The organism is Paenibacillus cucumis (ex Kampfer et al. 2016) (genome assembly GCF_019748695.1).
Taxonomy (GTDB): Bacteria; Bacillota; Bacilli; order Paenibacillales; family Paenibacillaceae; genus Paenibacillus; species Paenibacillus polysaccharolyticus.
This window is the reverse complement of the sequence record NZ_JACLIC010000045.1, coordinates 1-115,343: the sequence shown is the minus strand read 5'-3', so window position 1 is coordinate 115,343 and position 115,343 is coordinate 1. Positions and strand designations below refer to the sequence as shown.

The following is a 115,343-nucleotide window of genomic DNA, read 5'->3' as shown; positions in this document are numbered from 1 at the left end:
TCTTTTCCACGTACCACTTCTGTGCATTCGTTACGATCTGAATGGATGGGTCATCCTGCACCAGAGCGAAGAAGCTGTTGATCGGTGCTGTCGTTTCGCCAACCGGACCACGTACATATTCCAGTGTGCCTTCGTGCTCGTCATGGACAGCATCAACGATTGCCTGATCCGCATCTACCAGCGGTTTTTTGTTCGCGGTATCGTAGATTGGACGTGCTTCTGTTTTGGAATCAACCACTTTCCATTTGCCGTCCACTTGCTCCAGGTCCAGATCAATGATTCCGAGGTGATCACCCCAGAAACCAGGCTCTACAGCAGGAACACCATTGATTGTACCCTTTTCCAGATCGACTCCTTTTTTACCTTTAAAGTCTGCACTAGGGAATACTTTGTGGGCATGTCCAAACAGAATGGCATTAATGCCTTCCACCTGGCTCAGGTACAGCACGGAGTTCTCCATCAGGTCGGTTTGCGGAATATCCTCGAATCCCGAGTGAGGGATCGCTACGATAATGTCCGCACCTTCGGCTTTCATCTTTGGAACAAACTTTTTCGCAGTAGCGATGATATCCTTGGCAATCACCTTACCTTCAAGGTTAGCACTGTCCCATTGCATGATTTGCGGCGGCACAAATCCGATCACGCCCACTTTAATGGTATGCTCCTTGCCGTTCTCATCCGTTACTTTTTTGTCCAAAATTTTATAAGGAGTGAAGTAGTTTTTGTCATTTGTTTCATCTTTGTCACCATCGTCTACATAAACATTGGCATTGATGTAAGGGAAGTTTGCTCCCTCCAGCGTCATGTCAAGGAAATCGAGACCATAGTTGAATTCATGGTTACCGATGTTACCTGCATCATAATCGAGCAGATTCATCGCTTTATATACAGGGTGAGTTTCACCCTTTTTCAGAGGATCAATCTTCGCAACATAGTCTCCCATCGGGTTACCCTGGATCAAGTCACCGTTGTCGAACAACAAGCTGTTCTTCGCTTCCTCACGGGCTTTCTTGATCAGCGTAGCCGTTTTGGCCAGTCCATATTGATCCGTCGCTTTGTCTGAATAATAGTCATAGTTGATCAGGTTGTCATGAATGTCCGTTGTTTCCATGATCCGCAATTTGACTTTGGCCGCATCGGCAGCCGATACAGGTACTGGAAATACCGCAAGCACGTTAAATGCAACGAAAGCGGCAGTCAGGCTTGATAACAACTTCTTACTTTTCTTCAAAAATAACCCCTCCCGGTTTATGTACATTAAATCATGCAATACCGCAAATACAGGCACAGAAAATAATAGATTTCATGGGTTGTGCGTACTGATGATCCAATGAGCACTCATCGGCGTCTTCAGGTAAGTTTATCTCACATGAACATCTATTCATATCTGTGCGTGTATTTACATATCAAATCATAACGTAATGTTAAAACAATGAAAAGCATTAATTTTTACGTTATCCGCACATAACTAGTCCATTTTACGTTTTCATGCGTGATTTCGACATATTTTGCAGTGAATAAGGAAAGGGTTAGGGTATAATTACTCAAAATCACGTATGTTACATCAATGTTACATAAAGTGCATATCTTGCTGTTTTGGGATAAAATTAAAAACCGCGAAGCCTTAGAAAAGGCATTCACGGTTGAACATTCTCTATATTTTCGTCGTCTGACAACGAGTATTCGCCAAGATAATTTGGTAATTGGCTTTACCTTGAAGCTACGCCTGAATTTATTGCTCCCACACATGATGCTCATGGTCTTTGCCTGTATATTCTATGCGAGCTGGGGTAATATCCAAGATTACATAGTTGGGATCATTAGGTCCATCGAACCATGCCTTCAACTCATCATTCCACACTTGCTCACGCAAGGATTCATTTTTAGTGACCTCACAAGTACCCTCGATCTCCACCACTTCCTTGGTGCCTCCGGCTTCGTAACCAAGCAGAAGACTAACATTCGGATTGTTCTCCAGTTCCTCTACTTTGTGCGTCTGACGGTTGGTTGCCAGATGAATATTCAGCCCATCATTGAAAATAGCCATATAACGGGATTTCGGCTTGCCATTCTCTACGGTGGAGAAACTGCAATACGGGTTATTTTCCAAAGCCTTCACAATGTTTTGTTCCAATTCGTTCTGGTTCATGGGAGTTGCTCCTTTCGGGATGGGGGAGTGTTTGAAAGCTTGGCTTTGATGCTAGCTACCAACATAGTTATGCAGTGTGACCGTTACAGTGACGAATCGTTCTTTCGATCGCTGTTATCCCCGGATTTATTATTGAATATGGTTTAATGGTAAATAATCCGGTGATAAAGGCGAGCGCTTCGCTTCTTCAGAATCGACTTCGTCCCTTTCACTACTTCTGCAGTTCTTTCATTGGTAGAAGCAGTTTCAAAGCCCAAAAGCTTTGAACTATTCTTTTAAGATTAATTGTATACAATCTATGTCTCTAACAGTCGACACAGATTCCTAATGACACAATGTACAGATGTATATTTAAGCACGATTCCTTTAACATACGCCTGTACTTATAGTGTACCCGCCTCACCTATGATGAATCCCTGAACCAGAACATATGCATGACAATTTTGAGAATGTTAACTTAATTAAGGTCTCCAAGGTAAATGCGTTGCTCTCCCTTTTTCAACAGCAATTCACCGATGGTTTTGGGATACAGGCGGATGTTGGACAGCTCCTCGAGCGCAATCCATTCTACAGCAACCTGATGATCATCCGGGTTAGAGCCTTCAAAGACTGAAGCTTTTGGATCAACCAGACTGCACTCGAAATAAAACTCCACCTGATGGATATCTGCATCCCACTCAGCAAACTCATGATTGGCACCGATGTATTCCCGGATATGTAATAGCTCACCTACCTGCACCGCCTGTCCAATCTCCTCCAGACATTCCCGAGCTACCGCATCTTTCAGTTCTTCACCCTTCTCCTGCCCACCGCCTGGAAAAACATAAGCATCACCATACTGATCTTGTAGACGAATCAGTAACAAACTTCCGTCCTGAACAATGACCGCCTTGGCCGAATTCCGTATCGGTTTCATGGTGTACAACTCCTCCATTCTCCATCTTTATCTCGCTTCATATGCGGTCAGTGCAACACCCTCCGCTTCCAGCATGCGACGAATCTCTTGAGCAAACGTAAGGGCATGTGTGCCGTCACCATGGATGCAAACTGTATCTGCTGTAATGGGAACTAAGGTTCCATCCGTAGATACGACCACTCCGTCTTTAACCATGCGAATCACCTGAGCCAGTGCTTCTTCAGATCGTTCTATGAGAGCACCTTCGTGACTGCGAGGCGTTAATCTGCCATCAGAGGTATACGTCCGATCTGCAAATACTTCATTCACGCCGCGAACACCGATTCGCTGAGCTGCCCTGATCAGCTCACTGCCTGCCAAACCATATAAATAAAGCTCAGGTTGCACCCTATAAACCGCTTCGGCAATAGCCTCAGCGAGCTTCGAATTGGTTGCCGCCATATTATAAAGTGCTCCATGTGGTTTTACATGATGCAGACGCCCTCCGCTGGCACGGACAAAAGCATCGAGTGCCCCAATCTGATACACCACCATGTCGTAGGCTTCCCGTGGTGTAATCTCCATATTTCGTCTTCCGAATCCTTGCAAATCAGGCAACCCGGGATGTGCGCCAATGGCTACCTGATGCACGATTGCCCGTTCTACCGTCAGCCGCATGACGGAGGGATCACCCGCATGGAATCCACAGGCAATATTAGCCGATGTGATCAATGGCATCATGGCTTCATCGGAATTCATCATCGTCTGATAAAAACCATAACTCTCACCAAGATCACAATTGATATCCAGTGTATATGAAACGCTCATGATATCACCTCCATTTCGGCCATTTTCCTGCGAATCAACTGATTCAGCAATCTTAAGTTCCGCTCACGTTCTATATAGAGATCACGTGCTTCTTCATGCGTAATCTCTGCAAAAGAAACGCGACTTCCGGGCCTGGCCTGAGCCAGAATGGGCAAATCAACCGCAGCTACCTGTGCAATCACAGGATATCCTCCAATGGTCTGGTGATCCGCCATCAATACGATAGGCTGCCCATCCGCAGGTACCTGCACCGTGCCAAAGGTGACCGCCTCGGATAAACGATGCAATGGCCGATCCAGCTCCAGCCGTAACCCCTGCATCCGGTATCCCATACGATCAGATTGGGGAGAGATGAGGTAATCTTCGGTATAAAATCGATCCAGGCTCTCTGCGCTGAATTCCGCACAGTCTTGACCTTGCATCACTCGAACGACAGCTTTACCGTAATAGTTCGGTCTCTCCCGCTCTGATAATAGCCATGCCGGAGCGACCATGGATTTGTTATCGCCTAATTGTTCTTCCATAAAACGCATCCATTGTCGAACCTGTTCTTGGATGCTCCCCGTATCCAGTACATCTGCCGCACCCAGAGCCCTTCCATGAAAACCACCAAACCCGGTCTTAACATCCGTACTACGGCTGCCCATTACTTCTGGTACATCGATCCCGCCAGCAAACGCCAAATATGCACGCAGGCCATGCCGGCATGCGCCAAATTTCAATACACTGCCAGCCCGTAACAGCACGGGTCGCCACAAAGGTACAGGCTGCCTATCTACCGTGGCACTGAGATCTGCACCACATAGCGAAATCAGCTGATTGGTTTGCACTTGCAGTTCCGGCCCGGACATCGTGATCTCAAGTACTGCATCGTGCCGAGAGTTACCGACAAGTATATTGGCAGCTCGGGCCGCAAACATGTCCATGGAACCGCCCACCGGCACACCGTAACGGCGATACCCTATTCTACCTTCATCCTGAACGGTTGTTAACAAGCCAGGACGAATGATCTGCATACTCATTCCTTCCCCTCCCTCCGCTCCAGTTCCACGTATTCTGGCATCGTAATGGGCTTAAAACGAACAAAGTCCCCTGCTTCAAGCAGACTTGGAGGATTCGTTTCCGGACGAAAAAGACAGATAGGTGTCCGTCCAATACACTGCCACCCGCCTGGTGTCGTTATCGGATAGATCCCCGTCTGAGAACCACCTATGCCCACCGTTCCTGCCTCTACATGAAGCCTCGGCGTAGCCCTCCTTGGTGTGGCTATTTGTTCAGGCAGTCCTCCTAAATATGGGAAGCCGGGGGCAAATCCAATCATATGTACCAGGTAATCAACCGATGAATGGATCGCTATGACTTCCTCTATTGTCAGCCCATGTTCGTTAGCCACATGTTCCAGATCCGGCCCGAACTTTCCGCCGTAACATACCGGAATAGTCACGATCCTAGGAGGATTCCCCGTCCCAATCGACTTCAAATCTTTAGATTCGTCATTGAGTTGACGCAAATGTTGTAGCAGAAGCCTACATGTGTCCTCATAAGACGATATCCAAGGATCGTAAAACAATGTGACAGACAAGTAAGAAGGCACCCACTCCACCGCAGCTGTCACAGATCCCTTTTCCAAAAGAGCACATGCTGACATCACTCTCTGATGTACCACCTCAGACAACGACTCGCCGCAGCGAATTACAATTCCACGCTCTCCGAGTGGAGATAACCTGTCCTCTGTCCAGTTATAGGAGATTGTGTCCATGGCTTTACCTCACTCCAGATGCGCACTGCAATTGTACAATTCACACTGCCATGCCTGATCCTGATGCACCATTCGTGTAATCGATGTGTTCCCCAGCTTTACGCTGATATCCAGTTCCGGTACCAGTGCCCGCAATGTATTACGAAGCACAGCCCCGTGACTCACCACGATGACTCGTCCATTCGGATGCTGCCGAAGGATATCTTCTAACGCCGCTTTCCCTCGGGAAGCACCTGTGTCCGGGTGCTCTTTTCCTAGATCGAGCAAACTCCAATCTGCTCCCCATTTCGCGACACGTTCCTCTTCTGTTGTGCCCTCCACCTGACCTCCGCCCATTTCACGTAATCTCGGGTCGAGATGAATCTCCTGAATACCAAGCCGATCTGCGATAACACGAGCCGTTTCACTTGCCCGCTCCAAGTCACTGGCGTAGATGGCATCCCAGGATTCCTCCGCCAGCCTCGCCGCTAACAAAGCCGCCTGTTCTCTGCCCTCCTGATCAAGCGGATTGTCTGTCTGTCCCTGCGAACGTTTTTCTTTATTCCATGCCGTACTGCCGTGACGTATCAACGCAATTTGTGTCATCGTTTGTAATCCCTCTTTTCTCTAAAACTCATTCAAGCTCGTCCTCTGTAAAATGTTTTCTGGTCTTTGGTTTCAAAAACTTGCCTTCGTTATAAGTATTTGACCCGTTTCTGGGGATAGAAAGACTATCCCACGACGTTTCTTTTAACATTTTGGCCGTGTGCACAATCTGCCCCACATGGTACGGATAATGCGCCAACTGCCGCATAATCGCCTCCATAATGGTATGGCCCTCATTCCGAATATATATGATCTGAGACATGTGATCCGGAGTAAACGAACGCAGCGCTCCCAGCAGACAGTCCCAGCCCTCTTCCCACTTGGCAAGCAACTCTTCCCTCGTATGAAAATCACCCACGAATTCGGCATCACGCTCACGCCATGGTTTCTCACCATCCGTTGTTAGCACATCCGTCCAGCGGGATCGCATATTGCCCCACAAATGCTTTACGATGACCGTAATACTGTTGGTGTCCTCGTTCCACGTTTGAAACAACTGCTCCGTCTCCAATTGCTCCATTGCGCGTTCACCAAGCTGCTTGTAGTAAAGGAACTGTTTCTCCGCTGTTTCCAAAAAAGCCTGATTCATGTCCATCCGTCTTACCCCCATTTCAGAAAGTTATGCCGGGAAAGAAAACGTGCCGTCTGCATTCGGTTCAAATTTCAATACCTTACTTACTGCATCCAGATTCAACTCTCCATAGATGTGTGGAAACAGCTCATTTAATTCATACAAATCTTCATAGACCAGCTCTGCCTTCAACGTTCTCTCTTCAATCCCGAGCAGCAACAGGTCGGTACGTCCCGCATAATACTGTTCAGCTACCCATGGAATCTGCTCTGCGGTGGAACAATGAATAAAGCCGTCCGTTTCTAAACTCTCTGGTGCATATGTGTCTCCTTTGGACACTTCCTCCCATACGGAACGGGAAATAATGCTATAGATCATAAGGTTTCCTCCTTGGTCGCTGTAAGACAGCTCATGTTAATCTAATATTATAGATCATCCCGGATGCGGGCGTACATTTTCTGGTCGGTAAACACACCTTTAATTTTCAACTGCTTGCGTAACACCCCTTCTTGCACCATGCCCAGCTTTTCCATCACACGCGCAGAGCCGATGTTGCCCGCATTGCATTTACCCTCCAGCCGGTTACACCCCAGTTGCTCGAAGCAGTAATCAACGATAGGTTGCATGGCTTCCGCGGCAAGCCCCTTGCCCCAATAGGCGCTACCAATGGCGTACCCCAGTTCCCCGCTCTGCATGAATTCATCCAGATGGAAAATGCCACCTCTTCCAATCAGCGTTCCCGTTTCTTTCAGCACAAAAGCCCAGAGATATACCGTTTTTTGCTCATAGTTTCGCAGCACTCGCTCCAGATAACCGATGGAATCATCCTTGCTTTGATGGCACTGCCACAAGCTTTGCTCACTAACTTTCGGGTCAGATGCAAATGCATAATATTCATCGAGGTCATCCATCGTAAGACGTCTGAGGTACAACCGTTCGGTTTCAAACTCAGGGGATGCTGCAAAAAGTTTATCGATATTCATTCAGCGTACCTCCTATTTATGAATTGACTCTATAAACGTATAAATCTAGTCAAGATAAAACGGTCTATAAAATAAACACATAATATGCCGATTAGGTATCGGATTAAATCATTAACTAGAAATCCACGACCCAATATCAGAGCTCCCAACAACGTCGAACGCAGATCGTTCAGCCAAGGTACCTGAATCATTTGAGAGAATTCAACGACCCAACTGAATATAACACTGATCCAGACTGCTCTCGCACGGCTCAAGTGAATGAATACCATACGTACGCCAAAATAGATCATGCCTGCCCATAGCGCATCTCCAAAATGCTCATACATCCATTTCGGCAAAACCGCTCCATATGTTCTGGAAGCTAGTCCCGCTGCCATCGTGATGATCACGGCGATGAAGTAGACCCATCTATTTTTAATGGACAGCCCGTTCTGATGCTTCACAGCCGTCCATCCAGAACCTTTAAGATGAATTCGGTTTTGGCAGTGGTATACGATTCTCTGTCGTCTTTATTCTCATCTGCAAGCTTGATTTTCAGTTCGGCGTAGGCCTTCACCAAATCCGGCCGAGATCTCAGTGCATCCCGAAACCGGATCTGTCGCTCCCAGCGTTCCTCATCTGGACGCATGAGATGCAGATGCACAGCTCGTTTCCCATCTTTAACTTTGACCCAGAATCGTCTGTATTCCCGGCCATCCAGTTCAGGCGGAACGTAGTTCCAGCCTACAGGGTTCAACTTCTCGGCAATGCGCTCCATGTCATCCCAGGACTGCACCTTCCCCATCAGATCAATAATTGGCTTGGCAGACAAACCAGGTATGGATGTGCTCCCTATATGTTCGAATGTATGTATTTCCAGGTGTTTCAAAAGCTCTCTTAACTGCGCAATTTCTTCCTCAGCCTGCGCACTCCAAGCGGGGTTAGCTCCTACAACTTCTACAGGTTCCGTGGCCCATGCAGGCCAATTCTCCGGGTTCATCTGATCGGTCATTTCCATAATCACTCCTCGAAGCTCGATTCTATGTTCAAAAAAGGAGACGCATAAGTACGCCTCCCTCATAGTATACATGGATTCAATTCGATCTGATCAACACTTATATGGAAAAAGGGAACATTATTTTACCGTCACAGGTATCGTCACTTTTTTATTGCCCCACTTCGCGGTAATGCTTGTTTTACCTTTGGCTACAGCAACGATTCTGCCATTTGTTACGGTGGCGATATTCGGCTTAGAACTGCTCCACACCGCACTTCCTGTCACCATCAACGTTTTCCCTGTATCATACTGAGCCATTACCCCTAGAGCCGAGCTGGACTGCGGAGACAAAACCAAACTCTTCTGACCTATAATCAGCTTCTGGAGGGTAGGTACTACGTTGACTTGTACAGTAACGGTCTGACCCTGATACGTACCAGTCAAGGTGGCTTGTCCTTCGTTCATCCCTCTGACCGTACCATTTTTCACTGCTGCCACGCCAGGATTGGATGACGTCCATATCACAGATCTGGATAGATTGACTGTTTTGCCACTGGAGTACGTCCCCATCACTTTAAGCGGGGTAGATTTTTTGATCGTTAACTGGATTGTTGCAGGCTTAACCTCTATCTTGCTAATGGTGTCTGTCACCGTTATCGGTACTTTAACGAGAGTCGACCCGTACTTCCCTTGCAGCATCACTTTACCAGGAGTGACGCCTTTGATCTTTCCGTTCTCAATCACAGCCAGGTTACTGGACACCGTCCATACAATATCAGATGTGACTTCCTCTTCCTTGCCATTAGCACGCGTAATGCTGACTTTCGGAAGCGTGCCTTCGTTTCCTTTTACAAACGTATACGCATTAGGTGAAGCCTTGATGCTTTTGATTTTATCCTGCACCTGAACAACCACCTGTGCTTTAACCCCGCTCACTTGAGCAACAATCGTAGCTTCGCCTGCAGCGATCGCTTTGACTTTACCTTTTGTGATTGTCACCACAGCAGTATTGCTAGTGGACCAGTTTACTCCCCCGGTAACATCCTGTTTATGGTCCGCGCCTTCCACCGTCGCCAGCACCTGATAGGATGTAGTCTCCCCCACATTCATCTTCTGCGGACTGCTACCTGAAATCTCAATTGAAATGACATCACCTGACGCTGCCCAAACTGACGTAGGCAATACAACCGTAAGTGCGATAATTAGAGCAAGCATACCTCGTAACGACCATTTGATTCGACTCTTGTCCATGTCCAGTCTCATTCTCCCATCATCCAACCGTTTAATTTATTTTTCGCCTAATATTTTACTATCTACTATACTTTATATCGGACATTGGATGGTTAAAGTTAAATGACAAAGTGCAATGAGAGCCATTTCCACTTCAACATCTACGAAGGTACGCTCAGAAGATGAGATGGTCTTACTGATGAGAACGGCCTGCAATCGTTTTGAAAAAGGCATTGCAATCCGGAAAAATCGAAATTATTAACGAGTTTGAATGGAAGCTGCGTTAAAAATACAGGTGAACTATGGAGCGTATACAAACACCAGAAATACAGAAAAAAAATTCAATGGGCTATTGATCATATGTTTGAATAAAGAGGAACCCGATAAGGGCTCCTCTTTATTTGCTTCTTTCATTTCATTAAGTTGAAACCACTGTATTTCTTCTATTCACCCTGCTCATGCTCTGGCAAAATCAGGCGTTCGGCCCCGCCCATATATGGACGCAAAGCTTCCGGAATATAAATGCTGCCATCTGCCTGCTGATGGTTTTCCAGCAGTGGGATCAAAATGCGCGGTGAAGCTACGGCAGTATTGTTGAGCGTATGGCAGTAGACCAACTTGCCCTCCTCATCACGGCAGCGAATGTTCGAACGCCGAGCCTGAAAATCATGCAAATTCGACGACGAATGAGTTTCCCCATATGCTTCGCGGCTTGGCATCCATGTTTCGATGTCATACTGTTTGTACGTTTTCTGAGACATATCTCCCGTACATACCGCCACTACACGATAGGGCAATTCAAGCCGTTGCAGCAATTCCTCTGCATGTCCCGTAATCTCCTGTAACATCCGTTCCGATTCCGCCGCATCCGGCGCACACAGGATGACCTGTTCTACTTTGGCAAATTGGTGTACACGGTACAAGCCCCGTACATCCCGTCCTCCCGAGCCTACTTCACTACGGAAACATGTCGATATTGCGGCCAGCTTTACGGGCTCTTTCACATCAATCACTTCATCCGCATAATAAGAAACCAGCGGTACTTCCGATGTGCCGACCAGCCATTTGTTCTCTCCTTGCAATTCATATACCTGATCCCTACCTGTCGGGAAAAATCCGGTGTTTACCAGTGTATCCTCCCTGACCATGAGTGGAACCTCCAGCGGGGTGAATCCCTGCTTCAGCAACAGGTCCAGTGCAAGTTGCTGTACCGCCCGGTGTAACAACAGACCTGCCCCCTTCAATACATAGCTTCGCGTTCCACCGATCTTCACGCCGCGCGGAATGTCGATCAGTTCGTGCATCTCTCCCAGCTCGACATGATCTCTGGCCTCGTAGTCAAACACAGGTAGCTCTCCCACTCGCCGTAGCTCTACATTATCTTCATCCGACAAGCCCACAGGCGTATCTGGCGACACGATATTAGGCAACAGCCATTGCAGTCTGGTCACTTCCTCCTGGATTACCGCCAGCTTGGCTTCCTCTTGCTCCAGCTGTTCATTCAATTGTTTAACCTGTGCCCGCATCTTCTCCGCTTGCTCACGCTCACCCGACTGCATGAGCTTCCCGATCTCAGCCGATAGTGTATTACGCTGACGACGCGATTCTTCTGTTTGCTGCAAAAGTACCTTGCGCTCGTCATCCCGCTGTAGTAACACAGCAATATCCACCTTGATCTTTTTCCCGTCTGCCGCCGCCTGAACCTCTTCTGCATGTGCACGAACCCACTTCATGTCTAACATGATCACCGTCTCCTTTGGCTAAAAAAATACAAAGAGCGCCCTCATCCCTTGGGACGAGGAGCGCTCTGCTCGCGGTGCCACCCAACTTGCCAAATCAGTTCAAATCTCCTGATCAGCCTCTTGGTCCGCGATAACGGGCGGTTCCGGTTAACTTGGGATAATTTCAATTCGCTCCCTGGCGAAAACGCCTCTGAGTTGGATTCTCTTCAACGGCATGATCCGATCTGTAATTGTGTTTCTCAGTATATACGAAGACAGAACAACATTGCAACTCATATATGCCCGTTTACGTATCTTTCCAAAGCTGGATCAAGTACAATTGAAATAACTTCTAAAACAACAAGGGGTGAATTTATGTTTTTCTTCATCATCTTTCTGTTGATTAGTTTATTCGGACTCGTCTTTGGAATCAGAGCCCTGCTCATACCGAATTCCTGGCCTTTCAACCGGAATAAAGACGAGTTAATACTTTCCGACATCATACGTATTAAATTCAGAGGTATTTTCCTTCTTGCAATTAGTATCGTCATGGCTTTAGCTTCCATTAAACAATTAGTCGAGTAACCGTTTTTCAAATATATATGAGTTGTCCTATATAACAGTTCAGACTATGGTAAATTAAGCTGTCGAGGGGAGAAGATATTGCATGAATATGGACCCAAACCATCTGAATTCATCCGAGGGCGAAGCCGCCAAACAAAGAGCAGATGAACTTGCCCGCCAAGCCCAGCGAGGTTCATGGTTGAGCGGAGTTTTCACTACCATCATTATTGCCGCTGTGGTTATTGGTATTTTGTTTTGGATCGCTTACGCTAGAACTTCTTAAACCACAGGATTGCCCAGGAAATACTTTTGTTATGATGGATAACGATACGATGATTTAAACCGACGCAACGGCTGCTGGTTCCTTGAACAACTTGCCAAATACATAACGCACTAGCGGCCCGAGTACAATCAACTGATAAGGCAATGCCAGACCGAAGTTACGTACAATCGTATGAAGATACGCATTGATTACGGAATCTCCTTCTAGCTGACCTGCAGTATAGGCTGTAATGATGCCATATAAAGACATGAGCAAAACCATGCCGATTACCATGAAAAAGGACATCGTAACTAAACCTTTAATTTTACTCGACCTCGCAAATGAGAAGGAAAATGTGATTTTTCTCGCTATCGGTCCCACGATGAACGACTCCACCAAAAAGGCGATGGCAAAACAGATTACAAATTGGAGCAATAGCTGCGGCACGGACATCTGACTTAACATCCCCGTATGCCATAGATTGAAGGTCATCATCACTACGACCATTCCTGTACACATCATAAGTCCAAAAATCACTTGTTGTTTCTTGCTTACTGGCAATACACTCATCCTTTCTGTAACTTGGATCATTATAGACAATCGGGCTACACTCACATAAGTGAACATTCTGTGAACGATTTACCGACTAGACACACTCCCGTCACTGGCCTATAATTACACCTAGTAATGCCCGTAACTTCATAGTTTCCCAGGGGAGTCGGAATTGGCCGGCTGAGAGTGTATCCCATCAAGATACTAACCCTTAGACCTGATCTGGATCATGCCAGCGTAGGAATCGGAGTATATTGCAACGGCACAGCTATAAGCTGAACGCCACTCTCTCACGCCTGCACGCGTCCCAGATTACGGGGCGCTTTTTTTGTTTTCTTTTGACAAGCAGAAACAGAAAAATGACGTTATTCGGATAACCCGCACGTATAAATCCGTCGATTTATGCAAAGGGATTGGATATGAAGCCAAGGAGTACCCCCGTGCCATCCGGCCGGACATACCGAAGGAGAGAAACACGATGAAATGGCGTAAAACGATGGGAATGTTACTCATGTGTGTGCTACTCGTTACCGTAGCTGCATGTGGTGGCAAAGAAGCCGCTCCAACAGAGCAGCAAGGTGCGACAGGTTCGGACCAAACCAACCAGGGGAGCGGTACTGCACGGAAAGATGTAAAGGTCGTGCTCGACTGGACTCCAAATACGAATCATACCGGTCTGTATGCAGCGGTGGACCAAGGTTTTTATAAAGCAGCAGGTTTAAATGTGGAGATTGTACAGCCAGGAGCCGGCGGTGCGGATACGATGGTTGCCTCGGGTGAGGTACCGTTTGGCGTCAGTTATCAGGAAAGTGTAACTCAGGCGCGTACGCAGGACGTTCCCCTTGTGTCGATTGCCGCAGTTATTCAGCATAATACATCCGGTTTTGCCGCTCCAGTGGATCGTAAGATCAAATCACCCAAAGACTTTGAAGGTAAAACTTACGGCGGCTGGGGTTCCCCGGTGGAAGAAGCGGTGATGCAATCCATTATGGAGGGCGAAGGTGCTGACGTATCCAAAGTCAAAAAGATTAACATGGGCGATGCCGACTTCTTCACAGCTGTGAAACGGGACATCGACTTTGCGTGGATTTTCTATGCCTGGACAGGAATTGAGGCTGAATTACGCGGGGAACCGATTGACATGTTATATGTGAAGGATTATGCCAAAGCGCTGGACTATTACACCCCTGTACTCGTGACCAATGAACAGACGATTCAGAAAGACCCTGAACTGGTGAGAGCTTTCCTGAAGGCCACTTCTGAAGGATATCAATATGCGATTGATCACCCTGAAGAAGCAGCGAACATTTTGATCAAAGCTGTTCCCGACCTGGACAAAGAATTAGTACTCGCAAGTCAAAAGTGGCTCAGCCCGAAATACAAAGATGATGCCCCTCGCTGGGGTGAACAAAAGGAAGAGGTGTGGAAGAACTACACCGACTGGATGTTCAGCAAGAAACTGCTGGATAAAGAGATTGATGTAACGAAAGCATACACCAACGAATTTTTACCACAGTAATATTAAATCTAAATGTAACCATGAACTTTGATATTTACACGTTTTGAACGAAGAGGACAGGAAAAACTTGAAGAAGCGAAGCGATCACTTATAGGGCTTTCTATGGAAAGCTACCTCAGAAGTACGCTTTCTCTTGAATTTTTTCCACAGCTTAATGGATAAGTTGAATTTTTTGTACACAAGAAACGGAGAGGACAGAACCCTTCTAAAGAAGCGAAGCAGTCACCCGCATCCCCGAATTTACTCGTCTTGATAATTTAAACTATTTATTTACACCATAACGGAAAGGACAGAAAAAACCTGAAAAAGCGGAGCGGTCGCCTTTATCACCGGATTTTCCCCTTTGGAAAAGGGAATCAAAAAAATCTGGGGATAACAGGGATTGGAAGGTTATTCTGTCATTGAAGTGTCCGTGTAGACATTGAAATATTTTTATAAGATGAATTTAAAAATTCGGGGATAACAGCGATCTAGGGAGGGAACTGCAATCGGAGTGGTATAGAGTACAACGACCATATCTACTTATCCACCCACACCCGAAAGGAGCATTAATCTCTCATGGCAAGTACATTACTCAGTATTCAGGTTATTCCCAAAACACCGAACGGCGAGAACTCCTATCCATACGTAGACCGTGCCATCGAAGTGATTCAGCAATCCGGCCTGAAATATCAGGTCAATGCGCTAGATACCACCATGGAAGGCGAACTGGATGAACTGCTGGAGGTTGTTCGCAAAATGCACGAGGTGCTTGTGGAAGCCGGTAGTCCAAGTATCATCTCCCAGATCAAAATCGCACATAGCCCGGACGGATTCAGCATGGATACACTGACGGAGAAATATCGCTAATGTTTACCTATTTCAGAAGTGTATGGCCGCCCCTTGTGGCGGTTATTCTCTTTATTGCGATATGGCAAGGGGCCGTCTCCCTATTCCACATTGAGAAATGGATGTTGCCCGCCCCGTCCGATATCGCTCGCGAAGCAGCGTCTCAGGCTGACCGATTGGGTATGCACGCCTCTGCAACGATTCAGCTAACCCTTATCGGATTTGTCGCCGGGACAGCGGTCGGTCTGTTCATTGCGATGGTGCTGCATCTGATCCCTTTTCTGAAGTCAGCTTTGTATCCACTACTTATTCTTAGTCAAAATATCCCGACCATCGCACTCGCACCGCTCCTGCTGATCTGGTTCGGCTTTGGCCTGCTACCCAAATTGATTACTATCATTCTGGTCTGCTTCTTCCCGGTAGCAGTCGCTGCCATGGACGGTCTAACACGCACGGATGCGGCGATGATGAACTATATGCGCATGGCAGGTGCGAATCGCCGTCATATTTTTTGGAAACTGGAGCTTCCGCATGCCCTTCCATCGATATTTTCCGGTGTCAAAATCGCCGCCACATACAGTGTCATGGGTGCCATCATCGCGGAATGGATTGGTGCCGACAAAGGCATCGGTTATTATATGATGTTGCAGAAATCGGCTTACCGCACGGATCGCCTTTTTGTTGCCATCATGATTATCGTGGCACTCAGCCTGCTTCTTTTCCTGCTCATTGCGCTGTTAGAGAAGCTGCTCGTTCGCTGGCGCCCACAGAAGCGCTAGTTTTGCATAGCAGAGGTTAACGTATTATGTACTTAGGAAGTGATTCCCTATGAAAAGATACCCGAAGGATAAAACGAATGGTCCGGGTTCCATTTCGGTTCCTCCCGCGCTAGACATTGTTAACTTGCATGTGTCCTTCAAGGAACGGCGGCGGAAACTGTCTGTGTTGAATGGCTTGTCCCTTACGGTACAAAAAGGGGAGTTTGTCGCCATCGTTGGCCCTTCCGGATGCGGGAAAAGTACCCTGTTCCACATCATCGGCGGCCTGCTCAAGCCACAGGACGGCGAAGTGCTCATGAATGGCAAGCAGGTTACGGGACAACGCGGACATATCAGCTATATGCCGCAGCAACCTGCCCTTTTCCCATGGCGAACCATTGAAGACAATGTGTTGCTGGCAGGTGAGATCGCTTCTGCTACAACGTTCACTGCTCCCGTTGCTCCGCGTGCCGAAGCGCTCGCAGAGGCAAGACAGTGGCTGGGCAGCGTTGGCCTTGCAGGCTTCGAGCGGGCATATCCTCATCAACTGTCAGGCGGAATGCAACAGCGTGTTGCTTTCCTTCGTGCACTGCTCAGCCCGCAGGAACTGATGCTGCTTGATGAGCCATTTAGCGCGCTCGATGCTCTGACGCGGAGCGACATGCAACGCTGGTTGCTAGATATCTGGGAACAGAATCGTCGCTCGGTGCTATTCATCACCCATAATATCGAGGAAGCACTACTACTGGCGGATCGGGTCTATGTATTATCCAATCGACCGGCGGCTGTGCTACACGAGGTACATGTTCCTTTTGACCGTCCAAGACGAGATGAAATAACAGAAGAGCCTGCCTTTCTCGAACGCAAACGGCAGATTGCCCAGTGGATGAAAGAAGAACAGCAGAAAGCCCGCCTATCTTGATAGCGCGGGTTTTTAGTTATATTTTTCCTAATATGGGTGATCCGACACCATGAAATCGGCGTTATATATATATATACCTACGATATAAGGAGGCACTCCCCCATGCATTCTCCAACGTTTGCACCATTAATCGATGCCCACATTCATTTTGATAAATACACTCCCGAGGAACAGGAGAAGATGTTGCTAAGCTTACCATCGCATCAGGTCGAAGCCGTCATTGCGGTTTCCATGAATCTGGCTTCTGCTCAGGCCAATCTGGAACTTGCTAAACAGCATCCGCGTTACATCTACCCGGCGTTTGGCTATCATCCCGAACAGCAACTTCCCTCCCTCAACGAGCAAGAAAAGTTCTTTCTTTGGATTGAAGAAAACATTGGACATGCTATTGCCATCGGTGAGGTAGGCTTGCCCTATTACAACCGTGAAGAAGCACAGCGAGCAGGCCTTAGCTTTGACCAAAACGGATATATTGATCTGCTGGAGCAGTTCATCATACTCGCCAAAAAACACCATAAACCCATCATCCTGCATGCCGTGTATGAGGATGCCGATATAGCCTGCGAACTGCTGGAGAAACATCAATTTACACGCGCCCACTTTCACTGGTTCAAAGGATCAAAACAGACCATTCGGCGTATGGCAAACAACGGGTATTATATCTCCTTTACACCCGATATTCTATACGACACGGAGATCCGCGAACTCGCAAGGCAATATCCAGCAGAGCAAGTGATGGCCGAGACCGATGGGCCTTGGCCTTTTGAAGGGCCGTTTCAAGACAAGATGACACACCCGGCTATGACACGTCAGGTGATTCAGGCCTGGAGTGAGGTTACAGGTATGGGAATCGAGCGAGCCACACGTCTTTTTTACCGGAACACCAAGCGTTTTTATCGCCTGCCAGAATAAGAGAACGCAGCAATAAAGCAACACTGAACGAGGGCATAAGCACGAAAAAGCCAGTCGGATTCTTGTTGAGCGGCTCTCCACTAAGCATACGTTGGCATATCCAACTAACCTTGGAGTAGCTGTTCAATTCTGTCCTACTGGCTTTTGAAACTAATTTTGAATTTACTATTAATCTATCTATTTCATTACCGCTTCAAGAACCCTCTGCGTTCAAGGAATGCTCTCACCTGCATACGAGCAGGCTCGGTAAGACGCTTCGCCATGAGTTCAGACCACGGGGTTGCGCGTTCACCGTGGGTACGTTCTTTCAAGTATTCCGTCGTGGTCACATCATACTCCTGAACACCTTCCAGGGTCTGAGCAGGCTGGTAGTGATTATGATGTAATACCGCCTTCACTGGAAGACGTGGCCGGATACCGGTTTCCTGATCCGCAACCCCGATACACATCCCGTATACTGGATAAACGCCATCCGGTAATTGGAGCAATGTAGCTACTTCTTCAATACGAGTGCGGATTCCGCCGATATATACAATGCCGAAACCGAGCGATTCGGCTGCAAGAGCAGCATTCTGAGAAGCAAGGGCAGCATCAATCGTAGCTACCATAAAGTTTTCGGTGGAGTCCGCATAAGACTCCTTCTCCGGAAGATGACGCGCCGCTGCATCCTTCAATCGATATAGGTCAGCACACCATACGAGAAAGACCGGACATTCATTGACATAAGCCTGGCCCCCGGCAAGCTCAGCCAGTTTGGCTTTCTGCTCTTGATCTGTCACAGCGATCACCGAGTAAGCCTGTACATTGCTTGAAGAGGATGCCATCTGTCCCGCCGCAACAATAGCTGCGAGTTGCTCCTCACTGACCGGGTCTGGTTTGAATTTACGTACAGAGCGATGTCTCATCATCAGTTCAATCGTTTCATTCATGGCTGTTCACTCCTAATCCTCGAAGTACGAACTCTACCGTCTCTTCGGCAAGTTCCTCTGTATTCATATCCTGATAATCAAAACCAAAACGCGAGTGCTTGGCCCGCTTATGCGCAAGTGCTACGCCCATAACCTGAAGCATGGCATAGGATGAAGATTCAATCTTGAACAGTCCCTCATCTTTACCTTGCTGTAGATACTCTCTTACTTTATTCCAGACCGGATCCAGATATTGAAACACCGTTGCAGTCCGATGAGTACGCAGGGTAATCTCCAACTGTACAATGTCACTCATCTCGCGATCCGTCATCGTAAACCTCACGACTTCACCAACAATTCGGCGGATACCTTCTACAGGGGACATCGATTCTGCAGCTAACTTACTCAGAATATGTTCGGGGAAAAAATGCTCAAATAGTGCATCGAACACTTTCTCTTTACCGCCAAAATGATAAGACACCAGCGACACATTCGCCCCCGCCTCATCACAGATTTGACGAACACTCGTCCCGTCATACCCTTGTAATGCAAAAAGTTTTTTAGCTGCAAGCAATATCCTCGTTTTGATATCCAATTCCGGTTCCGTCATTTATTTCTCTCCTCTTATCCGTTCATGTCAGTCGCTACAGTATTTTACGCAGACTGTAGCCCTCACTTCATCTCATCTATTATATTACACCAAGCACCCCGATGAAAATCACCGGGGTGCTTGGTAGAAATGAGGCAGCTTCATAATGCCTGCGTATATTAGCTGTTTGCTGGAGCCGGGCTTGGTACGCCAGCTGGTCTGCGTCCTTTTTTGAGTAGCGTCACAACAAGCGACAGCGCAACAGCAATCAGCAGTACAACAACGATGGAACCTGCGGCAGACTGCACGCCCGGGCCACCCAGTTGCACGCTTAGAATACCCTGAACCGCATAGGTTGCAGGCAAGTAGTGACCGATGCCGCTATAGAAGCTGTTCAACAATTCACGCGGCACCATCGCACCGGATGACACCAGTTGCAGGGATAGCGAGATAATGTTAAACACACTTCCTGCCGGTCCAAAGCAAATCAGGAAGAACTGGGAGAAAAACATGAACGTACACAGGAACAGTGCTTGGAACAACCAGAAGGCTACAAACCCTTGTGCAATCTGTCCTCCCAATGCCACGATCAGAGAAGAACCAAGCAAAGAAACGACCAATGCAGAACCTACATTAATGACGACTCGGGCACCGAACAATGTCATGCGAGAATACATTGAAGACAACATGCCCATAGCCACTTGAAGATTCATGCCCATAATCATGGCGCCTACATAAGAGGCAAGCACCATCATCATCGGTACCATCTGATTGTTCATGCCGTTCACCGGATTAATCGATGTCGTCTTGCCTTCCACCCGGTTGGTCAGGTTCGTAGCGGCCTGAGCAGCTTGATCGGCAGAAGCCCCCGAAGCGGTAAGTACAGTTTGCACACCTTGCGCGGAAGCTTGTTTGTTAATGGTGTTGGTCACGCTCTGTGACACACCTTGCATCATACTTTTAATCGTTACCGGATTGGCTTCATTGATCGTATATTTGATCTCGGCTGTAGCGCCAGCCGTTTGAAGGGATTGATTAAATCCTGCCGGAATGTCCAGCACCATGTGCACTTGATGATGGTTCAATTGATCCAGTGCTTCAGAGGCACTCAGGTTAGCCACGGTATGGAAAGGCAATGTTTCTGCCAATCGATCCGCAATCCCTTTGGAGAGTTCACCATCCTCATTCACAATAGCTACAGTTAATTCTTTCGTCCGATCGTTCACACCGGAATATGCGGTCATCCAGATCACACTAAAGATAACCTGAAACATCAGTGCAGTAACAATGCCTATGATCACTGGTGGTTTTTTAAACAATGCACGTAGAGCTTGCAGCATATAATTTAGTTCCTCCATTTTTAAAAAAATAATTTAAATTTGATTTAAACATCCGTTTGAATTAAACGATCGTTTAAATTTTAAAGGTATATGTCTATATTGTCAATATACTTTCGTAATATTCAGAAAATTCGGCCCGCATTTTCATGAATGAAGCTGGGTTTATTTTCATGAATGTCAATCTTGGTTGGCTTATGACCGCTTTTGCGTAAAAAAATACGCAGTTCGCCGTGAAGCGAGCCGCGTATTTTAAAGAATCATTCGTTGATCTGTTACATAGCTCTTCTTACCCATGTGTTAATCTCTTATCTTATGACTTCGTTCGAGCAAGCTTCATCCGCTGCAACCGCAGGGCGTTCAGCACAACCGACACCGAGCTGAATGCCATTGCAGCCCCTGCCAGCCACGGAGCCAGAAATCCCGCGGCCGCGATCGGTATGCCAATCACATTGTAGCCAAGTGCCCAAAATAGATTCTGCTTGATATTGCCCATCGTGCGGCGGCTCATCTCGATGGCATCTGCAATGCTGTTTAAGTCACCACGCATCAACGTAATATCTGCGGCTTCCATCGCTACGTCGGTTCCGGTTCCAATCGCCATTCCGATATCGGCTGTAGCCAGTGCGGGGGCATCGTTGATGCCATCTCCAACCATGGCAACCTTTCGGCCACTCTCTTGCAATTTTTTCACTTCCGCCGCCTTGCCTTCCGGGAGAACTTCTGCCAAAACGTTCTGGATGCCCGCTTGCTCTGCTACCGCACGAGCTGTTCGTTCATTGTCTCCCGTAATCATAATGACATCGATTCCCATAGATTGAAGCCGTCCAATGGCCTCCCGAGAAGTATCCTTGATCGTATCCGCCACCGCAATGATGCCCGCCCACTGGCCTTGAGAAGCAACCAGCATAGCCGTACGGCCCTGTTCCTCCAAAGCGCTCATCTGCTGTATGCCTTCCTCCGGTACCTCTACGTTCGCATCTGCCAGCAAGCGGCGTGTTCCCACGAGAATCTCTTCAGCAGATACCTTTGCACGGACACCATAACCAGGGATGTTCTCAAACGATGCGGCCGATTCCAAAAGCAGACCTTTCTCCCGAATACCGTTCACAATCGCCTCGGCTAACGGGTGCTCCGAGCTTTGCTCTGCCGCTCCAACACGTTTAAGCAACTCTGATTCCGTCCAGCCGGGTGCAGCAATAACATCAGTTAATATAGGCTTGCCTTGGGTAACGGTCCCTGTTTTGTCGAGCACAACCGTCTGAATCTGCTGGGCTGACTCCAGATGTTCACCGCCTTTAAACAGAATGCCATATTCCGCCGCACGACCTGAACCAGCCATGACAGAGGTCGGTGTCGCCAGCCCGAGCGCACATGGACAGGCGATAACGAGCACAGCTATCGCTTTTTCCAACGATCCGGCGAAGTCCCCCGGACTTGCAAACAGATACCAGATCAAAAAGGTCAGTACGGCAATCCCCACCACAATAGGCACAAATATTCCTGAGATCACATCGGCAATCCGCTGAATAGGTGCTTTTGATCCCTGTGCCTGTTCGACCACTTTAATAATTTGCGATAGAGCCGTATCTGAGCCAACTCGGGTCGCCTGAATACGAAGAACACCGTTTTTGTTCAGCGTTGCACCCGTGACGGGATCGCCAGGCTTTTTATCGACAGGTAGACTCTCTCCACTCAGCATGGATTCATCGACAGAGGATTGACCCTCTTCTACGATACCGTCCACCGGAATGCTGTCTCCAGGTTTTACCAGAACCAGATCACCAACGGCTACATAGGAAGCCGGAATCAAAACTTCCTGTCCGTCACGGATAACACGTGCTTCACGAGGAGCGAGTTCGATCAAGCTTTTAATCGCCTGTGAAGAGCGCCCTTTCGCCACAGCCTCGAACCATTTTCCAAGTAAAATCAACGTAATCAAAATCGCACTTGTCTCATAATACAACTCCACCATCGGCATAGCGGTAGATCCTGCAGCAGTTCCTATACCCGTTCCCATTGCACCATGATCCATACTCTGACCCATACTGGCATCAGGTAAGTACCCGCTCGTGAGCGTCAGATACAGGCTATAAAAAAAGGCGGCGCTTGTTCCGAGTGCCACAAGCACGTCCATGTTAGCACTACCATTGCGAAGCGCTTTATATGCACCTACATAGAACTGCCATCCAATCACAAATTGCACGGGTGTCGCCAGTAACAGCTGGAACCATGGGTTCAAAAACAGCTCAGGTACATAAATGCCCGATGTAAAGGAGAAATGGGCAACCATTGCCCACAATAACGGAATGGACAAGAGTGCGGAGATCATCCATTTCCATTTCTTACGCTGTAGCTCCCGTTCCCGAACAGAGGTCGATTCCTCCTGTGTTAATTGCAATGCAGCGCCATAGCCTAGCTGTTTGATTTTGGCTGTAATATCGGACGGTTTGAGGGTACCCGCTGCATATTCAATATGCCCTGTCTCCAGCGCCAGATTAACGTTAGCTTGGGTGACACCCGGCAACCGCGACAGCCCTTTCTCAATACGTGCAGAACAGGCTGCGCAGGTCATTCCCGTAATATCCAGATCGACGGATTCTGTCACCGTACCGTAGCCAAGTGCCGCGACTTTGTCCCGTAATGCGTTCACACTGGTCGTTTTGGGATCATACGAGATGGTTGCCTGTTCAATGGCAAGGTTCACATTAGCTTCATGTACGCCTTCCATGCGGGACAACCCCTTCTCCACACGTGTAGAACATGCTGCACAGGTCATTCCCGTAATGTGTAGGGTTGTCTTGAGACCTGAATTCTCCACAGGTACAGGAGTTGGTACAGGTTCTATATTTTCAGATGCGCCCGTTGTCATCATGTCAGCTCCTTTCGAACGATTTGTATACCCCATAGGGGTATATTCAGGACGGAAAATCAGGCTTAAACCCTCCCTTGTATAATCAAGTTCAACTGAGAATCAAGAAGTCTAAGCCTGTACTGCCATCTTTCGTTAATGAACTTCTCTCGAATCAATTAAACGACGTCGTATCCTTGATCTTCAATTGCGGCTTTGATCTGATCTACGGTAACCGCCTGCTCATTATATTCTACAGCTACTGTTCCGGCTGCCAGATCCACCTGACCATTTGCACCCGCATTTTTCACCGCTTCTTCAACGGACTTTACACAGTGATTACAAGACATCCCTTTGACATTCAACGTAACATTAGACATGTTCCATTCCTCCTCGATTGAGTATGTTCGTATCTACTATATAAATTGAACTAAAGAATATTTACATGGGCACTCCGTTTCTGTGTAAATGATTAGTTCAAAATATATAGTTTAGCATCTGCACATTACTTCATCAGTTTTCTAACGGTAACCAGTAATTCATCCACGACTTCGTGTTCGCCGGCCTGAATACGTTCCACAATACAGCTCTTCATATGCCCTTCCAGCAAAAGCTTGCCTACCGAATTGAGCGCAGACTGTGCTGCAGCGATCTGGGTTAACACATCATCACAGTATGTGTCCTTATCAATCAGCCCTTTGATGCCGCGAATCTGACCCTCGACCCGGTTCAAACGAGAGATCAGGTTGCCCTTCATCTCCTGCGAATGATGGCTTTTACGAATGGGCTTGCCGTCTTTATCGAGGTTCACGGCGTGGCATGAATCCGCTTGTTGCTCGGACTGATGTTCCGCAGTGTATACCGGCTCTTCGGGATGGCTTTGATGTTCCATCATAACACCCCTTTTCTTTCGTTCTTCATTCAGATTAACATACCCCCACGGGGTATTCAAGGACTTATTTTATTTTATTATCGAACATTTTGTGTATGTAGTCTTCATGCTCATACTTATTCCACTACTCGAATTACACTTAAAATGGAAACTCCATTCTGCTGCTACGCACCCTTAGCCCCATCTGTTCATAAAAAGCCTGTGCATGCGAGTTGAATGTAGAAACCGTTAATTCTAAGTGGTCTGCCTGAAGCTCTCTTCCCAGATCCAACATGGTCTGCATTAATCGTTTGCCTGTTCCATGTCCTTGGTGACTTGAATCCACCACGAGTTCGTGGAGGTATAACATCCTGCGATCCGCAAAAAGCGAATGGTCCTGAATGATGCTCAGCTGTGCGCTACTGAAGCCGACAATTTTACCAGCCTCTACTTGTTCCGCTACATAGAGGTAACGATCATCCTTCGCAAGCCAATCGGTATACTCCTTTTCTCCAAGCCTGGGGTGCAAAGGTTTGTAAATGTCCGGTCTTGCCTGTACATGTAACTCGTGTAATTGATCCAACAACGTAGATACACCAGGATAGTCAGCAAGCTGTGCATTTCGGATCTGTATGGTATTCTTCATATTTGTTCCCTCCACCTTTCCTTATTATGTATTTATAATATTATACTAGGACGAAAAAGCAGATACCCTAAGGTACCTGCTCTGTCGATTAATACTATTTTTTGGAGGTTGTATTGATTTCTTCGTTATAAGCAACCGGTGATGGTTTAGCTGCCCAATCATCCGCCTGTGGCTCAATGTCCACGCCATTCAAGATCTTCTTTTTCTCCATCAAGGAGTCGCCATCTTCATCCAGTTTATTGCGAAGTTTTGCTTCATCCTGAGGTTGATTGTTCTGTGTCATCGTGTAAATCCTCCTTTTGCAATCTCATGTTGGATTCTGTTCCTGTATATAATTACCCAATGATTTCAAAATCATTCTGAGCTACATCAGCTGAACAAAAGTTCTTACACACTACACTCCGATGATAGGATAACTTTTCTCGATGTAAAAAAGACGCCCTCCGGCCATATTCATGACCGTAGAAGGACGTCTGACAAAATGTCCACTCTCAGTGGACGTTCACATTATGTTTAAGCTATCTTGTCGCCTGATCTTGGCGAGCAAGTGTAGCAAGTGCGCGTAGCGCTGCATTGATCTCGTGCTCCACAGCCTTAGCGACCGCATCGGTATGCGGATCATACTCGGCAGCAAGATCACTGTCTGCGAAGCCGTCAATCGCTACAATGGCTCCAGCCCGTGCACCACGCAAGGTGCTTACGATATAGAGTGCAGCGATCTCCATCTCGGCGGCAAGTGCTCCAGCCTGCTTGTATTTACGGTGTGAAATCTCCTCTACCCCTGTAAAGAATGCATCCAGTGTTACTGTGATTCCCACGCCAACTTTGGTAGCCCCCACACCTGTGAATGATGCTGCTCCAGCTTCTGTTCCTGCCTTACCACTCACAGCCTCACCTTTACCACTGCCTGTCTCACGTGCAGCAGCAACCAATGCGCTGGTCACATCAATATCCGCCACCGCCGGGAAGCCATCTGGTACTAGCTGACGTGTCAGCCCATCGGAGCGTACAGCCGCAGTGCTGACAATAACGCTACCTGCTGGATAATCGGCTGTATATGAGCCTGCTGTGCCTACACGAATCAGGGTTTTCACTCCTGCGCGAATCAATTCCTCGAAGCACACAGCTGCACCCGGTGAACCTACCCCATGACTAACCACGGCCATCTGAATGCCTTCATACTCACCTACAAATGTGCGATATTCGCGGCTGAACGCGAGCTCTCTGGCATTCTCCAACTTTCGGGAAATTTTCTCCGCACGAGCCGGATCACCGCACACGACAGCATACGCTGGCATATCTTCCGAATGAATCTGCAAAATCGGCATCAACATCTTAATCAAACTCCTTCTTCGTCCACTCATCCTCAGGAATCGGCAGATCCTCACCCGAGAAACGCTGTTCCTTGAACGGATCGGCAAAATGGTGGAAACCATTGCTTTCCCAGAAGCCGTTGCGATCCTCTGTCATAAACTCCAGCCCACGCACCCACTTTGCACTCTTCCAGAAATACAGCTGTGGCACAACCAGTCGCAGTGGGAATCCATGCTTCGGTGTGAGTGGCTCGCCGTTATATTTGAACGCAAGCAATACATCATCATGCATCAGTTCTTCGAGTGGCACATTGGTCTCATAATCATGGTCCGCATGAATCATGACGTACTTCGCTTCTGGTTTAACCCCCAGCAGCTTCATGAATTCCGAGAAGCGGATACCCTCCCACGGTGTATCAAATTTTGACCAGCGGGTAACGCAGTGAATATCACTTACCATGTTCACCTGCGGCATCGCTTGAAGCTCAGCCAGAGAGAACACCTTCTCTTCTTCGACTTCACCAAAAACCTTCAAATCCCAAGTGGAAAGGTCATACTCCGGCACTTCCCCTTCATGCAAAATCGGGAATTTCTCCGTCAGCACCTGACCTGGCGGCAACCGATCTCCGTAATCGGCGCCAGCTTTCGGTGACGGTGTTTTGGTTTTTTTCAAACGCTCAGCTTTGTTATGCACGTCCCTGATTCCTCCTTTGCTACAATTAACGTGAGCTTCCGCCTGCTTTCAATGCATCCTGCGCATACGTCCGGTCTTTGAAAAAGAACATCGCCACCAGTGTTACAATATACGGCAACATCATGGTGAAATGGGTTGGCAGAGAGAAGCCTTGCAGACGAATACTGAGTGCTTCCATGAATCCAAAGAGTATACTAGACCCCATCACCCCAAGCGGGTTGGCTTGTCCCAGCATCGTAGCAACCAAAGCGATGAAGCCGCGACCTGCGGTCATGCCTTCGGTGAACATCGTCACCTGACCAAGGGACAGCTGCGCTCCAGCCAGTGCACACAATACACCACACATCAGTACAGCACCATACTGAATGCCGCGTACCTTGATGCCAATGCTCTGTGCTGCAATCGGATTCTCGCCCACGGAACGCAGACGGAAGCCGGATACACTTTTAAATAGATAGAACTGTAAAGCAATAACAATAATAATGCCTAGATATACGAGTGGGCTATGACCAGATAACACCGTGCCCACCCAAGGAATATCCTTAATCAGCGGAATGTCCAATTTCGGGAGGCCCACCATATTTTTATCATAGTATGCACCTTTTACGTCGAAGATCGCCCGCAGGGCAAAGGTCGTGAGTCCCGCCGCCAGAAAGTTCAACGATATACCGACGACGATGGCGTTAGCCTTGAGATTAATACTTATAAATGCAAAAAGCGCCGAGAACAGCATCACGATAATAATCGAAAACAGTACTGCCAAGAGTACATTGCCGAACAAGTAATTGCCCACAATCGCGGAGAATGCCCCGATCAGCACCAGTCCTTCCAAACCCACGTTAAACAGACCGACGCGCGAACATAAAGCCCCGCCAAGTGCTGCGAGCAGAATCGGCGTCATAATCCGCAAGGTTGAGCCAAACATGGCTGCATCAAACAGTTGTTGCATTGGACTTTTTCTCCTTTCTCCGCTTCAGGAAGGAATAACCGATCTGTGCCGAGACAAACAGTGTCAAGACAGCCTGAATTACGCTACCAACTTCCAGAGGGACATCCGTATTCCGCTCCATGCCCATCGCCCCTGTCTGTAATGCCGCGAGCAGAATAGCCGCTACAGCTGTACCCAGTGGGTGCGAGCGCGCCAGCAATGTAGCCATGATGCCGCTCCACGCATAACTTGCCGAGGATAACGAGCCATCCAGGAAACGATACTGCGTACCTAGCACTTCGCCAGCACCCGCAAGACCTGCAAGTCCACCACTAATGACCATGGACAGCATCATCATACGAATCCGGCGAACACCGCCATAAGCCGCAAAAGACGGATTGCTACCCAGCATACGAATTTCATAACCCGTCACCGTTTTATGCGTAAACCAGTAGATCACCATCGCCGCTATAATCGCTATAATGAAACCCGCGTGCAGTCCCATACCCTGAAATAGCTTCGGCAGCCAGACACTCTGATCAATCATTGGTGTCTGCGCCATCGCTGCTGATCCTGTCTTATCTTTGAATGGATACGAAACCATATATCCACCAAAATACGTCGCAATATAGTTAAGCAGTAGTGTGGTAATCAAAAGGTTCATGCCAAAGCGTGCATCCAGCCACCCTGCAAAAAGGGACCACACACCGCCGGCGATAATTCCCGCCAAGATGGCAGCAATACATACGAACCAGCCCGGCCCTGGCAGATAAAGCGCCGTGAGCGCCGCACTGAGTCCGCCCAGAATCATCTGGCCTTCCGCACCCATATTGAAAAATCCGGCGCGGAATGCCAGTGCAACACCCAGACCCGCCAAAATAATCGGCGTGGCACGTGCCAATGTATTGGTGAAGAAGTAGAAGTTACCGAAGGCACCCTTCCACATCTCGGCATACGTATCTATGACATTGCCGCCAACGACCAGAATGGCGATCGCACCGGCGAGCAAGCCAATCAATACGGCAAGTAGCGGCTGCACAAGTCCGCGAAGTGTTTCTTTTACCCGATTCATACCCGCTCTTTCCCTCCTGCCATCAGCAAGCTGATCTGTTCTTCTGTCGCTTCCGCTGCCGGAAGTTCTCCGGCAATCTCGCCTTCATACATCACGATAATGCGATCCGATAATTGCAAAATCTCTGACAACTCGGATGAGATCAACAGGATACCTGCTCCCTCATTCCGCTTGCGCAACAATTCCGCGTGAATAGTCTCCATTGCACCGATATCTACCCCACGTGTAGGCTCTGCTGCAATCAGAAACGGTGTATCCTGCGCAAATTCACGTGCAGCAATCAGCTTCTGCAAGTTACCGCCCGATAGAAATTGGGCTTTTGTTTCCGCCGAGCCTGTCTTGATGCTAAACTGTTTGATCCAGCTTTCCACCATTGCTTTGGCTGCTCTGGCCTTGATCATGCCCCGCTTTTGCAGACGATGATGGTGCCCCATCAGTCCGTTCTCCTTCACGCTGGCGTCCTTCGCTGCCCCCCACATATAGCGGTCTTCCGGAATATGGGCGAGACCATGCTCACGAATCCGGCGTACCGGCCAATTGGTCGTGTCCTGTCCGGATAGAAGCACTCGGCCTCCATCGGGCTTCCGCAACCCGGCAATCACCTGAATCAATTCGGATTGACCGTTACCGGAGATGCCCGCTATCCCGACCACTTCACCTTTGCGAACCTTCATATGAATATTATTAAGTGCAGAGCGGTCTTTGGCTCCCGAGAGTTGGACGGCTTCGACCTGAAGCACAGCTTCACCCGGAACAGATGCGGGTTTGTCCATTCGCACCAGTTCACGCCCGACCATCAGACGTGACAACTCCTCTACATCGGTATCCTTCGCTTCTAATGTACCTGTGACTTGTCCATCTCGAAGTACGGTGATTCGATCCGCAACATCCATAACCTCTTGCAGCTTGTGTGTGATGATGACAAAGGTTTTGCCCAGCTTCGCGAGCGATTTCATATTCGCCAGCAGTTCTTTCACTTCAAGCGGAGTAAGCACCGCCGAAGGTTCATCCAATATAATGATGTCTGCTCCCTGATGCAGCACTTTAAGAATTTCTACACGTTGTTGCATACCCAGGGGACATTCGCCAACTCTTTTCCACGGGTCGACCGGCATGCCGTATTGTCTACCCAATTCATCCACCTGAGCTGCCGCTTTTTTTCGATCAAATACCCCTGCCGCCGCAGGTTCACGTCCAATGACAATATTCTCCGCTACCGTAAAGGATGGAAACAGCATGAAATGCTGGTGCACCATGCCAATCCCGCTCGCCATAGCCTGAGATGGTGTTGCAAAGCTTACCTCGCGCCCACGGACTTTAATCGTGCCTGTTGTCGGTTGCTCCATCCCGTACAGCATACGCATTAGCGTCGTTTTCCCTGCTCCATTCTCCCCGACGAGAGCATGAATCTCCCCCTCGCGCAGATCAAAATGGATATCCTTGTTCGCCGTGAAGCTACCGTATTTCTTCGTAATTTGCTCCATCTCCAACAGCATATCTTGCGTTCGCTCCTCTCGGTTAATATAAGTTCAACGTGAAATGGTTACACTGGGCACTCCGATGACAGAACAACCTTTCGATCGCTGTTATCCCCGGATTTTTTTGAACTCCCTTTTATAAAGGAGAAAATCCGGGGATAAAGGCGAAGCCTATGCTTCCGATGCAGCTTTCTTGCAGAAAGCTTTTAGCTCCGCTTCTCCAGGTTTCTTCTGTCCTCTCCGTTATTGTGTAAACGTTAAGTTCAACATATATGGTCACTGTAACAGTAGCAAAACCGGCTGCCTGGTTGGGCAGCCGGCTAACTAGATGGATTACACATCCGTCAATTCATTGCTCATTCTTCATATGAAATATTTCAGATCATATATAAGAAGTGATTTATATCTTTACTATTGTTGCAATGGATCTTTAACTACAATTTTACCGGATACGATGTCATCCTTGATCGCTTTTACTTTGTCGATAACCTCTTGACCAACAAATGCATTCAATGGAGACTCACTGTCACGCGTAACGTATGTCAGGCCTACACCATCTTCTTTCAAGCCGTAGTTCACTGCGCCTGCTTTGAATGTACCTTCTGCAAAATCTTTCACGGTCTCATAAGCCACAGTATCCGTAGATTTCAACTGGGACAGTACGATATGCTCCGGATCTTCTACTGTACGGTCTGTATCTTGTCCAGAAGTGTAGAAGCCTTTTTCTTTTGCCGCTTCGAACACCCCAAGATCACCTACAGCAGATGCACCTGCGATGAAGTCAGCACCTTTGCCGAATTGCACCAGTGCCAATTCTTTCGCTTTAGCCGGGTCATTGAAACCACCAACATAGTTCACCAGGAATTCTGCTTTTGGATTAACCGACTCCAGACCTGCTTTGAAACCTTCTGTATATTTCTTAATCAAAGGAATGTCCATTGCAGCGACCATACCCACTTTATCCGTTTTCGTGGAAAGTCCGGCAGCAGCACCCAGCAGGTACGCTCCTTCATATTCACGGAAACCAACGCTACGAACGTTAGGCAGATCAATCGCTGTGTCTACAATCGCAAACGACTTGTTTGGATTCTCGGCAGCAACCTTTTTGAGTGCATCTTCTGCCTGGAACGTTGCTGTAATAATCAGATCATAATTCTCAGCAACAGCTGCACGCAGGTTTTGCTCGAATGCTGCAGGGTCTGTTGATTCAATCGTTTTGGTATCCACCTTGAACTCTTTACCTGCTTTTTTGAAGCCTTCATCCATTTGTACAAAGAAAGGGTTGACCCCTATTTTTTCAGGAAGTACCAGTGCCATTCGCAGGGATTTTTCAGAATCGCCGCCTTGAGCGGATTGTTCGTCTTTAGTAGCTGATTTCCCACAAGCGGCCAGCAAAATAGACAACATAACAATTGATAAGACGAACGATAAACCTCTTTTCATTTTGAAAATTCCCCTTTTCAATAATCTTTTTTATTATCCTAGCGGATAATGTCGATCCTTGTCAATAAAACTTTCAGCGTATACACTCATATGGAAGATCATCGTAACAACACTGGTTTCCATACTCTGGAAACCGCATTACAACTGGCTTTTTTTCGTTGACATTTGGCGCGACTCCGTGCTAAAGTCAATCCAATTATTATATTCTGATAGGATTTGTCAGGATTATATTTCATTCACCTATCATTTCCAACTAAGGAGGCTTTTCATTTGAAAAAGATCACCCAGATTACGCTGGCAGCCCTGCTCGCCGCTCCGGTAACCCTCGGCAGTCTCAGTCTGCCCGCTTCTGCTTCTGCAGCATCCGCAACGCCAGTTGCACCTAAAACGCTACAAGTGAACACCCCTGCAGCAAAAGCACCAGCTGGCTACACAGAGAGTGCAGCAGATTTCGCTCAATTCCTGCAAGCCAAGTACGGTGTCCAATTGCCACAGCAATCATCCAAGGGTGATTTTATCAAAGCCATAGCAGCCATTACGCAAGCAAGTTCCGCCTCCACTACAAGTACGGATGCCACAAAGGCACCTGCCTTCAGCGATCTGAAATCGGGTGACGACGCCTACGAGGCAGCTGTTGCGCTGTTCAACAACGGTGTGTTATCAACAACGGAGGTACGTGCGAAAGATCAACTGAGCATTTACACAGCGGTATTCCTCGCCGTCAAGGCAGCTGGTTTCAAAGAACTCGCTTACACCTATCCTGCGGACAAAACAGCGAAGGCCCTTACCAAAGCAGGCATCAAGCCGAATCGTTTGCAAGGACAAGCTGGACAAGAACTGGCCGCGGCCATTGATACAGGACTTGTTCCGGAGAGTCTGTATCCCGCTCTGGTTAAGGGCGGCGCAGCAAGCAAGGATGCAGCGAACATTTTGCTTGGACGTGTGTTGATCAGCCAAGGTAAATATAAAAATGAAATCGGACGCTCCAATGATGCAGATATCTACTCCAAGCTCTATGCTGCATATCGCACGGCAGATCTGATTGAAGCTCCGGAACTGAGAAAGATTGTAGATCAGGCGCTACGTGAGGATCTCGTTACAGGTTACAACCTGAAGGATAGCCGTTTCGACTCCAACTTTATCGATGAACTGACGTTAACTTATGGTCATGACAGCATCAATCATGCAGTACAGCTGATTGGCCTGCTTCGTAGCGAAGGCATCGATGCCGATGTACAATTCCAGCCGAAGACATCTGCTTTTATCTATTTGAAAGAGTGGGGCGAGCCGAAAGAAACACCAGATTACAAAGTTACGCAGATTGAGAATGGCAATTACATCGCTTATGCGAAGGAATATGACATTCAGTTTGAATTTAACAACACGGCGGACAAAGCCCGTTTCAACGATATCGTTCTGAAATTTGCTAAAAAGAACAGCAACAGCCAATCTCCACTGATCATCAACTCCTGGTGGCAGCCGCTGTATTACTCACCAACCGCACTGGCTAATTTCCCAGTGATTACAAACAACAAAATTACGCTTGGTCATTATTATGCCCAATCTTTCTCACTTAAAGAAAATGCCAAGGCTATTCAGGAAGGATTCCGCAAGCTGGCTCCTGAAGCAGACATCACCTCATACAACTTCTGGGTGGATCAGCCTTTCTTTAATTACTTGAATGGTGGTTCCGAGTAAATATCGCCCTAGATAAACACTTGACTGAAATGATCATTTTTTAGCAAAATATAAAGCCGTCTTCACCGATTCGGATTCAGGTTTCGACCTCTATTTTTCGGGAAGACGGCTTTTATATATGCATTTACAAAATTCTTCTTAAAAATCATTTTGACCATGCAGGAATTGCCAATATCAGGTCGAATTTCTTATGTACACAAACACGCAAGTATCGTTGCGCACGTCCGCAAGAACAGGGGTTAATCATGGTATACGACGGTATTCTGATCGGCTTGATTGTTGGTCTATTCAGGGGTGGGGTCCGCTATGGGCTCAACCAGTTTGCAACACTCCAGCTACGCGGCGGCTGGATCTTCCCTCTACTGTTACTCTTCCAGTTTGGCATTTTCTATATGCAGGAGCGGTTGAGCTGGGTAGCATCCATTAATGGTTATCTGTTTGTCGCTGTTTATATCACCGGCCTCATCTTTTTATGGCTCAACAGACATCATCGGGGGTTCACGCTGATCTGGATCGGGGTGTTTCTCAACTTCATCGTGATGGCTTTTAATGGTGGTCGCATGCCCGTCTCCGTTGAAGCTTCTGCTGTGCTCGGGCCTTATTATGTCGATCTGCTTCAGGAAGGCACCGCCGTATCCAAGCATTATATGATGGACGCATCAACCCATCTTGCCTTTCTCGGCGACATCATCCCGCTATCGAGTCCATACCCACGAACACAGGTCATCAGCATTGGTGATGTCGTGATGAATGTTGGCATATTCCTGTTTATCCAGTACATGATGGTGAATCGGGGCAAAGAAGATATATCGTCCGCAGAAACATATCAAGCCCAGTGAGAATTGGGTGAGCATCGGACCAGACTCCAAGGAAGGGAGGTCTTTTCCATGAAGAAATTCGAGGGTATTAAATATTCCCGCATTGTTATCAACGCCATCATCGTAGCGTCTGTCGTTGTAGCACTTACTTCGGGATACAAGCTTGGCGGTTAGGTTCTGCTGCCACACCAGACAAACAGGCTGCGAGCGGCCTGTTTTTTCTTGCTGGATTTTTGGAAGCGAACTTGTTATGTTAAAAAATATATAGTATATACCTATACAACAATAACCAATATAAATGCATCGAGCAGGAGTCTGTTATCTTTATAAGATGTCGTGATACTGCACCTTTCGTTTATACCTAACATCACGAGTTGACTAAATCCAAGCAGGAGATTTTCTATGAACTTTATTCGTAACCTTTTCCGCAAAGCAGATCGAAGCATGATGTATGTTGTTTTGCTTAGCTGCACCGGGGTTGGCGTTTTTATCTATATGAACCAGTGGTCTTATGTACATCTGACTACAACCGATTGGGTCATGGTTTATACCATGCTGGGAGCAGCGCTCATCCTCGACTATTTTACGTTCCAGATTCCCCCGAAGGGTAACCAGCAATCGATGGATTCCTCTGTGTATCTGGCCTGCATATTTATGTTTGGCGGGGCATTCAGCCTCTCGGTGTTGTTGCCGATTTCTATCATTTTATTAATTAAAGACCGCAAGCTTGCCTGGTGGAAACATGTTGTCAATTTCAGTATCTATAGTCTCATGATCACCGGAGCCGCCACTGTGTTCGAATGGACAGGTGGTCAGGTCGGAGCGATTGATAGTTACAACCTGATTCCATATGTTGCAGCGCTGGCTGCCTATTTTATTATTAATACCATTACGCTAGGATTGTTCTTTCATTTTTCAACCAAAGATGCATTACAGCAGATGAAACGGGCATTCGTAACCGAATCCCTCCTGGTCTACCTCTGTACACTTATTTTGGCGCTTGTGCTCACCATTCTGGTTGTACATAACGGTGTGCTTGGTCTATTTTTATATCTCAGCCTCAGCATCTTGTTATCTCATGCGTTCAAGCAACTGTTCATCATGTACCAGTCCATTGAAGAAAAGGCAAACTCGGATCAGCGTACAGGATTGTTCAACCATAGCTATTTCGAGAGCATGCTGGAAACGGAGCTAAACAAAGCTCGTACGCAAGGAACGCCCCTCTGTCTGGGATTGCTTGATATTGATGATTTCAAAAAATATAATGATCAGTTTGGTCACCTTCAAGGTGATAGTCTGCTGGCGTTGCTTGGGGATTTTCTCATTCGCAAAACCGAAGGCACATCCGTTACCGCTTTTCGATATGGTGGAGAAGAATTCACGTTGCTCATGCCAGGCATGGAACTCGATGAGTCTTACAGATTTATGAATAAGTTACGCAAACAGCTGAATGATACCCCCTTTGAAGGAGTAGAGGTATTACCGCATGGCTGTCTCTCTTTCTCTGCCGGAATTGCTGCATACCAAGTGGATATGTATAACAAGTCTCAACTGGTGGATCAGGCGGACAAAGCGCTTTACTACGCCAAAAAGCAAGGCAAAAACAACGTACATCGCTATGGTAGCAATGACGGTATGGAGCACGAGATTGATCTGGTTCAAGACGTCCGCGACATCGAGCAACAGCTGAACCTGTTTCAATACAAGGATATGGATACGTTCAAACATTCCAAACGGGTCTATAAATACGCGCTCGATATTAGCGAAGTGCTCAAACTAGACAATGCAGAAAAGCGGCGTTTCGTGCTTGGGGCGCTGATTCACGATATTGGCAAGCTGGAGATCCCCTGGTCTATATTGAACAAAAGAGAAAAGCTGACATGCGAGGAATGGGATACCATCAAGGGTCATGTGACTTGGGGCAAAAAAATGGTGATGACAAATGATCGCTTCGCCGATCTGATTCCGTATATTGAATTGCATCATGAGCGCTATGACGGCCATGGCTATCCTTACGGCCTGAAGGGTCATGAAATTCCTAAGCTGTGCCGGATGCTGACCGTGATCGATTCCTTTGATGCCATGACCACCGAGCGACCTTATCAGAAAACCAAAAATGTGGATGAGGCCATAGAGGAGTTGCGGGCATGTTCAGGTACGCAATTTGACCCGGAACTCGCGGAGTTGTTCATTCGGTATATCGAGAAACGAGCGGCTCATCAACTATTGCAGTAGTCTGATATATGCATAAACGCCAAAGCGCTATCCCATGAGGGATAGCGCCATTTTCATTTTTCATCGTGATGTGAAGTGTAATTTGATTCATCGAATGCATCAGGGGCCTGTTCAGTCTTGTGAAGACTCTTCGTTACTCATCGTATTCAGTTCATGCGAGGTCTGATGCAACTCTTTGATCATCTGTTGCAAAAACATGTTGTCTTGGCGACTGATCCCGTGCTGATTGTCTTGAACAAGCATCTGGTGAATGTTCTTCTTGAGCAATTCACTGCGACGTTCCAATACTTCTTGACTCATGTTGCTGCGTCACTCCTTAACATGTTTTGTAATGATTTTGCGTTCTATATAAGTATAGAGGACCTTCCCTCATAGCGAAAACGGGCAGAGCCCTCCTGAGCAGAGCACATCAACCCTCACCTAGCGTGACAGTATTTCACCCCTCTGTGTTCTTAGATATCCTTCTAAATACTCCATGATGCTCCCCCATTTCCTGTAAACAGCCCGGACTAGGGTCTTGGACAAGGTTGCGTTATAATGATCCCATTCCCCTCATTGTGGAAAAGGTACAACCTGCTACAGTATGATGTATCCAGCCCTTAAAAGGAGTTATGTATATATGTCCTATAAACAGATCAAATGGATGATCCTGCTAATTCCCACCATCACCGTGGGACTGTGGGAATATATTCGCCATCAGTTTCTGATGCCGTATCTATCGATGGATGCCGGAAACTGGTTGACACCTGTAATTGTATATCTTGTCAGCGTGACACTGCTAAGCCGTTTGTTCCTGATGTTAGAAGGGGCCCGAGCTGCCCTCGAACAAGAGCGAGCATCCAAAACGGCGCTTGAGGCGCGTGACCAGCTTGCCCGGGAACTGCATGACGGCATTTCACAATCGCTATTCCTGCTCTCGGTAAAGACCGACAAAGCAGGACGCAGTCTTGCAGGCACCAGCCATGAGCAGGATCTGCGCGAGATTCAAAAAACCGTGCACGAAGTCAATACATATGTAAGGCAAGCTATTGCTCAGTTGCGTTATGTACCTTCACCTGTTGCTGATCCTGAAGCCGTTGCTTTGCAAGCTCAGGTCGAATCCATCGTGAGTGATACCGTTCCAGAAGCAGATATAGAATGGAATCTGACCGAAGTTTCCTTCTCGGCCAAAGAGCAGGTAGAACTGCTTGCTTGTATTCGGGAAGCACTGCTTAACGTACGCAAACATGCCCATGCCACCAAAGTGGAAGTTTACACTAAAGGCAATGCCTCTAACTGGTCTGTTCATATCCGTGACAACGGTACTGGAATTCAAGGCGATCCGATGCTGTTTAAGGACCGGTACGGTTTACGAATCACAAAAGAACGAGCCGAGCAGATGGGGTGGACATTCCAGCTTGATTCGACACCAGGTAATACACAAATGATCATTGGAAAGGGGCAGACTTGATGGAACTGGTACGTGTACTGGTTGTTGACGATCACGCACATGCGCGTGAGGCGATATGCACCATTTTATCCGAAGATAGCCTGTTTGAAGTCATTGGCACAGCCAAAAATGGGCAGGAAGCGATTGAGCTAACCGAACATTGGATGCCTGACCTGATTTTGATGGATGTGCAGATGCCCGATATGGATGGACTCGAAGCAACAAGGCAGATTAAACTGCGTTTCCCATACGTCATGATCGTAATGGTCACCGTATCGGATGATGTCACTTACCTCTTTGAAGCATTGAAACAAGGAGCCCAAGGTTATCTACGCAAAAATTTATCTCCTTCCACTTGGCTGGAATACCTTCGCGCCATTGTTAGTGACGATGCACCGCTGAGCAAGGAGCTAGCATACCGAATATTGCAGGAGTTTCCCGCTCCTCGCAGCGAGGATGTGCAAGAGAATCCGTTAACCGCTCGCGAATTGGAGATACTGCAATGGGTATCTGCCGGGTACACCAATCGTGAAATAGCCGAACAGCTCGGCATCTCGGATCAGACCGTCAAGAATCATCTGAAGAACATTCTGCAGAAGCTACAGCTGGAGAACCGGGTGCAGCTCACTCGCTACGCATTAGAGAGCGGGCTTGCCGGGCGCAAGCCTCGTAAATAGAACATGTTTCAGAGCGAATAGAATAGGGAAGTCTACCACAAAACGATTTACTTCTGATATGCGTTATGTAATAGCACCACTTATAAATGTGCATCATTTCAAGCATTTGTCACAAATATGCAGTAATCCATGATTTTTTATAGCCCTATGTAGTCATACGCCTTCATTTTGGACAAAGTTATAATGGTATAGATTATGTGTGAACGACGAATTATGGATAATTGTAAATCTATAACCCAAGGGTGATGATTTTTTGAGAGTAAGAAGCTTAACCCTGCATTGGAGCAAACGTCACTGGGCGCTGCTCACCAGTCTGTTACTGGTGTTCTGTCTGGTGATGCCGCAATGGGCATCTGCTCATGCTTATATCGTGAAGGCGTCTCCTGAAGAAAATGAACTGCTCGTTACTGCACCGCAGCGGCTGACGTTGGAGTTTAATGAATCATTGCAGACGGCCTTTTATGATATTAAAATTACCGGACCTGACGGAAATCAAGCGGACAATGGTGACGTACAGATTGACTCAGAACGCCCGCACATTCTGGAAACGGGTCTGAAGCCTGGCCTTGCTGACGGGACATATCTCGTCAATTGGAAGGCCGTATCCGCCGATGGTCATCCAATCTCTGGAGCGTATGTGTTCCATATCGGTGAGCCTACCGGAGCACCTGCCGGATTGAAGGATCTGGCATCCGGTTCGGGTGCCACCGGTGGCCCATTAAAATGGATCGTGTCATTCACGGACTGGATTCAATATCTCGGTCTGTCCGTCATTCTGGGTACGCTCGCCTTCCTGCTACTCCGAATTGCCCCAGCTTCCCTGCTACGGGAACCGATGGAGGCACCGGGTAGCTACAAATTGCTCTGGATCAGCTATGCTGCTGCTTCCTTTGCCGCACTAATAAGCCTTCCGCTGAACACACTCTATGAGTCAGGTGTCAATCTCGGCGAATTCAGTTGGGCCTTATTAGGCAGTGCGCTCAAACTGACCTCCTTCGGTCAGATCTGGATGTTACAGATGCTGATTGCCATGTTGCTTGCAGTCACACTACTGTCCGGTTATGATCTGGATCGATCCCTGCGCGTGCGAATCTGGTCCTCATACGGATCATTGGTGCTGGTTCTAGGCTGGCTGCTTACCCATGCTATGACGGGGCATCCTGCTGCCGCAGAGCAACGTGTGCTTGCTGTAGCCATGGACTTTGTACATCTTGCCGCTGCTGCATTCTGGATCGGGGCTCTCACCGCTATGGCAGTGTGTCTGCCTGCACTCACCAATCGATTGCCTGCAAAATTGCGAGGCGAAGTCTACTGGGCAGCGATAAGGAGATTTACCGTTTGGGGTATCGGTGCTGTAGCCGTTTTGATCGCTACGGGTATCTATGGCAGTCTGGTCATCCTGCCCGCACCGCTACTGAACTCTTTATTCACAACAGCATATGGCCTGGTTCTGATCGGTAAAATTCTGCTACTTATCGTGATGATCGGTTTCGCGCTGATACATGCCAATCGAGCAAGAGCCGCTACAGGTAAGCAGTTGTCTGGCAGTCTAAAGGCTGAACTGGTTACAGGTGCCATCATTCTTGCGCTCGCGGCTGTACTGACACATCTGTCTCCAGGTCAGCCAGCACCCGTCGGTCCTTATAAGGGCACACAAACGACAGATGATGGCTCCGTGATAACACTCCAGGTAAGCCCAAACGTAGTGGGAGAAAATCAGTTCGAAGTCAGCATAAAGCGAGCGGATGGCAGTATCGTCAAAGATCTCGAACAGGTGACGTTGTCTCTGATCCATCTGGATATGGATATGGGTATCTATGAGATCACCATTCCGAAGAACGATACGGGCGTATACAAGGCGGAGGACTACATCTCTATGCCGGGCAAGTGGAGTATCCAAGTCCACGCGTTAACTCGGTCACTTGATGCCCTCGATGCCGAGTTCAAGATTGAGGCAGCAAAGTAGTAAACAACGAAACCATTTTTAAAAGAGTGAAGTGTATTTAACAACGATTGCATAAGAAAGAATGAGAGGGGTTATCATTTTGAAAAAGACATCATGGGTATCCAAATTAACATCTGCTATGGCAACAGGTGCAGCAGCATTCCTGCTGTTCTCCGGTTTGGCCAGCGCTCACGTCACGGTAAATCCGTCCGTCGCACAAACGAGTGCATGGCAGACATATACGATTAAAATACCGTCTGAGAAAGAGTTGCCAACAACTAAAATCACACTCAAAATTCCAGAGGGTGTTGCATTTAAGCAATATCAGCCACTGTCTGGATGGAAGATCACAACTGAGAAAAATGATTCTAAAGAAGTAACCTCGATCACTTGGGAGATTGATGGAGATAACCAAGGGATTCTGGCTGGACAGTTCCAACAGTTTAACTTTGTTGCACAGAACCCAAAGACAGAAACAGAAGTGGCATGGGATGCCTTCCAATATTACAGTGATGGCAGCATTGTAGAGTGGACAGGCCAGCCGGGGGCAAACTCTCCTCACAGCATCACAACCATCAGCGAAGATCCGGCAGCTGCCGGTAATGCCGCAACAGGCGGCGACCACCATAGTGCAGGTGGAGCAAGTAATGGGCATGACAGTGCAGGTACTGCTGGCACCGCGACAGGTGACAAAGCTTCTGACACTGCGACTGATGGCAAAAAAGGAAATGATGACACCACTCTCGGCGATGCTCTCTCCGATACGGTAACAGGTCAACCGAACAACACAGATTCCGATGCAGGTACGTTGAAGCTACAACAAGCAACGTTAATCGTATCGATTCTGGCTCTGATCATGTCCTTCCTGGGCATCGCACTGGCTACTCGCCGCAAAAAACGTTAATCTGCAGTTCTCTTACCCGGGGTCACCCGAGGAGATCATTGTAAAAAGATGCAAAAAGGAGTTTGCAGCATATACGGGGTTATCCCGTTTGCTACAAACTCCTTTTTTGGTTAACTCATATCTAGAATCCTGATGACTTGCCGTGCACGCTACATGCGCCATCCGCAATATGGCACACCGTTGCATATTAACGTTGCTGATCCGTTTGAATCATAAATTCAATATACTGGATCAGACTTTTCTTCTGCATCTCGATGGATTGGATACGCTTGGCGAGACCTGCGAAAAATTCTTCAATCTGTTGCCTCGTATGATCCGCAGATTGTCCTTTCCAATCGTTCAGACGGCTGTACAGCGCCCTTGCCTCCTGCTCATCCGCTTGCATGCGAACCAGTAGCTGTGACAGCTCTTTTTCCGCAATCCGCAGGTCATTCAATTCCACCAGCAATTGTCCGCTCATCCTTGGTTCCCTCCCCCTCAGTGCACGTTCTCACCTTGAATACTCAATGCTATCTCTCCAGCCTGTCATTTATAACTAGTTAAAATGTACCGGACTCTCATCCGCTTGCCGGAAAGCCTCCGCCTTTTCCTCAATAAAGTTCAGGAACTGGCTCGTATGCTTCATATGCCATGTGCTCAGCTCCTGGATAGACGCATCCAAGTGAGTCACAATGGGCTCCAGTCTGCGGCTACGGCTTGTATGTAAATACTGAGCCATACGTGTCCGCACCTGATTCAACTCGGCATTGCACTGCTGGGCATTTTGTTTCCAGCGGGAAGCCACACTTTTCAGTTCCTCCGGGGTAACCTGGATTAGACCAGATCCCAGCGCCGCAGCCGCTCCTCTGCCGGCACCGCCTCTCAGCCCCATCGGACCTACCGCTTTGCTCAGCGGTCCCAGATTCTCCATAAGTCGTGGCGAATAACGAACCCGCTCACCCGTGATCGGATCATACAACTCGTTGGAAATGTAACCATTTTTGAAGTTATACTGATCCAGGCTGTGGTAGTTTTCTCCGCCAAATGTATTCTTGATTTTATCAATCAGACTTACACCATTATTGGCATCTGCGTAATTCGAATCAATATAATACGTAGAACCTACATGACGATCATATCCGCCTAACGTTCCGCTAGCGACCAGATCGCCCGGACTCGCATAGTTCGTTACTTGCCCATCCAACTCGCCGGCCTCAACCCGCCGACGCATCTCAGGAGTCAGGTTGCCCATTACTGAAGGTGCACTGAATGTAACCGCAGGAAGACCTGTATAAGCGGAAGCATACTGCGCATCCCCACCTCCGAGAGAATGTCCTGTCAGAGAGAAATTCAGATCGCCATACTTTTCTTTCATATGGTTCGCATAATCTTCCGACTGATACATCTGGTTAGCCCAGCCCGTAGGCGAATAGGTCTTTTCGATATCCTTTACGCGATCGCCCGTCCAGTTTTGTACATCTCTTACCCTGTCGCCAGCCCAGTTCTCCACTTTGGAAATACCTGTGGAATCTTTGATATTCTGAACGCCTCTATCGAGCCAATCCGGTGTCAGGTTGTCTACAAATTGTGCCGTGTCTTGTTGCCCTTTGCGGATCAACTCTCCGCCCCCGATGCGTGCATCCATCACGAAATCAGGCACCGAGCGGTCCAGAGAGGCACTCCCCTCGGTTCCCCGATAGGCAATGACTGCCTCCTTGGTCTCCGGATTATAAAACGTTACGGCATCGAAGCCGGAAAATTTATTGCTCTCTGTGCCCTCCAGTACTTGCCAGCCGGGAAGCTCCGTCAGACGGTCACCTGCCTTTTGATCCTGATAGGCTAACTCCGATAAGGTTTTGTACGTTTCATCATCAATGTTCCTGCCGTTACTCAATCACTGCACCTCCCCTTTTATTTGGCGTATGGATCATGTCCTTTAGCTTTAATGACTTCCTCGAGCTCGGGACTAATCACGAGATTTTTGGTGATTTTTTTCTTGTAATCGTACGATATGCCAAAGGTCTGATCGTCATGATCCTTCACATGCCCCTTCAGTCCGATCTGCGACATCGCCATCTCTGGCAGCAGTTCCTTGCTCGTAACGACCACATCCAGTTCAAACTTTTCTTTGAAGTGCTGCACCACAACCTTCTCAGCTTCCTGGTACAACGCCTGTTTTTCACTCTCTGTCATCTTCTGACACCCTCCCAGCAATATAGTGAACACCATCATCAGTGCGAATGAACTTCTCATCCATTTTGTGCGCGGAATAGCAATTCCCCCTTTTGGCTCAAACCTGTGTAAGTAAAGAGCGCCCCCTTCACCTGTTACATGCATCATAGTACAAAATCAACATAAGACACATCCGCTCACAGGAGCGTTTTCCTGAAACTTTTCTCCTAGTTGATTCATGCCTATATTTGGGTGTATATTACCCGCTTCTAAGACTGCTGTACCATTTAGGCCCTAACTTTTTCCATATAAAAATAAAAAAAACTTTCTTCCGGACACCGGCTGGTGTCAAAAAGAAAGCTTGATTATAAATGACACACCTCTTATCCAGGCCCAGCGAAGCAGAGACACCCTCATAAATAACATGCTCTATCCATATTGTCTGAGCTGGGCCTCGTTCAGCTGCTCTCCTACGAGTCTCTGATACGCGTTACACCTTGTAACCAGCTCTTCATGTGTTCCCGCATCGACAAGTTCTCCCTGATCCAGCACATAGATCGTGTCGGCATTTCGAATTGTGCTCAGCCTGTGAGCAATAATAATTTGCGTACATTTCAACATGCTTAAGTTCCCGGCAATCGTAGATTCCGTTAACGTATCCAGTGCACTGGTTGCTTCATCCAAAAGCAGAATTTTGGGCCTGCTCACAAGCGCCCGCGCAAGAGCTACCCGTTGTTTCTGTCCCCCGGACAGATTAGAGCCTGCCTCCGAAATTAACGTGTTATATTTCATCGGCATGCGTTCGATATCTGCATGAATATCGGCAAGTTTTGCAGCAAACATCACCTCTTCTGCAGTTGCTTCTTCCGCATGCAGCTTGATGTTATCGTAAACGGTATTGTTAAACACGAAGTTATCCTGAAGAACGATGCTGACTTGATCACGAATATGTTGAGGATCTAATTCCTCCGCATGAATGCCATCGAAATAAATATTTCCTTGTGTAGGGGTGTACAACCCCACTAGCAATTTAGCGAGAGTACTTTTACCAGAGCCTGATCTGCCAACGAGAGCCACCTTCTGTCCTGCTTTAATGGTCATACTAATGTCATTAAGCACAGGACTACTGTACTCCGTATATTTGAAGCTCACATGGTCAATCGTAATATCACCCTGAAGCTCGGCAACATGCACCATCTCCGTTGGTTTCTTCTGAAAAGACCGACCCTTTTCTGCCAAAATCACATCATAAATCCGATCCAGCAACGCATCCGCCATTACGAACTCATTCAGCATCAAGGCAAGTGAATTAAGCGGCCCCAAAAAAAGTGCAGCCAGAGACTGGAATGAAACAAGCATACCTAACGTCATGTTGCCCTGCATAATCTGGTACAAACCCACGAGCAAAATGAGCATCGGTGTCATAAAATTCAAAGTATTGGTTATCGTGTTAACTCGAGTTTGAAAAATAGCCTTTTCCTTCACCGTGGCAAGCTGGCGTTTGAATAACTCCCGCCATTTTTCTTCCGTGCGCTGCTCGATACCTAGAGATTTAATTGTTGAAATCCCTTCTAACACTTCGGTCATAAAAGATCCTGCCAAGCTCTGAGCTACAATCTGAGTTTGCGTCAGTTTTTTGAACCTGCTGCGCGTGTATACAAAAATAAGAACCTGTGTTATTCCTATACCTAGCAACGTGAACGCAATGATGCGTGATTGAATGACAATGTAGGTAAACGTCACCACAATTAAAAATAAATTGATGAACGTGGAAATCATTTTTTGCGACAAAATTTCCCGGATGGTAACATTGCTGTTGACTCGCATCATCAGATCTCCGCGAGAGCGAATCTCAAAATATTGATACGGGAGCTTCAACATGTGGGACACAAAACTGGTGGTTAACTGCGAATCCAGCACTTCCTGAAGGCGCACGATACACATATCCTTCACATATCCAAAACCGATCTGAAACAAGGTTAACAAGGCCACACTGGTGATCAACACGGGAAAAATGGAGTATCCCTCATTGCCCGTTACCGCATCAATCGAAACCTGCATCAGGAACGGAAAAAGCACCGATACAAGCTGTAATCCCAGGGCAAGCAATACGGCCCATACAAAATACTTTTTGTTGCTGCGAATCAAATCTTTGAAATACGCTACTTTACTCATCTTTTTTTCTGAAAAAGGGACAAACCCCTCATCCGGGTATACCAGCAGAAAAATACCTGAATATTTCTCTTCGAACTCCTGTTTAGTGATCGTCATTCTCCCCATGGCAGGATCAACAATGGTATATAACTTACCAGCCTTAATCTCCTCAAGCACAATAAAATGTCGTTGCTCCCAGAAACAGATGACCGGCAAGAAATCATTACTGAGTGAAGGCACAGGTGCCTTTTTGGCTACACCTTTCAGATGGTAGGTTTCGGCTACCTCCTTCATTTTCAACATGGAACTTCCGTCACGACCGCTCCCCAGCATGGCAAATCGTTCCTTCAGATCGGTAAAATCGGCTTCATAGCCGTAGTACGCAAGCAACATATGCAAACAACTGGGCCCGCAGTCGTATTGATTCATTTGCAATTTAACAGGAATTTTTCGCTGTGCCTTGCCACGCAGACGGCTAAATACTGAACGTTTAGGCATAATGCTGTCCCGGTTCAGATGACGGCTCTGCCGTATACTCCTGCTGTCTGGTAAAAGCCATCTCCACTCTATCCTGCTGCGTGACCTGCTCTACATCCTTCAGTTCATGACTTACCGGCCCTTCCATCATAAGTACCGAAGGCAGTGTCCGATTATACAACCGCAGTAACTGGTATCCGATTCCGGCCAGCCCCAGCATAAGTCCTGGTATTTGTTGACGACTCGGAATGCCGCATCTCCAGTGACCGTTATCCTCTCTAACCTTGGTCATGATATAATCAGCCATTTGATAAGCGTATGCTTCTAACGTTTCATCCTGCCAATAGTCGGCTGCGAGCAAGATCAGCTCCAAATTCCCCATATCTCCGTGACATAGTGAATAACTGACTTCTGTGAAACCATCTTCCATGGTCTTGGTCACCGCTCGGCGAATGTCTTTTTCCAGCACATCTATAGGCCCGCGGAAGCTTAATTCCTGTGCTGTTCCTACCCGGGCAATACCCAAACCGGGTGCACCATTACACCAATACATGACATAATGTTCTTCCGACATATTGCCATCCGTGAACCGGAGATCCTTCCAGTTATTCACCTCGGAACTGTAGATCGATTCCTCATATTTAATTCCTTCCAAACAAGCTTCAAAATAAGGTTCGTGACCTGTAACACGGTACAGATGGGCAAGACTCAGACATATGCCTGCGTTTCCATGTGCAATGCCGCTAAGGGGCACTTTATTGATCGCCGATGTCACCCATGCCAAGCCTTGTTCCATCGGCCCAGCCAGCTTAAGCAGACGATCTGCGCATCTTGTAGCTATGTCCAGTGCCTTAGGCAGGTGGAACATCGTATACAAATCCACGCATGCCATTAATGTGCCTGCACAACCTGAGATGACATCCAGCCGCTCATCTTCCTCGATCATCTCATCCAGTATATCCAGCAGTTCGAGCAGTTCCGGGTGAACATCCTGCTGGGAGTATACCTTCGCTTTATGCACTAACAAATAGAGAAGTGATCCGTAACCTGTAAACAAAGAGATATTTCTGTCCATGTTTTTGCGAATCATCTCCCAGGCCGTCTGGATACAAAAATCGACCATCTCTGTATACTTCCCGTCACCTGTCTCTTGACCTAGATAAAGATAGAAATAAGCGATGCCCGTGACCCCATTGTATAGACCCAGTTCCGAGGATTTATAGATTAGTTTCTCGTCCGCGTCCATGCCCATGCTGATCCAGGATACGGTGCTACCCTCATCTCCCGTAATAGCGATATCCTTAATATAATCACCAATTCTTACGGCTTCACGTAAATAATCGGCTCGGGTCGTGGAGATTGGATGCCCATTCAACGCCTCTGGCCTTACACGCTCTGTACTCTTCTCCATAGCGAATGAGCGCTCCAGTACATACTTCGTTTGCAGTGTGCGTTCCGTAAATTCCCACTGCATATCCATATCATCTTCATTCATGGCCCGAACCTTCGTCTCCGTCTGGGTCAAGATATCCGAGTCATATACACCTTCAATGGCTTCATTATCCGAATGATGAAACAGCACCTTCTCACCAATCAACGTTTTGAACATAGGTACATCTCCGTGCAACAGATCATGGCATTCATAGCTGACCAGTTTCTCACGGTTACGATCCTGCCGGACGATGGCCCACATCATGTCAAACAGCAGGCTTTTGTCCAGCCCATTGCGTAAATATTTAGGATGGGAGCTGGCTTCGATTAATGTAAAATAGGTCACCGTCGGCCGAACGATCGTCCGCACAGCACATCCATGAAAATGGTGGCGTACCGCCATGATGAAACGGTCTTTTTGCTCCATGATGGAACGATAAGTGCGATAAAACCCTTCTTTCAAACGATGAATATGGCGTTCGGGTTGTATCGGCGATTGATTGTAAGAAGGCAGGTGACTGAACCGACTTACAGCAATCTTGCTTCGTTTGATCCTCATCATATCTGTGTTTTTATCGTGAACCTCGTAGGTATTGAGAATCTGTTCCACATCTCCGGCAAGCCCGCTCAGATCGCTATGATACAAGGCGTTGGAGTCCAGCGTAGGGAGCATGCTTGTTTTTAATACGGAATCATTCAATATCGAAAGGGTCTTCTCCAGTGCCGTATATTGCTCCTTCTCATCCATATACTTGAAGGGTTGATTGTGCAGCAAAGACTCCAGATCAACGAAGAACGGATGCTCTCCTTGGGCAACGATATTTTCCATGTGCATATCCGTTGCGTTTAATGCATATAGAATCGCTAAATATTGTCCCTGTCTCTCAAAAAAGCGTTCTGCCTCTTCGTGAAGGGTTACTTCCTCGTAAGAAATATATTGCTGCCAGCCATACTCGGAACGGTCCAGCGTTTTGGTAATCCGGAAAGGCAATCCAATCTCCTGTTCATTAAACCACTGTAGTATACCAGCAAATGCAGTATCAATTGCCATGTCTCTCGGCTTGTACATGACATTAACGTCCCCGGTAAATTTCAACCGCAGCACGCTGGCTCCGCCATTATGGGAATCTCCCAGAAATACGATATCCTCCAGCCTGTCCAGTGTAAAATCAAACAAAGATTCCAGTTCATGACGGTCGGCCGTCAATCGCTCCAGAACCCGAATCATATTCTGATTGATCCGCAACGTGTGCTCGGCAATGCCTCGGGCAAGAACCGGATATTCCAGTAACAGGTTGAGAATTTGTTCTCTGGACTGAATTTTCTCGCTTACAAAATGCAAATACCTCTGCCGGGAATCTTCACCTATCAACTCCTCCTGGAGCCGAGCTTTATTTAGTTCATAGATGAGTGTCTTCGCAGACAAGTGAAACACTTTATCCGAGACAGTCTTCAGTACAAGCCCGATGACACGGCGCCGATCCAGCCACTCATATCCTTCTGACAGACCTTCTGTCATGATCTGAATAGATCGTTGCAGAAAAGGTTGTGAAAATTCAAAAAAAGGGATTTCCTCTGTATTGCCCTCGATGAAATATGTAATATCCTCATGCTCATTCTCAAGAAACGTTTTCCGAAGCTCCTGATGCCAGCCCATATCTGTAAACGCGTACTGGAAACCTGGAGTTTGAAATAGACTATTCACCTTATTCATTTCCATAGATTCAGCCTGGAATCGATCCGCTAATTGCTCTTGATCCTGAAAGAACTGATCCAGCCACAACTTCATTCTTACATCGTTTGAGGATAGTGCGGCTCCATGAGCGGAAGGCTCGGCAGCAACTCCAGGTTCAAACTGCTTGTATTTCTCTGTCAAATATAAAGCATCACCCCAGCGGGAGTTATTCAACTGCTCCTGTATGCTCATCGTTTTCTCTCCCTTTCTAATCAATGGTTGTAAACAGGAAAACGCCATATAAATACTTCAAGCACATAACTGAGATCAGCTATGTGCTTGAAGAAAATCGAAGCAGAATTAACAACAAGTCAACCAGGAAGAAGGTGAAACAGAATTATAATGGCACTCATGGCTCACTGTGCAAAATACACCGCCGCTTTTCTTATCCTCAATTGCGGCTAACGCCCCTGTAACCACCATCAGTTCATCATCACTGATGTCCTCGATTGCTGCTAATGCTTCGAGATTGAATTGTTTCATTGAAAAAACCTCCATTCAATTTTTTGTATATGTATAGCTTAAATAAGCTAAACACCGGAGTTCATTCAAACAAAACATATATTTACATTAAATATAAAATATGTAATCTATTTCTAGCTTCACTCTATCACACTTTGCTAGATTTTGTAAATCCTCATTTTCCCTCATCTGGATTATCTAAAAAAATAAAATAATTCATATTTTAAAATTTTAATATCTATATTACGTTGTTATGCGCACACATTTGTAAAAAACCTGTCCTTAGACAGGTGAATTCTATACCACTACAGGTAGTTCCAATACCGCACGAAGCCCTCCTTGGCTGTTACACTGGAGCAGAAGCTTACCCCGATGGGCATGAGCAATCCGCGATACCATTGGAAGTCCTAGACCATGTCCATGACGTGGAGGTCTTATGCGACCTGCCGTATAAGGAAGAACCAGCACATCATGCAGATCTTCCTCGGGAATTCCCTTCCCATCATCGGAGACTATGAACTGTGCGTAACCACTTCGCACATCACGCTTGATCATCAATTCGATTGCACACCCCTCTGGATTATGTCTAATGCTGTTCTGCACCAGATTGGTTACCGCTCGGTATAACAATCGTTCATCCCCTTGCACATACAGACTTTCGTCTTGAACATTCAACGCTATCGGATAACGCTCGTCCAGCCCATTATTTAAAAAATCAGATGCAACTTGCCTTGCCAGAACAGACAACCGAATGGATCTCATCTGTAGGGGCTGCATTTCATACTCCAGCATGGATACCAGATTCAAATCACTGACGAGCGATCGCAGACGCTCCCCCTGACGCCGAATAATGGATGCCTGTTGCTTTTGCTCGGTTGTTAGATCCACTTGCTCCTCCAGTTCACTGGCATATCCCAAAATCATGGATAATGGCGTCCGTATATCATGCGATATCCCTGATATCCAGTTGGATCGTGCCTCATCCCTTGCCTTTAGCGCATCATTTTTCTCCTGTAACATATGGGAGGTCGAGTTGATGCTTTCAGACAAATCATTGAATATGCCCTTGGTTTCAACCTGCACCGACTCTCCTTTAGCAAGTGCATGAATGCCATCGATCAACGGGCGAATGCTTCGTATGACACGGGTTCCGATTAGCAATGAGATAAGTAGTGCAAGTGCCACATTACATATCAATAACAGTACAATCCTGACCGGTAGGGACTTGAGCCAATCCGCCAAAAAATCGAACTGGTATTTTCCATACGTATTTTTGGGATACCCCAACACCAAAAGTCCATCTTCCCGTTCCCACACATATACCGGGTACTCTTTAAGATAGTATCGGGAAAATTTAGCAACATCGGTCACACTGTAAGTAAGGGGGATTTCTGCTGGAAGACGCTCACTCCACTGCACCCTGCCCTCCTGATTCAAAAGCATCGCCCAGGCTTGATGTTCAGCGAGAATCTCCATCCCTTTACTTTGTAATGTGTACTCCCCCTGCTCGCTCTTGCTCAAACTGCCTGCGACCTGTTTGACAACCGCACTGGGGGAAGGTCCTTCGTGAATTTCCTTGAAGATCAATGAACCCAGCAATACGAGATTAAATAAAAGCAGTACAACAGATACAAGAATCGTAGAGCCGACAAATCTTCTTAGAATACGAACCAAACCATCCATTATCGAGTCTCCTGAGTCATCAGTTTATAACCGAGCCCACGGACGGTTATCAGAAACAATGGTTTAGACGGGTCCTCTTCGATTTTCTCCCGAATCCGCCGAACATGAACCATTAGGGTATTCTCATAGCCGTAACTCTCATCTCCCCAAACGGCCTGACATAGTGCATCACTGGTTACAATCCGGTTCTGATTCTCATAAAGTTTGACCAGTATAGCGTGCTCCTTGGCTGTCAGTGGAAGTTCTGTTCCCTCTCCATAAACGACAGCGCTTTCCAAATCAATGGTTAATCCACCTAGACGAAATACAGGCAATCTCTCTATCGTATTGGAAGCGTATACCCTTTTCAAAATGCCCATGAGCCGAAGAATCAGCTCTCTTGGAAGAAAAGGTTTGACCATATAATCATCTGCTCCCAAACCTAAACCGAGTAAACGATCCTCATCCTCCCCTCGCGCTGACAAAAATAGCACAGGCATGTCCGAGAAGGAACGAATAGAAGACAACAAGGAGAATCCGTCTCCATCTGGCAACATGATATCCAGGATAGCTGCATCCGGCTTCTCTATTCTGCACATCGCCAGAGCATGGGCCACATTACCTGCGGTATAGACTCTGAAAAAGCCCTCCTTACGCAAAAAGCGTTCGATCATCTCACGGATTTCCGGTTCATCATCTACAATCAGTATTTTCTTGTTTTTCATTATGTCCATTCGTATCACCCTTTTCATTATACATCAGGACATGAATATAAGCCTATATTTTCCAATTCTATTTAAGGTAAATGTAAGGTTATCTTCAGCCAAGAGCAAGACGTCTGATCTATATTGAACTTAACAGAGATCACCGTGAAATGGAGATGAAATCAATGATAAATACTTCCCCCATTGTCGAAACGCATAATCTGTCCAAATCATACGGCGGTATGAATCGTGTGCATCAAGTGAATTTGTCGGTTGAGAAGGGGCAGATTTTTGGATTTCTAGGCCCGAACGGAGCAGGAAAAACGACCACGTTAAAAATGTTGCTGGGGTTGATCAAACCTAGTGAAGGTACGGTCAAGGTCTTTGGGAAAGATTTGACCACACATCGACCCGCCATTCTGAGCCAAACCGGTTCATTGATTGAATCCCCTTCGTATTATGGTCACTTGACCGGTCTTGAAAATATGAAGGTGATGCAACGGCTACGAAATGTACCAAGCAAAAATATCGATGAAGCCTTAAAAATTGTAAGACTGGAAAATCAGAAACATAAACAGGCCGATCAGTATTCACTCGGTATGAAACAACGGCTGGGCATTGCCATGGCTTTACTTGCTTTTCCCAACTTGCTTGTTCTGGATGAACCTACGAATGGGCTTGACCCTGCCGGTATCGGTGAAATCAGAGAATTGATCAAGTCCCTGCCTGGTCAATACGGCATCACCGTGCTGCTCTCCAGCCATTTGTTATCCGAGATCGAACAGATCGCAACCTCCGTGGGCATTATCAGTGATGGCAAATTGTTGTTTCAAGGTACCATGCAAAGTCTTCAGGCTAATAATCAGGCCACGATCCGTTTCCAGACCTCCGAGCCGGCAAAAGCAGAAAAGCTTCTACTAACTCATGGCTACATGCCACAAGTTCACGGAAATCAGCTCATATTGAAGTATCTTCGCGACGAAGAAGTATCGAAGCTGAATAAAGCGCTTGTGGAACAGAGTATTCCGGTCACTCGCATTGAGGAGCACAAAAAGAGTCTGGAAGACATTTTCCTTGATCTGACTGGAAAGGAGAGAAGCCTGTAATGAAAGCTCTATCTCTGGAGTATTACAAAATCCGGCGCAAAAAGATTTGGATCATGATTACCCTGTTCCTTGCTGCAGAGATGATCTGGGCCGCCATGTCCATGAGCATATCGATCTCTCGAAGCGCGAGTAATGCCAGCTGGGAAGCACTCATTTTCAGCATCGCTTCGATGAATGGTCTGTTTCTGCCGATTATATCGGCGATCGTGGTGTCCCGCATCTGCGATATGGAGCATAAGGGGAACACTTGGAAGATGTTAATGACAACCAATACGGGACGGAATCATGTGTACACCGCCAAATATATCTGTGCAAATAGTCTGATCCTGTATGGCATCATAGCGCAGGCCATTTTTATCGTGGCCTTTGGTCTATCCAAAAATATTTCCGGTTCCATTCCACTCTCCCTGCTTGTGCAATTTGTTGTTGGGACGTTATTAACTACACTTGCCATTACAGCACTACAGCAATGGTTGTCGCTGACCGTCCGCAATCAGGCGTTTGCTTTGTGTCTGGGCATGCTGGGAGGATTCATTGGAACCACATCCGGTTTGTTCCCAGCCGCCATTCGTCACTTGTTTATCTGGTCTTATTATCTGGATTTGAATCCGGTCACTTACATTTACAGCGCCTCTTCAGGAACCTATGTATCTGGAATGTTGCCTGTCGGCCTATTGTTAGCGGCCCTGTGCATGACGATCATCTTCTATCTTGCTGGCAATTTTCATGCCTCGAGACAAGAAATCTAAGGAGGGAACTATATGCTGAGGAGTATCTCTGCCGAATGGCTTAAACTTCGGCGTTCCCGGATCGGTCTGGTACTGGCAATCCTGCCTATTATCAGCCTGCTTATCGGATGTTTTAACTTTTATTTTAACCAGGCCGCTTTACAAAATGGGTGGTTCAGCTTGTGGACACAGGTCAGTTTATTTTACGGGGAATTCTTCCTGCCTATTCTAATCGCCATCTGTTGTGCCTTTGTATGCCGTCTGGAGCATAGCAACCGCAACTGGAACATGGTTCTGGCTTCGCCGTTAAGTGTCACCAGTCTGTTTGTTGCCAAATTGGTCATTGTTGGCCTGTTGATCTTTTTCGCCCAAGCCTTTTTCATGCTGATGTATTGGGCTGCGGGCAAGATGTTCAACATTCCGGGCGAGTTTCCAGCGGAAATTCTGGTCTGGAGCCTACGAGGGTGGTTTGCTTCTCTTTCCATCGCTTCACTTCAACTTGGGTTATCCATTCGGATACGCAGCTTTGCTACACCTATTGGTATCAGCCTTTGCGCAGTTTTTTTTGGATTAGGCATGTATGTATTGAAGATTGGCATGTTATTCCCGTTTTCCCTGCTCACGATCGGTATGGGTGTGCTTAGTCAGAAGGGACTGACTACCTCAGAGAATATGGTATTTCTATTTATGAACAGCTTGTTCATTCTTCTATTTGCCATCTGGTCGATTCGCCGCTTGAAATACAAAGATATTGCAGCATCCTGAATTCCAATCTGTAAAGGAGTGCACTATGATGAAAAAATCACTCGGTATTCTCGCATTAGTACTTGTGATTCTGACCTGCCTGTGGCTTATATTCATGGACCCGGCTAAACTGACACCTGATAATCCGGCAGGCAAAACAACCTATTATACGGTCGTGAATCAGACTGAAGTAAACAAGGACGAAAATGGACGATACAGCTACAAACTAGTCGGTTATACGGATGAGGGAAAATCCAAAACATTAAACTTTTCTACAGGAAAATTACTTAAAAGTGGTGCATATTTGAAGCTCTATGTAGCCGCAATACGTGGTGTAACGCACTGGGAAGAAGTGACGGCAGATGAACTGCCCGCACAAGCAAAGCAGCTAACTTCCAAATAATCCACCTCTCATCCCAAGCTAGCAACAAGATAACAAACCACATCATTACGATAACACTAAAAAAGAGCCTGCTCTACACACGAGCGGCTCTTCTTGCTGGCCAGCCAGATCGGCCCGGCCTTCTCTTTTATTCAAGTACCATCCGTAGCGCGGTCAGTAAGACCCCGATAATAAATCCGGTCACCGCACCGTTGATCCGAATCCATTGCAGATCCTGACCTACTTTATCTTCAATCAGCGAGATGAGTGAAGCATTATCCATTTTATCTACATTTTCGCGCACGAGATTCCCGATTTTGGAGTGATTTTTCTCCAGCAGTGTGGTGACACCTTCTACAATCTTGCCATTCATGTTTGTCATTAACGTATCATCTGCACGCAGATCAGCCAAAACCTTCTCTATTGCAGGCAGTGCATACGTATCCACATAACGACCATCCTCCATCGCCACTAGTGCTTTATCCCGCATCTCGATGAGCTTGTTCAGCACGGTTTCCTCAGCATTCCAGCCATCCAGCAGATTATTCTTCCACCCGTTAAGGCCATCCTGCACAGCTTCACTCACCGCAATACGCATGGCCTGTGTACGAAGCATATCCAGCACTTTGTAACGCAGCGCACTGCCTTCCCGTTTCATATCCTCTACCCGGTCAAAGAGATATCCTTGAATAATGCCGCCCAGACGGTCTTCATTCAAATAACCCATGAACGCATTCATCGCAAACTGCATGAGTCCATTCATCTGGATACCACTAATAGCTTTCATGCCACTTTCACCCAGGAACAGAATCGTTTCCGGTTTGACCAGCCACTCCTCTGCCTGTTTCAACGCATAATCTAGAGCCTGAGCATCATACCCTCGCTCTGTTACCTGTACAGCGGCCCGTTCGAGAATCGGCCCCAAGTCAAACGCTCCGGCCTGTGACTTGATCTCTTTGGCTACAATCGGAGCGATCTGCTCTAGCGGAAGCCCGGCCAAAATACGTTTGCACAACGTATCAATCATGGTTTTGATCCCGTCACTATGCAGCTCCCGGCCCAATGTATCCAGCACAATCTCAGCTGCTTTGAAGCCAGCAATTTTCTCCGTAATGCTGTCCTTGTTGAGCAGATTATTCTCGACAGCGGAGACCAAACCTTCCGTCATCTTATCCCGGTTCTTCGGCAGTAACGCCGTATGGGGAATCGGAATACCTAGCGGATGACGGAATAACGCAGTTACTGCGAACCAGTCCGCAAGTCCACCCACGAGTCCTGCTTCAAACGAACCAACCAGCAGTTTACCTACCGGCACCCCCTGGAATGGCAATGATGCTGCGAAACCTGCTCCCATAATGACGAGAGACCAGGCTGCTGCCGTTTTGGTTTTTTTAGGTTTAGCCATGATTAATTTGCTCCTTTATTGTTAATCGCGCGAGCTCGACTTGTCATACAAGATCACTACGCTTGATTGACTTTGATTATGTAAAAGCATACGGACTCTACGTTTGAATCCATTTCTCTAAACGCTATCCTCTCAGGATTATAATGAAGGATCTATAAAATACAATTCGTTCTTTTTTCGTATACTTCATCTTATCACCCACAAGCGTCAAAACCAAACCTCTGCCTAGCGAAAAAGGATAAAACAGGGGCTTTTCGCGCGAAGCTTGCCCACCCATATTTAAAGAGAGGAAAACTTTAGTATAATAAGGAGTGACAGCCTGTCAGCAATCGAAAAGAATCAGAGGAGGAATGACAGATCATGAAACACGTTCAGGACACAACCACACTCAACAATGGAGTTAAGATGCCATGGCTTGGCTTTGGCGTATTCAAAGTGAAAGACGGAGATGAGGTTGTAAGTGCCGTCAAAACAGCGATTGAAGCTGGGTACCGCAGCATCGATACCGCCAAAGTATATAATAACGAATCCGGTGTCGCTCAAGGCATTCGTGAATCTGGCATTGCTCGTGAAGATTTGTTTATCACAACCAAAGTATGGAACAGTGACCAAGGCTACGAGAGCACGCTTGCCGCTTTCGAAGAAAGCATGCAACGTCTGGAGCTTGAATATCTCGATCTCTACTTGATCCACTGGCCTGTCAAAGGCAAGTACAAAGATACATGGAGAGCACTGGAGAAACTCTATAAAGAAGGACGTGTTCGCGCCATCGGCGTGAGTAACTTTCAGACTCACCACTTGGAAGATCTCTTGATGGATGCCACCATCAAACCTGCGGTCAATCAGGTCGAGCTTCATCCGCTCCTGACTCAGAAGGAACTACGCGACTACTGCAGTACACATGAGATTCAGATTGAAGCCTGGTCTCCACTTGGACAAGGTAATCTGATGGAGCATCCTTTGCTCCAGGATATCGCTGCCAAATACGGCAAGTCTCCGGCACAAGTCATATTGCGCTGGGATCTGCAAAACGGAATCGTGACCATCCCGAAATCGGTAACACCTGAGCGCATTCACGCCAATACCGAGCTATATGATTTCGAGTTAACAGCTGAAGAGATTGAACAGATTAACGGTCTGAATGAGCATAAGCGTTTCGGTTCCGATCCGGACAATTTTAATTTCTGACATATTGAATTGAACTACACCCGCCTTCGTTTCTGGAAGAGCGGGTGTTTTGATATGGTTCTGTGTAGGTTATAGTCACAGACTTCGTTGTGAAAAATGAAGGTATGGCCCCTTTGTAATAGAGATTACATATTTTTTTTGCAAGCCTTAAAACTATTTTGCCTCCTTATCAGTCTAACGGGTATCAAACAACTCAAGCACTCTACACCAATCCGGGCCTGGAATACACGAGGACTTGAATATTATTTAGGTTTATCAGGGGGGAACAAGATTGATTAGACTGAACAGCAGAAAAACAAAGGAAGAACAGTTCAGCGAAAAAATAACAACGATCCAAAACAAATTATACAGACTGGCATACTGCTATGTGAAAAATGAACAAGAAGCATTGGACATCGTATCCGAAGCCACATACAAAGGTTATATTGCTTATGGCAAAATGGATTCCATGACCTATTTTGATTCCTGGATGTCACGGATTGTAATCAATACATCGATCGACCATATTCGTCGCAGCCAGCGCGTAACTTATATGGAGGATCATGTGCAAGAGTTCGCAGCTCCAGAGCGAGGAGCCTCCATAGAAGAAAAGATGGATCTGTACGATGCGCTCGATCGCCTCGTGCCTGAAGATAGAGCCTATATCATATTGAAGTTTTTCGATAATATGCGTTTTCGAGAAATCGCTGAAGTGCTCTCCCTCTCTGAGAATACCGTCAAGTCAAAATTTTATCGGATCATCAATAAATTAAAATTGGATTTAGTTGAAGGAGAGGTTGGAGATCTATGACAAGTAAAGAACGTTATGAAAACATTGAAATCCCGGCTCAACTTACAGAGGTTATTCGTCAAGCCCAGCGAAAAGCGGCTGCTCGCAAAAAATCATCTCGTATCATCCGCTATGCTTCTGCTCTGGCAGCATGTGCAGCTTTTCTGTTCATCGTCAACATTCCTACAGTTGCAAATGCTATGGTCAAAATACCTGTGGTCGGAACGATTGTTCAAGTATTACAATTCGGCGATGGCGGTAAGATTACCGATGGAGTAACCGTGGGTTCGGACGCAACGCAAAATACGCTTAAAATTCATTTTAGTACCGATGACCAGGATCAGACGAATGACGCACCTTATTATAATGTAGTACACAAGTCAGCACCCAATCGTATCCTCTTTACATTCAGCGGTGCACGTTACATGGATATGGAGAAAGTAAAAAACGACTTCATGACTCAACCTTTAGTAAAAGATGTCTATGGTTCCATGATTCTAGACGACTCCTCCGTCGGATTCGTTGTTGTTTTAAAAGAAGGCGTACAGTATTCCGTCACGGAATTCAAGAACCCTGGATATTTGGAAGTGAAGCTGACTTCTGACGGCAAACCAGTCACACCTCGAAAGGTGTTCTCACTCCGTACAGAATCAATGCCTTTTGGAGAGTCCATGGGTATATTAAAAGAATCTTATCCGGATGAGGATATCTCCTTCCTTAAAACGTCTACGGATGAGTTCACGGCTGTTATCGGTGAGTATTCTACCGCGGAAGAAGCTGAACTCAAGCTTAAGGAACTCGCTAAGCTACCGGAGTATAATGGAGAGTTTTATGTAGACAGCTGGATGAGTAATGAAAATCCGAAGTGAGCAGTATTCGCCATCGGACATGCAAAGCATTCACAATGAACATCAAGGGTGATATGAGAAATGTAAGAGCAAGAAAGAAGAGCACTCAAAAAAAACCGATTCAGATGCTGAAGCATGTCTGAATCGGTTTTTTAAATTTAAAGTTTTAAATATAAGCTTATCCTTTGGATACCAGCTTGAAGTCATCAAAGTGAAAACCTGGCGCTACGACGCAAGTGACCAGAACCGGCTCATCGCCCAATGGTCGTGCCGTCTGCCATACACCTGCAGGCACAAGTACCTGCGGAGATTGTCCTGCCTCGATATCCATGCCGAGAATCAGCACTTCCTCATTCTCCGGGTTTTCGCCGTTGCCACCCAATTTCAATTCAATTGGACTGCCGCTGTGCCATAACCACAGCTCATCCGAAAGCACCGTGTGCCACTCGGAGATTTCATGAGCATGAAGCAAGAAATACGTTGAACTTGCCGAGAAGCGCGGACCAGAGTAAGCGTCCGGTAATACGGATTGCGGGATTTGATAAGATGCTTTCCAAACTTCCTTATACCAACCACCTTCAACGTGAGGCTGCATATCCAGCGCAGCTACGAGCGGTGATAATTCATGTGCTGTCATAACTTGTTTCCTTCCTTCCAATTCATTTTCGGGGATACTCCCAAACTGGAGCATGACCTCGCTCTCCTTACTCTAAAACAACATGTCCGTTTTGTCACCTTTATAACGGGCATTCTTCCATTCGTCCACCTTCTCCACAATATCCCTCCCGTCCCTGATGAATGATATCTATCTTCACAAAAAGCAATCTCACTCTATATGATAGCGTTTACAAAATTATCTACTTTCCGTTATGATATGAGTATCAACGCCAAGCTGAAGTGGAGAGGAGTTGCCTAATGAGTCTCATTGAGGATCGAATCGGACCCAAGTATCGGATTGGTGATTATGCCTTTACCATAGAATATATGCGAAGACATGACGGGAGTGCGATGCCGCAACCTCATGCTCATCCCTTTTACGAATTATATTACCTGCTCGAAGGTGAACGGGTATACTCCATGAATGGACAGATTTTGCCTGCGCGAAAAGGTGACTTGGTTCTCATCAACCCGCATGATGTACACACCACCTCCAAAGGCAACAAACCTGGCTTCGAACGGATTCTCATTGGTTTTTCGCCTGCTTTTGCCACGGGCATGGAGCTAGGCATATGTGGCCTGCTGCCATTCAAATGCTCCAGCCTCCTCCGTCTTCCCGAGTCAGATCAACCAGAGATCGAGCGCATCCTGTGGCAGATGCTTCAGGAATGCAAAGAACGACGCCCTCATTATGAGATCGCCGTACGTAGTCTGCTGGCTCAACTTCTGATTCTTGTCCATCGGGCACAGGAGGTTATCCGTGAATCCAATCCAGGCTCGCTACATCCGATGCAGGACAAGATTAGCGAGATTGTAACCTATGTCAATAAACACTACACCGAACCGCTCACTTTGGAAGATGCTGCAGCCCGTTTTTATATCAGCCCTTCTTATCTCAGCCGAATGTTCAGCAGGCTTACCGGATTTCGCTTCAGCGAATATTTGCGTATCGTTCGAGTTCGAGAGGCACAGCGAAGATTACTTTCAACACAAGAGCGGGTTCAATTTATCGCAGAGAAGGTCGGATTTGAGCATACTGCTCATTTTAACAAAACCTTTAAACAGATCACAGGCACAACGCCGCTGCGTTATCGCAAAGAGCATCGATGAATGTGACATGTTGTCCTGACCTATTCTTCCTATACAAAATCAATTGGGCAGCCGTGTTCCAGCTCCAGCATGTGCTCTTCTCCATCTCAGGAGAAGTTCAGGCGATGACTGGACTGCATACATGGCTGCCCTATTACACTTCTAATAGGCACGAAAAAATCACACCGTTTATCTACGAATGATAACTCCATTTCGGACTTCCGGACTTACCGATATCTGTCGTCCTTCCGTATCTGCATCCGTTTCCCGACATACGATCCCCGCAGATTCAAGTCCAGTGACTTTCAATAGCTTCCCATCCGCACCCACACCTTTAATGTCCTCCAGTGTAGCGCCTTTGCAGTTATGAAGATGAATCAGCGGACCTTCGGTGATCTGTGCCTGAAGCCCTGTAATCTGTAAATGTTTTGCCTGAGCACACTGAATGCCAGTACGAGCTTCCACGCTGTAACGTTCGATACTTACGCTGTCCAGAGGCATCTCCGGTAGACCGCTAACAAATAATGCCGTATCGGCTCCCGCGCAGACCACATCCGAGATGCGAATATCGCGGAACACCGGCGTTTCTTCGCTGACCTCTTTTGCAAGGTCCCCACCGCGGGCAGACCCCTCCATATTGGCATAGAAAAAGGAAAACGAAATAGCTTCCATAATGATATCCTTCATATAAATGCGCTCAATCTGAATATCCTCAACGATCCCCCCGCGTCCGCGTGCGCTCTTGAAACGCAGACCAATATCCGTGCCGATAAACGTACAATCCGTTACCCGGACATGCCTTACACCGCCGGACATTTCACTGCCGATCACAAAGCCGCCATGACCATGATACACCGTGCAATCCCGAATCGTAACGTACTCCGATGGTAGCCCGAGTTCACGCCCCTCGGCATCTTTTCCTGATTTCATACAGATTGCATCGTCACCAACATCAAATATACTCTGCTCTACCAGAACATGACGACATGATTCAATATCCAGCCCGTCTCCATTCTGGGAGAACCACGGGTTTCGCACATTCACTTTACGAATCGTCACATGCTCACATGCCCAGGGATGCAGGTTCCAGGCCGGTGAGTTCTGGAAAGTAGGCCCTTCCAGCAGAACCCGTTTGCATTGGCGCAAGCTAACCATGTTCGGCCGCAAGAAATCCCGGATTTCTTGATGCGCGGCAAGATCACGTACTTTTTCCAGGTAGAGCTTCTCGGCAATGGCACCGCCATCCATCGCAGATTGGGAAGGCCACCAGATCTGTTCATCCGTCGTTTCTGACGTTTCCACAACACCACCAGAGGCAAGCAGTCGCTTCCACTGGCCAGCCGTCATTTTGGAACGTTTCACCGGACGCCAGGCTTCACCGCCGCCATCCCAGATGCCTTCACCCGTAATCGCAATATCTTCGAGCCCGTCTGCATCAATTGGAGATTGACAACGTACAACCTGCCAACCCTCGAAGCTTGATGCAATAAGAGGATACTTATTGAAATCCTGACTGAAGGTTACCAGTGCACCGGCTTGCACATGCAGTTCGATTCGGCTACGTAGCACGATCGGTCCAGTGAGCCACACGCCGGCAGGAATGATAATCCTGCCTCCACCTGTGTCTGCACATGCCGCAATAACTAACCGAAAGGCCTCTGTATTATCTGTGATACCGTCTCCAACGGCACCATACTCGGTAATATGAAAATCATTTTTAGGAATCTCGGGCAGATCCACTTCGTATGCTTGAAGTTCAGTTGCACTGCCTGACCCTGCAGATAATGGGGAGCGATATATATTCATGGTATGAAATCATCCTCTCTACTCGATTCTCTCGTTTCATCATATCAACGGCACAGTAGTGACGGGTTAAGCTTTTTTGCCATGTACAGAGTGAACTTGATGTTATTTGTTATTTATATTTGTTAGCCCGTCTATAAAAACAAGACACTATTTTTAGTTTACAGCATACATCAATTCCAGTCATTGTAAATAAACTAGGAGTATTGATTCATTTTTCTGTCAGCATTCGTCACAAGAAAACCAACTATATAACATATATATAACGTAAATTTGGGCTATAGCCCTATAAAACCCATTACTTATGTCACGTTTTATTACAGACCAATTGCTATCAGCAGGATGTCTATGTATGATTAAATAACCACTTTGCAATAATTACTTTTTATCCCATTTTCACTCTCCATTGCAGAAAGGGTGTGTGTTCTTGATTGAATTTAAACGTGTGCAAAAGCATTTCGGTCATTTCCATGTCCTCAAGGATATTCATCTTCGTATTGAAGAAGGAGAAGTCGTCGTTATCGTTGGGCCTTCAGGCTCTGGCAAAAGTACGTTGCTCCGTTGTATTAACCGTCTGGAGACCATCAGTGAAGGTGAGCTCGTTGTCAGCGGCATTCCTCTGCATCAGAAAAAGGTGGACATCAACCTCTTCCGCCGCGACATCGGCATGGTTTTTCAACATTTCAATCTGTATCCCCACAAAAAAGTCATCGACAACATCACTCTTGCACCCGTCAAGGTACGTAAGCAACCCAAAGCCCAAGCCGTAGCAACCGCTATGAAATACCTGGAGCGGGTCGGCATTGCCGATAAAGCAGACAGTTACCCATCCCAATTGTCCGGTGGACAACAACAGCGTGTAGCCATTGCGAGAGGACTCGCCATGGAACCGAAGATTATGCTTTTTGACGAACCCACGTCCGCCCTTGATCCTGAGATGATCGGGGAGGTTCTGGATGTGATGCGCTCCCTTGCCCACAACGGCATGACCATGGTCGTCGTTACCCACGAGATGGGATTTGCCCGTGAGGTGGCAGACCGGGTCATTTTCATGGACGAGGGCCGGATCGTCGAAGAGGCACCCGCAGTAGATTTTTTTGACAATCCCCGAGAAGAAAGAGCACAACAGTTCCTTAGCCGCCTGATCCATCATTAACCTCTTCGTACTTTCACCCAGACGTTAATCCAATCCTTTATGCTCACTCCACATTTTGAAAGGGGTCTTAAATTGATGAACAATAATATGAAGTTCCCGTCTTTAACGTTAATGTTGGTGCTTATGTTATCACTCGTATTATCTGGCTGTAACTCCACTGGTACAAACACACCTTCCACAAGCGGTGGGGGCGATGCGGAGGCGCAAGGTACGATTGAACGGATTAAGGAACGCGGCAAGCTGATTGCTGGCGTGAAATATGACACGAAGTTATTTGGACTCAAAGACCCGGCAAGCGGAGATGTGGAAGGCTTTGATATCGATATTGCCAAGGCACTCGCCAAGCAGATTCTGGGAGATGAAACGAAGGTCGAACTGAAAGAAGTAACGTCCAAAACACGGATACCGATGCTGCAAAACGGAGATATCGACATCATCATTGCGACGATGACCATCACGGATGAGCGGAAAGAGCAAGTGGATTTCAGTGATGTGTACTTCGAGGCAGGCCAATCCCTTCTGGTGAAAAACGACAGTGCCATCGCTGGTCTGGAGAGCCTGGATGGTGTGAAGGTGCTTGCCGTGAAAGGCTCTACGTCTGCACAGAATATCCGCGAGAAGGCACCGAAAGCCGACGTGCTGGAGTTTGATAATTATCAGGATGCGTTTACAGCGCTGAAAGCAGGCAAAGGCGAGGCGTTGACAACCGATAATATCATCCTCATCGGCATGCAGCAGACGGACAACAACTACAAGCTGGTTGGCGGCAACTTCACTAGTGAGCCATACGGCATGGCGATTCGCAAGGGCGATACGGCTTTTGTAGAAGAAGTGAACAAGATGCTGAAAGCCCTGAAGGACAGCGGGGAGTATGACACGTTGCATGAAAAGTGGCTAGGTAGCAAGCCTGAATAGTCCAAGTACCTGATGATGAGCAAATCTACCATCAGCTAAACATTCAATATACACTGCAAGCATCTGCCGTATACGAGAAATACGTATGCAGCAGATGCGCTGTTGTTTTATTTTCACACCTGGAGAACGGGGGCTCTTGTTATGGGCACATTGGATTTCAGCGTACTGTTCAGACACTCCGACCGCTTTATGGAAGGATTTCTGAATACAATTCAAGTGAGCGTGATGGCTCTGATTGGCAGCTTTGTACTCGGGGCCATTCTGGCGATCTTTCGAATCTCACCGGTCAAACCGTTGAACTGGTTTGGTACGGCCTTTGTTGAATTTATCCGCAACATTCCGTTGTTGCTGGTTGTGTTTTTTTTCTATCTCGGACTGCCTTCCCTGGGTATTTCTCTGGATGGATTTGTCGCGGGCACACTGGGACTAACCATATACACAGCCGTTTTCATCGCAGAAGCGATTCGGGCAGGCATCCAAACTGTACCTCGAGGTCAACTGGAGGCCGCACGTTCATCGGGACTGTCTTATGTACAGGCCATGAATCTGGTCATCCTGCCGCAGGCCATCAAAATTGTACTGCCTTCCATTGGCAATCAATTTATTAATCTGGTCAAAAACTCATCCATCCTGGCGGTTGTGGCTGGCATGGACTTGATGTATTTTGCCGACATTGTGAACTCCGATACGTTCCAGCCACTAAGCGTCTACACCATCGTTGCTCTGTTCTATCTGATACTGACCTTACCGCTCAGCTTTCTGGTGCATTATATGGAACGCAGATTTGGACAGAGTGATGCAGAAGCGCGCAAACCTAAAGGTAAACCGAAGAAAAACAAACCTGCCGGGCAGGTTACGATGTAGGGCATTTCTAATCCAGTCACATGTGGTGAATCATTGAACATATATCGCTCACCGAAGGAGGCTTCGAACGTATGGACTTTAGCGGGGCCTATGAATGGCCTAACCTTCGTTTCCTGTTGCAAGGATTTTGGGTGACCCTTCAAGTTGCAGGCTTATCCATTGTGTTCAGCTTTGTGCTGGGCACACTGCTCGGTACGATACGATTTACACGAATCCCCGTCCTATCCCAGATTGTGGCGGTTATCGTAGATACCATTCGTAACCTGCCGCTGCTGCTTATCATCTTTTTTATCCATATCGTGCTACCACAGCTTGGTATTAAAATGCCACCCTTCTGGTCCACGGTTGTAGGACTGAGTCTGTTCGAAGGCGCCATGATCGCAGAAATCGTGCGAAGCGGCCTTAAATCTGTAGAACGTGGTCAGGTGGAAGCTGCCCGCTCCTCTGGCCTAAGTTACATGCAGACGCTCAGCGGTATCATTATGCCACAAGCACTGCGCCGCATGTCTCCGCCCATGGTCAGCCAATTTATTTCTCTATTGAAGGATACGTCACTGGCCATCATCATCTCCCTGCCGGAGCTGATGCGCAATGTGCAGATCCTTGGAGGTCAAAGCTTCGATTACATCATCCCGGCGTTGTTGCTCGCTGCTGTACTCTATTTCATCATCAACTACTCCCTCTCGATCGTTGCCAGAAGACTTGAGGCACGAATGAACTAGGGAGGTAAAGCGTTGTTTTGTTTCAGTTGTTTTGTTTCAGTTGTTTTGTTTCCATTGCTTGTGGCAACGGTTCGGAGCCATGCTGCTCTAGTGCTCCATGTTGAACGGTTTGAGGCAACCGCTACGATTGCTCGCGATTCAACTGTCCAGCTTCAATACTCGAAGTGGAACTGCCAAAATACGAGCTAAACAAAGTAACGGTTCAACGTTCAAAAGCTCCCGTTCCACATTTTTCGTGGAATTGGAGCTTTTGAATTCTAACGATCTCAGATGAGCTTATTTAGCCATTTTTGAGGCATTTTCAATTCTAACGATCCGTAGGAAGCTTATTTTGCTGATTCTGGCCATTTTCCACCCCATTCCGAGCAATCTTGGCAAAATAGCGTCACTTCGGATCGTTAGAATTTTTTTGTCTACTTTTTTTGCCCAAATAAGTCTTCTGGTGATCGTTAGAATTTCACCACTGTGCGGTTACCCTAACTTCGTTCCCTTTACCGAGTTATTTCGCCTTCACTAATGTTCTGGGAGAATAGATTAGCTTCAAAGGTTCGCAGTCCCACACATTCTAAGCCGTGTTACTTACCAATCCGCCTTCCCTTCCAACGAACTTAAGACGTTCTCGCAACTTCTCCACCCCGTCCCATTCTTATCCCAACCTTTCCCCTCAAATTGCCGCACCATTTTGGCGCAACTCTGCTTGCAACAGTGATACAGGAAGATTCGCAAGCGCAAGTTTCAGTTTCACCGCCATAGCCGCAGCTGTTCCCGCAGCTTCTCCCGTTGCCATACAGCTTGGGGTCAGTCTGGTTGTGGCGTGAGCCTCATGTGTCGTGGAGATACAGCGTCCGGCAGCCAGCAAGTTGCTGATATTTTGCGAGAGCAGCGAACCATAGGGAATATCATACGCACCATCTCCTTCAATAAAGGCTGCAGTCACGCCCTGCCCGGAGGGATCATGAATATCGATAGGATAGCCACTTCTAGCGACTACATCTTCGAACTTCCGCCCTACAACTACATCTTCCTGAGTCAGTGCATAGCGCCCAACAATACGTCTGGATTCACGAATGCCAATCTGTGGGGCTACAGCCGAGATTGAAGCCCGTTCGAAACCAGGCACATCATTCCTCAGAAATTCGGCAATCATAAGCACCTGCTTCCGTCCTTCCTGTTCAGCTTCGGTTAAATCCATAGCATTGGTGGCATCAAGCCCCTGCACCCGAGTACAGTTAATCAACACTTCATCAGCCGCCGGTCCGGTGAAAAATAATACCTGATCGCGTTGAATCGGTACCGCCGCTTTCTTCCAATGTGAATAGAAGCCGCTCACGCCCGTTAACGGAATCGTGTCCAGTTCGGCAAAAGGTGTTTTCTCATAAAAATCCTCTGGATGCTCTTGCATATACTGCTTCACACGCCCGAGATCCACGCCGCGCATACGGAATTTCATCGTCATGGGCTGAGATCGGCTGTCTCCCTCCCGTCCCTTCGCTATAGCGGCTCCAGTCAGATAAGCCACATCCGCATCACCGCTCGCATCGACAAATACGTTCGCCTGAATCTCCAACTGACCGGATTTGTTCGTCACTCGCACCGCCTCTACTCGGTCATCCAACGCAGTAACACCATCTACGAAGCTGTGCAGCAACAGCCGAACACCCGCTTCTTTCAACATTTCTGCCGCAACTACCTGATACACAGCCGGATCGTACGGTGTCACGCTATGCACAAAACCAACCGTATCACGCAGATGCCCGGGGGAACCGCCTCTTGCCTGCAAGCGATCCACAATCTCCTGCGCAATCCCCCGAATGACCTGCTCACCCTGCTCGGTATGAAACGTCATCCACGGGTAGACCATAGCAGCCGTTGACATCCCGCCAACAAATCCGTAGCGTTCCACTAGCACCACGCGAACACCCTGCCTCCCTGCTGCAATCGCCGCCGCTATTCCCGCGGGGCCGCCTCCGACAACGACAACATCCGCCGTTTCCCTTTTGACATTCGCCACTTCATTCAAATGTGCCATCTCCCTTCCAGACGATATGCTGCCCTTCCAATCGCCTGATGCCTGATGCATCGTGCCTCTGTCTGTCTGCTTTCGCCTATCCTCTCGCGCTTCTCCCCGTTCTCACTGTTTTCGCTGTTCTCACCATCCCTTCTCTATTAACTTTCAGTTCTTCTACACTTTCCCTTTCCCTCCCAGCAGCTCCACGGTCTCCTCACTCCACCACGACACTTTTCCCAAACCGTTACAAATGTTCTCGCCCCTCATATTCATTGCATCCCCCGCTTCTCCATCCCGACTACTCCTTCAATCCCGTCATCGCCACTCCCTCAATGAAACGCCGCTGCGCCAGGAAAAAGACGATCAATAGCGGCACCGTCGCCATCACGGTTGCACTCATCAAATACTGCCAGGCTGTGCCCACCTCATCCGTGAACAGGGACAACCCCAGCGGCAGCGTCATTAGCTCTCTCGAATTGATAAAAATCAACGGATCGAAGAACTCATTCCAGCTCGTCACAAATGTAAAAATCGTCAGCGTCGCCATACCCGGCTTGGCAAGGGGAAGCATAATCTGCCAATAAATCCGAAATCGGCTACAGCCATCAATCATGGCCGCTTCCTCCAGCTCGGTGGGCACCGTAATGAAGAACTGCCGCATCACAAAGATGCCAAACACGCCGCCCGCGCCAAAGATCGGCAGTAAAATCAGCGGAAGATGCGTATCAATCCACCCCAGCTGCCGCATAAACAGAAACATCGGAATCGCTGTGACTTCATGCGGAATCATCATCGCGCTCAGCAAAATGAGAAAGACCACATTCCGTCCCTTAAACGGAATCTTGGCAAAGGCATACCCCGCAAGCGAAGCGAAAAACACCGTGCCAAGCACCACCAACGCAGAGATATACACACTATTCCCGTAAAAACGGTGAAACGGAATCAATCGAAACACATCGATATAATTCTGAAATTGCAAGCTGTCCGGTATCCACTGCGGTGGATAGGTAAATATGCTCTGCGGTTCCTTGAGGGATGTCGAGACCATCCAGATCAACGGAACAATCATGATCAGCGAAACTGCCGTCAGTATCAAATAGGTGCCAACCGCAGCCCCGAACCTTCGGCCTGACAAACTAGGCATCGCCTTCACCAAACACCCACCTCTTTCGAAGCTGCCATTGCAGCAGCGTCAGAATCAGCACAATCAGGAACAGCACATACGCAAGGGACGAAGCATAGCCGAACTGAAACAGCTTGAACGCTTTTTCCCAGATGTAATAGACCAGAACTTTCGTGCTGTTGCTCGGCCCGCCTTGGGTCATGACATAGATCTGTCCAAATACTTTGAGCGACCCAATGACGGTCATCACGACGGTCAGAAATACGGTTGGCGTGATCATAGGCAGGGTGACATTGAAAAAAGAAGCCCTTCTACCCGCGCCATCCAGTGTCGCCGCTTCATACAAGGAACGCGGGACCTGCTGAAGTGCTGCAATGAACAGCACCATGTTCAGACCGACATTTTTCAGCACACTCGTCACAATGACGGCAGGCATGGCCAGGTTCGGATCATATAGCCAAGCAGGGCCCTTAATCCCCATCATCAGCAATAGCTGATTGATCAGCCCCGACTCTGTTGCATACATCAGCTTCCACACGATGGCCCAGACAATTAATGACGTCATCACCGGGACGAAAATGGCCGTTCTGAACAGGCCGATCCCTCGAATGCTTTTGGATAGGAGCAGGGCGAGCAGCAAAGCGAGTACGATATTCAGCGGCACCAGACCTGCCGTGAAGTAAACCGTATTGCCAAGCACTTCCCAGAACATGGCGTCCGTCATAATATCCCGGTAATTGTCCAGTCCGATAAAATGGTGATCCCCGAGCAGCGGCCAATCCGTCAGGCTCATATAAAATGCAAGACCCATCGGGAACAAAAGCAACAAAGTAAAGCCCAGCACCATCGGTGAAATAAACAACCAGCCAGCAATCTGCGCTTCCCTGGCAAGCGGCCCTCCGCGTCTCCGCTTGTTGGATCGGCTCACGAGCCATCCCTCCCTGAATCCGAACCATCCGAAAGTTTCGTGAGAACGGAAGGAGTGGCAGGATTGGCAGGGTCAGAATGTCCATCAACACACGATTCTGGTGCAGATTGTTCCGAGCCCGAAGGCTCCTTTTGTCCCAGACGATCTATTGCATTGCGGAAGCTACTCACCGCTCTACGTAGCTCATCCTCCGTTTTGCCTGTAACGATGGCCCCCAGCATAATGGCCTTGATGCCGCTATGGTGAAGCACGGGAACATCCTCCGGTACCAATTTACGCTGGGAAGGAACCATTACCGGTACTCCGGCCTGCAAGACCAGCTGCCGATAACGAAGCACGTCCGCAAAGCTGAGCGGGGTGCCGTATTCTTTGCCGGGTACAATCGAAGCCTCCAATGCAGTAAAACCGAAATGTGTAGCAGATGCCACTAGAGACGCATCATACTCGTTGTTAATCGCAAACGTAGATTCCAGCCCATGGTCTTGCAACATAAAAGAAGGCAGATGATGCGCATAGATCGAGTAGAAATCAAAGCCTAGATCCGCCAGGCGCTCTACATCTTCTCTCCGTGTCCCTTCGATACTCCCGGATGGCACAACGCCGAACGGACCAGCGAACTCCGAGCGGATCGCCCGAAATGCCTCGGTGTATTCATCCAGCGGACCAAAATGGTTGCCGCTTGCGCGATGGCCCACATTAAAGTGCACCTTCAGAGCATCCGCCCCTTCTTCCCATGCCGCCCGAGCCAGTGCGAGATCATTCCCGGGCAGACTGACGATGAGCGACAGCGGTTTTTGCTCCAGCATGGCTTGCAGTTGACCTGTCTTTTGCACATGCTGCTTAGCCCGAAGTTGACCGACTTGATGTGAATGTTGCGGGTTCTGGGAGTGCTGCGGGTTCTGCCAACTCTGAGAAAGCTGCATCTGTTGTGACCCCTTGGTCTGTTCCGTCCTCTGCGACCGCTGCTGCATCTGCTCCGTCTGCTGACCCTTCCTCATGTCTTCCACCTGGTTCATCCCCTCACTTCTCTCACTTCTCTCACGCTTCATACGCCCCATTCACTTTTTTCCGTCATCTTTCTTTCCGTCATTTTCCTGCCCTCCCTACGCTCTATTCTCATTTACGCTTCATCTCCCGCTCTCCTTCACTCTCCGCCTTTCTTAGGGCTGCAATATGCGCTGCACTTCCGTCTGCATTTGTTTCAAATTATCCTCTGGCGAGGCTGTACGGGCGAATAATCGGTCAAAACCTTGCAGTACCGCGTTATCAATATCCTGCCAGCGGATATGTCCCGGAATCAGACGGGCTTTCGGCATTTCATCAATGACCGCCTGCACGATATGCTCTTTGCTCGGGTTGTTCGGCTGCTGGATGAAAGCGTCGGAGTTCAGCACCGAAGTACGCGCAGGCACAAAGTACGTCGCGGTTGCCTGAGTTCCCTGTTCACTGGCAAAATACTTCAGCAATTTCTTCGTCTCCTCCGGGTGCTTGCTATCCTTGAACATGGCATAGCCCGCTTGCCCCAGCATCGGTACGCTACCCTGTGAGCCGGACGGCATAGGTGCAATACTCCACTCAAAATCCTTGATCTCCCTTGCTTTGGACACATAGCTGTAGTTATCGAAGAACATGCCCACATTACCTGCATCAAAGCTCACCTGCTCGCCCGCTTTCGGGTGGGATTCGTCGGTAAACATCATGCGCTCCAGCATGGCAAAGGTCTGTACACCGTACTCATCATTCCAGGTAAACGCTGTCATATTTTCGTTGAACGGCCCGCTTCCGTTAGACCAGGAGTATGAAGAAAGCACGGCCCAGGTCTTCCAGTCCCGAAAAAAGTTAGCCCCATAGATGCGATTCGCCGCATCCTTGCTGGTTATCGCTTTGGCAGAAGCCTCGAACTGCTCCCACGTCCACTCGCCTTTGGCAGCCAGCGTATTCGGATCGGTCAGCCCGGCCTTGTCAAACAGCGTCTGATTATAAAACATCACCACAGGCGGTGTGGAAAACGGCAAGCCTAACAGTTGATCTCCCTCACGGAAGAGATCCAGCGTGCTGGGAATGTAATCGTCCAGCTTGAATTGTGCATCATCCTTGAACGCCGACACGTCGGCCAGGATGTGATTGGACTTGAACTGCGGTATCATGCGTTCCGATACCCAGGCCAGATCCGGGAGCGAACCACCAGCGGCAAGCACCGATATTTTCTGCTGATAATCGGCAAACGGGACCGATTCCATCGTTACCTTGATGCCCGGGTTTTCTTTTGTAAAGCCATCGATCAGCTTGTTGTACACATCAATGTGTGCCTGGTTGCCCCACATCATGAATTTCAGTTCTACCTTGTCTTTCTCTCCGCCAGAGGCGTTCGAACCCCCGCCCGTATTGGTGCTTGTGCATCCAATTAAAGCTGTGATCATAAGCGCGAGAATCAGCATCAGTCCTGCCTTTTTCATCGAAATCCCCCTTATGGACGTTATGGTATTCCTGTGCCACCTCAGTATATCGAAAGCGCTGCTTGCTCCTAAATCACGTCAGTTGCAGAAATGGTACGGAATTTTAAGAGATTTTCTCCTGACACCTAGCTCTGCCCTCATACAGCACTCGCCTAAATGCTCTCTATGCTTTCCTCTTCAAACTCTCTAACCCAAGAGGCATTGTGCTAGTGCTAATCTCTTACCTTTACTCTCTGTTCCTCACTACTCCCCACGCTGTACACCATAACCATCACGGTACTCCCCTGCGGTACATCCCATCTGCTGTTTAAAAACCAACATAAAATGTTTCGGACTCTGATACCCGGATAACCGGGCAACGTCATAGATTTTGAGTCCCGTGTTGACTAGCAGCCATTTGGCCCGCTCCATTCGTGCCTCCGCGATATATTCGGAATAGTTGATGCCCGTCTCGGTTTTGAATAATTGGCTCAGATACGTCGGGTTCAGATTGACCAGCGAAGCCACCGTCTGGAGCCGTAGATCACCGTCGGGATGCTGGTGGATATGCTCTTTCACGCTGCGAATAATTCTCCGTGGTTCCCCGTGTTCCGGGTTGGCTGCGCCAGAGGTTTCGGGGATGGGAAGTGTGGAGAGACCATACCTACGGTCCAGCAGCGATTGTATTTTTTGCAGACATTTCACCAGTTCATGACGTTCGATTGGCTTCAAAAGATAACTTAATACCCCGTGTTCCATCGCCCTGCGTGCATATTCGAACTCCCCGTACCCGCTGATGACAAGCATCAGCAGATCAGGGTACATCTCTCTCGCTAATGAAACCAGCGTCAATCCATCCATCTCGCGCATACGGATATCCGTGATTAATACATCCGGCACTTCACAGCGCAGTACCTCCAGTGCCTCGGCTCCGCTTGCCGCTTCCCCCACCACCTGAAAATGAGGGGATGCCTGTACAATCAACTCTCGTAACCCCTGACGAATCACCGTTTCATCCTCCACAAGCAGTACTTTATACATGCGTATCAATCCCCTTTCCGTTGAAGGTGAATGGATAAAGTCACAACCAGCCCTTGTCCGGGGCTGCCATCAACACTTAGTCCGCTGTCTTTTCCATACACCAGATGCAGCCTTTGAGCGATATTGTGCAACCCCAGACTCTCCCCGGCATGACGATGTAGAATGGGATTAGCGGGTGAGTACACGTTTTGTCCAGAAACGGTCTGCCCAGAGACAGAAGCATTTAACCGATCCAGCTCCTCCTGTTCCATCCCTTTGCCGTTGTCCCGAACACTGATGAGCAGTTCCTGATCGAATAAAACGGCAGATACCCAGATCATGCCGCCATTATTACCACCCGTGCTGCCGCCTGCTAGCCGTCCTTCGATCCCATGGCAGATTGCATTTTCCACCAGCGGTTGCAGGATCAGCTTGGGAACAAGACAGTCGTTAACCTCTTCCTCCATGTCATAGATGATCTCCAGTTCACCGTTGTAACGAACTTGCTGAATTCGTACATAAGAATCGACAAACGCCAGCTCTTCCCGCAGCGTCACCATGCGATCTGCCTTATCAATGGTGTATCGCAGCAGCCTGCCCAGCGCTGTCACCATGGCAGATACTTCAGCATGCCTCTGGCGGACAGCCATCATGTTGATCGACTCCAGTGTGTTGTATATAAAATGAGGGTTCATCTGGCTCTGCAGCGCCGACAATTCTGCTTCCCGTTCCTGAATTTCGAGCATATACACCTCATGGAACAGACGATGGATCTCCTCCATCATGCGGTTAAATCCTCTGCTGATCTGCCCCAGCTCATCACTACTGTATTGGGTAACCCGCTGGCTGAAATCCCCCTGCTCTACCCGAATCATATGATGTTTCAGACGAATAAGCGGACGTGTGACCCTATACGATACGAGTACGGCTAGGATCGCTACAGCCGCCATACAGAGAAGAGCAAGTCCCATCGTAAAGGTCAGCATCTCCCCCGACTCCTTTTGAATGACCGTAATCGGCGTCAGGCTGATCACGGACAACCCCGAATATCCTGAATGATGCTTTACATGGAGATAAGATCTTCCCTCCAGCTCTATCTTCTGATTGTCTGCATAATCCTGAAGCTTTCCATGAGATAACAAAGGAGCATAAGCAGATAACCCATCTGTTGACGTTTTTTCATAAATAAGACGTTGCTGGCTGTCCACGATCATCAAGCTTGCCTTTTGCTCAAAATTCAGGTTGGATAACAGCTGTCCAAAGGCCTCCAGCCGGATATCGATCAAAATGTACCCCAGCCTCTGGAGCGTTCCCGGATCACGAAGCTCTCTGCCCACGCTGATGTATTCCGCTTCCTGACCTCTTACGTAGTAGCCGGGAATATGCGGAGGAAGCAAGTGCCATACGCCTTCGGTGCCTCTCAATTCGGCAAACCATTTCTCTTGGCTGCCGTCCCAGACGGGTTTGACCGCAAGGGAGTCCAGATTGGAGAACAGGATGCCGCTATTGCTGATCAGATGAATGCCTCGAATCTCTGGCCGATCATAGGCTTGAGCTGACGTATACAGCTTCATTTTCTGATAATCATCCGACTTGGCCCACGTCCCTGAACCCATCGAACCATCGTATTTCCGCAGGATGCCAAGAACGGTCTGGTCATAGAGCGGCAAGAGCGACAACCGCTCAAAATCCTTGAGCATCCGGTTCAGATTCGTGTTGATCTGCCGCACCATATCAATGGTGAACTGCTCCGTCTTGCGATCCAGTGTCTGCGAAAAATGGGCGTAGCTCATCATCCCCTGCAAGCTAAGCGGCAAGAGCGTCAATGTCAGAAAAAGCACGAGCAGCTTGGAGCGCAGGTTTATGCTTTTTCGAATCGAGCTGAAACCTATGAAATCTCGAATAGAACGAAAACCTTTCATTGTCCTTTCTGCCATTCACTTGTCCCCCTCCTTCGTTTCATTGTATGAACCCTCGCTGTTGTTCGATGAAATGGTTCAATCCGTTGGAACCAACAGATGCATCCATTCCGGGTGAATTGAGGTCATCATATCCAGTTTAGAGATGTCGCGACGATCCTGTAAGCTATGGATTTAGTACGGAATTTCAAGAGGAAATGGATGGGATGGAGGGATGTTCTGGGAGTACGTTAGGGGAGGGTGAGTTATCTTTCGGAAAACATTAAAAAGCCGAATGCAATTTAGCAGTCGGCTTCTTTTGGGTCACATTAAAAAACCGACTGCATTAAGCAATCGGTTGTCTCTTCATCATATGTTTATATTGGAATCGATAATATTCATTGATTAGCTCATCCAAAACCATGGACTGTTCGAGGACTTTGTTATCCTGCATGCCATGATTCTCCGCCAACCGACGTAACTTTTGCCTATCCCGTTCAATTCGATCTTTAATCTGCATCGGTTCACCCATAGCATGCACCCCCTCGTTTTACATCATTTTAGGATACATTGCCAAAAAATTCATATTTTTTTCCTTTGCAAAATCAAATGATTGTTTACAAAGGTTTAGTTTCATAAGTTTAGTATTTTTTAAATGCACATTAATCAAAAACACATACAACATATGGATACGCAATCTTATGTTTTGTCCACATATCGTGATCCATCCACATTTCACAGAAACGCCAAGTCAGGATTCACCCCATCACCCATTTTAATAAATGTCTCATATGATCCCTTGATGAATAAAACCCATTGATGTCGAATGCAATTCCTGTCATATCAATCAGATATTTTCTAATTGCCGCAAAGGTGATGCCTGTGGTGATTCGGTGTTAATTGCCTTAAATAATCAAAACAAAAAGAAATAGACCGCCCCAGCTAAGGTATGGTCTATCTCAGCTACCTATGCACAGCCACCACCCTTAGAAGCGGCTGTTGTAAAGAGTAGGGATGTTAGCGCATCCTTGCTCTTTTTTATTATCTTCAATTTAGCACAGTTTGTTGCACAATTTAACTCTTTACTGGTAATTATTGTTGTACAATTTTGAGTAAAAGGCAAGTGGCAAAGCTGGTAGATGATCTCCTTCTCATCAGGAATACCTTGTATTTCTGACGGACGTTTAACCACATTTGCGATCAGATCAAATAATGTCGTTTTGCCAGAACCATTTTTGCCAATGATCATATTCACGGTCTGTTCGGGAAACTCAGCATGTAAATGATCCAGGTTTTTGCGAGAGGCTTTGGGATAAGAAAAGCTCAAATCTTCAATTTTAATCATAGATCCTCCTGCTATGTCCGATGTGTTCTGGATATAACTTTCACAAACTTGAGTGCGATAAGTCCGTAGGTAACATAACAAAGTGTAATGAAGCTTATGTTGATCAGACTCAAATGTGGGAAGGGGCTATCCATAACCAAATATGTTAATTCAGCTACATAGAAATACATAGTAGGTGGCGTTAGGGATGCATACGGTTATGAGATATCACAATATATAATCAAGTAACCAACGGGGCTTTTTTACTCAAGAAAGGCACACTTTATCCTGTTTTAAAACGCTGTAAGCTAACACTTACATTGAAAGGTACTGGAGTGAACGAGAAGGTGGGCCTAGACGAAAATATTAGAGGATAGCAGATGATGGCCAACTTCGACTTAAGCGGTCAAAACCTCATGGGAACAAAATACACATATCATTAATATTTTCTCAGGAGGAACGGAGAATGTACATTCAATCCTATTTAGACCAAGCTTTTAAGAAATCATTTTATTAAGACGCGAGCGTAGCGATTTAGCCAAATTGATTCCTTCAATTTAATACTTAATGTAGAAATAATTACATGTTATAAATTCCATATAAATATATAAAAAGTAAAATAATGTTGAATATTCATATATATTTGTATATATTTGTTTTAGATATCAAAAAAAGGAGGGTAGATTGCTTTAATTTTTTTCACACACTTCATATCAGAAAAGGAGAAATCTTTAATATGTTACTTAAACGAAACTTCTTAAGGTTCATTGCGACATTTCTTGTATTTGTTCTGGTTAGTGTAAGTTTAATCAGCCCATCCTATGCTAAATCTGAGAAAGAATTTGAAATAACCGCGGTAAATGGTGTCGAAGTTTTGGCAAATAACGATCAAGAGATAAGGCTAAAAACTGAAATTGAAGGTTTAGTCGGGATATTGGTTCAAGATAAAGAGACCTTAAAAACTACCTTCTCTACATACGAAAAAGCAGAGACCGCCCCCGTCTCACTGATGTCTATTGAATCAACGGATAGTAAACAAGTAGAGCACTATGAAGTAACAATTGATGACTATTCAACAGAAAATGGCGTAACTGTAACATATGAAGATCAAAAAACAGGACAGACAGCGACTATTAGTAAAGATGATACCATTATCCGACCAATGGTGGTAATATTAGCGCCACTAGTTCAGATCGTGGGTGCTAAACTGATAGAAGCACTCCTTCTTATTGCAGCTGTAGTTATGATCAACAATATTGAATTTGCAAAAACAGATGAAATTGCAATGAATTTGAGAAATAAACGAGAGTACGACCACTACTATGCTAAAATAATGCAAGGCGATGTATGGATTGGGCCTGCAATATCCCTTAGCACAGCGGTTAATAGATTGAAGTCTTTCAATGGTGATAGTGACGTTACTGGAAGAGATGTATGGTCTACGACCTTATCTGGAGCAGCTAAAGTTGCTCAGCGAGCAGGCGGTGGAAAAGAGCCAGTAGGACCTGAAATTAGTAAACCTGGTCTCGGTTTCGGTTACTATTATCATTACCATATTTGGGATAGATCTGGTGGCCATTCTTTCTTTTAATAGTTATGTAAACGTAGAAGCAGTCTTAAGACTGCTTCTACGTTTACATTCACGAATCTTATTTCATGAGGTGATCTTTAATGAAAAATGCAAAAGAGCTATATTTCATTCTAACTAGTTATCTTGACGATTTCGCTCTATCATGCAGTGAGAAAGAACTAACTCATTTAAAGACTGATCTTAGTAAATGTAGAGAAAAAGAAGACCAAATCACCTGTAACAGCATCCAAGGTAGGGTAGACAAAATACGTAAATCATATAAAAACATTGCTACTTTTTTTACTTCCTCCAACAATCAGTACATGGACAACTTGATGCCTGAGCTACTAGATGTTGGTGATATTAGATATTGTATTTCCATTGAAAAAAAGTATATTAACACTCTAGATAAACTCTATCAAACCGTAATGAGCTTTTTTTCAAACGGTTCCACATCAGAAATAAATAAAGCCGAAAAAATGTCACTGGTTGTTTTCAAACAAATTTTGAACTCCGTTTTAATTATTATAGACAATATTATAAGTAGTTCAGGATCAACTCCAACAAAAGGCGAAGTAGAAAGATTTATTAATAGTATCTTGGATGCAGAAAAGGAATATCCATCATATCATTTAGAAGACTATAAAAAGGAAGTTCTATTAGATAAGTATCTTAATCTGCTGAATGAATTGGATAATCAAACAACTTGAGTCAACCGATAGTTGTATATGATGTAAAATTCGAGATTTACTTTTATCTCATGCATTAAATGTCAAGTGAAGCCCGCAGGAAGGCGCCAACCTAATAAAGGGGGAAGTTGTAATCATTAAAACGATATAATTTCAATGCATTTTCTGCATAATTACACATGAGGTTGAATAAAAAATAAGCCACTTGTAATTATAAGAGCTGGCTTTTTTTCCATTCATATATCTATTTTCACTTTTTTTTGGAATTATTATATCTATCCACAATGTAAGCTTAATTTGAGATTTCACTCTCAGATGTACCTCAATATGTACTATTACTGTACAAACCCTTTCCACTGTCTTATGTCCACTAATCGAATAACTTATGATTTAATCAAATATACAATAAATATATTTATTTTTAGTTTTACATCGGTCACTCATTATAACAATCCAAATAGGCGCGCTATACCCTATTAAATATAGTACGCCCAATAGTTATAATAAATTATCTACCATTTTCTAATATCCGCCTGCACCATGATTGAGAAGCAAGTTGATAATTTGGTCTATACTATCTGTAATACTCGATAACATAATGAACGAACTAAACAGCGTCAATGCCAACGTTACTTTTCTTCTCATATCGACTATAAACCTCCTTAATAATACTTTTATATTGTGACTTAATTGATTTAGGGGCCTGGATTCTGTGTTCTTCGAACAAACTTACACAATAAATTATAGTAGAGTCATCATTAATTTTGAGAGCATAGCTTAGGCAGGTTAGTAAATCTCTGAATCCTTCATGATATCTTTCTTTGGACAACTGATAAAATGCTAATTCAGCCCAAAATTTAGTATATCTATCATCTTTTATCTGAATAGTGTAGCTACTCTGGTAATCATGATCATTAGCTAACATATGAATGAATAATTCAAACCTTTTTAGAACCTTGTCTACATTTAGCTGATATATATTAGCCGCTTCCATAACTTTGACAAGTCCAAGAAGGGTCTCATTTTCGTTTTCTTCTATAAAATCAATATAAGAGTAAAGTGAATCGTAATCGCCCGTCATTAATTTATATAAATAGGTATTCACTTCTGCCCATTCATTAAATCGTTTAATAAAAAGCTGATCTTCTGAAGTAGAATTTTCGATAACTATGTTAGCATAGAGGGAAGTATACTCTAGTGCCTTTTTGTACTCTTTACGTTCGCCCCATACTGTTGCAATTAATAAGTAAGCATAAAATTTATAAGTAAACAATGGGTGCTTAGAGATTCGATTAATCTCTGCTTCTCTTTTTTTACTTTTGAATTGTTCTAGACATTTGACCCGTTCCAACAGCTCATCAGCTAACTGGTATACTTTGTCCCAGTGACATAACCCATTGTAAGTATTAGCTAGCTCCCTTATCGCATCCAGTTGCCTCTCCTCATCTAGCCGATTAATATAAGGCTCAAAGTGCACGGCGGCACGGAGGTTATCGTGTTGATTCTGGCCTAGCGAGAGGGTGAAGATACGATACTGGCAGAGGGCCAAGCGCTCGGAATGCTGGTATTTCTCGCACTCGGCTACACATTCATATAACATACGGGCAGCTTGTTGCTGACCGCGCTCCAGCATACCTTCGGCCATCTCGAACAGTTCCGAGATATAGGAACGATCATCCGTTACTTGTTGAATCACCCGCTGGATGCAGTCCAGCTTGTCCAATTCCGCACAGCGTTGCAGGAAGGGCTCAAGCCTTCGCCAGTGTGGAGCCGACTCTACGAAGCACTCCCCACCATACGTCTCGTAGAAATAGCCTTCCTCCAGATTCATGCCCTGGGTAATCAGATCAAGCTGCGCCATGGCGATGGGGCGTGTTCCCTTAATAATGGCGCTAAGCGTTCCAGCGTTCACTCCCGATATATCTGCAAAATATTGAAGGGTATATCCCTGTTTCCTGATGTAATCCTCAATCGTTGAGCGTATCGTAGTTGCAGGTTCCATGTATCCCACCTCCACAATTAAAATCCAGAAATTTGAATTTATATGATTAGACCAATTTTAATCCTAAATTTTACAGTGGTCAATAACAATCGTGGCAATAAATTTACATTTTTATGCAAGCACAAGAACTTCTACATCTCCAGCTTGCCTTCGCCTCGAATTGCTTATAGAAAAAATCCATTAGAAGAATGGACAGGAACATGATACAGTTATTCCAACTTCAATATCCTACTATTTCCATAGGATTATACAACACGGACAGACACGAACTGCCAAGTTCAGTGTGGAATGATCCCCCAATATTAAACAAGCACGAAACTCCCTTCGTCCCCAAACCAACGGACACATGGCCCTCTGCCATCTCCCCGATCTTCCAGGTATAGACTTCGTTTGGCTACGCAGTAACCGTATCCCCGGGTAATTCGGTCTTTCTCCGAATTGCCCTTTCCCTTTTCCTTTTCTTCTCTTCTTCTCTTCCTTCACTATCACATGCTGCTATCACTTATTGCTATGCCTCAGACCCGATGCCTTTGAATACCGTGCCTAGCAGCAACTCCACAAACGTATCATCCATCGGCTCGCCCGTGACCAGCATCCGGTAAAATACAGGCCCGTAGATCATGTCGATATACAGCCCAATGTCCAGTCCCTGCTTCAATTCGCCACGTTCCACGCCTTTCTCCAGAATGCCCCATGCTTCACGGCGGCGCGGCTGAATATATCTGCTACGGTATTCTTCCGCAAGGGCGGGATCAGACTGCCCTTCTCCGATGATCTGTGTAATGACTTTCCCTTCGGCACTTGTCAAAAATTGAACCAGGTTCCCTGCATGAGCACGCACATCCTCATATACAGACCCCGTATCCGGCACAGGCAACCTGGCCGTTAACGCCGACATGTACCCGTCCAGCATAACAGCACCTTTACTTGGCCACCATTTGTAGATGGTGGCTTTGCTGACCTGTGCACGTTCGGCAATCTTTTCAATCGTCACCGCTGCAAACCCATCCTCCAGTAGCAGTTCATACGCCGCGGCAAGAATGGCATTCTGGGTCTCCATGTTGCGGGGACGTCCTCTTTTTGCAGTCATTGCTGACCCCTCCATTGCAATCATCTATATAAGCTCAACCAAAGTATTTACACAACCAATTCAATAACAGAATAACCGTTGAATCGCTGTTATCCTCAATAAAAAATACGATACGTTCATTATACTAAAATACAGCGTCGATATACATTTTTAAGCTCCCAGCAATGTTATTGTGTTTCCGTCATCTTTATGTAAAATCACTTTGTTCTGTAACTGCCTATTTACAATACTAAACGTATCGTATATTATTTAGATGTAATTAGTAAACGAAACGTTCATTAATTAAAATCACACATCGTTTTAAGTGAAAATGGCAATTGAATGACCATCATACACTTTTATTGGAGGTTGATCTTATGGATACCAAATATCCTCATTCCAAACAGAAACAAAGTACCAACCAGAATCAGACTACCGTGCCTGCCTGGATTATTTTCCTGCTCGCTGCTTCCTGCGGTCTGATCGTAGCTAACCTGTATTATGCTCAGACCGTTCTTGGGCCAATCAGCAGCACTACAGGTCTCTCGTCTGCCGCAGCCGGATTAATCGTAACACTGACACAAATTGGTTATGTCATTGGACTGCTGTTCATCGTGCCGCTCAGCGACATTATCGAGAATCGCCGTTTAATGGTTCTGTTTCTTATTGTACTTGTACTAGCGCTGATTACAGCCACCTTCTCCACCAGTGCTTTCCTCTTCCTGACGGCTTCACTGCTCATTGGCATCGGTTCTGTCGTTGCACAAATTCTGGTGCCGTATGCGACTTATCTGACTTCGGAAGAGCAGCGCGGGCAGGTGGTCGGCAATGTGATGAGCGGTCTGCTACTCGGCATAATGCTCGCACGCCCTGTCGCCAGCTTTATCACCAGCGTGTTCGGCTGGCAGGCGGTCTTTGCATTCTCGGCCGTGGTGATCGCGTTGCTCATGCTGTTACTGTCACGGGCACTTCCGGCCCGTCGGCCTGATCCAAACCTGACTTATGGACAATTGATTCTCTCCCTCGGCACATTGCTTCGCACCCTGCCGATGTTGCGGCGGCGCGCGTTCTATCAGGCCAGCTTGTTCGGCGCATTCAGCCTATTCTGGACGACGGTGCCTCTTCGACTGGCAACCGATTTTGGCTTGTCGCAGCAAGGCATCGCCTGGTTTGCTCTCGCCGGGGTAGGCGGCGCCATTGCCGCTCCGATCGCCGGAAGATGGGCAGACCGCGGTTTTACAAGGGTGCTCACCGGAGCCGCTATGGTTATTGCCGCAGCCTCCTTTGGTCTGGCCTATCTGTTCCAGAGTCATTCTACACCAGCCTTGATCCTGCTGGTCGTGGTTGCCATTACGCTGGATATGGCTGTTTCCGGTAACCTGGTGCTGGGTCAACGCATCATCTACTCCCTTGGCAACGAGGCAAGAGGACGTGTGAACGGCCTGTTTATGTCGATCTTTTTCATCGGTGGTGCCATCGGTTCTTCACTTGGAAGTTGGTCATATGCCCATGGCGGCTGGAGCCTCACGACACTCATTGGTCTGATCATGCCCCTGCTCGCGCTGCTATACTATTTAACAGAGAAAAAGGTTACAGCCGTGAGCGGCACATAACCTGTATCTTATCTGTACTTGCACCTGCATCTTCATCACCATATACAGAGCATTCATCTAAAAATTTCTCTTGTACAAAATAAGGGCAGAGGCCATCCATAGGATCGCTTCTGCCCTTATTTTTATGTTCGTAGCCCTTATGTTTCATACCCCGCATCGACAAGCTTTTCTGTCGTCCGCTAGTCTCCGGTACTCTGCTCCGTTCTGTTCCGTTCCAGCTAGGCGCGACAGCCTGCTTGTTGCAACTGCACCCCAGTTGTACTCCATTTAAAGCGTATCCCCAAACCCGCCTTATTCATTACACTATTTCATCACACTGAACTTCTTGGTCGCCGTCCGAACGGACTCGTCTTCTCCCCATACAATGACACCTACGACTTTGGTCGCCTCCAATGTCATCGATGCAATTTCACTTGCATATTGTTCAAAAGCGTTATTCAAGGACTGTCCTGTCTGTGTAAAAACAAGATGCTTCAATCCGTCCTGATTCTTGGCACAGGTCTTAGCCAGATTGATCAGTTGATTCTCCCCCGCCTTCAGAATAACGGTGCTATAGCGGATTCCTGCATGCTGAATGCCGCTCTGATCCCGTACAGGCTGATCGGCATATAACTCCGGTTCGTTCAGGGCAGCTTGTCCCATAAGCAGCGCTGCCACATTGGCTGCGGCTCCTTGCTCCAGATTTTTATCCAGTATAATTGCGATTCTCTTCATACGAGTGCATTCACCCTCTGTGGTTTTTTCGTAAAACATACCCATGGCATTTGAATGCCTTCACGCAGCACTTTATACGTTACCAGTCCGTAATGATCCGCACAGAGCTGGTTCGTGAGCGCAATGGAGGTCTCTGTATTTAGCATAACCTGCCTGCAGGCCTCCGGGTTGGAAGATACTGTGCTGTTCTCTCTATAGGCAATATTCAGTTCAGATAACAAGTATGTAGTTGCCGGATGATGAAAAATCGTATCAATCTGCTCCGGGCAAGCGGCGTGGAAGCCGGACAGCACCAGTGCAGGGATCTTCTCTACAAAACTTTCGGACACGACCAGATCTGAATCCATAATGAAACTGTTCAGCTTGGGATACGCTCCAGGCACCAGCAAGCAGGAAATCGCGCCGGATTTCAGATCTTCTGCAGCCGCTTCGAATTCGGGGTATGGCTTAATCATATCAGAATTATCCATTTTTTTCGCAATATGCATGCTGCAAGTCAAGAATCCTTCATCGTCACCCAATGTGCCCAGTATGGCATATTTCTCTTTATTTATATCCATTTATCTCCATTACCTCCCATTTATTTTCCAATTCGGTACGATACTATACCAAAAAATTCCTGCTGTCAATTAACACTTCAACGCAACAAAAATATGTACAATCGTGCATAAAATTTTACAAAAAATGTATTGAAAACTGAAAATAATGAGCTATAATGTTGTGAAAACCATTCATTATTTCAAATTTTATCCAGGAGGACATATGAAAACGATCGTATACATATCTGATTTCAGGCTTCCCTTTGGTTTAAACTTCGTGAAACCCTTGACCAAATATACAGACTGCCGAAAAATTCTGATTATTGAACGCCATCAATTACATCACCCTGAACGGCTTGAAGCTTATTTTGATGAAATTAGATACGTTGATCATCTCGAATCTGTGGACGCCATCCGGGCACATATGCAACAAATCCTGCAATCTCACTCCATCGGTGCTCTGTTAACTCCGGGTGAGAATGCCATCGAGATCGGCGGACAACTCCGTTCCGAGTTCGGCATTCCAGGCATGCAGCGCAATCAGGCCGAAGCGGTTCGGAACAAATGGATTATGAAACAAATGTTGCATCAGCGCGGAATCCGCACGTCCAGAACGGCCATTGCGCTCCAGCAACAGGACTATCTTCATTTCTCTGCTACGTATGGTTTCCCCATCATTGTGAAGCCGCTCAGCGGTTACGGCAGTATCAACACGTTCAAATTGTCCAGTATGGAAGAACTGTTGCATTACCTTCAATACACAAGACAAGAACAGCAACGGGATTTGCTGGAAGAATTCATTCATGGCACAGAGTTCCACTGTGACTCCATTGTGTGCAAGGGAGAAGTGGTGTTTGCTTCCGTTTCCCAATATCTCTACAACTGTCTGGATATCGCAACGCAGCAGAAACCCCCGGCTAGCATTACTTTCTCCAAAGGCACAGAAGCAGATTTTATACAGCGAATCGAAGACATCAACAGACAAGTTATTGCCGCGCTTGGCATCAATCAATCGGTGACCCATGCCGAACTGTTCCTCACGCCGGAAGGCGAAGTGGTTTTCGGAGAGATTGGAGCCAGAATCGGGGGTTCACATGTGATGCCGCCTTGCATCAAGAACACGCATGGTGTGGACTTTTTCGAAGCAGTGGCGGATCTGGAACTCGGTACATATACCTTTACGCAGCAGGAGACCAGCAACAAATTCACGGGTATGATCTGCTTCCCCTCCCGCGCAGGAGTGATCCAGCACATCTCCGGCAGAGACGATTATGCGGACGTTCCAGGCATCATTGAATTTAACGTCTCCTATGAAGTGGGGCAACACGCCGGGGCTGTAAACGACACGATGACCCGCTCAGGGTTCGCTATTGTGGAAGGTGATTCGTTCGAGGAATTACGTCAGACGTTACTGGAGATGTACGATCGATTCGTCATTGAGGTGGCGGTTCCCGAAAACGTATAAGATCGTGAATACGCAGTAGAGAACGACCTTAACGTAGTAGTTTTTTTACTGGGATTGTGTTTTTTTGGGGGAGGTTTGAAACGATTGTCTTTATTCAAAACATACGCGGGACTCAGCCGCGACATCTATTATCTCTGCTTGGCGAGAACCATTAACAGCACGGGGGATTTTATTTTCTCCCTGATCACCTTGGTGCTTACGCTGCAGATGGGCATGAGTGTGGTCAGCGCGGGTATTTTTGTATCCATGGCGGCTCTGATTAGCGGCCCCGGTGTACTGCTTGGCGGTTATTTAAGTGATCTGATTGGCAAAAAAACGATCATTATCTCCGGGCAGATTTTGTCTGCCCTTATGATCATGAGCTGCTCCTTCTGGTCAGGCACGATGACCATCGGTTATCTTCTGATTGCGGTCATGTTCTTCATCAGTATTACACGCCCGGCGTATAACGCCTTAATTATTCAGCTGTGTCCAGAGGAAAAGGAGCGGAAATCGGCCTTTTCCCTGATGTATCTCGGAGCCAATCTCGGTATCGCGCTTGGGCCATTGATTGCCGGCTTTTTTATTAAAGATTACGTGCATATCGTCTTTCTGAGTATCGGCACCGTATTTTTGATCTCTACCTTCATCATTTGGAAAAAGGTTTTTGTTGGTACAAGCGGCCAAGCAAAGCAAACCATTGCTGGGGAATCTGCACAGCATACAGAGCAATCACAGGGGGAACAACGGCCACATGGGAAGCAACAACACCAAGAAGAACACCCTCAGCCGGGACAACAACAACAACAACAACAACAACAACATAAACAAGGTCGCTCTCCATCCAGGCAGCAACAAGGATCAGATTCTTTGCCTTCGCCATTGTTCCCTATGCTGCTGAAGAATCCACTCGTTGTTTTTTTCATCGTGGTATCTTTTCTTAACTATTTTATTTACATGCAATACTCGTTCAGCCTGCCCTTGCAGATGAATCAGACGTTCGGTGAACATGGAGCAGCTTACTACGGCTCTGTCATGACCATTAATGCGATCAGTGTCATTCTTCTGACCACGCTGGTGCTATCGGCGACCCGTAAATTCACGGCTCTAAACTCCATCGCGGCAGGCGCTCTCTTTTATGGCATCGGATTTGGTGCGCTATATCTGCTCGGGGATTGGCCTCAATTTGCTATCGTTGTGGTATCCACGGTGCTCTGGACGATTGGAGAGATTCTGGTGCAGACCAATATCAATCTATATATAGCATCCCGCGTGCCTGACAGCCATCAGGGGAGATTTAACGGCTTGCTGTTGTTCGTCGGTTGTCTGGGGTATACCCTTAGCCCTTATCTGACGGGTCTGTTCATTCGAAGTGTGGATATGAAGAGTGTATGGATCATTATTCTGGGGATCAGTCTGTTCTATGCGATTTGTATGGTTCTTCTCTGGTATATTGAAAAAAACGCCACAAATAACCGTGGAATCGAATCACCCGATTACTCGAAAAGTGTCTAAATCCAAGCCTCGGTTTATAAGAGCTGCCGCTTAAACTTATGCTAAAACGAAAACAAGCAATCACACCAAAAAGGGACAACACTGAATGGGGTCTGCACGAAAAACCTCCGAAAATGCGTTTTTTTTCGGAGGTTACTACGTTCGTTTGACCAAACCTTCAGGATTGTCCCTTAGCTCTTCTGCTCGTCTTACCTATCGTCTTACACGTTGTCTTACATGAATTCAGCTTTCAGATGCGCGGCTGGTAGCGTTTATTTCCGCAGTCTGCGTGCACTTAATGCGTGATGACCATTTTGTAAAAAGGTGCTACGCGTATTTTTCATCATCTCGATCCGTTGCTCGGCAAGACGGTCTGCCGCGACATAAGAAGCGATGCCTTCGGTGCGGGAGCTTTCGAATATTTTCTCCAGCGTGGTGTAAATCTCTCCGATCTTCGCCCATGCTCGATCTTCATGATATCCGTTCAGCTCATCCGCAATGTTGATCACACCGCCTGCATTAATGACATAATCCGGTGCGTACACGATGCCACGCTGATACAGTTCATCCCCATGGCGTGGCTCCAGCAGCTGATTGTTCGCACAACCCGCAATCACTTTGGCTTTCAGTGTCTTAAGTGTATCGTCATTAATCGTGCCGCCGAGCGCACATGGCGCATAAATATCACATTCGACGCTTGTTATATCTGCCGGATCAACCGCCTTGGCGCCAAAACGTTCCACCGCCAGCTTCACGGAATCCTTATGGATATCGGTTACGATTAGATGCGCACCTTCCTCGTACAGATACTTGCACAGATGCATCGCTACGTTGCCCACGCCTTGAACGGCAATTGTTTTACCTTCTAGCAGATCGGTTCCGAATGCTTCCTTCGCAGCAGCCTTGATGCCGCGGTATACCCCCCAAGCGGTTGCAGGGGAAGGGTTGCCGGATGAGCCATAGCTAGCTGAGATCCCCGTGACATAATCGGTCTCCTGATAGATCAGGTTCATGTCTTCTTCCGTCGTGCCCACATCCTCGGCAGTGATGTAACGGCCATTCAAACCCTGAATGTAGCGGCCGAAGGCGCGGAACATCGCTTCATTTTTGTCACGACGCGGATCTCCGATAATTACCGTTTTGCCTCCGCCCAGATTAAGACCGGATACTGCATTTTTATATGTCATGCCCCGAGCGAGACGCAGTGCATCTTCAATGGCAGCTTCCTCTGAAGCGTATGTCCACATCCGTGTACCGCCTAGCGCAGGCCCAAGTGTTGTATCGTGTATGGCAATAATGGCCTTCAAACCTGAATTTCGATCCTGGCACAGGACCAGTTCCTCGTAATCATGTTGCTCCATTGCTTCAAACCAACTCATGTGCTAACGTCTCCTCTAACCATTTTTGCGATAAATCGCAGTGTTGAATTCTGGCGCTCCTATTCAAGCTCCACCCTCTATTGTACCCATATTCACCCAGTTTGTGCAAAAGGATCACCACTATGCTCGCTTTGAGGCAGCACCGTTCGTATCTAAGCCATAGTTAAGCCTGATGAGATATCTTTGAATGTGAAACTCACCATAGCAAAAAGAGGCCTCGCCTGTCATCCTGTGACTGGTGGGTTAGCCTCTTCAATAACTCGTATCTCAAATGGAAGCATGGGCAGGTCAATATGCTCATGTGCTCTCGATTATGTACCTATGTACCTGTACTCACCTCGCACAAATCTTACTCTCTACGCTCTACGCTCTAGGTCAGCGTTTCAACCACATTAATCGGATGCAGCGCCCCGTCCACCGCAAAAGAAGCCTGTCCCGTCTCTTCCGAGACTACCAGCACCACCGCATCGGTCAGCTCGCTTAATCCAAGTGCCGCCCGGTGGCGTGTGCCCAACTTACGTTCGTGGGCTTCGGCTTGGGATAACGGCAACACATTGCCAGCAGATACAATCTGGTTGCCACGAATCAGCACAGCTCCATCATGCAATGGCGCACCAGGGATGAAGAGCGATTCAAGCAACGCGTGAGTTACTTTGGCATCCACCGCTACACCGGAATGAATCATCGTCTCCAGCGGAACCTCCCGTTCAATCACAATCAGCGCTCCGTACCTGCGGTCGGATAGATGCTGCACACTGGACGTCAGTTCTGCAAACTTCTCCGTAAACGGGGACAAATAACAGTCGAGATAAAAAGAAGAAGCAAGCACCTCAATGTGTTTGATTTCGGCACGAATCTCCGCAAACTGCCCCAGCAAACAGACACTGTCATGGTCAAAACGTGATAATGTCAGATTCATTCGTTCTGCTACGCGGTGCAGGTCCGCCTTTAACTTCTGCCGCATCAGGGAACTGTCACAGTCTGCTTGTCCGATGTGCTGATTCATCTTGTGCCGCCTCCCTCTTTGGATTACTAGCCCGAGTACCCATACCTTACCCGGAGAAAAGAAGCTTTATGCATTACCAATTGGATAAATGTTACAATGAGTGTATGACGACAAAATTAAGGAGATTTATGATGCAGAAACGTAATTCCTACATCCTGGCATGTATGATCATCCTTTTAGCAATCGCACTATGGTTCTTTACAATGAATTCAACAAAGTCCCTAAAGGAAGTGGCATGGAACGAGGTTGACTTCAACACGATAACCTCAATAGAAATCGAAAAGGGGCATGACCAAAAAGTCACGCTTACAAACAAAGATGATATTCATAAAATAATGAGTAGTCTGTCAGAGCTGGAAGTGAACAAAGATTCTAGTATTTCTAAAGATTTCAATGAGGTTTATAGGCTGTTGGTTGATGTAAATGGAGGCGCAAGACTTGGAATGTTTTTATATGACGACAAGTATATCGATGTCTATGATTACGAGGCCTCTCCTAAAAAGAACACATCCATGAAGTATAAAATCTCAAATAGCTTTGATGAGAAGATCATTCATGACTATTTAAAATGAAGAAACGCAAAGAAGAAGCCGAGTGGCGTCACCAGCTCCTTCTTTGCGTTTCTTTAACGTTGCTTCGTATTTTGAATGATTGTCATTCTACATCCTTACTTAATTCTAATTCGGCCCTAATCTATCTATCATTGAGCCTTGCCATACGAACCTGCTTTAAATGTCGTTGGATCATACCATTTGTACCCTGCAGCTGGCGCAGCCCACGGCTCAAGCTGTGGCTCAGTGGAGCTTGCTGGTGTCTCCATTGGCAACAAGCTTGTTGCTGTATCAAGGGTCAGACCTGGCACTTGGGACAGGCTGGTGTAACTTTCTTTGACTGCCAGCCATTTCACTGTATTCACGAGGAACGTAGCATCATCCACCTCTTTGAAACCATCGTAGGTTTTCTTGGTGGCCCCGTTTTCTTCACGCAAATACTTTGGCGACGCATCTTCAACGGGAGAGGAATCACCGATGAACGCCGCTTTTCCTGCGCCTACTTTGGCAACCGCAGCATACGCCCCTTCTGCTCTTCCGCCACCGTTATATACGCCCTGATCTACAGCGTTATTCCATTTGGACACGCCGGCCGGAACATACACCAAACCTTTGGCTTTGTTCGGGTCCATAATGGCAATCGTTGATCCGGCGTGCATCGCTACAGCTTGTACTCCAGTCGTGATGCCAAAAGCTTGTGATGGTGCAACGATATCTGTGGCGTTCACATCACCCAGCGCGTTATAACGGAAACGCACGCCGAAGTTCGTTCCAAGCCAGTCGGAACTGGTCACGCCTTGCATCGCCGGGGATTCCGCTTCGGCAGAGGACATGCCCTTGGCTGGATTCAGGAAAGCACCGCGGCGGTAGCCGTTGAACACTTCGGAAGAATCCCAGCGGTTTTTGTTACGGTCTGCATTATAGTGATCGGAGATGAAGAAGACACTTCCGCCATTCTGTACATATTGCAGGAGCGCAGCCTGCTCTGTGGCCTTGAATGGCACGTTGGCTTCGCCGATGACAAACACGTCGTAGTCTTTCAATTTGTTATAGGTGTACGCTTGCTCACCGAATGTATACGGGATGCTGCGTTCCAGCTGATCCACGGTAAAGCCTGCGTTTCGCAAACCATTCGCAAAGTCTGAAAAAGCTCCATCGATAATCCAGTCAGCCGCACCTGCGGTCTGAGCATGCGTGTTATCAAACAGCACTTTTTTGCCGTTTCCGCCAGGAAGAGGTGTGCCCGGATTCGGATTTGGCTCGGGGTCAGGGTTCGTGGTACCTGAAGAAAGGGTAATCGACGTAGGATTTTTGACACCAGCATAGCTGTTATATGCGCCAAGTGTTCCCGTCACGATAATCTTTTTGCCTACCAGACTTGGGTTTGAAGCCAGTCCATATTGAGCACGGAAAGAAGACGAAACTTGCACATCCAACAGTTTGGCGTTCGAGCGCTCGGATGCAGAATCTGCAATCAGCACATTGAAATCATTGGCATACGGTGAGGTAAACTTGGCCGTCAGTGACCCGGTCGCATGTCCCACAACATAACCTTCGACGGTTGCCGTGCCTCCGCTGCTCTGGGCAGCAATCGCTTGTGATACGGTAAGTGGTGCTGCGGCTTGAACCGGAGCCTGAACCCCCGGAGCGAATAACGTTGTTGCCATCATAACAAAGACCAGGAATGCCCCGATCCAGTACTGTCTTAACGCCTTTTTCATATACCCTTTCTCCTCCTCCATAACGTATGATGCTTGTCCCTATCTAATTTAAAGCTTCATATGATGAATTCCTCTCGATTTATGTAAAATTTTTGAAAAATTTTATAGTCCACAACGGTCATCATGAGCCTATTTCCTGAAAAAAGTTGAGTTATCGCGTCGTTAGGCATTGCAATTTACCTACGTTCGATGCATAATGACATTATATATGTGATAATGATTATCATTATTGAGCTTGTTTATTTTCAATTCCGATGATGATGCCAACCATGCTTACGACTTTATAGATAAAGGGGAACGAACATCGAATGAACACAACTCTGCAAAAGGCTGTTCTGCAGCTTGACGATTATTTGGATCTTCTGAACCTGGCGATTAACCTGGGTGACACAAGATGGCAAAAGGAGATCATCCGCAAGCTGGCCTACACATATCCTGCAACGACTTGCAACCAACCATAAAAACATACCGTCACATAAACGATTTTGGTAATCTTCTAATAGCCTGCGAGGAATTCAGTTGTATGAATTCGGTCGTGGGCTTTTTTGCGTGCATATGGTGCGTTACAATAGGATGCAATACGATGCGGAATCCATTCAGCAGTGGGATATGACCCACTCCAAGTAGAAAGAAGAAACCTGAGTTGGAGCAAAGGAGTGTACATTATGAAGCTTGAAACAGAAAGATTAATTCTTCGTGAGATTGTAGAACATGACTGGCCTCACATCCATACGTACACCTCGATGCCCGAAGTCACGGAACACACCGCATGGGGCCCGAACACGGAGGAGGATACCCGGGCTTATGTACAGGATGTCATTCGTATGCAGCTGGCCGAGCCGAGAGAAGGATATGAACTTGCCATTGTTTTGAAAAAGGAAGAGCTTCTTATCGGCGGCGCAGGGCTCCACCTTGTCGATCAGACCAATGCTGAGATCGGCTATGTGCTTCACCCTGCCTATCAGGGGAATGGATATGTGACCGAAGCCTGCCGCGCATTACTTCATTTTGGCTTCAAGGAACTTGGCGTTCACCGGATTTATGCCAAATGCCGTCCAGAAAACCCGGCGTCTGAGCGCGTCATGCAGCGGATCGGTATGCAACGTGAGGGCCTTCTCCGGGAGCATTGGTTCTATAAAGGGGCATATCATGACTCGTCACTCTACTCTATGCTGGATCGGGAGTTAGAATAAATATCAGATGTGCTTACCTGCGGGTGAAGCGAGGTACACAGTGGCAGCCAAAATCCTAACGATCACCACGAAGCTTATTTGGATGTTTTGTAGCTTTTTGGGATTCTAACGATCTCCAGTGACGCTATTTCACTAAAAAACCGCAAAAAAGCTACATTTTCGTGTGAATTTTGAGAAATAACGTCTCTCCTGATCGTTAGATTTCCAAATGGGCTAAAACACATAAAATAGGCTCATCTGAGATCGTTAGCCGCGGGAGAGCGAGACCCGATAGTTTGGAAAAGCTACATAACAAAAAGTAGGAAAAAGGATGAAACAGCCCGCGCCGCTTCATCCTTTTTCCTTTCTATTCATTCGTTCCATTTCGCTACTTTAGTTCCCGTTTTACTCTATTTGGTACCGCTAGTTCTGTTTTGTAAATTTCGTTCAGTTCCGTATCCGTTCCGTTTTTGTTTTGTTCTATCCGTTCCGATCTCGTGTCTCCCCACCCGTGTGTTCTCTCTAACTAACTGATTTGTTACCTGAATCTACTGAATATGGCCTACAGACGACACAGTTCTTTCGGACAGCTTGGGAACGAAGGGCATCCACACATGCAACGTAAAGCAGCCATGTCCCGAATCATTAATTTGCCGTCCAGCATATCGAGGGTACCCTGCTCCTTCCATGCTCCGAGCATACGAGTAACACTTTCCCGAGTTGCCCCGATCATCTCAGCGAGTTCAGTGTGGTTCAGCTTCATCTCCAGCACGATGCCATCTGGAACAATCTTGCCATACGTATTGCTGGCACGGATCAGTGTCGAAGCAAGTGCACCTGCTTTGCCGTAGAGCAACAGGTCACGGAATCTCGACTGTGTAATCCGCTGTGCAAGTGCCATCCATTGCAGGAATTTCAGCGCAAGATCCCCATTTTTGCTAAGCACACTTTCGAGATCCGTCAGCGAGATGATGGCCAGTTCCCCTTTTTCAGCCATCTCTGCACTGTAACTGTGGTTCAATCCGCCAATACCGCCGAATTCACCGATCAGATCGCCTCTTTGCTGGATCGACAGAATAATCTCTTTGCCATCCTCCGTCGATTTGGTCAACTTCACTCGTCCCGAACGAATGTAGTACAGATATCCAGCTTCATCACCTTCCAAAAAGAGACTGTATCCCGACTTTACTTTTTTAGGCTGCATTTTCTCTTCGATCAGACTCCATTGTTCCGGTGTAACAAAAGACAGAATCCCGCCTGTTCGCTGTGTCATTTTGCCCGCCTCCGTCTGTGTCTGCGTCTGCTCTACTTTTCGGGTGATTCTTTCCACGAATACTGTACCCATAACTTTCGTCCCCCTCGGTGATTCCTTATGTGTACATCATATCGTGAATCAGTTCGAAAGGTTATCGGGGGATTACCTGATCTTTGGCGGGAAACTCCCCCAATTCGCTGTGAGAAAAGTCACATATCCCCAATAATGCCCCATTTGCGAGTGATCTTATCTTGCATTGTCAAACTTTTACGATAGTGCTAGCATACAGTTAAATGCTTGTGAGTGTTCAATCTTGCGAATTTACAATCTTATGCATCTCCAGAACAGGAGGAATACATATGTTATCGTTAGATCGTGATCTTTGGGCAAAACTGTCTGGCCCCTATGGGTCAGCAGAAGATGCACCCCGCCTATTGCAACAATTGCAGCAGCAATTCAGCCAAGAGGTTTTTGACGATTTGTTTCAGGAATATCTGTTTCATCAAAATACAATCTATACGGCTACCTACGCCGCCATGCCATTCCTAGCTCGTCTGGCATGTTCGACTTCCGATACAGCAGTGCGCAAGGAACTGTATATCAACTGCGGTATTATTGAAGCAAGCCGTGATGAGCAACACCAAATGCCATATCCGCCATCCTGGACTGAGCTGGCTGATGTGGTGGGAAGTACGGTCTGCACGCAGATGTACACTGATTATGTAGAAGCTATCGACCAGCTCAGATCACTGACAGAACAAGTGCTGACCGATGTTGCTGAGCTATCCACAGATGACACGGAGAAACGTTACGTCCTCATTGCCGATGCCGCATTCCGCAAATCCTATATCGTTGCGAATATGCTGATGACATTTTCGGAAGGGGATGAGTATGTGGCTGAGTGCCCAGCTTGCGCAAATGAAGTGTACATATGGCCTGATGAACATCATGCTGTGCCTCTGAAAGCTTATGCAGAAGATCCTGTTTTTCAACCTGATCAGGAAGCTCAAGCCATCATTCCGGCTTCTTCATGGGCAGATGAGGAGACACAAGTTTTAGCAGAACGGACCGCTCAGATCGGAGAACAGACACTGTCCGCGCATTTGCCCTATCTGGCAGGCAAAACAACCTGTCCCTCTTGCCGTGAGAAGATCGCAGTATGGCCGGCATTACTGAGCACATTTACAATGTAGAAGAAAGATACGTGTACATTTCTAATCTACAGGAGAGTCTTCCTAGATATAACTCATTCCAAAATACACATTCAAACGAGACAGTTGGCTAATCGGCCAGCTGTTTTTTTCATTCTTATGCTTCTCGGAGTGATCCACTGCCCACGTTCAGCAGTTTCCAGAAGTGAAATAGGGGTATTCCCTGAATTACAAGGCTGACAAAACAGTCTACAATAGAACTAACATCGGAATATCCCGATTGTAGACTGATTCTCCCATCCAACGAGCCTTGAGTTCAAGGTTACCCATATGTTGTGACAACGATGAACGACCACAATAATGAAAGAAACGTAACGAGTGAAGAACAGATCATCATATGATTCGAAAAAAGGAAGTGTCCCTCATGCATGATGAAGTCTCATCTGCCGTTCAGGAGATGATGAGCGGCCTGTGTCAGAACACCACCGGCGATTTTTGCGGAATGGCTTGTGTGTCTGGATCAATGTTGCGCTGGAAGTATACCTTCGGGGCAACCAATGAACGTGTCAAACGCATGGCTATGCGCCCTGGACAAGATCTGGTAGGCACGGCGCTACGAACCGGACGCACGGTTATGCTGGATGAGCAGTTCCGTGGAGAATATATCCCGGACCGTTGCCCGCTTATGCTTGCTGAACGACTCGTTTGTGCGATAGCCGTGCCCATGTTCAGAGAAGGGAATCTGCCCAACGGTGTATTGCTGGTGGGAAGCAGAACCCCTTGCACGTTTTCCCCCGAGATAATTGTACAAACCGAGCAAGCTGCCAGAGAATTGGAACAATATGCATGAGCAGAATATGGAAGCAGAACACACTGAATAAGAGACTTTTCGGAGATTCCCCTCTGAAAAGCCTCTTTTTTTGGTATGATGGATATAGATGATGGAATCGGACAGGGGGAAATGAATGTGATTCGACTGTTAGTTGTGGACGACCATGTGGTTGTACGCTCGGGGCTAATCGCCCTGCTGGAAGGAAAGAACGATATACATATTGTTGGCGATGCAGCCGATGGCGACGAGGCCATTGCCAAAGCACAGGAGCTGAAACCCGATGTAGTTCTGATGGATTTCAGCATGCCTCCGGGCAAGGATGGATTGACCGCTACGGCGGAGTTAAAAAAGCTAATGCCGGATGTATCGATTTTAATTCTTACGATGCATGACGACGAGGAATACCTGTTCCGCGCAATCCACGCGGGAGCTTCCGGGTATATCCTCAAAAGCGCGCCCCACGAGGAATTGCTGGCTGCCATTCGTTCTGTAGCCGATGGAAGCGCCTACCTCTATCCAAGTGCAACCAAACGGTTAATGAGCGAGTATCTGGACAAAGCCAAACAGGAAAATGCCGGGCCATACGATACACTCTCGGATCGGGAAAAAGAGATCTTGTCCTGGATTGCCAAAGGATACGCGAATAAGGAAATTGCCGAGCATCTGGTCATCAGTGTCAAAACGGTGGAATCCCATAAAAGCAATCTGATGGAAAAGCTTGGCCTGCGCACCAGACCGGAACTGGTGAAGTTTGCGATGAAAAAGGGGTTGTTGAACTTTGAGTAAGCCACGCAAAAACAGACTCAGCGGATTAGCCGACCAACCTGTTCGGCACCTACTCAGCGAAATTGACAATCACATTTCGGACAATGAATTCCGAAGCAAACTGAAAGGTTCGCTGCATCAACTTGGTGATTTGAAGTTTGCACTCGACGAATCCTCGATCGTAGCGCTGACGAATCGTTTAGGTAAAATCCAATACGTGAACGATAAATTTTGCGAAATTTCACAATATAGCCGCGAAGAGCTCATTGGTCAGGATCACCGGATTATTAACTCGGGGTACCACGGTAAAACCTTTATGAAGACGTTATGGGATACCATCTCTGCTGGCAAGGTGTGGAATGGCGAGATTCGGAATCGTGCAAAAGACGGTAGTTATTACTGGGTAAATACCACGATTGTGCCATTCCTCGATAACGATGGTGAGCCATATCAGTATTTAGCTGTGCGCAGTGAGGTAACCAAGCTGAAACAAGTCGAGGCTGAGCTGCAACAGATGATGTCGCAAGTCATGAACATTCAGGAAGAAGAACGACGGCGCATCTCTCGTGACCTTCATGACGGGATTGGACAAAGCCTGTTCTCTCTCGTAATTCAGATGGACCGTCTGCTGGCCGATCAAGCTAACCCGGGCGTTGAAGCGCTACGAAAACAGGTTACGGGTATTATGGAAGATGTTCGCGGTATGGCTTGGGAACTTCGGCCGTCTGTGCTGGATGATCTGGGTGTCGTTCCTGCCATTCGAACCTATATTGAGAACTATAACCGCCATTACGGCATCGAGGTTACTCTCGAATGTAATTTGCGCAAGCGGCTCCCGATGAACCGAGAGATCGCCATCTATCGCATCATCCAGGAAGCCTTAACCAATGTAGCCAAATACGCTGACGTTGCCGAGGCACAAGTCACCGTAGAAGATACGGAAGAGCTCACGCTTGTCGTTATTGAAGACCAAGGTACCGGATTTAACGACGCTACTGCGGGGAATGGTGTTGGGTTATTCAGCATGGAGGAACGTGCACGGGGAGCAGGCGGTACGTTACGCGTATCATCAGAACCCGGCGAAGGAACTACGGTTACGCTACTACTGCCTAAGACAGTGAACTCATAATGGGTGATTCATCACCATCCATTTAAACATCTTAAAACTAGCAACAACTCTTAATCTCCTGAGAGAAGCATCCTTGCTGATACAAACTCATGAAGTAACTTGTCCTAACAAGGATGTGCTGACTGCCCGCATAAAGCGAGCAGTCTTTTTTCTTTCATAGATACGACAAAATGAAGGTGCTTCCTTAAATATTTTTAACAATCCCCCTAAAATCAGTTGACGTTAGTTACGTTTCGTCATTAAACTATGAATGCTGCATGTATTAAGCGTACATTCAATTACTCTTTAAATTCGGATACACATCATGCAATATATGAAAACGAAAAGGGTGATTCAAACATGTCTCACAAACGTTCCTCCAAAGGTGGAGAAATTCCGCAAATGTACAATCTGGACGAGATGGATCGCAAAATCATCGCCGCGCTCCATGAGAACAGCCGGATTTCCTATACAGACCTGGGTACACAGATTGGATTATCCCGCGTAGCCGTTCAAGCTCGCATCAATGCATTATCGGAAAAAGGAATCATTGAACGTTTCACCGTTGTCATTAACCCAGGCAAGGTGGGGCTACAGGTCTCTGCCTTTTTTAATGTCGATGTGGAACCGCGCTTCCTGGATGAAGTTGCAGAGATGCTGGATGATGAGCCAGCAGTGACCAGTCTCTATCATATGACAGGCCCAAGTACCCTGCATATGCACGGTATTTTTGCAGATATGGAAGAGATGGAGCAGTTCATACTGGAGAAACTCTACAAGATGCCTGGCATCGTCAAAGTGGAATCACAACTGCTCTTAAAACGATATAAAAGCCGCATGGGCATGAGACTCTAGGAGGATATCAGCATGAGTTGGAAAGATTACAACGGTCTCGTGGTCGGCATGGTACGAACCGGAATTTTGGGATATGGCGGTGGCCCCTCGGTTATCCCGCTAATCCGTTATGAAGCCGTCACCCGGTACAAGTGGGTCAGCGACGATGAATTCGGCGAGATTCTGGCGATTGCCAACGCCTTGCCGGGACCTATCGCAACCAAAATGGCTGCTTATCTAGGCTATAAAACAAAGGGTGTTCTAGGCGCTATTGTGTCCGTACTCGCTCATATTTTGCCGACAAGTATCGCGATTATTGCTCTACTCGGTTCGATGTACGCACTGCGTGAATCCAAGATTGTAGCGGGTATGGTAGCAGCCGTGCGCCCTGTCATTTTTGTGATGCTTGGTATGATGGCCTATGAATTTGCGATGAAAGCCTGGAAAGGCTTGGGTAAGTGGTTTGCTATTTTATTCGGTGTGATTGCCTTTGCAGCATTACAGTTACTCAATATTCATCCGGGACTGGTGATTACGGTGTTCCTGGTCTATGGTTTCTTCCATTTCGGGCTGGTACAGCGTATAAAATCCAAAGGTAACTCCGACAAGGAGGTATCGTAGGATGCTTCAGACATGGTGGGAATTATTTTGGGGATTTTTTGTAGCGAACATCCTCGGATATGGAGGCGGCCCCGCTTCCATTCCATTGATGCAGGAAGAGATTGTGAATCATTACCACTGGATGACAACCGAGCAGTTCGGTGATGTACTGGCAATCGGTAATGCGCTCCCAGGCCCGATTGCCACGAAAATTGCTGCATTTGTCGGATATCACGTCGCAGGCTGGTTTGGTGCATTAATTGCCAGCTTCGCTACCATTGTACCGTCAGCAGTTGCACTTATTCTATTACTTCGTTTGTTGAACAAACACCGGACTTCACCGAAGGTCAAAGGCATGACTCTGCTTGTTCAGCCGGTGATCGCTGTGCTCATGATTCTACTCACTTGGGAATTCGGCCAAGTATCCACGGACTCCATCGGCATCTGGCAGACGCTGATTATTGCAGGCATCTCCCTCTGGGTCATGACCAAAACCAAGCTGCACCCGGCAATTCTTATTCTTATTGCTTTTGCCTATGGTGCTTTGGTACTGTCACATACGATGTGACCAGATTAGATCGCTATTAGATCGCTAATCTAAATTATGAATTCGGGAAAAGGTATGTTTTTCAACTCTATATGGTACTCAAAAAGGTGATATCAGCTTGAATGCTGATATCACCTTTTTGACATTTACTATTTCTAATTCCGTATTCCGACCTTACTTCTCCTCAACCACAACGTTGACCTTTGTTTTTACACCTGCATAGGAGATGGTAATAGTCGCTTTACCTTTACCATTCGCTTGAATGATCCCATCTTTTACGGAAGCCGTCGCAATGCGGGAGGAAGTCCAAAGTGCTGGTTTGGACACATTCGCTTCACTTCCATCCAAATATGTTGCGGTGGCGACTACGGTTGCTTTATCGCCAACTTTCATCGTTAACGTGACTTTATTCGTCTGTAAATATTTCAATGTATCTACATCCAGCGCAATCGTAATCGTTTTGCTACCGTACTTCGCAGTTATTCTTGCTTTACCTGAGCTTAGTGCCTTCACTTTGCCTTTGGTCACTTGAGCCACTTTGTAACTGTTTGATTTCCACTCTGCTTTGTCTGTAACATCCCGCTCACTGCCATCACTCAAGGTAGCAGTCAACTTCAAATCCACGGTTTCACCGGATTTCAGCGAAAGAGCTGGTTCAGATGCTTCAATCCGTGAAATGACATCGACTTCAACCTGAATTGTGATTTTCTGTGAGCCGTATTCAGCTGTGATGTTCGCTTTACCACTGCTATTACCTGTGATTACACCTTTTTTCACATCAGCTACACGCGCATTGCTTGATTTCCAAGTTGCATCGGCTGTGACGTCTTTCGTATTACCGTCCCCATCCGTGCCTGTAAGGATAATGGCTTGAGTTTCTTTTGCAGACAGCACGACAAAGTTCATATCCGCTTCCAGCCCGCTCGCCATTCCTACTTCTACAGGCAGTGTCAACGTTTTACCCTCGATTTTAGCAGTAATCGTTGCTTTGCCTGTCGCTACACCCGTAATAACCCCTTTGCTGTCTACCTCAGCGATTTTCTCGCTGCTACTGCTCCACGTTGCATCGTCAGATACATCCTTGGAAGTTTCACCGTATACGGCAAGCACTTTGGCAGCAGTGGTTCCGCCAACAGCAACGGTTGCTTTCTTTTTATCCATCTCATACTTGTCAGGCACGTCTACGTTTACTGTGAATTTCACCGTTTTGCCGCCATATGCTGCGGTAATGGTAGCTGTACCCGATTTGTATGCAATCAGTTCACCGCCCGATACATATACAATATCTGCATTGCTGGACGTCCACGTCGCTTTGGACGTTACATCTTCCTTGCTTGCATCGATGTACTCAGCGTTTGCTGTAAGTTGTTTCGTTCTACTGTCACCGGTAACGCTCATGGCAAGTTTGTCGGTAACATCTTTGATATCCAGATATCTCGCCGTATCTACATCGACAGCGATCTCTACCGTTTTGCCACTGTATGCAGCCTTAATCGTTGTTGATCCCGCACTTATTGCTGTAATCTGGCCTTTGAACACCGTAGCCACCTTCTCATTGCTGGATGTCCACGTTGCCTGATCCGTTACATTCACATCACTACTGTTTGGATATGAAGCTGTAACTGCGACATTGGCCGTTTTATTCGTATCACTCAAGCGGAAGAAGATGCTCTGTTTCGCTACGCTCAGCTTACTCGTCAGATCTACATCCACATCTACAGATACCGACTTGGTACCATATTTACCTGTAATTGTGGCAGAACCTGCCGAATAACCTGTAATGTTGCCTTTCAGTACATCTGCAACCTTTTCGTTGCTTGACGTCCACTCTGCCAGATCGGTTACATCTTTGGAAGTTCCATCTGGATAGGTCGCTGTTAATGTGACACTTTCCTTCTGTTTCAGAAGTAGACTGATCTGGCTTTTGTCCACATCCACACGTTTAACCACTTCCACGTTAACATCTACGGTTACGCTCTGACTGCCCAGCTTCGCTGTAATCAACGCTGTACCTGCACTCTGACCCGTCACTTTACCGTTGACCACTGTTGCCACTTTCTCATTACTTGTTGACCATTCGGCACTGCTGGCCGCCTGCTCATTCGTTGTATTATCACTATAAGTTGCAGTCAGCAAAATATCCTTGGTAACCCCTGTGCGGAGATCAAGATCTTGCACATTTTTCGAAAGGGCTTTGACTTTCTTGGTCACTTTGATTTGAATGGATTGACTTTGTCCTTGATACGCCACTGTAACTGTGGCTGTACCTTCTTTTTTGGCTGTTATTGAACCATTATATGCAGAGGCTACCGAAGCATCACTGCTCGTCCAGGATGAACTGATCGTAACGTTTGCCGAGGTATTATCCGAATATACCCCCGTTACGGTAACAGACCCGGAATCGCCGACTTCGAGCGACATTTCATTTTTGGAAACCACAATTTTGGACAGTTCTTTCTCTGCCGCAGCGGCCAAGCCTACGTTGGAAATACTCAGTATCAACACCAGCATCATCACCATGTACTTGGTCAATCTTGGCTTAAACATCATTTCCCTCCGATTAATCGTCAATTTTTTCCTACTCTAATTAATGTCGGCAAGAACTTTCCAGATGTTTAGACTTTCAGGAAATTTTCAGGTAATTATATGGAAAATCATACTATAGTCTCATCTACTCCCGCTGCGCATAACCTGAATATAAGGCTTGCGATCTTACGCAACATCATTTTTCAGTATCGGGGGAAATCGGTGTGAATCAGTCATTTGATTACATCCATTATTGGGAGCAGACTTATTCTTCGGGTAAAACGTCGGGCAGGGGTTCATATGGCGTGTTGGCGGAATTCAAAGCCGAGGTGGTCAATGCGTTAATCCGGCGCGAAGGTATTCATCGGGTCATCGAATTCGGCTGCGGAGATGGAAACCAGTTGAAATATATGAACTATGGTGAATACCTGGGCATGGATGTGGCATCCTCGTCTATAAAACAATGCGCTTCGCTATATGCTAACGATCCTTCCAAAAGCTTCATGGTGTATACACCGGGCCTGTGGATCAATCGTGGTTTTCTCCAAGCTGATCTGACCGTGTGCCTGGATGTGCTGTATCATATTACAGATGAAACGGATTTTCGGGCTACCTTACGCGATGTTCTCCACACTTCAACTCAATGGGTGGTGCTCTATACAAGGCTGAAGGAGCAAGGAGATTCCGGCGTGAAAACTATCCAGGATCGCAATCTGTTCCACTATCTATTCGATTATCCCGAATTCAAAGTGCATGAGATCATACGCCAGCGATATCCCGAGCAGTCCTCTGCCGACTTTGTCATTCTTAGACGTTCGCCAGCGAAGTAAGTTCACTTCCTGAAGATACAGCAGAGAAACAACATAAATAACCGCCCTATGCAGGACGGTTGGCTAGGCTTATCTTGAAACATACTGAACTGCATCTTTTACCCCTTTTGCCCCCTGCTACGTCACCTCTCCTTGACGTGCCCCGGCACGCCTGCGGGAAACTTCCTTGTTTGAAACGAAATTTCGGAAAATCTGCTTTCTTCAGCGTTTTCAGTTAAAATAACCCCTCGTTTCCACGCAACTTCACCAGCGCTTCCATATAGAAGTAATCGCCGTAAATAATCGGCACATTGATTCCCCGGCCTTCCGGGTAATGTACCGTTCCCTGCATAATCAGCCCTTCTTCCGCTACAGATTCAGCAGGGCTGTAGCGCTCATACAAGCCGCGGACGATGCGCTCTCCCGCGGCAGCGTAGATTTGCCCGCGTGGCGACAGCTTCGCAAGCTCGAACAGACCGCTCGCGGCAATCGTCGCAGCGGACGAGTCCCACGCCGCCTGATGCTCGGCAGGCGCGCGGAAATCCCACACCGGCACGATGTCTTCGCCAAGCATGGCGAGGAAGAAATCGGCCGCCCGCTCCGCTGTCTCCAGATATCGGGCTTCGCCCGTATACCGGAAAGACAGCGCAAACCCGTGCAACGCCCAGGCGGTTCCCCGCGCCCAGGCGGACCCGGGAGCATGGCCTTGGCCGCCATGCTCCCGCAGCTTCTGCCCCGTGTGTGGATCAAACTCCACCACGTGGCAGATGGACCCGTCTGCGCGGACGAATTCGCGCGCCACGGTGTCCGCATGCGCTTCCGCCAGCCATCGGAAGCGAGGATCGCCGCTCTGCTCGGATGCCCAGTAGAGCAGCGGCAGGTTCATCATGCTGTCGATGATGGCAACGCCGCGCGTGTCCATCATCGACGAGCCGAAGTTCCATGCGCGGATGAACTCACCGCGCACGTGAAAGCGGGCAGCGAGCAGATTCGCGGCAAGCATGCCGCGGCGGCGCCCATCCTCGCTGCCCATCTGGCGATAGCTGGCTACGCCACTAAGCAGCCAGATGAAACCCAGATCGTGATCCACCAGGTCTGGATCACGCAGACAACCTTCAAGCTGTCGCTCACAGCTAGCGGCGATTTGCCGCAGATCCGCGGCCGCTTCATGCTGCGGATCATCCCGGTACACCAGCCACAACAGTCCGGGCCAGAAACCGGCTGTCCACCATTCCGGAGCATTTTTGTCGTACACACCCTGCGGTGAAATATGAGGAAAGGTATCCTGGATTCGTTTCGCATTTCGAATCGTCTTGTGAACCCCTTGCTGCCATGCTTCCTCCAGCCATGTTGCGGATGTTGAGGTATTCATGATCATGTCCTCCTGTTCCTATGTGAGATCGCGTCCCAATCGAATAGTGAATGTCAGTTGCTGTGCATCGTAAACTTCCATCCGCGCCTGCTTAAGCAGTCCGTTGCGTGAAGCCACTTCCTGTGGATTCAGCTGAATTACCGCTTTGGCATCTTGAACTGTCGATTCAACGTATGCTCCCAGGTACGCTGTGCGTACACTCTGCTCCGTATAAGTAATCACAGCCTGCTCCCGACCATCGCTAAACATCAGTGGAATCACAGCTCCCACCGCCTCCATCTCACCCTCAAATATATACGTCACCACCAGTTCATCTGCTCGTTGCACATAACGGGTAATGATAGAGCGCATCCCAGGTAAAGGCCCCGTCCAGGTAATTTCAAAATCATTCTCCGTTGTATTCAACATGGCTTTTTCGGCAGTTTCCCTCTTAGTTTGCTCAGAAGCTTTTCTCGTATCATGCTCAGCTATACTCTCAACAATATCCGTACCAACTGCTGACACGGTTTTATGCAGCTTATTTTCTGCCGTAATCTCACCCGTCCGGGTCGCCATCTTAAATATGATTGAACCGCCACCGTTCGCCGGATCAATTCCCGCATCACGGTCATACTCACTACCTGATGGTATGCCCTCAGCCAGACTATGCCACACCCCATCCGTTGTCTTCCAAGCGGGGCAATAACTCAGAGGCTGTACAACACCTTCAGCAAATTCCGTAAATCCTGCCTGTACGTGACTGGCTGCGGACGGGCCTATTAATCCCGGCAGACCTGCCTGTTGCACTCGTACCAGCCCCGGAATCGTATACGGGTCATTCAGCGCAGTGTGCAAAACCAACTGCTGGCCTGGCACAGAGGCCAGCACGGTTTCGAACCAGCCATCCGTCTGTAGTACCCTGTTTCCAATCTCGGAAGGGAGATAGGATAGCACAATCCCCTCATCTGAAGCACGAAGACAGGCATGTGCCAGCGCGGCTGCCGTCCACAGATTGTAACAGGTGTGATTGGTGTATACTTCATAACCGTGACGTTTCTCAGGCGCATATTCGTTGCGTACAATCTTCAAACGTCCATCCGGCATCAACCAGCGCTCTACGGCTTCAAAACAACGATTTGCCGCTCGTGCGAACGCCCCGGCCATCACCGAATCCCCAGCCTGCATCGCCAGCTTGGCGTGTACCGAGCAAACATATGCCGCCGCCGCTTCATTCCATTGGTGCTGGGAGCTGCGACCACGCGGCGGTATTTCTCCCAGCGGAGACAACATCAGCAGTGAGCTGAACGCACCATGATTCAGCTTCTCTCGTAATGCATCTGCGACTGCCCCTTCATAACCTCCATCAAGCATCACTTCAAGATGATAGCGGGTAGCGATATCATAGGAAAACGGACAATTCGGCCGATCCAGCGGGCCGTCCTGATACAGACCAAGCGGAGTAAAACGCGGCAGATGGTATGCTTCGAGATAACGATCCATCCACGTTGTATCCTCACTCGCAAGATGTTCGCTCCATCGCAGATATTCACCAGAGATCATAATGGCATTCCAGTTAATCATGCGATTGGCATTATTCATCTTACTCATCGTAAATACATAATCGTTCTCGGGATCAATCGTCCGAAGTGCCTCGGCCCAGATGGAGGCCTGATCAGGTCGATGAGATCTAAGCAACATGTATGCCCGCATCATCAGTACAGGAAAAAAATCCGGATGATTGTCCGGCGCACTGCCGCTTACCACCGCATCAATGCTATGGGACAGAGCTGCCGATGCAGAATCCAGCAGCTCCATGTGCCCTGCATCCACCAGTACTGCAGCTGCCATAGCGTAGGCTGGGGTGGAGTAGTACCGTTCTATGCCTGAATACGGATCGATAATTGCACCGTTACTATCCTGATATTTCGTGTAAGCGCACACAATTTGTTTCACGAGTGCCAGCTTACGCTCCCTGCTCCAGCCATCTGCCGATGCAGAGCCAGCTTCAGCTGCTAGTGTGCGATACCTTTCAAGTTCATTTTTCCATGGATATGTCGCTGTGGCTGTATAACGACTCACGTGGACTCACCTCGGCTTCTCCTTGATGGGGTTCAACCATAAAATCAACCTGACATACAATCTCTAGCGGAGCATCGTTGGCGGTTTCGGCATCTTCAACTCGTTCATCCTCGCTCTTTGTCGCTGTAACTTCGTTCCCTTTCCAAACAAGTGATGTACGATAAAATGTAACAGGGACCTGATCATGATCCACGGTATGCACAGCTTCTGTCTGCACCCGCCACTGGACAGCATCATAGTTCATGTACAGATTAGCCTGCGAAGCCTGCCACCGAAGTCTGCCTTCCTTTTCCATTGTCGGACCTACCCGGCTTATCCAGCGCTCAACGACTTGTGCTTCAACATATGGCTCGTTCAACGAAGACTTCGTAGTATCCGCTTCTGTGTCCATCTTCCATTGGAATCTGTCTATAATCCGCAAGCTTGCCATATCTACATACACATCCGGATCAGGAGGATTCCCCGTACTACAACAACTGCCGCCTCTTTCCTTAATTTCCATAGTCCCATTCATTCCAACACAATCTTGTCCGGCCTTCCAGCTCAGATGACGTGTATATCGGTGTAGTGTTGTTGCTTCGGAATATGCACGCGTCAGGTCGAACAAGGCCTGCACTTCACTTCCATCCGGCTCAAGCCTGAATTCCAGCAACTCGGCTTCAGCCTTTCTACCCGAACGTTGCTCGCAACCTCCGATCAGGGGCACGTTATGCCCGGCAGATGAGATATGAAATAACTGCTCGCGCCCTGGAGCAAAATACGCCTGAGTGTACAACCCTGCTCCAGGGTCACAAAGTATATTTTCACCACCGCAATGGATAATCACTTGTCCCAGATCATTATGATTGTGGGGTTCATCATTATGACCGCCTTTAAACGAACATGCCACCTGAACCCACTCCCGGTCTGAACAAGGTTTGCTTGTTTCTCCTTGTACATTCGGCGGCATATGAAGGGCATGTTTAGCAACCATCCATTCCAGCTGTTGAAAAATAAACCCTCCATTCGCCCGCTCAGCCGCTTCTCGATGTATACGTTTATATACCACCGGATCGCTCCACATCACGTTCCGTAGCAGATGGGCCCAACGACGACAAGGATCTTCTGTCAGCCGGGGAATACGCAAGGGCAAATCCACTTCCATTCCGAAACGTACAGCTAACAGAGACAGGAGCCCCGAAGGTATCTCTTCATGCTCCGAGCTATCCGAATAATTGATAAATGTACCGCCCGACAGATGGATTCGTAGCGGAAATGCCGCTATCGCCGCTATCTTGGAACCTTGTAACAAGTCCAACGCTCCCTCGGTGTAGTCCAGTAACATCTCGGCATAATAGACGAAATAACCGAAGCCATACACCCAGTACCCAATCCCTTCAGCACAGCCGCCGTCCTCGCCATACCCGCTCAAGAACGCCTTCATACAATTGATTGTCTGTCTGTTGGCCTCCAGCAGCATCGCCTGATCCTCCAGCAATAACAGAGCAGCCATGCCGCAGCATCCCCCACAGACAGCAGACCAGTTGTGATCGGCTATCTGCCAGTGATATGCCCTCTTTTCCCTGTATAACGGCGTAAAGATACGTCGCTCCGCCTCTTGAAGTATCCGTTCAACAATCAGAGCATCGAGATGATGACGATGAAGTACCACAATCTCCGCAAGCATATGTACCGTTTCTGCCGCGAAGAGGTCAATATTTCCTGCTACCTGCTCCGCCTCTCCCGTTCCCAGATGTGCCGGAAGGCACCACGTATATTCATCACATACCGCCCACAACATCTCTTCGAGAGCATGAACCATATGAGGGGTGCCAGCATCGAGAGCAAGCATGGCAACGGCTGCTAATCTACCGCGCCTTTCGAAGTAAACCTGCTCGTATGCTTTGCGGTCTCCCTCCCTGCCGAACTGTCGAAACAGTTGGAATGTCAGAAGAGGTAGCGGTTCTCTTAATGCTTGCTCTCCATACCTCCGTAAATCGGTGAACAGTTCAGCGATTTCGTGCCGGAACAACTTTTCCCTTAGTTCATCAGTCTTAAATCCCACTCTCTCTTGACCATGATTTGGCTGGTTAATGTGACGAAAAACGTGCTGGATCTGTTGTTCATCCGGCCAGTCCAGTGCCCCAGATTCATCTACAGCGTGTCTTACACGCATTTCATGATGTTCGTTTCCTATTTCGTGATTAGAGCCTCGCAAAGGATTCACCACGCCTCACTAATGGAATTTAAGATAAGCTACACAATAGCAAGTGGAGATTGCTGCACCACAGATAACCACTGACGAGCAATTAGCTCATGACCTGCCGCAGTAGGATGAACGCCATCCCATAACCAGTATGAAGCATCGGCTTGCTCCAATGCCGCATCGAACGTTTGCTGTAGCGGGACCCACACCGCCCCAAAGTGCTCGGCCATTTCCCGAACCTGTTGCTGGTATTCGGCCATAAGCGTTTCCCAGCCATCCCATTTGTCCAGCGTTGCCCCTGTCTTCAGAATAAAAGGCTCCATCAGTACAAGTCCTGTATCCGGTATAACTTCCCGAGTTTCCTCCAGCAAGTGACGATACGCCCGGGCAAAACGATCTGTATATCCTCTCGGTTCATCATTCATGAAACGCCAAGCATCGTTAACCCCAATCAGGATACTGATCAGATCGGGTTTCAGACTATATGTGTCTTCATTCCAGCGTGCGTACAGATCGGAAGCCCGATTTCCGCTAATGCCTCGGTTATAGAACGTTTTTTGCTTGCTGGCCAGCTCCATGCCCAGTCTGCTTGAGATCAAATACGCGTACCCATGACCGAGAACATGGTTCAGATCCTCATTCCGTGATCTTCCTCCATCGGTAATGGAATCCCCTTGAAACAAAATCGTCGATGGACTTGGTTTCATCTTAAACATCGTTCCTTTCGCTCAAAATAGTTGATGAAATCCTTCTACTATATCCATGGCACAACAGACTATTTCATGCTGCTTTCTCCATCTTATCCCTTTTAGGTTCATTAGAAAATAGCGTTTTCATCATGATCCCGTCATTCTATCCCATGAGGTAACGTAGTATCATCATGGATACAATACCAACCAGCACCGTACCAAGCAGACTGCGTGTCCAGATGGCTACAGCCACTGTCGGCAATGCTGCCCACAAGGCGGCATTTTCTGTAATCGGCACCAGTCGATTGCCTGACATAAACAACTCCTGACCAATAAGTGAGGCCATGACGGCAACAGGCACATATTCGAGCCAGCGCATCAGCCACACCGGAATCTGTATTTTACTGAAGAGCATAAGCGGCAATACCCGTGGAATAAATGTAAGCAGTGCCGAGCCCATAATAATCCAGAATACATCCCATCTTACTTCCATCGTTCCATAAACACTCCCATCGTTGCTGCAACCACTGCCGCTATGATAATGCTCAGACTGCCTAGTGAAGCCATGCTTGCTAAGATAACACACACGACCGCTATGATTGCTACATTGATATGTATTTTTTTGCTTTTGCGATGTACCAACTGAAGCACAATTAGACCGATAAACATCGCTGGCAACGCATAGTCCAGTCCAAACCGATCCGGATTTGTAATCCAGCGCCCAAAGTACGCTCCCGCCATGTTCGCGACAAACCAGTTCAAGTACGCCGTAATATTTAGACCGTGCATCCAGCGCTCACTGAGCGTTTTTCTACCGATTGCACGGGTCATCGCCACACCGAATGACTCATCCGTAAGCAGTGAGCCAATCCACATATTTTTAAGCGGTGTCAGATGTCTGAAATACGGAGATACGGCTGCGCTAAGCAGCAGATGACGCAGATTCACAAAAAATATAGTGAAGATGATCGCTAACGCCGATCCATTGGAAGCCAGCATCCCTGCTGCGATGAACTGGGCAGAACCTGCATACAAAATCAGGCTCAACAATGCCGTTTCGGCAAAACTGAGACCTGCAGTCATCTCGATGACCCCCGCTGCAAAGCCAATACTTAAGTATCCAAGCAGGGTAGGCACACAATCTCGAACCCCCTGCATAAATGTTGCCTCATCCTGGATTTCCACACTTTTTTCATGTGCAGATAATCTTGGTGCACTTTCATTCAACTCTCGTACAACTCCTCTCTAATTTTAATCACTGTCAGCCGATATATATCGATACATACCATTCTGAATCAGAGATTTGGAATAATGAATGCAGAATTGGTTTGCATTAACTTAGAAATATACCATATTTTATGTCAGTTCGGGAGAGTTGACAGGGGGAGAATGTACTATGAAGAAAGTGAAGCAGCCAAAGGGGAAACGAACGTTACAGATGAGAGAGAAACTGATACTTTCATTTGCTATCGTGCTGCTGATCCCGACGATCAGTTTAGGCATCATTTCATTCCAGACAGCGGCTACCAAGGTCGAAGAAAAAATGTTTGAGAATGCCAACAGTAGCGTGAGTGTACTGAATCAGACCATTGACCAGATTATCGGGGCTACACGCAAAAATGTAGACTTCCTAGCAAGTCAGCTGGATGCTGGTAATGTGGGTCCGGTTCAAGGGGACGAAACGAAAACGATCCGTACCTTACTTGATGCTTACAAAGATACCCACGATGACGTGGAACTTGCTTCCGTCGGAACGGATAAAGGTGTCTATATCAACTCCCCAGTCACCGCTGTAAACAAACCGGGATACGATCCCCGTGAACGTCCTTGGTTTAAAGCTGCTTCGGAGAACAAAGACGTACCTACTGTAATCACACCTTACATCTCAAGCAATACAGGTAACGTAGTTGCTTCAGTCGCTCAGACGACCGATGACGGTCATGGTGTTGTTTCGGTCAGTCTTTCCCTTAAAGCTCTTTCCGAGACGGTAAATTCCACGAAAATCGGGCAAAGAGGATATATCTATATTATCGATAATGCGAATAAAATCATCGTACATCCAACCGAAAAACCTGGTACTGAAGGTACGATGGAACCCTATAAACAAATTTTTGATCAAAAGAATGGTGATCTGCAATATACGTTGAACGGAAAAAACGAGCATGCCTTCTTCGTAACCAATGAAACGACAGGCTGGACAGTCGTCGGTGTTATCGATAACGACGAAGTTACGGAAACCGTTCGTCCAATCCTGTACACTACCCTGGTTGTTATTGCGATTGCTGTAGTTATCAGCTCCATCATTATTTTCTGGATTGTACAAGCCATTACGAAACCCCTCAATCGACTTGTCAAAGCCTCCAACGAAATCAGCGATGGAAATCTGACAATTGAGGTTGCTGTGAAAGGTCAGGATGAGTTCGGCAAGCTCAGTAACAGCTTTAATAAAATGAGTGCATCTCTACGAACCGTCATTCAGGATGTGCGTAATACAGCTGACGAGCTTACAACATCTTCTGCACAGCTTGCGATCAATTCGTCGGAGACAACCAAAGCTACAGAGCAAGTGGCCCTCATTACAGAACAGTCTGCAGCTGGTATTGAAAAGCAGGCAAATAGCCTGAAACATACCGCACAGCAGATGAATGAACTTGCCGGAGGGGTTGGACAAGTAACCAACAGCACACAGCAAGTGTCCGAAGCCGCTATGCAAGCAAGTGAACTCGCGCACCAAGGGAACTCGACGATCAAAACGGCTGTATCGGAGATGGGCTCCATCCAGCATTTTGTACAAGGTATCGCAGAAACTGCGACACGGCTGGATCAGCATTCCAGCTCCATCGGTGAGATGGTATCTGTCATTACGGATATCGCAGCCCAAACCAACCTGCTTGCGCTGAATGCTTCCATTGAAGCAGCCCGTGCAGGTGAGCATGGACGCGGATTCTCCGTTGTAGCAAGTGAAGTCCGCAAACTGGCGGAGCAGTCCAGCGAATCCGGCCAGAAGATCGTGGAGATGGTCGCATCCATTCAGCAAGAAATCTCCAAGGCTAATGAGAATGTTCGTCTGGGACAAAAAGATGTAGACAGCGGCATCCGAGCTGTACAATTTGCCGATGATGCATTTGTGCAGATTAGCGAGGCTGTTGGGGTGGTCAATCAGCAACTTGAAAATATCGCAGCGGCATCAGAAGAGATGTCTGCCAGCACAGCAGAAGTGGTGCAGTCTATCGACCACATTCATACCATCTCGGAAACCAATGCCGATGGCACAGAGAATATCTCCGCTGCAACGGAAGAGCAAGTGGCCTCCATGCAGGAAATCTCCTCCTCTGCCGATTCCCTTGCGCATCTGGCTAATAAGCTGCAGAAGCTGGTAGAGCAATTCAAGCTGTAATGGGCAACCAACGCAAATCTTTCGCCATTTGGCGAGCATATTAGAGCACATCAACTTAAAAAGTCCCTTTGCCGACTCTACAGCAAAGGGATTTTTTTTCGTTTAGGATAGTCATACATATAGGATAGTCATACATACTCACTACTTACTTGCCACTTGCTTGCTTACTAACTTATTAAAAAGGCTAAATCACAATATTCCGCCCAGAAGTGACTGCCCTGCATCGCCTGATCTAGCTGGATAATTTTCTAACGATCCCCAGGAACGCTATTTGGATAATATCATACCGTTTTATTTTCTAACGATCTCAGGGAAGCTTATTTAGTAAAAATAAAGAGAAAATGAACGGATATCGTGTGTTTTAGTGAAATAAGGTTTCTGGTGATCGTTACATTTCCAGAAAACCAGTATCGCCAAATTAAGCTCATCTGAGATCGTTAGAATCTCAGCTCGTTATACTATGCTTCATGCTGAGGATGAACCGGTTCAACCCCTTAATATTGGACACTAGCTA

At 47.2% G+C, this 115,343-nt stretch carries 107 protein-coding genes and 1 riboswitch (1 of these 108 running past the window's edge); of the genes, 42 read left to right on the top strand and 65 right to left on the bottom strand.

All coding sequences use genetic code 11. The features are described from left to right. The 14 genes from H7T88_RS24950 to serS all read right to left on the bottom strand — a co-directional run. A protein-coding gene (locus H7T88_RS24950; protein ID WP_154891428.1) for a bifunctional 2',3'-cyclic-nucleotide 2'-phosphodiesterase/3'-nucleotidase crosses the window boundary here: on the bottom strand, positions 1-1,231 show its 5' portion. Its footprint begins 1,043 nt before the window's first position; the window shows 1,231 of its 2,274 coding nt (coding positions 1-1,231); its start codon is at positions 1,229-1,231; the stop codon falls past the left edge of the window. Positions 1,232-1,732: 501 nt separating this feature from the next. Then, positions 1,733-2,149 (bottom strand): pyridoxamine 5'-phosphate oxidase family protein, encoded by a 417-nt coding sequence (locus tag H7T88_RS24945; protein WP_090918752.1) that lies wholly within the window; start codon positions 2,147-2,149, stop codon positions 1,733-1,735. A gap of 457 nt (positions 2,150-2,606) precedes the next feature. Continuing rightward, entirely contained in the window at positions 2,607-3,065 is a 459-nt protein-coding gene (locus tag H7T88_RS24940; protein ID WP_154891429.1) for an NUDIX domain-containing protein, read from the bottom strand. Positions 3,066-3,092: 27 nt separating this feature from the next. After that, the gene (locus H7T88_RS24935; protein ID WP_154891430.1) at positions 3,093-3,872 is read right to left on the bottom strand and encodes a LamB/YcsF family protein; all 780 of its coding nucleotides are present in this window, start codon (positions 3,870-3,872) and stop codon (positions 3,093-3,095) included. Then, positions 3,869-4,894, bottom strand: a complete 1,026-nt coding sequence (locus H7T88_RS24930) for a 5-oxoprolinase subunit C family protein (RefSeq protein WP_154891431.1) — start codon at positions 4,892-4,894, stop codon at positions 3,869-3,871. Before H7T88_RS24930 ends, H7T88_RS24935 begins: the two co-directional genes overlap by 4 nt. Then, positions 4,891-5,631, bottom strand: coding sequence for a 5-oxoprolinase subunit PxpB (gene pxpB / locus H7T88_RS24925; protein WP_154891432.1), 741 nt, complete (start codon positions 5,629-5,631; stop codon positions 4,891-4,893). Before pxpB ends, H7T88_RS24930 begins: the two co-directional genes overlap by 4 nt. A gap of 9 nt (positions 5,632-5,640) precedes the next feature. Beyond that, on the bottom strand, positions 5,641-6,216 hold the full coding sequence (locus H7T88_RS24920) for a histidine phosphatase family protein (protein WP_090918761.1): 576 nt from the start codon (positions 6,214-6,216) through the stop codon (positions 5,641-5,643). Between the two features lie 28 nt (positions 6,217-6,244). Further along, complete coding sequence (locus H7T88_RS24915; RefSeq protein ID WP_154891433.1) at positions 6,245-6,811, bottom strand: DUF1572 family protein; 567 nt, start codon at positions 6,809-6,811, stop codon at positions 6,245-6,247. Positions 6,812-6,835: 24 nt separating this feature from the next. Next, positions 6,836-7,165, bottom strand: coding sequence for a DUF952 domain-containing protein (locus H7T88_RS24910; RefSeq protein ID WP_154891434.1), 330 nt, complete (start codon positions 7,163-7,165; stop codon positions 6,836-6,838). 47 nt (positions 7,166-7,212) lie between these two features. Next, positions 7,213-7,770 carry a GNAT family N-acetyltransferase gene (locus H7T88_RS24905; RefSeq protein ID WP_221790950.1) on the bottom strand — a complete coding sequence of 186 codons (558 nt, stop codon included), beginning with the start codon at positions 7,768-7,770 and terminating at the stop codon, positions 7,213-7,215. A 29-nt stretch (positions 7,771-7,799) separates the two neighbouring features. Next, a complete protein-coding gene (locus H7T88_RS24900; protein ID WP_312027655.1) occupies positions 7,800-8,213 on the bottom strand; it encodes a ribosomal maturation YjgA family protein in 414 nt (137 codons plus the stop codon). Further along, positions 8,210-8,761, bottom strand: coding sequence for a GrpB family protein (locus H7T88_RS24895; RefSeq protein WP_221790948.1), 552 nt, complete (start codon positions 8,759-8,761; stop codon positions 8,210-8,212). Before H7T88_RS24895 ends, H7T88_RS24900 begins: the two co-directional genes overlap by 4 nt. Positions 8,762-8,884: 123 nt before the next feature. Next, positions 8,885-9,997, bottom strand: coding sequence for an Ig-like domain-containing protein (locus H7T88_RS24890; RefSeq protein ID WP_221790946.1), 1,113 nt, complete (start codon positions 9,995-9,997; stop codon positions 8,885-8,887). Positions 9,998-10,419: 422 nt separating this feature from the next. Continuing rightward, positions 10,420-11,718: a serine--tRNA ligase gene (gene serS, locus H7T88_RS24885; protein ID WP_221790944.1), complete on the bottom strand. Its 1,299-nt coding sequence runs from the start codon at positions 11,716-11,718 to the stop codon at positions 10,420-10,422. Positions 11,719-12,364: 646 nt separating this feature from the next. Between serS and H7T88_RS24880 the strand changes: the two genes are divergently transcribed. Next, the gene (locus H7T88_RS24880) at positions 12,365-12,544 is read left to right on the top strand and encodes a hypothetical protein (RefSeq protein WP_090918782.1); all 180 of its coding nucleotides are present in this window, start codon (positions 12,365-12,367) and stop codon (positions 12,542-12,544) included. Positions 12,545-12,598: 54 nt separating this feature from the next. Here H7T88_RS24880 and H7T88_RS24875 read toward each other — a convergent pair whose 3' ends face one another. Then, entirely contained in the window at positions 12,599-13,084 is a 486-nt protein-coding gene (locus tag H7T88_RS24875; protein WP_221790942.1) for a DUF2798 domain-containing protein, read from the bottom strand. A gap of 140 nt (positions 13,085-13,224) precedes the next feature. Next, positions 13,225-13,337, top strand: a riboswitch (TPP riboswitch). Between the two features lie 216 nt (positions 13,338-13,553). Here H7T88_RS24875 and H7T88_RS24870 point away from each other — a divergent pair. The 5 genes from H7T88_RS24870 to H7T88_RS24850 all read left to right on the top strand — a co-directional run bounded on the left by H7T88_RS24870 (position 13,554) and on the right by H7T88_RS24850 (position 18,014). Continuing rightward, positions 13,554-14,594, top strand: a complete 1,041-nt coding sequence (locus H7T88_RS24870) for an ABC transporter substrate-binding protein (protein ID WP_221790940.1) — start codon at positions 13,554-13,556, stop codon at positions 14,592-14,594. A 558-nt stretch (positions 14,595-15,152) separates the two neighbouring features. Next, positions 15,153-15,443, top strand: coding sequence for an MTH1187 family thiamine-binding protein (locus H7T88_RS24865; RefSeq protein ID WP_090918785.1), 291 nt, complete (start codon positions 15,153-15,155; stop codon positions 15,441-15,443). After that, positions 15,443-16,201, top strand: coding sequence for an ABC transporter permease (locus H7T88_RS24860; RefSeq protein ID WP_221790938.1), 759 nt, complete (start codon positions 15,443-15,445; stop codon positions 16,199-16,201). Before H7T88_RS24865 ends, H7T88_RS24860 begins: the two co-directional genes overlap by 1 nt. 49 nt (positions 16,202-16,250) lie before the next feature. Then, entirely contained in the window at positions 16,251-17,102 is an 852-nt protein-coding gene (locus H7T88_RS24855; RefSeq protein ID WP_221790936.1) for an ABC transporter ATP-binding protein, read from the top strand. A gap of 102 nt (positions 17,103-17,204) precedes the next feature. Next, entirely contained in the window at positions 17,205-18,014 is an 810-nt protein-coding gene (locus tag H7T88_RS24850; protein ID WP_221790934.1) for a TatD family hydrolase, read from the top strand. Positions 18,015-18,199: 185 nt separating this feature from the next. Here H7T88_RS24850 and nfsA read toward each other — a convergent pair whose 3' ends face one another. From nfsA to H7T88_RS24780, 14 genes are all read right to left on the bottom strand, one after another. Then, on the bottom strand, positions 18,200-18,943 hold the full coding sequence (nfsA, locus tag H7T88_RS24845) for an oxygen-insensitive NADPH nitroreductase (protein ID WP_221790932.1): 744 nt from the start codon (positions 18,941-18,943) through the stop codon (positions 18,200-18,202). After that, entirely contained in the window at positions 18,936-19,532 is a 597-nt protein-coding gene (locus tag H7T88_RS24840; protein ID WP_145334097.1) for a TetR family transcriptional regulator, read from the bottom strand. Before H7T88_RS24840 ends, nfsA begins: the two co-directional genes overlap by 8 nt. Before the next feature lie 158 nt (positions 19,533-19,690). Beyond that, on the bottom strand, positions 19,691-20,869 hold the full coding sequence (locus H7T88_RS24835; protein ID WP_260511125.1) for a YhgE/Pip domain-containing protein: 1,179 nt from the start codon (positions 20,867-20,869) through the stop codon (positions 19,691-19,693). 292 nt (positions 20,870-21,161) lie between these two features. Further along, the gene (locus H7T88_RS24830; RefSeq protein ID WP_423246158.1) at positions 21,162-23,720 is read right to left on the bottom strand and encodes a heavy metal translocating P-type ATPase; all 2,559 of its coding nucleotides are present in this window, start codon (positions 23,718-23,720) and stop codon (positions 21,162-21,164) included. 158 nt (positions 23,721-23,878) lie between these two features. Next, entirely contained in the window at positions 23,879-24,079 is a 201-nt protein-coding gene (locus tag H7T88_RS24825) for a copper ion binding protein (protein ID WP_090918799.1), read from the bottom strand. Between the two features lie 125 nt (positions 24,080-24,204). After that, on the bottom strand, positions 24,205-24,591 hold the full coding sequence (locus tag H7T88_RS24820) for a metal-sensitive transcriptional regulator (protein ID WP_154891479.1): 387 nt from the start codon (positions 24,589-24,591) through the stop codon (positions 24,205-24,207). A 139-nt stretch (positions 24,592-24,730) separates the two neighbouring features. Continuing rightward, positions 24,731-25,216, bottom strand: coding sequence for a GNAT family N-acetyltransferase (locus tag H7T88_RS24815; protein ID WP_221790930.1), 486 nt, complete (start codon positions 25,214-25,216; stop codon positions 24,731-24,733). A gap of 94 nt (positions 25,217-25,310) precedes the next feature. After that, positions 25,311-25,499, bottom strand: a complete 189-nt coding sequence (locus H7T88_RS24810) for a hypothetical protein (RefSeq protein WP_090918807.1) — start codon at positions 25,497-25,499, stop codon at positions 25,311-25,313. A gap of 235 nt (positions 25,500-25,734) precedes the next feature. Further along, positions 25,735-26,550 carry a nucleoside phosphorylase gene (locus H7T88_RS24805; RefSeq protein WP_221790928.1) on the bottom strand — a complete coding sequence of 272 codons (816 nt, stop codon included), beginning with the start codon at positions 26,548-26,550 and terminating at the stop codon, positions 25,735-25,737. 1 nt (position 26,551) lies between these two features. Next, entirely contained in the window at positions 26,552-27,223 is a 672-nt protein-coding gene (locus H7T88_RS24800) for a sulfite oxidase-like oxidoreductase (protein ID WP_154891446.1), read from the bottom strand. 25 nt (positions 27,224-27,248) lie between these two features. Then, positions 27,249-28,172 carry an ABC transporter permease gene (locus H7T88_RS24795; RefSeq protein WP_221790926.1) on the bottom strand — a complete coding sequence of 308 codons (924 nt, stop codon included), beginning with the start codon at positions 28,170-28,172 and terminating at the stop codon, positions 27,249-27,251. Continuing rightward, on the bottom strand, positions 28,156-29,223 hold the full coding sequence (locus H7T88_RS24790) for an ABC transporter permease (protein ID WP_090918814.1): 1,068 nt from the start codon (positions 29,221-29,223) through the stop codon (positions 28,156-28,158). Before H7T88_RS24790 ends, H7T88_RS24795 begins: the two co-directional genes overlap by 17 nt. Beyond that, positions 29,220-30,719: an ABC transporter ATP-binding protein gene (locus H7T88_RS24785; protein WP_221790924.1), complete on the bottom strand. Its 1,500-nt coding sequence runs from the start codon at positions 30,717-30,719 to the stop codon at positions 29,220-29,222. Before H7T88_RS24785 ends, H7T88_RS24790 begins: the two co-directional genes overlap by 4 nt. 393 nt (positions 30,720-31,112) lie before the next feature. Next, positions 31,113-32,144, bottom strand: coding sequence for a BMP family lipoprotein (locus tag H7T88_RS24780; protein ID WP_090918818.1), 1,032 nt, complete (start codon positions 32,142-32,144; stop codon positions 31,113-31,115). A gap of 270 nt (positions 32,145-32,414) precedes the next feature. Between H7T88_RS24780 and H7T88_RS24775 the strand changes: the two genes are divergently transcribed. From H7T88_RS24775 to H7T88_RS24765, 3 genes are all read left to right on the top strand, one after another. Continuing rightward, positions 32,415-33,842, top strand: coding sequence for a hypothetical protein (locus H7T88_RS24775; RefSeq protein ID WP_221790922.1), 1,428 nt, complete (start codon positions 32,415-32,417; stop codon positions 33,840-33,842). A 245-nt stretch (positions 33,843-34,087) separates the two neighbouring features. After that, the gene (locus tag H7T88_RS24770) at positions 34,088-34,681 is read left to right on the top strand and encodes a DUF5317 domain-containing protein (protein ID WP_221790920.1); all 594 of its coding nucleotides are present in this window, start codon (positions 34,088-34,090) and stop codon (positions 34,679-34,681) included. 381 nt (positions 34,682-35,062) lie between these two features. Beyond that, positions 35,063-36,895, top strand: a complete 1,833-nt coding sequence (locus H7T88_RS24765; protein ID WP_221790918.1) for a bifunctional diguanylate cyclase/phosphohydrolase — start codon at positions 35,063-35,065, stop codon at positions 36,893-36,895. A gap of 111 nt (positions 36,896-37,006) precedes the next feature. Here H7T88_RS24765 and H7T88_RS24760 read toward each other — a convergent pair whose 3' ends face one another. Continuing rightward, positions 37,007-37,195 (bottom strand): hypothetical protein, encoded by a 189-nt coding sequence (locus tag H7T88_RS24760; protein ID WP_090918827.1) that lies wholly within the window; start codon positions 37,193-37,195, stop codon positions 37,007-37,009. Between the two features lie 319 nt (positions 37,196-37,514). Between H7T88_RS24760 and H7T88_RS24755 the strand changes: the two genes are divergently transcribed. The 4 genes from H7T88_RS24755 (at position 37,515) to H7T88_RS24740 (ending at position 41,850) form a co-directional block, all read left to right on the top strand. Continuing rightward, on the top strand, positions 37,515-38,345 hold the full coding sequence (locus tag H7T88_RS24755) for a sensor histidine kinase (protein WP_154959998.1): 831 nt from the start codon (positions 37,515-37,517) through the stop codon (positions 38,343-38,345). After that, positions 38,345-39,001, top strand: a complete 657-nt coding sequence (locus H7T88_RS24750; protein WP_090918831.1) for a response regulator — start codon at positions 38,345-38,347, stop codon at positions 38,999-39,001. The genes H7T88_RS24755 and H7T88_RS24750 overlap by 1 nt, the downstream gene beginning before the upstream one ends. Positions 39,002-39,254: 253 nt before the next feature. Next, positions 39,255-40,967: a copper resistance protein CopC gene (locus H7T88_RS24745; RefSeq protein WP_221790915.1), complete on the top strand. Its 1,713-nt coding sequence runs from the start codon at positions 39,255-39,257 to the stop codon at positions 40,965-40,967. Positions 40,968-41,046: 79 nt separating this feature from the next. Next, positions 41,047-41,850, top strand: coding sequence for a YcnI family copper-binding membrane protein (locus H7T88_RS24740; protein ID WP_253498318.1), 804 nt, complete (start codon positions 41,047-41,049; stop codon positions 41,848-41,850). A 187-nt stretch (positions 41,851-42,037) separates the two neighbouring features. On the opposite strand, the gene H7T88_RS24735 is transcribed toward H7T88_RS24740, so the two are convergent. From H7T88_RS24735 to H7T88_RS24700, 8 genes are all read right to left on the bottom strand, one after another. Then, positions 42,038-42,310: a hypothetical protein gene (locus tag H7T88_RS24735; protein ID WP_090918837.1), complete on the bottom strand. Its 273-nt coding sequence runs from the start codon at positions 42,308-42,310 to the stop codon at positions 42,038-42,040. A gap of 75 nt (positions 42,311-42,385) precedes the next feature. Next, positions 42,386-43,723: a Tle-like phospholipase domain-containing protein gene (locus H7T88_RS24730; RefSeq protein ID WP_186809805.1), complete on the bottom strand. Its 1,338-nt coding sequence runs from the start codon at positions 43,721-43,723 to the stop codon at positions 42,386-42,388. 17 nt (positions 43,724-43,740) lie between these two features. Continuing rightward, positions 43,741-44,022: a hypothetical protein gene (locus tag H7T88_RS24725; protein WP_154891455.1), complete on the bottom strand. Its 282-nt coding sequence runs from the start codon at positions 44,020-44,022 to the stop codon at positions 43,741-43,743. A gap of 408 nt (positions 44,023-44,430) precedes the next feature. Further along, positions 44,431-46,653 carry a peptidase domain-containing ABC transporter gene (locus tag H7T88_RS24720; RefSeq protein ID WP_221790911.1) on the bottom strand — a complete coding sequence of 741 codons (2,223 nt, stop codon included), beginning with the start codon at positions 46,651-46,653 and terminating at the stop codon, positions 44,431-44,433. Further along, positions 46,646-49,990, bottom strand: coding sequence for a type 2 lanthipeptide synthetase LanM family protein (locus H7T88_RS24715; protein ID WP_221790909.1), 3,345 nt, complete (start codon positions 49,988-49,990; stop codon positions 46,646-46,648). The genes H7T88_RS24720 and H7T88_RS24715 overlap by 8 nt, the downstream gene beginning before the upstream one ends. Before the next feature lie 108 nt (positions 49,991-50,098). After that, on the bottom strand, positions 50,099-50,281 hold the full coding sequence (locus H7T88_RS24710; protein ID WP_161556976.1) for a type A2 lanthipeptide: 183 nt from the start codon (positions 50,279-50,281) through the stop codon (positions 50,099-50,101). Between the two features lie 276 nt (positions 50,282-50,557). Then, complete coding sequence (locus H7T88_RS24705; protein ID WP_221790908.1) at positions 50,558-51,943, bottom strand: sensor histidine kinase; 1,386 nt, start codon at positions 51,941-51,943, stop codon at positions 50,558-50,560. After that, positions 51,943-52,656, bottom strand: a complete 714-nt coding sequence (locus H7T88_RS24700; protein ID WP_221790906.1) for a response regulator transcription factor — start codon at positions 52,654-52,656, stop codon at positions 51,943-51,945. Before H7T88_RS24700 ends, H7T88_RS24705 begins: the two co-directional genes overlap by 1 nt. Positions 52,657-52,814: 158 nt before the next feature. Here H7T88_RS24700 and H7T88_RS24695 point away from each other — a divergent pair, with 158 nt between their 5' ends. The 4 genes from H7T88_RS24695 to H7T88_RS24680 are packed head-to-tail and all read left to right on the top strand — an operon-like array spanning position 52,815 to position 55,607. Further along, on the top strand, positions 52,815-53,732 hold the full coding sequence (locus H7T88_RS24695) for an ABC transporter ATP-binding protein (RefSeq protein WP_090919037.1): 918 nt from the start codon (positions 52,815-52,817) through the stop codon (positions 53,730-53,732). Continuing rightward, positions 53,732-54,481, top strand: coding sequence for an ABC transporter permease (locus H7T88_RS24690; RefSeq protein WP_221790904.1), 750 nt, complete (start codon positions 53,732-53,734; stop codon positions 54,479-54,481). Before H7T88_RS24695 ends, H7T88_RS24690 begins: the two co-directional genes overlap by 1 nt. Before the next feature lie 12 nt (positions 54,482-54,493). Beyond that, positions 54,494-55,225 (top strand): ABC transporter permease, encoded by a 732-nt coding sequence (locus H7T88_RS24685; RefSeq protein ID WP_221790903.1) that lies wholly within the window; start codon positions 54,494-54,496, stop codon positions 55,223-55,225. Between the two features lie 25 nt (positions 55,226-55,250). Beyond that, a complete protein-coding gene (locus H7T88_RS24680; RefSeq protein WP_261771711.1) occupies positions 55,251-55,607 on the top strand; it encodes a YxeA family protein in 357 nt (118 codons plus the stop codon). Positions 55,608-55,734: 127 nt separating this feature from the next. Here H7T88_RS24680 and H7T88_RS24675 read toward each other — a convergent pair whose 3' ends face one another. After that, complete coding sequence (locus H7T88_RS24675; RefSeq protein WP_221790901.1) at positions 55,735-56,991, bottom strand: DUF445 domain-containing protein; 1,257 nt, start codon at positions 56,989-56,991, stop codon at positions 55,735-55,737. A gap of 360 nt (positions 56,992-57,351) precedes the next feature. Between H7T88_RS24675 and H7T88_RS24670 the strand changes: the two genes are divergently transcribed. The 3 genes from H7T88_RS24670 (at position 57,352) to H7T88_RS24660 (ending at position 59,817) form a co-directional block, all read left to right on the top strand. Further along, positions 57,352-58,179: an aldo/keto reductase gene (locus H7T88_RS24670; RefSeq protein ID WP_260511122.1), complete on the top strand. Its 828-nt coding sequence runs from the start codon at positions 57,352-57,354 to the stop codon at positions 58,177-58,179. Between the two features lie 271 nt (positions 58,180-58,450). Next, entirely contained in the window at positions 58,451-58,969 is a 519-nt protein-coding gene (locus H7T88_RS24665; protein WP_154891466.1) for a sigma-70 family RNA polymerase sigma factor, read from the top strand. Beyond that, positions 58,966-59,817 (top strand): hypothetical protein, encoded by an 852-nt coding sequence (locus tag H7T88_RS24660; protein ID WP_154959981.1) that lies wholly within the window; start codon positions 58,966-58,968, stop codon positions 59,815-59,817. Before H7T88_RS24665 ends, H7T88_RS24660 begins: the two co-directional genes overlap by 4 nt. Positions 59,818-59,974: 157 nt before the next feature. On the opposite strand, the gene H7T88_RS24655 is transcribed toward H7T88_RS24660, so the two are convergent. Beyond that, positions 59,975-60,433: a cupin domain-containing protein gene (locus tag H7T88_RS24655; protein ID WP_090919039.1), complete on the bottom strand. Its 459-nt coding sequence runs from the start codon at positions 60,431-60,433 to the stop codon at positions 59,975-59,977. Between the two features lie 278 nt (positions 60,434-60,711). On the opposite strand from H7T88_RS24655, the gene H7T88_RS24650 reads away from it, so the two are divergent. Beyond that, entirely contained in the window at positions 60,712-61,563 is an 852-nt protein-coding gene (locus H7T88_RS24650; protein WP_090918863.1) for a helix-turn-helix transcriptional regulator, read from the top strand. A 168-nt stretch (positions 61,564-61,731) separates the two neighbouring features. Here H7T88_RS24650 and H7T88_RS24645 read toward each other — a convergent pair whose 3' ends face one another. Then, on the bottom strand, positions 61,732-63,348 hold the full coding sequence (locus tag H7T88_RS24645) for a glycoside hydrolase family 28 protein (RefSeq protein ID WP_221790899.1): 1,617 nt from the start codon (positions 63,346-63,348) through the stop codon (positions 61,732-61,734). Between the two features lie 424 nt (positions 63,349-63,772). Between H7T88_RS24645 and H7T88_RS24640 the strand changes: the two genes are divergently transcribed. The 4 genes from H7T88_RS24640 to H7T88_RS24625 all read left to right on the top strand — a co-directional run bounded on the left by H7T88_RS24640 (position 63,773) and on the right by H7T88_RS24625 (position 67,002). Further along, the gene (locus tag H7T88_RS24640; RefSeq protein WP_090918867.1) at positions 63,773-64,501 is read left to right on the top strand and encodes an amino acid ABC transporter ATP-binding protein; all 729 of its coding nucleotides are present in this window, start codon (positions 63,773-63,775) and stop codon (positions 64,499-64,501) included. A gap of 75 nt (positions 64,502-64,576) precedes the next feature. Continuing rightward, positions 64,577-65,416, top strand: a complete 840-nt coding sequence (locus H7T88_RS24635; protein ID WP_154891470.1) for an ABC transporter substrate-binding protein — start codon at positions 64,577-64,579, stop codon at positions 65,414-65,416. A 141-nt stretch (positions 65,417-65,557) separates the two neighbouring features. After that, entirely contained in the window at positions 65,558-66,280 is a 723-nt protein-coding gene (locus tag H7T88_RS24630; protein ID WP_090918871.1) for an amino acid ABC transporter permease, read from the top strand. A gap of 71 nt (positions 66,281-66,351) precedes the next feature. Beyond that, on the top strand, positions 66,352-67,002 hold the full coding sequence (locus H7T88_RS24625) for an amino acid ABC transporter permease (protein ID WP_090918873.1): 651 nt from the start codon (positions 66,352-66,354) through the stop codon (positions 67,000-67,002). Positions 67,003-67,666: 664 nt separating this feature from the next. Here the strand turns inward: H7T88_RS24625 and H7T88_RS24620 are convergent. The 9 genes from H7T88_RS24620 to H7T88_RS24580 all read right to left on the bottom strand — a co-directional run bounded on the left by H7T88_RS24620 (position 67,667) and on the right by H7T88_RS24580 (position 77,759). Further along, positions 67,667-69,031, bottom strand: a complete 1,365-nt coding sequence (locus H7T88_RS24620) for an FAD-dependent oxidoreductase (RefSeq protein WP_221790970.1) — start codon at positions 69,029-69,031, stop codon at positions 67,667-67,669. 277 nt (positions 69,032-69,308) lie between these two features. After that, positions 69,309-70,154: a carbohydrate ABC transporter permease gene (locus H7T88_RS24615; protein WP_221790967.1), complete on the bottom strand. Its 846-nt coding sequence runs from the start codon at positions 70,152-70,154 to the stop codon at positions 69,309-69,311. Beyond that, positions 70,147-70,980, bottom strand: a complete 834-nt coding sequence (locus tag H7T88_RS24610) for a carbohydrate ABC transporter permease (protein ID WP_260511128.1) — start codon at positions 70,978-70,980, stop codon at positions 70,147-70,149. The genes H7T88_RS24615 and H7T88_RS24610 overlap by 8 nt, the downstream gene beginning before the upstream one ends. 77 nt (positions 70,981-71,057) lie before the next feature. After that, the gene (locus H7T88_RS24605; RefSeq protein ID WP_260511121.1) at positions 71,058-72,068 is read right to left on the bottom strand and encodes a hypothetical protein; all 1,011 of its coding nucleotides are present in this window, start codon (positions 72,066-72,068) and stop codon (positions 71,058-71,060) included. Between the two features lie 153 nt (positions 72,069-72,221). After that, on the bottom strand, positions 72,222-73,517 hold the full coding sequence (locus H7T88_RS24600; protein WP_221790897.1) for an ABC transporter substrate-binding protein: 1,296 nt from the start codon (positions 73,515-73,517) through the stop codon (positions 72,222-72,224). Positions 73,518-73,760: 243 nt separating this feature from the next. Beyond that, entirely contained in the window at positions 73,761-74,537 is a 777-nt protein-coding gene (locus tag H7T88_RS24595) for a response regulator transcription factor (protein WP_221790895.1), read from the bottom strand. Between the two features lie 5 nt (positions 74,538-74,542). Continuing rightward, on the bottom strand, positions 74,543-76,453 hold the full coding sequence (locus H7T88_RS24590; RefSeq protein WP_221790893.1) for a cache domain-containing sensor histidine kinase: 1,911 nt from the start codon (positions 76,451-76,453) through the stop codon (positions 74,543-74,545). Positions 76,454-76,760: 307 nt separating this feature from the next. Then, positions 76,761-76,946 (bottom strand): aspartyl-phosphate phosphatase Spo0E family protein, encoded by a 186-nt coding sequence (locus tag H7T88_RS24585; RefSeq protein WP_221790891.1) that lies wholly within the window; start codon positions 76,944-76,946, stop codon positions 76,761-76,763. A 435-nt stretch (positions 76,947-77,381) separates the two neighbouring features. After that, positions 77,382-77,759 carry an ATP-binding cassette domain-containing protein gene (locus tag H7T88_RS24580; protein ID WP_221790889.1) on the bottom strand — a complete coding sequence of 126 codons (378 nt, stop codon included), beginning with the start codon at positions 77,757-77,759 and terminating at the stop codon, positions 77,382-77,384. Between the two features lie 715 nt (positions 77,760-78,474). Here H7T88_RS24580 and H7T88_RS24575 point away from each other — a divergent pair. Both H7T88_RS24575 and H7T88_RS24570 read left to right on the top strand, forming a co-directional pair. Beyond that, positions 78,475-79,329, top strand: a complete 855-nt coding sequence (locus H7T88_RS24575) for a hypothetical protein (RefSeq protein ID WP_221790887.1) — start codon at positions 78,475-78,477, stop codon at positions 79,327-79,329. Between the two features lie 80 nt (positions 79,330-79,409). Continuing rightward, positions 79,410-80,018, top strand: a complete 609-nt coding sequence (locus tag H7T88_RS24570) for a hypothetical protein (RefSeq protein WP_221790885.1) — start codon at positions 79,410-79,412, stop codon at positions 80,016-80,018. Positions 80,019-80,604: 586 nt separating this feature from the next. On the opposite strand, the gene H7T88_RS24565 is transcribed toward H7T88_RS24570, so the two are convergent. Further along, positions 80,605-81,999, bottom strand: coding sequence for a helix-turn-helix domain-containing protein (locus H7T88_RS24565; protein ID WP_221790883.1), 1,395 nt, complete (start codon positions 81,997-81,999; stop codon positions 80,605-80,607). Positions 82,000-82,507: 508 nt separating this feature from the next. Continuing rightward, complete coding sequence (locus tag H7T88_RS24560; RefSeq protein WP_221790880.1) at positions 82,508-83,089, bottom strand: TetR/AcrR family transcriptional regulator; 582 nt, start codon at positions 83,087-83,089, stop codon at positions 82,508-82,510. Between the two features lie 356 nt (positions 83,090-83,445). Between H7T88_RS24560 and H7T88_RS24555 the strand changes: the two genes are divergently transcribed. Beyond that, on the top strand, positions 83,446-84,681 hold the full coding sequence (locus H7T88_RS24555) for an MFS transporter (RefSeq protein ID WP_221790878.1): 1,236 nt from the start codon (positions 83,446-83,448) through the stop codon (positions 84,679-84,681). Positions 84,682-84,984: 303 nt separating this feature from the next. Here the strand turns inward: H7T88_RS24555 and H7T88_RS24550 are convergent, their stop codons facing one another. Beyond that, positions 84,985-85,395 carry a DUF2000 family protein gene (locus tag H7T88_RS24550; protein WP_221790875.1) on the bottom strand — a complete coding sequence of 137 codons (411 nt, stop codon included), beginning with the start codon at positions 85,393-85,395 and terminating at the stop codon, positions 84,985-84,987. Next, a complete protein-coding gene (locus H7T88_RS24545; RefSeq protein WP_090918912.1) occupies positions 85,392-85,955 on the bottom strand; it encodes a hypothetical protein in 564 nt (187 codons plus the stop codon). Before H7T88_RS24545 ends, H7T88_RS24550 begins: the two co-directional genes overlap by 4 nt. 202 nt (positions 85,956-86,157) lie before the next feature. Here H7T88_RS24545 and H7T88_RS24540 point away from each other — a divergent pair, with 202 nt between their 5' ends. Beyond that, the gene (locus H7T88_RS24540) at positions 86,158-87,399 is read left to right on the top strand and encodes an ATP-grasp domain-containing protein (protein ID WP_221790873.1); all 1,242 of its coding nucleotides are present in this window, start codon (positions 86,158-86,160) and stop codon (positions 87,397-87,399) included. Positions 87,400-87,483: 84 nt separating this feature from the next. Next, positions 87,484-88,893, top strand: a complete 1,410-nt coding sequence (locus H7T88_RS24535; RefSeq protein WP_221790871.1) for an MFS transporter — start codon at positions 87,484-87,486, stop codon at positions 88,891-88,893. A 251-nt stretch (positions 88,894-89,144) separates the two neighbouring features. Here the strand turns inward: H7T88_RS24535 and H7T88_RS24530 are convergent, their stop codons facing one another. Beyond that, positions 89,145-90,251 carry a Glu/Leu/Phe/Val family dehydrogenase gene (locus tag H7T88_RS24530; protein ID WP_154959959.1) on the bottom strand — a complete coding sequence of 369 codons (1,107 nt, stop codon included), beginning with the start codon at positions 90,249-90,251 and terminating at the stop codon, positions 89,145-89,147. Between the two features lie 370 nt (positions 90,252-90,621). Beyond that, positions 90,622-91,257, bottom strand: coding sequence for a sporulation-specific diadenylate cyclase CdaS (cdaS, locus tag H7T88_RS24525; RefSeq protein WP_090918921.1), 636 nt, complete (start codon positions 91,255-91,257; stop codon positions 90,622-90,624). A 128-nt stretch (positions 91,258-91,385) separates the two neighbouring features. Between cdaS and H7T88_RS24520 the strand changes: the two genes are divergently transcribed. Beyond that, on the top strand, positions 91,386-91,829 hold the full coding sequence (locus H7T88_RS24520) for a DUF5301 domain-containing protein (RefSeq protein WP_221790869.1): 444 nt from the start codon (positions 91,386-91,388) through the stop codon (positions 91,827-91,829). Between the two features lie 128 nt (positions 91,830-91,957). Here H7T88_RS24520 and H7T88_RS24515 read toward each other — a convergent pair whose 3' ends face one another. Then, positions 91,958-93,478, bottom strand: coding sequence for a DUF6359 domain-containing protein (locus H7T88_RS24515; protein ID WP_418792777.1), 1,521 nt, complete (start codon positions 93,476-93,478; stop codon positions 91,958-91,960). 359 nt (positions 93,479-93,837) lie between these two features. Between H7T88_RS24515 and H7T88_RS24510 the strand changes: the two genes are divergently transcribed. Continuing rightward, positions 93,838-93,990, top strand: a complete 153-nt coding sequence (locus H7T88_RS24510; RefSeq protein ID WP_167375706.1) for a hypothetical protein — start codon at positions 93,838-93,840, stop codon at positions 93,988-93,990. A 204-nt stretch (positions 93,991-94,194) separates the two neighbouring features. Further along, positions 94,195-94,722: a GNAT family N-acetyltransferase gene (locus tag H7T88_RS24505; RefSeq protein WP_221790866.1), complete on the top strand. Its 528-nt coding sequence runs from the start codon at positions 94,195-94,197 to the stop codon at positions 94,720-94,722. Positions 94,723-95,263: 541 nt separating this feature from the next. Here the strand turns inward: H7T88_RS24505 and H7T88_RS24500 are convergent. Further along, positions 95,264-96,046, bottom strand: a complete 783-nt coding sequence (locus H7T88_RS24500) for a Crp/Fnr family transcriptional regulator (RefSeq protein WP_090918931.1) — start codon at positions 96,044-96,046, stop codon at positions 95,264-95,266. A 269-nt stretch (positions 96,047-96,315) separates the two neighbouring features. Here H7T88_RS24500 and H7T88_RS24495 point away from each other — a divergent pair, with 269 nt between their 5' ends. From H7T88_RS24495 to chrA, 7 genes are all read left to right on the top strand, one after another. Further along, positions 96,316-97,149: a hypothetical protein gene (locus H7T88_RS24495; protein WP_221790863.1), complete on the top strand. Its 834-nt coding sequence runs from the start codon at positions 96,316-96,318 to the stop codon at positions 97,147-97,149. A 382-nt stretch (positions 97,150-97,531) separates the two neighbouring features. Next, positions 97,532-97,957 (top strand): GAF domain-containing protein, encoded by a 426-nt coding sequence (locus H7T88_RS24490; protein WP_221790861.1) that lies wholly within the window; start codon positions 97,532-97,534, stop codon positions 97,955-97,957. A gap of 117 nt (positions 97,958-98,074) precedes the next feature. Further along, entirely contained in the window at positions 98,075-98,725 is a 651-nt protein-coding gene (locus tag H7T88_RS24485; RefSeq protein ID WP_090919046.1) for a response regulator, read from the top strand. Continuing rightward, positions 98,718-99,833: a PAS domain-containing protein gene (locus H7T88_RS24480; RefSeq protein WP_221790858.1), complete on the top strand. Its 1,116-nt coding sequence runs from the start codon at positions 98,718-98,720 to the stop codon at positions 99,831-99,833. The genes H7T88_RS24485 and H7T88_RS24480 overlap by 8 nt, the downstream gene beginning before the upstream one ends. 339 nt (positions 99,834-100,172) lie before the next feature. Further along, positions 100,173-100,667 (top strand): chromate efflux transcriptional regulator ChrS, encoded by a 495-nt coding sequence (gene chrS / locus H7T88_RS24475; RefSeq protein WP_090918940.1) that lies wholly within the window; start codon positions 100,173-100,175, stop codon positions 100,665-100,667. Positions 100,668-100,679: 12 nt separating this feature from the next. After that, entirely contained in the window at positions 100,680-101,267 is a 588-nt protein-coding gene (gene chrB / locus H7T88_RS24470; RefSeq protein ID WP_090918942.1) for a chromate efflux transporter ChrB, read from the top strand. Between the two features lies 1 nt (position 101,268). Then, positions 101,269-101,814, top strand: a complete 546-nt coding sequence (chrA, locus tag H7T88_RS24465) for a chromate efflux transporter ChrA (protein WP_090918944.1) — start codon at positions 101,269-101,271, stop codon at positions 101,812-101,814. A 153-nt stretch (positions 101,815-101,967) separates the two neighbouring features. Here the strand turns inward: chrA and H7T88_RS24460 are convergent, their stop codons facing one another. Next, positions 101,968-104,340, bottom strand: coding sequence for an Ig-like domain-containing protein (locus H7T88_RS24460; protein WP_221790856.1), 2,373 nt, complete (start codon positions 104,338-104,340; stop codon positions 101,968-101,970). 203 nt (positions 104,341-104,543) lie between these two features. On the opposite strand from H7T88_RS24460, the gene H7T88_RS24455 reads away from it, so the two are divergent. Further along, positions 104,544-105,149, top strand: a complete 606-nt coding sequence (locus H7T88_RS24455) for a methyltransferase domain-containing protein (protein ID WP_221790854.1) — start codon at positions 104,544-104,546, stop codon at positions 105,147-105,149. Positions 105,150-105,363: 214 nt separating this feature from the next. On the opposite strand, the gene H7T88_RS24450 is transcribed toward H7T88_RS24455, so the two are convergent. From H7T88_RS24450 to H7T88_RS24425, 6 genes are all read right to left on the bottom strand, one after another. Then, complete coding sequence (locus H7T88_RS24450; protein WP_221790852.1) at positions 105,364-106,500, bottom strand: YyaL domain-containing protein; 1,137 nt, start codon at positions 106,498-106,500, stop codon at positions 105,364-105,366. Positions 106,501-106,518: 18 nt separating this feature from the next. After that, a complete protein-coding gene (locus tag H7T88_RS24445) occupies positions 106,519-108,558 on the bottom strand; it encodes a glycosyl hydrolase (protein WP_221790850.1) in 2,040 nt (679 codons plus the stop codon). Beyond that, a complete protein-coding gene (locus H7T88_RS24440; protein WP_221790848.1) occupies positions 108,515-110,713 on the bottom strand; it encodes a heparinase II/III family protein in 2,199 nt (732 codons plus the stop codon). The genes H7T88_RS24445 and H7T88_RS24440 overlap by 44 nt, the downstream gene beginning before the upstream one ends. A gap of 80 nt (positions 110,714-110,793) precedes the next feature. After that, on the bottom strand, positions 110,794-111,450 hold the full coding sequence (locus tag H7T88_RS24435) for an SGNH/GDSL hydrolase family protein (RefSeq protein ID WP_221790965.1): 657 nt from the start codon (positions 111,448-111,450) through the stop codon (positions 110,794-110,796). A 145-nt stretch (positions 111,451-111,595) separates the two neighbouring features. Further along, entirely contained in the window at positions 111,596-111,925 is a 330-nt protein-coding gene (locus H7T88_RS24430) for a branched-chain amino acid transport AzlD family protein (protein WP_145334208.1), read from the bottom strand. Next, on the bottom strand, positions 111,916-112,590 hold the full coding sequence (locus H7T88_RS24425; RefSeq protein WP_145334290.1) for an AzlC family ABC transporter permease: 675 nt from the start codon (positions 112,588-112,590) through the stop codon (positions 111,916-111,918). Before H7T88_RS24425 ends, H7T88_RS24430 begins: the two co-directional genes overlap by 10 nt. Positions 112,591-112,828: 238 nt before the next feature. On the opposite strand from H7T88_RS24425, the gene H7T88_RS24420 reads away from it, so the two are divergent. Then, positions 112,829-114,829 carry a methyl-accepting chemotaxis protein gene (locus H7T88_RS24420; RefSeq protein WP_221790846.1) on the top strand — a complete coding sequence of 667 codons (2,001 nt, stop codon included), beginning with the start codon at positions 112,829-112,831 and terminating at the stop codon, positions 114,827-114,829. Positions 114,830-115,343: the final 514 nt, after the last annotated feature.

Excerpts from the sequence above, each read along its gene's own strand:
- H7T88_RS24770 (WP_221790920.1), top strand. The coding sequence starts at position 34,088 with ATGGTATACGACGGTATTCTGATCGGCTTGATTGTTGGTCTATTCAGG.
- H7T88_RS24940 (WP_154891429.1), bottom strand. The coding sequence starts at position 3,065 with ATGAAACCGATACGGAATTCGGCCAAGGCGGTCATTGTTCAGGACGGA.
- H7T88_RS24570 (WP_221790885.1), top strand. The coding sequence starts at position 79,410 with ATGAAAAATGCAAAAGAGCTATATTTCATTCTAACTAGTTATCTTGAC.
- H7T88_RS24860 (WP_221790938.1), top strand. The coding sequence starts at position 15,443 with ATGTTTACCTATTTCAGAAGTGTATGGCCGCCCCTTGTGGCGGTTATT.
- H7T88_RS24655 (WP_090919039.1), bottom strand. The coding sequence starts at position 60,433 with ATGACAGCACATGAATTATCACCGCTCGTAGCTGCGCTGGATATGCAG.
- H7T88_RS24500 (WP_090918931.1), bottom strand. The coding sequence starts at position 96,046 with ATGGGTACAGTATTCGTGGAAAGAATCACCCGAAAAGTAGAGCAGACG.
- H7T88_RS24450 (WP_221790852.1), bottom strand. The coding sequence starts at position 106,500 with ATGAATACCTCAACATCCGCAACATGGCTGGAGGAAGCATGGCAGCAA.
- H7T88_RS24680 (WP_261771711.1), top strand. The coding sequence starts at position 55,251 with ATGATGAAAAAATCACTCGGTATTCTCGCATTAGTACTTGTGATTCTG.
- H7T88_RS24795 (WP_221790926.1), bottom strand. The coding sequence starts at position 28,172 with ATGCAACAACTGTTTGATGCAGCCATGTTTGGCTCAACCTTGCGGATT.
- H7T88_RS24650 (WP_090918863.1), top strand. The coding sequence starts at position 60,712 with ATGAGTCTCATTGAGGATCGAATCGGACCCAAGTATCGGATTGGTGAT.
- H7T88_RS24675 (WP_221790901.1), bottom strand. The coding sequence starts at position 56,991 with ATGGCTAAACCTAAAAAAACCAAAACGGCAGCAGCCTGGTCTCTCGTC.
- H7T88_RS24620 (WP_221790970.1), bottom strand. The coding sequence starts at position 69,031 with ATGGCACATTTGAATGAAGTGGCGAATGTCAAAAGGGAAACGGCGGAT.
- H7T88_RS24850 (WP_221790934.1), top strand. The coding sequence starts at position 17,205 with ATGCATTCTCCAACGTTTGCACCATTAATCGATGCCCACATTCATTTT.
- H7T88_RS24715 (WP_221790909.1), bottom strand. The coding sequence starts at position 49,990 with ATGAGCATACAGGAGCAGTTGAATAACTCCCGCTGGGGTGATGCTTTA.
- H7T88_RS24690 (WP_221790904.1), top strand. The coding sequence starts at position 53,732 with ATGAAAGCTCTATCTCTGGAGTATTACAAAATCCGGCGCAAAAAGATT.
- H7T88_RS24575 (WP_221790887.1), top strand. The coding sequence starts at position 78,475 with ATGTTACTTAAACGAAACTTCTTAAGGTTCATTGCGACATTTCTTGTA.
- H7T88_RS24645 (WP_221790899.1), bottom strand. The coding sequence starts at position 63,348 with ATGAATATATATCGCTCCCCATTATCTGCAGGGTCAGGCAGTGCAACT.
- H7T88_RS24880 (WP_090918782.1), top strand. The coding sequence starts at position 12,365 with ATGAATATGGACCCAAACCATCTGAATTCATCCGAGGGCGAAGCCGCC.
- H7T88_RS24550 (WP_221790875.1), bottom strand. The coding sequence starts at position 85,395 with ATGAAGAGAATCGCAATTATACTGGATAAAAATCTGGAGCAAGGAGCC.
- H7T88_RS24700 (WP_221790906.1), bottom strand. The coding sequence starts at position 52,656 with ATGGACATAATGAAAAACAAGAAAATACTGATTGTAGATGATGAACCG.
- H7T88_RS24615 (WP_221790967.1), bottom strand. The coding sequence starts at position 70,154 with ATGCCTAGTTTGTCAGGCCGAAGGTTCGGGGCTGCGGTTGGCACCTAT.
- H7T88_RS24790 (WP_090918814.1), bottom strand. The coding sequence starts at position 29,223 with ATGAATCGGGTAAAAGAAACACTTCGCGGACTTGTGCAGCCGCTACTT.
- H7T88_RS24810 (WP_090918807.1), bottom strand. The coding sequence starts at position 25,499 with ATGACACAGAACAATCAACCTCAGGATGAAGCAAAACTTCGCAATAAA.
- chrS (WP_090918940.1), top strand. The coding sequence starts at position 100,173 with ATGTCTCACAAACGTTCCTCCAAAGGTGGAGAAATTCCGCAAATGTAC.
- H7T88_RS24540 (WP_221790873.1), top strand. The coding sequence starts at position 86,158 with ATGAAAACGATCGTATACATATCTGATTTCAGGCTTCCCTTTGGTTTA.
- H7T88_RS24670 (WP_260511122.1), top strand. The coding sequence starts at position 57,352 with ATGAAACACGTTCAGGACACAACCACACTCAACAATGGAGTTAAGATG.
- H7T88_RS24625 (WP_090918873.1), top strand. The coding sequence starts at position 66,352 with ATGGACTTTAGCGGGGCCTATGAATGGCCTAACCTTCGTTTCCTGTTG.
- nfsA (WP_221790932.1), bottom strand. The coding sequence starts at position 18,943 with ATGAATGAAACGATTGAACTGATGATGAGACATCGCTCTGTACGTAAA.
- H7T88_RS24720 (WP_221790911.1), bottom strand. The coding sequence starts at position 46,653 with ATGCCTAAACGTTCAGTATTTAGCCGTCTGCGTGGCAAGGCACAGCGA.
- H7T88_RS24580 (WP_221790889.1), bottom strand. The coding sequence starts at position 77,759 with ATGATTAAAATTGAAGATTTGAGCTTTTCTTATCCCAAAGCCTCTCGC.
- H7T88_RS24785 (WP_221790924.1), bottom strand. The coding sequence starts at position 30,719 with ATGCTGTTGGAGATGGAGCAAATTACGAAGAAATACGGTAGCTTCACG.
- H7T88_RS24630 (WP_090918871.1), top strand. The coding sequence starts at position 65,558 with ATGGGCACATTGGATTTCAGCGTACTGTTCAGACACTCCGACCGCTTT.
- chrA (WP_090918944.1), top strand. The coding sequence starts at position 101,269 with ATGCTTCAGACATGGTGGGAATTATTTTGGGGATTTTTTGTAGCGAAC.
- H7T88_RS24735 (WP_090918837.1), bottom strand. The coding sequence starts at position 42,310 with ATGAGCGGACAATTGCTGGTGGAATTGAATGACCTGCGGATTGCGGAA.
- H7T88_RS24565 (WP_221790883.1), bottom strand. The coding sequence starts at position 81,999 with ATGGAACCTGCAACTACGATACGCTCAACGATTGAGGATTACATCAGG.
- H7T88_RS24430 (WP_145334208.1), bottom strand. The coding sequence starts at position 111,925 with ATGGAAGTAAGATGGGATGTATTCTGGATTATTATGGGCTCGGCACTG.
- H7T88_RS24560 (WP_221790880.1), bottom strand. The coding sequence starts at position 83,089 with ATGACTGCAAAAAGAGGACGTCCCCGCAACATGGAGACCCAGAATGCC.
- H7T88_RS24920 (WP_090918761.1), bottom strand. The coding sequence starts at position 6,216 with ATGACACAAATTGCGTTGATACGTCACGGCAGTACGGCATGGAATAAA.
- serS (WP_221790944.1), bottom strand. The coding sequence starts at position 11,718 with ATGTTAGACATGAAGTGGGTTCGTGCACATGCAGAAGAGGTTCAGGCG.
- H7T88_RS24915 (WP_154891433.1), bottom strand. The coding sequence starts at position 6,811 with ATGGACATGAATCAGGCTTTTTTGGAAACAGCGGAGAAACAGTTCCTT.
- H7T88_RS24825 (WP_090918799.1), bottom strand. The coding sequence starts at position 24,079 with ATGTCTAATGTTACGTTGAATGTCAAAGGGATGTCTTGTAATCACTGT.
- H7T88_RS24935 (WP_154891430.1), bottom strand. The coding sequence starts at position 3,872 with ATGAGCGTTTCATATACACTGGATATCAATTGTGATCTTGGTGAGAGT.
- H7T88_RS24590 (WP_221790893.1), bottom strand. The coding sequence starts at position 76,453 with ATGGCAGAAAGGACAATGAAAGGTTTTCGTTCTATTCGAGATTTCATA.
- H7T88_RS24755 (WP_154959998.1), top strand. The coding sequence starts at position 37,515 with ATGTCCTATAAACAGATCAAATGGATGATCCTGCTAATTCCCACCATC.
- H7T88_RS24750 (WP_090918831.1), top strand. The coding sequence starts at position 38,345 with ATGGAACTGGTACGTGTACTGGTTGTTGACGATCACGCACATGCGCGT.
- H7T88_RS24530 (WP_154959959.1), bottom strand. The coding sequence starts at position 90,251 with ATGAGTTGGTTTGAAGCAATGGAGCAACATGATTACGAGGAACTGGTC.
- H7T88_RS24435 (WP_221790965.1), bottom strand. The coding sequence starts at position 111,450 with ATGAAACCAAGTCCATCGACGATTTTGTTTCAAGGGGATTCCATTACC.
- H7T88_RS24490 (WP_221790861.1), top strand. The coding sequence starts at position 97,532 with ATGCATGATGAAGTCTCATCTGCCGTTCAGGAGATGATGAGCGGCCTG.
- H7T88_RS24595 (WP_221790895.1), bottom strand. The coding sequence starts at position 74,537 with ATGTATAAAGTACTGCTTGTGGAGGATGAAACGGTGATTCGTCAGGGG.
- H7T88_RS24905 (WP_221790950.1), bottom strand. The coding sequence starts at position 7,770 with ATGAATATCGATAAACTTTTTGCAGCATCCCCTGAGTTTGAAACCGAA.
- H7T88_RS24495 (WP_221790863.1), top strand. The coding sequence starts at position 96,316 with ATGTTATCGTTAGATCGTGATCTTTGGGCAAAACTGTCTGGCCCCTAT.
- H7T88_RS24685 (WP_221790903.1), top strand. The coding sequence starts at position 54,494 with ATGCTGAGGAGTATCTCTGCCGAATGGCTTAAACTTCGGCGTTCCCGG.
- H7T88_RS24840 (WP_145334097.1), bottom strand. The coding sequence starts at position 19,532 with ATGACGGAACCGGAATTGGATATCAAAACGAGGATATTGCTTGCAGCT.
- H7T88_RS24765 (WP_221790918.1), top strand. The coding sequence starts at position 35,063 with ATGAACTTTATTCGTAACCTTTTCCGCAAAGCAGATCGAAGCATGATG.
- H7T88_RS24545 (WP_090918912.1), bottom strand. The coding sequence starts at position 85,955 with ATGGATATAAATAAAGAGAAATATGCCATACTGGGCACATTGGGTGAC.
- H7T88_RS24425 (WP_145334290.1), bottom strand. The coding sequence starts at position 112,590 with ATGCAGGGGGTTCGAGATTGTGTGCCTACCCTGCTTGGATACTTAAGT.
- H7T88_RS24515 (WP_418792777.1), bottom strand. The coding sequence starts at position 93,478 with ATGATGGCAACAACGTTATTCGCTCCGGGGGTTCAGGCTCCGGTTCAA.
- H7T88_RS24705 (WP_221790908.1), bottom strand. The coding sequence starts at position 51,943 with ATGGATGGTTTGGTTCGTATTCTAAGAAGATTTGTCGGCTCTACGATT.
- H7T88_RS24585 (WP_221790891.1), bottom strand. The coding sequence starts at position 76,946 with ATGGGTGAACCGATGCAGATTAAAGATCGAATTGAACGGGATAGGCAA.
- H7T88_RS24830 (WP_423246158.1), bottom strand. The coding sequence starts at position 23,720 with ATGACAACGGGCGCATCTGAAAATATAGAACCTGTACCAACTCCTGTA.
- pxpB (WP_154891432.1), bottom strand. The coding sequence starts at position 5,631 with ATGGACACAATCTCCTATAACTGGACAGAGGACAGGTTATCTCCACTC.
- H7T88_RS24460 (WP_221790856.1), bottom strand. The coding sequence starts at position 104,340 with ATGTTTAAGCCAAGATTGACCAAGTACATGGTGATGATGCTGGTGTTG.
- H7T88_RS24440 (WP_221790848.1), bottom strand. The coding sequence starts at position 110,713 with ATGCGTGTAAGACACGCTGTAGATGAATCTGGGGCACTGGACTGGCCG.
- H7T88_RS24760 (WP_090918827.1), bottom strand. The coding sequence starts at position 37,195 with ATGAGTCAAGAAGTATTGGAACGTCGCAGTGAATTGCTCAAGAAGAAC.
- chrB (WP_090918942.1), top strand. The coding sequence starts at position 100,680 with ATGAGTTGGAAAGATTACAACGGTCTCGTGGTCGGCATGGTACGAACC.
- H7T88_RS24780 (WP_090918818.1), bottom strand. The coding sequence starts at position 32,144 with ATGAAAAGAGGTTTATCGTTCGTCTTATCAATTGTTATGTTGTCTATT.
- H7T88_RS24870 (WP_221790940.1), top strand. The coding sequence starts at position 13,554 with ATGAAATGGCGTAAAACGATGGGAATGTTACTCATGTGTGTGCTACTC.
- H7T88_RS24805 (WP_221790928.1), bottom strand. The coding sequence starts at position 26,550 with ATGTTGATGCCGATTTTGCAGATTCATTCGGAAGATATGCCAGCGTAT.
- H7T88_RS24820 (WP_154891479.1), bottom strand. The coding sequence starts at position 24,591 with ATGGAACATCAAAGCCATCCCGAAGAGCCGGTATACACTGCGGAACAT.
- H7T88_RS24610 (WP_260511128.1), bottom strand. The coding sequence starts at position 70,980 with ATGGTGCTGGGCTTTACTTTGTTGCTTTTGTTCCCGATGGGTCTTGCA.
- H7T88_RS24635 (WP_154891470.1), top strand. The coding sequence starts at position 64,577 with ATGAACAATAATATGAAGTTCCCGTCTTTAACGTTAATGTTGGTGCTT.
- H7T88_RS24930 (WP_154891431.1), bottom strand. The coding sequence starts at position 4,894 with ATGAGTATGCAGATCATTCGTCCTGGCTTGTTAACAACCGTTCAGGAT.
- H7T88_RS24600 (WP_221790897.1), bottom strand. The coding sequence starts at position 73,517 with ATGAAAAAGGCAGGACTGATGCTGATTCTCGCGCTTATGATCACAGCT.
- H7T88_RS24510 (WP_167375706.1), top strand. The coding sequence starts at position 93,838 with ATGAACACAACTCTGCAAAAGGCTGTTCTGCAGCTTGACGATTATTTG.
- H7T88_RS24910 (WP_154891434.1), bottom strand. The coding sequence starts at position 7,165 with ATGATCTATAGCATTATTTCCCGTTCCGTATGGGAGGAAGTGTCCAAA.
- H7T88_RS24710 (WP_161556976.1), bottom strand. The coding sequence starts at position 50,281 with ATGAAACAATTCAATCTCGAAGCATTAGCAGCAATCGAGGACATCAGT.
- cdaS (WP_090918921.1), bottom strand. The coding sequence starts at position 91,257 with ATGAATCAGCACATCGGACAAGCAGACTGTGACAGTTCCCTGATGCGG.
- H7T88_RS24890 (WP_221790946.1), bottom strand. The coding sequence starts at position 9,997 with ATGGACAAGAGTCGAATCAAATGGTCGTTACGAGGTATGCTTGCTCTA.
- H7T88_RS24895 (WP_221790948.1), bottom strand. The coding sequence starts at position 8,761 with ATGACCGATCAGATGAACCCGGAGAATTGGCCTGCATGGGCCACGGAA.
- H7T88_RS24945 (WP_090918752.1), bottom strand. The coding sequence starts at position 2,149 with ATGAACCAGAACGAATTGGAACAAAACATTGTGAAGGCTTTGGAAAAT.
- H7T88_RS24505 (WP_221790866.1), top strand. The coding sequence starts at position 94,195 with ATGAAGCTTGAAACAGAAAGATTAATTCTTCGTGAGATTGTAGAACAT.
- H7T88_RS24865 (WP_090918785.1), top strand. The coding sequence starts at position 15,153 with ATGGCAAGTACATTACTCAGTATTCAGGTTATTCCCAAAACACCGAAC.
- H7T88_RS24555 (WP_221790878.1), top strand. The coding sequence starts at position 83,446 with ATGGATACCAAATATCCTCATTCCAAACAGAAACAAAGTACCAACCAG.
- H7T88_RS24855 (WP_221790936.1), top strand. The coding sequence starts at position 16,251 with ATGAAAAGATACCCGAAGGATAAAACGAATGGTCCGGGTTCCATTTCG.
- H7T88_RS24835 (WP_260511125.1), bottom strand. The coding sequence starts at position 20,869 with ATGGAGGAACTAAATTATATGCTGCAAGCTCTACGTGCATTGTTTAAA.
- H7T88_RS24420 (WP_221790846.1), top strand. The coding sequence starts at position 112,829 with ATGAAGAAAGTGAAGCAGCCAAAGGGGAAACGAACGTTACAGATGAGA.
- H7T88_RS24725 (WP_154891455.1), bottom strand. The coding sequence starts at position 44,022 with ATGACAGAGAGTGAAAAACAGGCGTTGTACCAGGAAGCTGAGAAGGTT.
- H7T88_RS24660 (WP_154959981.1), top strand. The coding sequence starts at position 58,966 with ATGACAAGTAAAGAACGTTATGAAAACATTGAAATCCCGGCTCAACTT.
- H7T88_RS24520 (WP_221790869.1), top strand. The coding sequence starts at position 91,386 with ATGATGCAGAAACGTAATTCCTACATCCTGGCATGTATGATCATCCTT.
- H7T88_RS24815 (WP_221790930.1), bottom strand. The coding sequence starts at position 25,216 with ATGAAGAATACCATACAGATCCGAAATGCACAGCTTGCTGACTATCCT.